The sequence below is a fragment of the Nocardia sp. XZ_19_231 genome, assembly GCF_015355705.1.
Lineage (GTDB): Bacteria > Actinomycetota > Actinomycetes > Mycobacteriales > Mycobacteriaceae > Nocardia > Nocardia salmonicida.
Genome location: NZ_JACUZI010000003.1, coordinates 1 through 114,997, shown reverse-complemented (window position 1 = coordinate 114,997; position 114,997 = coordinate 1). Strand labels below are relative to the sequence as shown.

General features: G+C 67.2%; 106 protein-coding genes, 2 tRNA genes and 1 other RNA gene (1 of these 109 cut by a window edge). 54 read left to right on the top strand and 55 right to left on the bottom strand.

Annotated features, from left to right (window positions below; genetic code table 11):
* A protein-coding gene (locus IBJ82_RS13775) for a nitrate reductase subunit alpha (RefSeq protein WP_194826346.1) crosses the window boundary here: on the bottom strand, positions 1-1,488 show its beginning. 2,223 nt of this gene lie to the left of the window's left edge; 1,488 of the gene's 3,711 nt are visible here — the first part of the coding sequence; the start codon lies at positions 1,486-1,488; its stop codon lies beyond the left edge, outside the window.
* Positions 1,489-2,132: 644 nt separating this feature from the next.
* Between IBJ82_RS13775 and IBJ82_RS13770 the strand changes: the two genes are divergently transcribed.
* Positions 2,133-2,945, top strand: coding sequence for a helix-turn-helix transcriptional regulator (locus tag IBJ82_RS13770; protein WP_370585300.1), 813 nt, complete (start codon positions 2,133-2,135; stop codon positions 2,943-2,945).
* Here IBJ82_RS13770 and IBJ82_RS13765 read toward each other — a convergent pair.
* Entirely contained in the window at positions 2,942-3,775 is an 834-nt protein-coding gene (locus tag IBJ82_RS13765; protein ID WP_194826345.1) for an alpha/beta fold hydrolase, read from the bottom strand. The genes IBJ82_RS13770 and IBJ82_RS13765 overlap by 4 nt on opposite strands.
* A 218-nt stretch (positions 3,776-3,993) precedes the next feature.
* Here IBJ82_RS13765 and IBJ82_RS13760 point away from each other — a divergent pair, with 218 nt between their 5' ends.
* Positions 3,994-4,893 carry a hypothetical protein gene (locus tag IBJ82_RS13760; RefSeq protein WP_194826344.1) on the top strand — a complete coding sequence of 300 codons (900 nt, stop codon included), beginning with the start codon at positions 3,994-3,996 and terminating at the stop codon, positions 4,891-4,893.
* 12 nt (positions 4,894-4,905) lie between these two features.
* Here the strand turns inward: IBJ82_RS13760 and mtnC are convergent, their stop codons facing one another.
* From mtnC to IBJ82_RS13740, 4 genes are all read right to left on the bottom strand, one after another.
* A complete protein-coding gene (mtnC, locus tag IBJ82_RS13755; protein WP_194826343.1) occupies positions 4,906-5,595 on the bottom strand; it encodes an acireductone synthase in 690 nt (229 codons plus the stop codon).
* Positions 5,592-6,161: an acireductone dioxygenase gene (locus IBJ82_RS13750; RefSeq protein ID WP_194826342.1), complete on the bottom strand. Its 570-nt coding sequence runs from the start codon at positions 6,159-6,161 to the stop codon at positions 5,592-5,594. The genes mtnC and IBJ82_RS13750 overlap by 4 nt, the downstream gene beginning before the upstream one ends.
* On the bottom strand, positions 6,158-7,993 hold the full coding sequence (mtnA, locus tag IBJ82_RS13745; protein ID WP_194826341.1) for an S-methyl-5-thioribose-1-phosphate isomerase: 1,836 nt from the start codon (positions 7,991-7,993) through the stop codon (positions 6,158-6,160). The genes IBJ82_RS13750 and mtnA overlap by 4 nt, the downstream gene beginning before the upstream one ends.
* An 82-nt stretch (positions 7,994-8,075) precedes the next feature.
* Complete coding sequence (locus IBJ82_RS13740; RefSeq protein ID WP_194826340.1) at positions 8,076-10,418, bottom strand: arylsulfatase; 2,343 nt, start codon at positions 10,416-10,418, stop codon at positions 8,076-8,078.
* Positions 10,419-10,682: 264 nt separating this feature from the next.
* Between IBJ82_RS13740 and IBJ82_RS13735 the strand changes: the two genes are divergently transcribed.
* From IBJ82_RS13735 to IBJ82_RS13720, 4 genes are read left to right on the top strand one after another with little or no spacing between them, the layout of a single operon-like run.
* A complete protein-coding gene (locus IBJ82_RS13735; RefSeq protein WP_194826339.1) occupies positions 10,683-12,260 on the top strand; it encodes an ABC transporter substrate-binding protein in 1,578 nt (525 codons plus the stop codon).
* Positions 12,257-13,216 (top strand): ABC transporter permease, encoded by a 960-nt coding sequence (locus tag IBJ82_RS13730; protein WP_194826338.1) that lies wholly within the window; start codon positions 12,257-12,259, stop codon positions 13,214-13,216. The genes IBJ82_RS13735 and IBJ82_RS13730 overlap by 4 nt, the downstream gene beginning before the upstream one ends.
* Positions 13,213-14,079: an ABC transporter permease gene (locus IBJ82_RS13725; RefSeq protein WP_194826337.1), complete on the top strand. Its 867-nt coding sequence runs from the start codon at positions 13,213-13,215 to the stop codon at positions 14,077-14,079. The genes IBJ82_RS13730 and IBJ82_RS13725 overlap by 4 nt, the downstream gene beginning before the upstream one ends.
* On the top strand, positions 14,076-16,007 hold the full coding sequence (locus IBJ82_RS13720) for an ABC transporter ATP-binding protein (RefSeq protein WP_194826336.1): 1,932 nt from the start codon (positions 14,076-14,078) through the stop codon (positions 16,005-16,007). The genes IBJ82_RS13725 and IBJ82_RS13720 overlap by 4 nt, the downstream gene beginning before the upstream one ends.
* Positions 16,008-16,057: 50 nt before the next feature.
* Here the strand turns inward: IBJ82_RS13720 and IBJ82_RS13715 are convergent, their stop codons facing one another.
* The 4 genes from IBJ82_RS13715 to IBJ82_RS13700 all read right to left on the bottom strand — a co-directional run bounded on the left by IBJ82_RS13715 (position 16,058) and on the right by IBJ82_RS13700 (position 19,452).
* Positions 16,058-16,219: a hypothetical protein gene (locus tag IBJ82_RS13715; protein WP_170112156.1), complete on the bottom strand. Its 162-nt coding sequence runs from the start codon at positions 16,217-16,219 to the stop codon at positions 16,058-16,060.
* A gap of 307 nt (positions 16,220-16,526) precedes the next feature.
* On the bottom strand, positions 16,527-18,269 hold the full coding sequence (locus IBJ82_RS13710; protein ID WP_194826335.1) for an NTP transferase domain-containing protein: 1,743 nt from the start codon (positions 18,267-18,269) through the stop codon (positions 16,527-16,529).
* Positions 18,270-18,368: 99 nt separating this feature from the next.
* Positions 18,369-18,659, bottom strand: a complete 291-nt coding sequence (locus IBJ82_RS13705; RefSeq protein WP_194826334.1) for an MGMT family protein — start codon at positions 18,657-18,659, stop codon at positions 18,369-18,371.
* A 4-nt stretch (positions 18,660-18,663) separates the two neighbouring features.
* Positions 18,664-19,452, bottom strand: coding sequence for an alpha/beta fold hydrolase (locus IBJ82_RS13700; RefSeq protein WP_194826333.1), 789 nt, complete (start codon positions 19,450-19,452; stop codon positions 18,664-18,666).
* A gap of 88 nt (positions 19,453-19,540) precedes the next feature.
* Here IBJ82_RS13700 and IBJ82_RS13695 point away from each other — a divergent pair, with 88 nt between their 5' ends.
* From IBJ82_RS13695 to nudC, 4 genes are all read left to right on the top strand, one after another.
* A complete protein-coding gene (locus IBJ82_RS13695; protein ID WP_370585360.1) occupies positions 19,541-23,431 on the top strand; it encodes an ATP-dependent helicase in 3,891 nt (1,296 codons plus the stop codon).
* Positions 23,428-27,048: a UvrD-helicase domain-containing protein gene (locus tag IBJ82_RS13690; protein ID WP_370585299.1), complete on the top strand. Its 3,621-nt coding sequence runs from the start codon at positions 23,428-23,430 to the stop codon at positions 27,046-27,048. Before IBJ82_RS13695 ends, IBJ82_RS13690 begins: the two co-directional genes overlap by 4 nt.
* A 156-nt stretch (positions 27,049-27,204) precedes the next feature.
* On the top strand, positions 27,205-28,260 hold the full coding sequence (locus IBJ82_RS13685; protein WP_194826331.1) for a TrkA family potassium uptake protein: 1,056 nt from the start codon (positions 27,205-27,207) through the stop codon (positions 28,258-28,260).
* A 62-nt stretch (positions 28,261-28,322) separates the two neighbouring features.
* A complete protein-coding gene (gene nudC / locus IBJ82_RS13680; RefSeq protein ID WP_194827116.1) occupies positions 28,323-29,216 on the top strand; it encodes an NAD(+) diphosphatase in 894 nt (297 codons plus the stop codon).
* A 9-nt stretch (positions 29,217-29,225) separates the two neighbouring features.
* Here the strand turns inward: nudC and IBJ82_RS13675 are convergent, their stop codons facing one another.
* Positions 29,226-29,459 (bottom strand): mycoredoxin, encoded by a 234-nt coding sequence (locus IBJ82_RS13675; RefSeq protein ID WP_194827115.1) that lies wholly within the window; start codon positions 29,457-29,459, stop codon positions 29,226-29,228.
* Between the two features lie 156 nt (positions 29,460-29,615).
* Between IBJ82_RS13675 and IBJ82_RS13670 the strand changes: the two genes are divergently transcribed.
* The 3 genes from IBJ82_RS13670 to IBJ82_RS13660 all read left to right on the top strand — a co-directional run bounded on the left by IBJ82_RS13670 (position 29,616) and on the right by IBJ82_RS13660 (position 32,676).
* The gene (locus IBJ82_RS13670) at positions 29,616-31,772 is read left to right on the top strand and encodes an ATP-dependent DNA helicase UvrD2 (protein WP_194827114.1); all 2,157 of its coding nucleotides are present in this window, start codon (positions 29,616-29,618) and stop codon (positions 31,770-31,772) included.
* A gap of 110 nt (positions 31,773-31,882) precedes the next feature.
* Positions 31,883-32,215, top strand: coding sequence for a hypothetical protein (locus tag IBJ82_RS13665; protein ID WP_194826330.1), 333 nt, complete (start codon positions 31,883-31,885; stop codon positions 32,213-32,215).
* A 137-nt stretch (positions 32,216-32,352) separates the two neighbouring features.
* On the top strand, positions 32,353-32,676 hold the full coding sequence (locus IBJ82_RS13660) for a WhiB family transcriptional regulator (protein ID WP_370585298.1): 324 nt from the start codon (positions 32,353-32,355) through the stop codon (positions 32,674-32,676).
* Between the two features lie 72 nt (positions 32,677-32,748).
* On the opposite strand, the gene IBJ82_RS13655 is transcribed toward IBJ82_RS13660, so the two are convergent.
* The 3 genes from IBJ82_RS13655 to IBJ82_RS13645 all read right to left on the bottom strand — a co-directional run bounded on the left by IBJ82_RS13655 (position 32,749) and on the right by IBJ82_RS13645 (position 36,708).
* A complete protein-coding gene (locus tag IBJ82_RS13655; RefSeq protein WP_194826329.1) occupies positions 32,749-34,101 on the bottom strand; it encodes an AarF/ABC1/UbiB kinase family protein in 1,353 nt (450 codons plus the stop codon).
* Positions 34,102-34,159: 58 nt separating this feature from the next.
* A complete protein-coding gene (locus IBJ82_RS13650) occupies positions 34,160-35,041 on the bottom strand; it encodes a TOMM precursor leader peptide-binding protein (protein WP_194826328.1) in 882 nt (293 codons plus the stop codon).
* A 209-nt stretch (positions 35,042-35,250) separates the two neighbouring features.
* On the bottom strand, positions 35,251-36,708 hold the full coding sequence (locus IBJ82_RS13645; RefSeq protein ID WP_194826327.1) for a zinc-dependent metalloprotease: 1,458 nt from the start codon (positions 36,706-36,708) through the stop codon (positions 35,251-35,253).
* A 128-nt stretch (positions 36,709-36,836) separates the two neighbouring features.
* Between IBJ82_RS13645 and IBJ82_RS13640 the strand changes: the two genes are divergently transcribed.
* The gene (locus tag IBJ82_RS13640; RefSeq protein ID WP_194826326.1) at positions 36,837-37,862 is read left to right on the top strand and encodes a PDZ domain-containing protein; all 1,026 of its coding nucleotides are present in this window, start codon (positions 36,837-36,839) and stop codon (positions 37,860-37,862) included.
* A gap of 125 nt (positions 37,863-37,987) precedes the next feature.
* Here the strand turns inward: IBJ82_RS13640 and IBJ82_RS13635 are convergent, their stop codons facing one another.
* Positions 37,988-38,566 carry a PPA1309 family protein gene (locus tag IBJ82_RS13635; protein ID WP_194826325.1) on the bottom strand — a complete coding sequence of 193 codons (579 nt, stop codon included), beginning with the start codon at positions 38,564-38,566 and terminating at the stop codon, positions 37,988-37,990.
* 156 nt (positions 38,567-38,722) lie between these two features.
* Between IBJ82_RS13635 and IBJ82_RS13630 the strand changes: the two genes are divergently transcribed.
* Positions 38,723-41,707: a UPF0182 family protein gene (locus IBJ82_RS13630; RefSeq protein ID WP_194827113.1), complete on the top strand. Its 2,985-nt coding sequence runs from the start codon at positions 38,723-38,725 to the stop codon at positions 41,705-41,707.
* A 68-nt stretch (positions 41,708-41,775) separates the two neighbouring features.
* Here IBJ82_RS13630 and IBJ82_RS13625 read toward each other — a convergent pair whose 3' ends face one another.
* Positions 41,776-42,318 carry a transglycosylase family protein gene (locus tag IBJ82_RS13625; protein ID WP_228537120.1) on the bottom strand — a complete coding sequence of 181 codons (543 nt, stop codon included), beginning with the start codon at positions 42,316-42,318 and terminating at the stop codon, positions 41,776-41,778.
* 356 nt (positions 42,319-42,674) lie between these two features.
* Here IBJ82_RS13625 and IBJ82_RS13620 point away from each other — a divergent pair.
* A tRNA-Met gene (locus tag IBJ82_RS13620) sits at positions 42,675-42,748 on the top strand.
* Between the two features lie 52 nt (positions 42,749-42,800).
* On the opposite strand, the gene IBJ82_RS13615 is transcribed toward IBJ82_RS13620, so the two are convergent.
* From IBJ82_RS13615 to IBJ82_RS13600, 4 genes are read right to left on the bottom strand one after another with little or no spacing between them, the layout of a single operon-like run.
* Entirely contained in the window at positions 42,801-43,058 is a 258-nt protein-coding gene (locus IBJ82_RS13615; RefSeq protein ID WP_194826324.1) for an HPr family phosphocarrier protein, read from the bottom strand.
* A gap of 26 nt (positions 43,059-43,084) precedes the next feature.
* Positions 43,085-45,322: a fructose-specific PTS transporter subunit EIIC gene (locus IBJ82_RS13610; RefSeq protein ID WP_194826323.1), complete on the bottom strand. Its 2,238-nt coding sequence runs from the start codon at positions 45,320-45,322 to the stop codon at positions 43,085-43,087.
* Between the two features lie 54 nt (positions 45,323-45,376).
* Positions 45,377-46,441, bottom strand: a complete 1,065-nt coding sequence (locus tag IBJ82_RS13605) for a 1-phosphofructokinase family hexose kinase (RefSeq protein ID WP_194826322.1) — start codon at positions 46,439-46,441, stop codon at positions 45,377-45,379.
* A complete protein-coding gene (locus tag IBJ82_RS13600; protein ID WP_194826321.1) occupies positions 46,438-47,205 on the bottom strand; it encodes a DeoR/GlpR family DNA-binding transcription regulator in 768 nt (255 codons plus the stop codon). Before IBJ82_RS13600 ends, IBJ82_RS13605 begins: the two co-directional genes overlap by 4 nt.
* Positions 47,206-47,466: 261 nt before the next feature.
* Here IBJ82_RS13600 and IBJ82_RS13595 point away from each other — a divergent pair, with 261 nt between their 5' ends.
* Positions 47,467-48,285 carry an amino acid-binding protein gene (locus IBJ82_RS13595; protein ID WP_194826320.1) on the top strand — a complete coding sequence of 273 codons (819 nt, stop codon included), beginning with the start codon at positions 47,467-47,469 and terminating at the stop codon, positions 48,283-48,285.
* Positions 48,286-48,291: 6 nt separating this feature from the next.
* Here IBJ82_RS13595 and IBJ82_RS13590 read toward each other — a convergent pair whose 3' ends face one another.
* Entirely contained in the window at positions 48,292-48,516 is a 225-nt protein-coding gene (locus tag IBJ82_RS13590; protein WP_194826319.1) for a hypothetical protein, read from the bottom strand.
* An 80-nt stretch (positions 48,517-48,596) separates the two neighbouring features.
* Between IBJ82_RS13590 and IBJ82_RS13585 the strand changes: the two genes are divergently transcribed.
* Together IBJ82_RS13585 and IBJ82_RS13580 are read left to right on the top strand one after the other, a co-directional pair.
* Positions 48,597-49,772 (top strand): alpha-hydroxy-acid oxidizing protein, encoded by a 1,176-nt coding sequence (locus tag IBJ82_RS13585; protein WP_194826318.1) that lies wholly within the window; start codon positions 48,597-48,599, stop codon positions 49,770-49,772.
* A gap of 135 nt (positions 49,773-49,907) precedes the next feature.
* On the top strand, positions 49,908-50,663 hold the full coding sequence (locus IBJ82_RS13580) for a DUF6319 family protein (protein WP_194826317.1): 756 nt from the start codon (positions 49,908-49,910) through the stop codon (positions 50,661-50,663).
* Between the two features lie 13 nt (positions 50,664-50,676).
* On the opposite strand, the gene IBJ82_RS13575 is transcribed toward IBJ82_RS13580, so the two are convergent.
* On the bottom strand, positions 50,677-52,182 hold the full coding sequence (locus tag IBJ82_RS13575) for a GGDEF domain-containing protein (RefSeq protein ID WP_194826316.1): 1,506 nt from the start codon (positions 52,180-52,182) through the stop codon (positions 50,677-50,679).
* A gap of 292 nt (positions 52,183-52,474) precedes the next feature.
* On the opposite strand from IBJ82_RS13575, the gene galK reads away from it, so the two are divergent.
* From galK to IBJ82_RS13555, 4 genes are all read left to right on the top strand, one after another.
* Positions 52,475-53,581, top strand: a complete 1,107-nt coding sequence (galK, locus tag IBJ82_RS13570; RefSeq protein ID WP_194826315.1) for a galactokinase — start codon at positions 52,475-52,477, stop codon at positions 53,579-53,581.
* 143 nt (positions 53,582-53,724) lie between these two features.
* Positions 53,725-55,443 carry a sodium:solute symporter family protein gene (locus IBJ82_RS13565; protein WP_194826314.1) on the top strand — a complete coding sequence of 573 codons (1,719 nt, stop codon included), beginning with the start codon at positions 53,725-53,727 and terminating at the stop codon, positions 55,441-55,443.
* Positions 55,444-55,455: 12 nt separating this feature from the next.
* A complete protein-coding gene (locus tag IBJ82_RS13560; RefSeq protein WP_194826313.1) occupies positions 55,456-55,704 on the top strand; it encodes a hypothetical protein in 249 nt (82 codons plus the stop codon).
* A gap of 48 nt (positions 55,705-55,752) precedes the next feature.
* Positions 55,753-56,706 (top strand): zinc-binding dehydrogenase, encoded by a 954-nt coding sequence (locus tag IBJ82_RS13555; protein WP_228537119.1) that lies wholly within the window; start codon positions 55,753-55,755, stop codon positions 56,704-56,706.
* Positions 56,707-56,777: 71 nt separating this feature from the next.
* Here the strand turns inward: IBJ82_RS13555 and IBJ82_RS13550 are convergent, their stop codons facing one another.
* From IBJ82_RS13550 to IBJ82_RS13505, 10 genes are all read right to left on the bottom strand, one after another.
* On the bottom strand, positions 56,778-58,358 hold the full coding sequence (locus IBJ82_RS13550) for an alkaline phosphatase (protein ID WP_194826312.1): 1,581 nt from the start codon (positions 58,356-58,358) through the stop codon (positions 56,778-56,780).
* 37 nt (positions 58,359-58,395) lie between these two features.
* Positions 58,396-58,728: a hypothetical protein gene (locus IBJ82_RS13545; protein WP_194826311.1), complete on the bottom strand. Its 333-nt coding sequence runs from the start codon at positions 58,726-58,728 to the stop codon at positions 58,396-58,398.
* A 65-nt stretch (positions 58,729-58,793) separates the two neighbouring features.
* Positions 58,794-60,254 (bottom strand): PepSY domain-containing protein, encoded by a 1,461-nt coding sequence (locus IBJ82_RS13540; protein WP_194826310.1) that lies wholly within the window; start codon positions 60,252-60,254, stop codon positions 58,794-58,796.
* Between the two features lie 200 nt (positions 60,255-60,454).
* Positions 60,455-61,015 carry a hypothetical protein gene (locus IBJ82_RS13535; RefSeq protein ID WP_194826309.1) on the bottom strand — a complete coding sequence of 187 codons (561 nt, stop codon included), beginning with the start codon at positions 61,013-61,015 and terminating at the stop codon, positions 60,455-60,457.
* 55 nt (positions 61,016-61,070) lie between these two features.
* The gene (locus IBJ82_RS13530; protein ID WP_194826308.1) at positions 61,071-62,729 is read right to left on the bottom strand and encodes an acyl-CoA synthetase; all 1,659 of its coding nucleotides are present in this window, start codon (positions 62,727-62,729) and stop codon (positions 61,071-61,073) included.
* 126 nt (positions 62,730-62,855) lie between these two features.
* Positions 62,856-64,484: an acyl-CoA synthetase gene (locus tag IBJ82_RS13525; protein WP_194826307.1), complete on the bottom strand. Its 1,629-nt coding sequence runs from the start codon at positions 64,482-64,484 to the stop codon at positions 62,856-62,858.
* Between the two features lie 101 nt (positions 64,485-64,585).
* Positions 64,586-65,080, bottom strand: a complete 495-nt coding sequence (locus tag IBJ82_RS13520; protein WP_194827111.1) for a winged helix-turn-helix domain-containing protein — start codon at positions 65,078-65,080, stop codon at positions 64,586-64,588.
* A 97-nt stretch (positions 65,081-65,177) separates the two neighbouring features.
* Positions 65,178-65,810, bottom strand: coding sequence for a hypothetical protein (locus IBJ82_RS13515; protein ID WP_194826306.1), 633 nt, complete (start codon positions 65,808-65,810; stop codon positions 65,178-65,180).
* A 128-nt stretch (positions 65,811-65,938) separates the two neighbouring features.
* Entirely contained in the window at positions 65,939-66,316 is a 378-nt protein-coding gene (locus tag IBJ82_RS13510; RefSeq protein WP_056812679.1) for a hypothetical protein, read from the bottom strand.
* Complete coding sequence (locus IBJ82_RS13505; RefSeq protein ID WP_056812676.1) at positions 66,313-66,615, bottom strand: type II toxin-antitoxin system Phd/YefM family antitoxin; 303 nt, start codon at positions 66,613-66,615, stop codon at positions 66,313-66,315. Before IBJ82_RS13505 ends, IBJ82_RS13510 begins: the two co-directional genes overlap by 4 nt.
* A 13-nt stretch (positions 66,616-66,628) precedes the next feature.
* On the opposite strand from IBJ82_RS13505, the gene IBJ82_RS13500 reads away from it, so the two are divergent.
* Positions 66,629-67,042: a tyrosine-protein phosphatase gene (locus IBJ82_RS13500; RefSeq protein ID WP_370585297.1), complete on the top strand. Its 414-nt coding sequence runs from the start codon at positions 66,629-66,631 to the stop codon at positions 67,040-67,042.
* Between the two features lie 57 nt (positions 67,043-67,099).
* Here the strand turns inward: IBJ82_RS13500 and IBJ82_RS13495 are convergent, their stop codons facing one another.
* Entirely contained in the window at positions 67,100-68,083 is a 984-nt protein-coding gene (locus IBJ82_RS13495; protein WP_194826305.1) for a diiron oxygenase, read from the bottom strand.
* A 216-nt stretch (positions 68,084-68,299) separates the two neighbouring features.
* On the opposite strand from IBJ82_RS13495, the gene IBJ82_RS13490 reads away from it, so the two are divergent.
* Positions 68,300-69,262 carry a DUF5996 family protein gene (locus IBJ82_RS13490; protein ID WP_194826304.1) on the top strand — a complete coding sequence of 321 codons (963 nt, stop codon included), beginning with the start codon at positions 68,300-68,302 and terminating at the stop codon, positions 69,260-69,262.
* A gap of 19 nt (positions 69,263-69,281) precedes the next feature.
* Here the strand turns inward: IBJ82_RS13490 and IBJ82_RS13485 are convergent, their stop codons facing one another.
* From IBJ82_RS13485 to IBJ82_RS13470, 4 genes are all read right to left on the bottom strand, one after another.
* Positions 69,282-70,295, bottom strand: coding sequence for a TIGR03617 family F420-dependent LLM class oxidoreductase (locus tag IBJ82_RS13485; RefSeq protein ID WP_228537117.1), 1,014 nt, complete (start codon positions 70,293-70,295; stop codon positions 69,282-69,284).
* Positions 70,296-70,444: 149 nt separating this feature from the next.
* Positions 70,445-71,221 (bottom strand): DUF1206 domain-containing protein, encoded by a 777-nt coding sequence (locus IBJ82_RS13480; protein WP_194826303.1) that lies wholly within the window; start codon positions 71,219-71,221, stop codon positions 70,445-70,447.
* A 324-nt stretch (positions 71,222-71,545) separates the two neighbouring features.
* Entirely contained in the window at positions 71,546-72,760 is a 1,215-nt protein-coding gene (locus tag IBJ82_RS13475) for an acyl-CoA dehydrogenase family protein (RefSeq protein ID WP_194826302.1), read from the bottom strand.
* Between the two features lie 30 nt (positions 72,761-72,790).
* A complete protein-coding gene (locus IBJ82_RS13470) occupies positions 72,791-74,188 on the bottom strand; it encodes an acyl-CoA dehydrogenase family protein (RefSeq protein WP_370585296.1) in 1,398 nt (465 codons plus the stop codon).
* A 126-nt stretch (positions 74,189-74,314) separates the two neighbouring features.
* Between IBJ82_RS13470 and IBJ82_RS13465 the strand changes: the two genes are divergently transcribed.
* The gene (locus IBJ82_RS13465; protein ID WP_194826300.1) at positions 74,315-75,727 is read left to right on the top strand and encodes a glycosyltransferase family 39 protein; all 1,413 of its coding nucleotides are present in this window, start codon (positions 74,315-74,317) and stop codon (positions 75,725-75,727) included.
* Positions 75,728-75,749: 22 nt separating this feature from the next.
* Here the strand turns inward: IBJ82_RS13465 and IBJ82_RS13460 are convergent, their stop codons facing one another.
* On the bottom strand, positions 75,750-76,511 hold the full coding sequence (locus tag IBJ82_RS13460) for an alpha/beta fold hydrolase (protein WP_194826299.1): 762 nt from the start codon (positions 76,509-76,511) through the stop codon (positions 75,750-75,752).
* 60 nt (positions 76,512-76,571) lie between these two features.
* On the opposite strand from IBJ82_RS13460, the gene IBJ82_RS13455 reads away from it, so the two are divergent.
* The gene (locus IBJ82_RS13455) at positions 76,572-76,952 is read left to right on the top strand and encodes a MerR family transcriptional regulator (protein ID WP_194826298.1); all 381 of its coding nucleotides are present in this window, start codon (positions 76,572-76,574) and stop codon (positions 76,950-76,952) included.
* A 32-nt stretch (positions 76,953-76,984) separates the two neighbouring features.
* On the opposite strand, the gene ftsX is transcribed toward IBJ82_RS13455, so the two are convergent.
* The 6 genes from ftsX to IBJ82_RS13425 form a co-directional block, all read right to left on the bottom strand.
* The gene (gene ftsX / locus IBJ82_RS13450) at positions 76,985-77,887 is read right to left on the bottom strand and encodes a permease-like cell division protein FtsX (protein WP_056812613.1); all 903 of its coding nucleotides are present in this window, start codon (positions 77,885-77,887) and stop codon (positions 76,985-76,987) included.
* Positions 77,887-78,576, bottom strand: coding sequence for a cell division ATP-binding protein FtsE (gene ftsE / locus IBJ82_RS13445; protein ID WP_056812609.1), 690 nt, complete (start codon positions 78,574-78,576; stop codon positions 77,887-77,889). Before ftsE ends, ftsX begins: the two co-directional genes overlap by 1 nt.
* A 54-nt stretch (positions 78,577-78,630) precedes the next feature.
* Complete coding sequence (locus IBJ82_RS13440; RefSeq protein ID WP_194826297.1) at positions 78,631-78,795, bottom strand: hypothetical protein; 165 nt, start codon at positions 78,793-78,795, stop codon at positions 78,631-78,633.
* Entirely contained in the window at positions 78,773-79,639 is an 867-nt protein-coding gene (locus IBJ82_RS13435) for a mechanosensitive ion channel family protein (RefSeq protein WP_194826296.1), read from the bottom strand. The genes IBJ82_RS13440 and IBJ82_RS13435 overlap by 23 nt, the downstream gene beginning before the upstream one ends.
* Positions 79,640-79,767: 128 nt before the next feature.
* A complete protein-coding gene (prfB, locus tag IBJ82_RS13430) occupies positions 79,768-80,886 on the bottom strand; it encodes a peptide chain release factor 2 (protein WP_194826295.1) in 1,119 nt (372 codons plus the stop codon).
* 45 nt (positions 80,887-80,931) lie between these two features.
* Positions 80,932-81,789, bottom strand: a complete 858-nt coding sequence (locus IBJ82_RS13425) for a helix-turn-helix transcriptional regulator (protein ID WP_194826294.1) — start codon at positions 81,787-81,789, stop codon at positions 80,932-80,934.
* 141 nt (positions 81,790-81,930) lie between these two features.
* Here IBJ82_RS13425 and IBJ82_RS13420 point away from each other — a divergent pair, with 141 nt between their 5' ends.
* The 8 genes from IBJ82_RS13420 to IBJ82_RS13385 all read left to right on the top strand — a co-directional run bounded on the left by IBJ82_RS13420 (position 81,931) and on the right by IBJ82_RS13385 (position 89,070).
* Positions 81,931-82,512, top strand: a complete 582-nt coding sequence (locus IBJ82_RS13420; RefSeq protein WP_194826293.1) for an NAD(P)H-dependent oxidoreductase — start codon at positions 81,931-81,933, stop codon at positions 82,510-82,512.
* Positions 82,513-82,550: 38 nt separating this feature from the next.
* Complete coding sequence (gene hisN, locus IBJ82_RS13415) at positions 82,551-83,336, top strand: histidinol-phosphatase (RefSeq protein ID WP_194826292.1); 786 nt, start codon at positions 82,551-82,553, stop codon at positions 83,334-83,336.
* A gap of 94 nt (positions 83,337-83,430) precedes the next feature.
* Entirely contained in the window at positions 83,431-85,422 is a 1,992-nt protein-coding gene (gene recQ, locus IBJ82_RS13410) for a DNA helicase RecQ (protein WP_194826291.1), read from the top strand.
* A 93-nt stretch (positions 85,423-85,515) separates the two neighbouring features.
* Entirely contained in the window at positions 85,516-85,749 is a 234-nt protein-coding gene (locus tag IBJ82_RS13405) for a hypothetical protein (protein WP_194826290.1), read from the top strand.
* A 287-nt stretch (positions 85,750-86,036) separates the two neighbouring features.
* Positions 86,037-86,651 carry a YdcF family protein gene (locus IBJ82_RS13400; RefSeq protein WP_194826289.1) on the top strand — a complete coding sequence of 205 codons (615 nt, stop codon included), beginning with the start codon at positions 86,037-86,039 and terminating at the stop codon, positions 86,649-86,651.
* A gap of 95 nt (positions 86,652-86,746) precedes the next feature.
* The gene (locus IBJ82_RS13395) at positions 86,747-87,685 is read left to right on the top strand and encodes an acyl-ACP desaturase (RefSeq protein ID WP_194826288.1); all 939 of its coding nucleotides are present in this window, start codon (positions 86,747-86,749) and stop codon (positions 87,683-87,685) included.
* 48 nt (positions 87,686-87,733) lie between these two features.
* Positions 87,734-88,207, top strand: coding sequence for an SsrA-binding protein SmpB (gene smpB, locus IBJ82_RS13390; RefSeq protein WP_056812582.1), 474 nt, complete (start codon positions 87,734-87,736; stop codon positions 88,205-88,207).
* Entirely contained in the window at positions 88,207-89,070 is an 864-nt protein-coding gene (locus IBJ82_RS13385) for a DMT family transporter (RefSeq protein WP_194826287.1), read from the top strand. The genes smpB and IBJ82_RS13385 overlap by 1 nt, the downstream gene beginning before the upstream one ends.
* Before the next feature lie 6 nt (positions 89,071-89,076).
* On the opposite strand, the gene IBJ82_RS13380 is transcribed toward IBJ82_RS13385, so the two are convergent.
* A complete protein-coding gene (locus IBJ82_RS13380) occupies positions 89,077-90,375 on the bottom strand; it encodes an ABC transporter substrate-binding protein (protein ID WP_228537116.1) in 1,299 nt (432 codons plus the stop codon).
* 225 nt (positions 90,376-90,600) lie between these two features.
* On the opposite strand from IBJ82_RS13380, the gene ssrA reads away from it, so the two are divergent.
* From ssrA to IBJ82_RS13360, 4 genes are all read left to right on the top strand, one after another.
* Positions 90,601-90,973: a transfer-messenger RNA gene (ssrA, locus tag IBJ82_RS13375) on the top strand.
* Positions 90,974-91,060: 87 nt separating this feature from the next.
* The gene (locus IBJ82_RS13370; protein ID WP_194826286.1) at positions 91,061-91,315 is read left to right on the top strand and encodes a type II toxin-antitoxin system Phd/YefM family antitoxin; all 255 of its coding nucleotides are present in this window, start codon (positions 91,061-91,063) and stop codon (positions 91,313-91,315) included.
* Positions 91,312-91,578 (top strand): type II toxin-antitoxin system RelE/ParE family toxin, encoded by a 267-nt coding sequence (locus tag IBJ82_RS13365; RefSeq protein WP_194826285.1) that lies wholly within the window; start codon positions 91,312-91,314, stop codon positions 91,576-91,578. The genes IBJ82_RS13370 and IBJ82_RS13365 overlap by 4 nt, the downstream gene beginning before the upstream one ends.
* A 150-nt stretch (positions 91,579-91,728) precedes the next feature.
* Complete coding sequence (locus IBJ82_RS13360) at positions 91,729-92,787, top strand: hypothetical protein (protein WP_228537115.1); 1,059 nt, start codon at positions 91,729-91,731, stop codon at positions 92,785-92,787.
* 90 nt (positions 92,788-92,877) lie between these two features.
* Here IBJ82_RS13360 and IBJ82_RS13355 read toward each other — a convergent pair whose 3' ends face one another.
* Positions 92,878-93,087 carry a DUF5302 domain-containing protein gene (locus IBJ82_RS13355; protein WP_063816119.1) on the bottom strand — a complete coding sequence of 70 codons (210 nt, stop codon included), beginning with the start codon at positions 93,085-93,087 and terminating at the stop codon, positions 92,878-92,880.
* Between the two features lie 111 nt (positions 93,088-93,198).
* Between IBJ82_RS13355 and IBJ82_RS13350 the strand changes: the two genes are divergently transcribed.
* Positions 93,199-94,086: a hypothetical protein gene (locus IBJ82_RS13350; RefSeq protein WP_194826284.1), complete on the top strand. Its 888-nt coding sequence runs from the start codon at positions 93,199-93,201 to the stop codon at positions 94,084-94,086.
* Here IBJ82_RS13350 and IBJ82_RS13345 read toward each other — a convergent pair.
* Complete coding sequence (locus IBJ82_RS13345; RefSeq protein WP_194826283.1) at positions 94,064-94,804, bottom strand: DUF1266 domain-containing protein; 741 nt, start codon at positions 94,802-94,804, stop codon at positions 94,064-94,066. The two genes, IBJ82_RS13350 and IBJ82_RS13345, sit on opposite strands and share 23 nt — an antisense overlap.
* A gap of 226 nt (positions 94,805-95,030) precedes the next feature.
* On the opposite strand from IBJ82_RS13345, the gene IBJ82_RS13340 reads away from it, so the two are divergent.
* Positions 95,031-95,726, top strand: a complete 696-nt coding sequence (locus tag IBJ82_RS13340) for a helix-turn-helix domain-containing protein (RefSeq protein ID WP_194826282.1) — start codon at positions 95,031-95,033, stop codon at positions 95,724-95,726.
* A gap of 119 nt (positions 95,727-95,845) precedes the next feature.
* On the top strand, positions 95,846-96,334 hold the full coding sequence (locus IBJ82_RS13335) for an NUDIX hydrolase (protein WP_194826281.1): 489 nt from the start codon (positions 95,846-95,848) through the stop codon (positions 96,332-96,334).
* Here IBJ82_RS13335 and IBJ82_RS13330 read toward each other — a convergent pair.
* The 4 genes from IBJ82_RS13330 to IBJ82_RS13315 form a co-directional block, all read right to left on the bottom strand.
* A complete protein-coding gene (locus IBJ82_RS13330; RefSeq protein WP_194826280.1) occupies positions 96,310-96,708 on the bottom strand; it encodes a VOC family protein in 399 nt (132 codons plus the stop codon). The genes IBJ82_RS13335 and IBJ82_RS13330 overlap by 25 nt on opposite strands.
* Positions 96,709-96,758: 50 nt before the next feature.
* On the bottom strand, positions 96,759-97,172 hold the full coding sequence (locus IBJ82_RS13325) for an arsenate reductase ArsC (RefSeq protein WP_194826279.1): 414 nt from the start codon (positions 97,170-97,172) through the stop codon (positions 96,759-96,761).
* Between the two features lie 140 nt (positions 97,173-97,312).
* On the bottom strand, positions 97,313-98,614 hold the full coding sequence (locus IBJ82_RS13320) for a D-arabinono-1,4-lactone oxidase (RefSeq protein ID WP_194826278.1): 1,302 nt from the start codon (positions 98,612-98,614) through the stop codon (positions 97,313-97,315).
* 57 nt (positions 98,615-98,671) lie between these two features.
* Complete coding sequence (locus IBJ82_RS13315; protein WP_194826277.1) at positions 98,672-99,349, bottom strand: TetR/AcrR family transcriptional regulator; 678 nt, start codon at positions 99,347-99,349, stop codon at positions 98,672-98,674.
* A 129-nt stretch (positions 99,350-99,478) separates the two neighbouring features.
* On the opposite strand from IBJ82_RS13315, the gene IBJ82_RS13310 reads away from it, so the two are divergent.
* The 7 genes from IBJ82_RS13310 (at position 99,479) to IBJ82_RS13280 (ending at position 106,062) form a co-directional block, all read left to right on the top strand.
* On the top strand, positions 99,479-100,972 hold the full coding sequence (locus tag IBJ82_RS13310) for an MFS transporter (protein ID WP_194826276.1): 1,494 nt from the start codon (positions 99,479-99,481) through the stop codon (positions 100,970-100,972).
* Positions 100,973-101,146: 174 nt separating this feature from the next.
* On the top strand, positions 101,147-101,563 hold the full coding sequence (crcB, locus tag IBJ82_RS13305) for a fluoride efflux transporter CrcB (RefSeq protein WP_194826275.1): 417 nt from the start codon (positions 101,147-101,149) through the stop codon (positions 101,561-101,563).
* A gap of 64 nt (positions 101,564-101,627) precedes the next feature.
* Complete coding sequence (crcB, locus tag IBJ82_RS13300) at positions 101,628-101,990, top strand: fluoride efflux transporter CrcB (RefSeq protein ID WP_194826274.1); 363 nt, start codon at positions 101,628-101,630, stop codon at positions 101,988-101,990.
* A gap of 47 nt (positions 101,991-102,037) precedes the next feature.
* A complete protein-coding gene (gene pgm / locus IBJ82_RS13295; RefSeq protein WP_194826273.1) occupies positions 102,038-103,675 on the top strand; it encodes a phosphoglucomutase (alpha-D-glucose-1,6-bisphosphate-dependent) in 1,638 nt (545 codons plus the stop codon).
* Positions 103,672-105,003 (top strand): MFS transporter, encoded by a 1,332-nt coding sequence (locus IBJ82_RS13290; RefSeq protein ID WP_194826272.1) that lies wholly within the window; start codon positions 103,672-103,674, stop codon positions 105,001-105,003. The genes pgm and IBJ82_RS13290 overlap by 4 nt, the downstream gene beginning before the upstream one ends.
* A gap of 65 nt (positions 105,004-105,068) precedes the next feature.
* A complete protein-coding gene (locus tag IBJ82_RS13285; protein WP_194826271.1) occupies positions 105,069-105,809 on the top strand; it encodes a thioredoxin domain-containing protein in 741 nt (246 codons plus the stop codon).
* 180 nt (positions 105,810-105,989) lie between these two features.
* Positions 105,990-106,062 (top strand) — tRNA-Ala (locus IBJ82_RS13280).
* A gap of 244 nt (positions 106,063-106,306) precedes the next feature.
* On the opposite strand, the gene IBJ82_RS13275 is transcribed toward IBJ82_RS13280, so the two are convergent.
* Positions 106,307-107,071, bottom strand: coding sequence for a class I SAM-dependent methyltransferase (locus tag IBJ82_RS13275; protein WP_194826270.1), 765 nt, complete (start codon positions 107,069-107,071; stop codon positions 106,307-106,309).
* A gap of 105 nt (positions 107,072-107,176) precedes the next feature.
* Here IBJ82_RS13275 and IBJ82_RS13270 point away from each other — a divergent pair, with 105 nt between their 5' ends.
* Positions 107,177-107,803 carry a winged helix-turn-helix transcriptional regulator gene (locus IBJ82_RS13270; protein ID WP_194826269.1) on the top strand — a complete coding sequence of 209 codons (627 nt, stop codon included), beginning with the start codon at positions 107,177-107,179 and terminating at the stop codon, positions 107,801-107,803.
* A 139-nt stretch (positions 107,804-107,942) separates the two neighbouring features.
* Here the strand turns inward: IBJ82_RS13270 and IBJ82_RS13265 are convergent, their stop codons facing one another.
* Positions 107,943-108,365 carry a hypothetical protein gene (locus tag IBJ82_RS13265; RefSeq protein WP_194826268.1) on the bottom strand — a complete coding sequence of 141 codons (423 nt, stop codon included), beginning with the start codon at positions 108,363-108,365 and terminating at the stop codon, positions 107,943-107,945.
* A gap of 1,581 nt (positions 108,366-109,946) precedes the next feature.
* On the opposite strand from IBJ82_RS13265, the gene IBJ82_RS13260 reads away from it, so the two are divergent.
* Positions 109,947-110,498 (top strand): hypothetical protein, encoded by a 552-nt coding sequence (locus IBJ82_RS13260; RefSeq protein WP_194826267.1) that lies wholly within the window; start codon positions 109,947-109,949, stop codon positions 110,496-110,498.
* Between the two features lie 216 nt (positions 110,499-110,714).
* Here IBJ82_RS13260 and IBJ82_RS13255 read toward each other — a convergent pair whose 3' ends face one another.
* Positions 110,715-111,239, bottom strand: a complete 525-nt coding sequence (locus IBJ82_RS13255; RefSeq protein ID WP_194826266.1) for an RICIN domain-containing protein — start codon at positions 111,237-111,239, stop codon at positions 110,715-110,717.
* Positions 111,240-111,301: 62 nt separating this feature from the next.
* Positions 111,302-111,736, bottom strand: coding sequence for a WXG100 family type VII secretion target (locus tag IBJ82_RS13250; protein ID WP_194826265.1), 435 nt, complete (start codon positions 111,734-111,736; stop codon positions 111,302-111,304).
* A 256-nt stretch (positions 111,737-111,992) separates the two neighbouring features.
* Here IBJ82_RS13250 and IBJ82_RS13245 point away from each other — a divergent pair, with 256 nt between their 5' ends.
* From IBJ82_RS13245 to IBJ82_RS13235, 3 genes are all read left to right on the top strand, one after another.
* The gene (locus IBJ82_RS13245; protein ID WP_194826264.1) at positions 111,993-113,009 is read left to right on the top strand and encodes a hypothetical protein; all 1,017 of its coding nucleotides are present in this window, start codon (positions 111,993-111,995) and stop codon (positions 113,007-113,009) included.
* Positions 112,997-113,659: a pentapeptide repeat-containing protein gene (locus IBJ82_RS13240; RefSeq protein ID WP_194826263.1), complete on the top strand. Its 663-nt coding sequence runs from the start codon at positions 112,997-112,999 to the stop codon at positions 113,657-113,659. The genes IBJ82_RS13245 and IBJ82_RS13240 overlap by 13 nt, the downstream gene beginning before the upstream one ends.
* A gap of 474 nt (positions 113,660-114,133) precedes the next feature.
* Positions 114,134-114,886 carry an exodeoxyribonuclease III gene (locus tag IBJ82_RS13235; protein ID WP_228537113.1) on the top strand — a complete coding sequence of 251 codons (753 nt, stop codon included), beginning with the start codon at positions 114,134-114,136 and terminating at the stop codon, positions 114,884-114,886.
* Positions 114,887-114,997: the final 111 nt, after the last annotated feature.

Sequence of the window (114,997 nt, the reverse complement as noted above, 5' to 3'; positions counted from 1 at the left end):
CTCGGCGTCGTCATAGCCCTTCGCCCACTCGCCCGGGAGCCCTTCGCGGCCGACACCGTACTGGGCCAACAGCAGGTCGAACACGGTGGTAACCCGCTTGCCCGCAACGATCTTCGTCGGCACACCGCGGATGATCGACCCGGCGACATCGGTGTCGAAACGCGGCAGCGCGATCGTGGCCGGTGCGTCGTCGGAGTGACCGAGCAGCGTGAGCAGGGGGTCGACACCTTCGAGGTCGAGGTTCCACTTGCCCGCGTCGCCCTCGCCGAAGCGATGGCCCAGCGAACCGTTGGGCACGACGGGGTTGCCCGCTTGGTCGAGCAGCACCGGCTTGTGCTCGACGCTTTCGCCGGTGTGGCCCAGATCTGCGGCGGTGAGGAACTTGCCGGGGAGAGCGCCGTCCTGATCCGCCGCCTCGTCGAGGCAGATCAGGTACGGCAGATCGGTGAAGGACTTGATGTAGTCGGTGAACATCGGAGTCTGCTTCTCGATGAAGAACTCCTTGAGCACCACATGGCCCATCGACATCGCCAGCGCGGCATCGGTACCGGGGCGCGCGGCCACCCATTCGTCGGCGAACTTGGTGTTGTCGGCGTAGTCGGGGGAGACCACCACGACCTTCTGGCCGCGGTAGCGCGCCTCGGTCATGTAGTGCGCGTCGGGGGTTCGGGTCACCGGGACGTTGGAGCCCCACATGATGAGGTAGCCCGCGTCGAACCAGTCGGCGGACTCCGGCACGTCGGTCTGGTCGCCGAACACCTGCGGCGAGGCCACCGGCAGGTCGGCGTACCAGTCGTAGAACGACAGCATGTAGCCGCCGATCAGCGACACGAAGCGCGCGCCGGTGGCATGGCTGACCATCGACATCGCCGGGATCGGCGAGAAGCCGGCCACGCGGTCGGGGCCGTACTGCTTGATCGTGTACACGTGTGCGGCAGCGGCGATCTCGGCGGCTTCCCACCACTCGGCGCGGACGAAACCGCCCTTACCGCGCGCGGTCTTGTAGGCCTTGGCCTTGACGGGGTCCTCGACGATGGACTCCCACGCCAGCACCGGGTCCTTGAGCTCGGCCTTGGCCTTGCGGTAGAGATCGAGCAGCGTGCCACGCACATACGGGTAGCGCACGCGGGCCGGAGAGTAGGTGTACCAGGAGAAGGAGGCGCCACGCGGGCAGCCGCGCGGTTCGTACTCGGGCTTGTCCGAGCCCACCGACGGGTAGTCGGTCTGCTGGGACTCCCAGGTGATCACGCCGTCCTTGACGTAGATCTTCCAGGAGCACGAGCCGGTGCAGTTCACGCCGTGGGTGGAGCGCACCACCTTGTCGTGCGACCAGCGGTCGCGGTAGAACTCGTCGGCATCGCGGCCGCCGACCTTGTATACGGACCGGTTGTCCGGCGAGACCTCGCCCCGCTGGAAATACTTACCGAGGTTCAGCAATGTGTCGCCGAAATCGGCGGGCGACGGACCTTGCGTGCGCGAATTAACCACGACGCCCCCTTCGAGCTGTGAAATCGGGCTGTTGGGGGAAACTGTAAGGAGGCTGACTCCTTCGGCAAAACGAACTTTTCACATCCGGATTCGAGCCTCGGTGAGCTGTGAGGTCGGCGAAATGCTGTGGTCACGGGGGAGGGGCTCGTCGGCATCGACGATCGGGGCCTCACCTGGGCGAATGAGCCGAGAGCCGGCCCGAACGCGGTGATCGAAGGGTCTGTCGGTGGGCCGACGGTGATGCTTCGGAAACGACTGGTTCTCCCGCGGTTTACATTTGTTTACACGCCTGGCGTGCCCGCTGAACAGCACTGATGTGACGCCACACACAGCTATGGTCGCGCCGGGGCGGTCTGCGGGACGGCTCGGACGGCCGGGTGGATCCGGACGCTCGCCGCGCCCGAAGGCAGGGGCGGAGACCGTCGCGGTCGGGGCGACCGAGGTCGCGCGGTACGGAATCTAATAGCACTGCGAAACGGAACGATTTCGAATCCTTTTAATTCAGTTCAGTGCACCGAATTGCGTGACCGCGAGCACAGTTGCCGCAGGTTAACTACCCAAACGAAACGGCGCTAATATAAAGAAACGGCATCTTTTCCGGTCGGTGCTTGGTTCGAGGTTGATCAGTCGTCCAGGATTGGCCCGTGCAGACAGGGAGGGTTGGTGTGATACCGAAGCCATCGTTCGACGGACCAGACAGGCCGCCGAAACCGCCGACGCTCGGCGGGTTGCTACGGCGACTTCGCGACGATCGGCGGATTTCGAGGGAAAAACTCGCCTTCGCGGCGGGGGTCAGTTCGAGTTACATCACCCATTTGGAGAGCGGGGATCGGGACCGGCCGACGCGTGCGGTGATCGAGGCGCTCGTGCGCTACCTCGACCGGATCGCATCGGTAACCGATATCGAGCGCCGACATCTATTCGATCTGGCAGGCATCGCGCCTGTCGACAATCCGACGGTCGAGGATCTGCGAGCCGAGATCAGCACCGAGATGCGCCGGACTCTGTCGCTGCGGGAACCCGATCTCGCGGCCTATGTCGACACCCGCTGGAACGTGCTCGCGGGCAACCATTCCTATGACCGCGCGTTCCCAGGACTGGTCGAGGATGTCAATATTCTGCGCTGGTTCTTCGGCAACCCGCTCTCGCGCAAAGTAATGGTGGAATGGGAGAAGGAGTCCACCCTCACCGTGCACTGGCTACGCGGCCTGATCGGCCAGCAGGTCGGCGGCGACTGGGCTTCCGAACTGCTCGACGAATTGGCGCAATATCGCGATTTCCGCCGCATCTGGGACGGCGGCGACACCGTGTACGGTCGCGAGCAGGCCGCCATGCGGCTGTGTGATCTGCACACCGGCGAGAACTACACCGTCGACGTCCAGCTGTTCCGGCTCGATTCCGTCGCCTATCCCGGCCGCATCCAGTACTACCAGGGCGTTCGCGGGCCCGACCGCTAGATACCGGCGACCGCCACCGGTTCCACGGCATGCGGGGTGCAGGCCGTCACCAGTGCGGCCAGCGCCGCGGCAACCTGCTCGGGATGGGTCAGCGCGCAGCCGTGGCCCGCGCCTGCCACCGTGCGTACCCCGCTCGCACCCGGCAGTTCCTCCGCCAATCGCGCGCACTTGTTGGCGGTACTGCTGTGGTCGTGTTCGCCGCGGAGAACGAGAGCGGGCACGCCTATTTCGTCGAGTCGCCCACGGACCGAATCGCGCCCGATCAGGCACTCGGCCGCCGGGCGGATCGCGGTGCGATCGGCGGCGAGCCAGCGACTGATCCAGGTCTGCCAGATCTGCGGATCGGTGCCGCCGATCAATAGCGGCGCGAGATCTTCGGCCAGTGGCCGCAAATCGCCGCTGCCGCACCATTCGTCGAAGAAGTTCTCGTAATAGGTTTCGTCGCTCCTGGTGCAGGCGTCGGCTTCGGTATCGAGCAGCGCCAATCCGGTGACGCGTTCGGGGGCGAGCAACGCCATCCGCAGTGCCGCGTAACCGCCCTGGCTCACGCCGCCGACAATCGCGCTCTCGATGCCGAGTGCGTCGAGCACCCGCAGGCCGTCGGTGGCCAGATCCCAGTAATCGAAGCGCGGGTCGTCGCCGTATCCGGTGCGGCCGTGACCGCGAGCGTCCCAGGCGACGACATTGATATCGGTGTGCGCCAGAACCTTCCGGATGGGATCGAACATGGATTCGTCCATGAGGAATCCGTGGGCGAGCAGCAGCGTCGGACCTTGGACCGCGTCGGTGCGGAAATGGACGTTGACAGAATCGGAGTGCACGAAGGGCATGGTCGAAACATACAAGCGGCGCGGTCGATTTCGCCCGGTTGCGGACCGAATGCGGCACCGCCTGATGGGTGTACGGCCGGTTCTGTGAATTCACTGGCGAGTGTATATACCTAACTGGGGCCGTCTATTTGTGCGCGCCCTGTGGACATGTCCGTTTGTGGCCGATTGGATAGGAGACGTCGGTGATAGCCGGCTCGAATCGGAAAACGGGGATATTGATGAGGGTGACGGAGCAGGGGCAGGATGCCCACATAAGTTTGGCCGCCGCGGGTGACAGCCTCTCGGCGACCTTCGCAGTCTGCGATGCGGAGGGCAGGGCGATCTGGTACGGCCCGTTCATCGACGCCGACGCCGACCATCCCCGCGGTGACCAGTTCGCTGCCGCGATGGGCGCCGCGGGCCGCGCGATCTGGCTCGCGGGCCGAGCACGCGAGGACACCGGGGTCGAGAAGGTGACACTGCACCTGACAGTCAGCGAGCAAGGACTCGACGCCGTCACCCTGGCCTGCACCGCGTCGATGGCCGGGCTGGCACTCGATCTGGTTGTCGCCGAAGACAATCCAGCACTGGACTGGTGCCAGGCGTTCGGCAGGCTCGATTGGACGTCGGGCCCGTTGACCGGCCTCGTCGATCCAGAAGTACCACAGACGATCCCGACGCTGCGGGCGATCACCGGCGGTCTCGATCAGCAGTCCGAACCACAGGAAAGGCTCGACATGCACGAACTAGCACTCGACCCCTCGATGGAATTGCGCTCGGCACTGGAAAGTTTGCTGCTGCACGACGCCATCGGCATGGACGCCAAGATGCGCCACGCCATCGCCGCCGTCGTCCACCTCGCCGTCGACACCCCCCACGGCCCGCCCGAGGACGCCGAGGAATTCCTCGGCCGCCTCGACGCCTCCTGGCTGGTAGCAGCGTGGCTCGGCCACGACACCGAACTCTCCCTCATCGCCACCCTCGCCGCAGGCGAGATTCCCGCCCTGTCCTGGTGCGAACTGATGTTCACCACCACGCTGGCGCCATGGTCGACGAGCCCGGTCGCCATCCACGCACGACGGGTGTTCGGGACAGTCCAGCGGGGACCGCTCGGCGCGGTCAGGGCGCACGTCGGCTGAGAGCGCGCCACCTCAGTATTCGGCGACCTCGACCTCGGCGAACGAACTCACCCAACGATGCGGTGGCCGTGGTGGATTCGGTTCGCCGTGGCGGTGCACTCCGACAGCCTGCCAACCCGCGGCCACCGCGGCGTCGAGTTCGTCGGCGTGGTCGGACAGGAACAGGATGTCCTGGGCCGGGACGCCGATCCGGTCGGCGATGAGCTCGTAGGAACCCGCCTCGCGTTTGGGGCCTGCGCTGACCAGGTCGAAGTGATCGGTGATCACGGTGGACAGGTCGCCTGCCTCGGCGAAGAGGAACCAATCTCGTTGGTTGCGTTCGGAACCCGAGGAATAGACGAACAGTCGGTAGCCCTCGGCATGCCACGCTTTCAGCGCGGGTGCCACATCGTCGAAGAAGCGTCCGTGTAGTGCGCCGGCGCGGAAGCCCTCGGCGCAGATGGCGCCCTGGGCGGCTTTGAGGGGCTCGGCCTTCACGTCGGAATGCAGCCAGGCGGTGAGGATCGCGGCGACTCGGTCGGTGTCCGCGGTGGGTTCTTCGGCCAGTTCGCGGGTCCGTGCGATCACCGTTTCCGCGGCGCCGGAGGCATTTTCGGCCAGCCAGGCGGGTAGGTGCTGTTCGGTGTAGCCGTAGAGGTCGGTGCGGACCGCGTCGGTGGGGCTGGTGGTGCCCTCGATGTCGAGGACGATCGCGCGGGTCACGCGAGCAGTTCGTCGAGGGTCGGAAAGCTCGCGCTGATCTTGTCGCCGGTGAAGTCGCCGACCCAGCCGTCGGCCTCTTCGAAGAAGCGGATGGCGATGAAGTCGGGCGTGGTGCCCATGTCGAACCAGTGCAGGGTGCCCGCGGGGACCGAGAGCAGGTCGCCCGCTTCGCAGACCGTCGCCAGCACGGCGTCGCCCACGTGCAGGTAGAAGCAGCCGCGGCCGGCGGCGAAGAAGCGCACCTCGTCCTCGGCGTGGCGGTGCTCGTCGAGGAACTTCGCGCGCGCACCGGCGGCGGTGGCAGGCCACTCCGGGTTGTCGGCGTCGGGGTGGATGCGGGCGACGTCGATGTGCTCGTAGCGGCCAGCGGCGTTGAGTTCGGCGATCTGCGGGCCGTAGTGGGCGAGCAGGGTGTCGGAGTCGGTCGCGGCGGCGTCGGCGAGCACGGCCCAGTGCGAGTAGGCGATGCCGTGCTGTGCCAGCTCGGCGCCGATCTCGGTGGGGTCGGTGGTGTGCACCCGGACGTCGGCGGCGTTGTCGGCGGCCATCACTTGCAACAGGGTCATGTCGGTCCGATCTCGAGAGGCGTGGCGTCGGTACGTCCCGTGCGGGCGATCAACTCGCACAGGGCTTCCAGGCATTCGGCGCGATCGCGCGCCTGGGCAAGAGTGTCACCCCAGGTGGTGATCCCGTGCCCGGTGATGAACAGAATCGGTGGGGCGTCCGGGTTTTCGCGCAGGTAGGTGTCGATGTCGGTGCCGATGCGCCCCACATCCGGCCAGTTCGGGAACACCGGGACCACCACTGTCGACGGGTCGGTGAGGCCGAATCCCTTGAGCAGTTCGAAACCGCTGATCCGCAGCGGGGTCACCGCGCCGCCGGGCCGCGCGGAAGTAGTCGCCAGCGCGGTGGCGAACGGAGAGTGCACGTGCACGACCGCGCCGGCGGGACGGGTGCGGTAGACGGCGGTGTGAATGCTGGTCTCCGCGGACGGCTTCCGGTTCTGACCTGGACGCGCGGTGGTGTCGGCGATCGCGACGAGCACCGTGTCGCTCTCGCCGAGTTCGCCTTTGGACAAGCCGCTGGCGGTGACGAGGGCGTCCGCACCCGAGGTCGTGACTCGGCCTGATTCGGCGCCGACGGGGTCGATGCGCACCGAGATATTGCCCGCGGTGCCCGGCATCCAGCCCCGTTCGTAGAGCTGGCGTGCGGTGGCGGCGATCGCCTGTCCCTGCGCGGCGAGGGGCCTGTCGGTGTTCTCGACGGTGGCCGCATTCGCGCGGCCGTGCTCGTCGAACGTATCCGAATTGCGATAGACCACACCGTTTTCCGTGACCACGGCGGTGACCAGGTCGGTCGGCGTCACATCGAAGGCCGGGTTGAACACCGCGGTGCCCGCCGGTGCGGTGTCGACGCCGCCGAACCCGGTCACCTCGGCGGCGGCTCGCTGTTCCACCACGATCTGCGCGCCGGTGGCCATCGCGGTATCGCGGGTGGATTCCGGGGCGACCACGATGAACGGGATGCCGTGGTGGCGGGCGGCCAGGGCCAGGGTGAAGGTGCCGATCTTGTTGGCGACGTCGCCATTGGCGGTGATCCGGTCGGCGCCGACCAGCACGGCGTCGACCTGTCCGGTCGCCATCGCCCAGGCGGCGGCGGAATCGATGGTCAGGCGGTGCGGAATGCCCGCCTCGGCCAGCTCCCACGCGGTGAGCCGCGCGCCCTGCAGCAGCGGGCGGGTCTCGTCGACGATCACGTCCTCGACGGCGCCGCGTTCGTGCAGCACCCGCAGAGCGCCGATCGCGGTCCCCACCGCACTGGTGGCCAGGCGTCCGGTGTTGCAGTGGGTGAGCAGTCGGAGCGGCCGCGCACCGCACAGATGTTGCACGAGGTCAGCGGCATGGGTGGCGGCGGCCAGATTGACCCGCCCGTCCTCGGCGAGCATTTCGAGGGTCGCGGCGAGCACCGCGTCGGCACCTTCGGCGACCCTGCCACGCACCCGGTCAACTGCCCACGCCAGATTGACTGCCGTGGGGCGCGCTGCGGCGATGCGGTCGGCTTCGGCCTGGACGGCAGCTACATCGACCACGCGGCGAGTGCGGATCTCGGTTTCGCCGGGCAGGCTCTGAACTGGGCTGCTCGCGTTATCGAGTATGCCGTCGGTCGAGCCATCCGTCTCGCCGGGTACGCCGTCGTGCGTGTGCGCCCTTGTCGCGATGACCACGCCGAACGCGCCCGCGATCCCGATCGCCGGAGCGCCGCGAATGGCGAGGGTGGTGATCGCCTCGATGATCTCGTCGACGGTGCGCAGGCGCAGTTCCCGCACCTCGTGCGGCAGTCCGCGCTGGTCGATGGTGACGAGCGCACCGTCGTCCCAGATCAGGGAACTGTCGTCCATCTCCGGCGTCCTGTCTGCGTGGCATTTCTGGCTGGTAAACGGTATCCGACCTGGTCGCGACTCGATCCCCGGGGCCGGTCGATCACTCCGCGGCGTACTCGGCCTCCCGCTCCACCGCGTCGATCGTGCGCTGCGGGACCTGCACGGGACCGGGTGTGTAGGTAATCCCGCGCAGGCCGCCGGAATAGCGGAACGGTCCGCGGCGCTCGCGCAGATCCCACGAGACCGGACCGCGCGCGTCGACGCCGACGGAGATCCCGGTCCACGGCGCCATGCCGACCAGTTGCACCTGGTCGGTGAGCTCCGCGAGCGGCGTGCCGTCGACCTGGATGGTGAAGTCCCAGCGCAGACGCGGCTCGACGGTGGCTCGCACGGTGATCTCGCGCGTCCCGATGGGCAGCGGCACGCCGACGGACGCATACCGCCCGTAGCTGTTCACGCCGAGCACTACTTCGCCGTCCTCGATGTAGAGCACGTACCCGCCGAGCGGGTCGCCGTGTGCGACGAGCACACCCTCGTCACCGGGTTGATAGCCGTCGACCACCCGCTCGTCGCGTACCGCTGTGCCGGTCAGATCGGCGGTGATGGTGAAGTCGCGGTAGGCGATGAGGCGTTGGGAGCGGTAGCGCTCCAGGGTGGGGGTACCGGGCAGTAGCCGCACCGGAGCGGCGAAACGCGCCTCCTCCGGGCGACGGCGGAACAGGTCGGCGCGGGTCAGGAGCGGGAACACTGTGTTGGCCCACGCTGATTCGTCCCAGGCGGCGGCCAGTTCGGCGGCCTTGTCCGGGTACTGCGCCGAAAGATCGTGCAGCTCCGTGGGGTCGGCGCGCACGTCGAACAGCTGCCAGTTCGGCGCATCGATATCGGCGTCGGCATCGTGCAGCGACAGCAGTTTCCAGCCGTCGCGGTAGAAGCCGCGGTGACCGGTCATCTCCGAGTACTGCTCGGTGTGCCGCGTCGGGGCCGCCTGATCGCGCAACAGCTCGGCCGCGGAGACGCCGTCGAAGTCTTTGGCGGGCAGGCCGTTACGCACAGAGGGACGGTCCAGACCCGCCAACTCGAGCAGCGTCGGCGCCAGATCGGTGACGTAGGCGTATTCGTGGCGGATGCCGGAGTCGGTATCGGTGCGGGGCAACCCCTTCGGCCACGACACGACCAGCGGTACCCGCACACCACCCGCGAAAGTCTGGCCCTTGTAGAACCGGAACGGTGTGTTGGACGCCTGACCCCAGCCGCGCGGGTAGTGCACGCCCAGCTTCGCGGTGCCGATCAGGTCCTCGTCGTGGGGGACATCGCCCACCCAGTCGGGGTCGTCGACGTGGGCGAATTCGGCGAAATAGGACCGGGTGCCCTCCGGTCCGCCCTCGGCGGTACCGCCGTTGTCGGAGGTGAACACGATGATGGTGTTGTCGAGTTCACCGAGGTCTTCGAGCAGGTCGACGATGCGTCCCAGGCTCTGGTCGATGCTGTCGACCATGCCCGCGTACACCTCCATGTACTTGGCGTAGCGCCGCTGCTCGTCGACCGACAGCGAAGCCCACTCCGCCGCTTCGTAACCCGGCTCGGTATTGCGCGGCTTCTGCTCGGTGCCCGGTGGGAACAAGCCCTTGGCCAGCTGCTCGGCGAAGCGGCGCCTGCGCAGTTCGTCCCAGCCCTCGGCGTAGCGCCCGCGGTACTTGGCCTGGTCCTCGGCCTTGGCCTGCAGCGGTCCGTGCATCGCCACGTGCGCGAAGTACAGGAAGAAAGGCTTGTCGGTGTCGTGCGCGCGCAGGTCCTTGATGTAGGACAGCGCCTTGTCGGTGAGATCGTCGGTGAGGTAATAGCCCTGCGGGTATTCCTCGACGTCGACCACCGAGCTGTCCGACACCAGTTGATTGGGGTAGTAGAAGGAGTTCAGCCCCTCCAGCGACCCGTAGTAGCGGTCGAATCCGCGCTGGGTCGGCCAGGAGTCCCGATGCGCGGACGGGTTCATCGTGGCGTCGCGCACCAGATGCCATTTGCCCACCGCGTAGGTGGCGTAACCGTTGCCGCGCAAGATCTCCGGCAGCGTGAGCACGTCGTCGGCCAGTTCCAGCCGCAGGCCCGGATAGCCGGGATCGGCGTTGGCGACGAAGCCGAAACCCGCACGGTGGGAATTGATTCCGGTCAGCAGCGCCGCGCGCGAGGGCGAGCACAGTGGAGTCGTGTGGTAATTCGACAGCCGCACACCCTGGGCCGCGAGACGGTCGAGGGTCGGTGTCTCGATCTCCGAACCGAACGGGCCGATATCGCTGTAACCCATGTCGTCGACGAGTACGACGACGATGTTCGGCGAGCCCGCGGGCGCGGTGGGCGGGTAGGTCCAATCGGGGGTCGACTCCGCGGACGTGCGACCGGCCGAGCCGCCGAAGGATTCGTAACCGCGAGCATGGGGTGGAACAGGCATTCTGGCAGTAAAGGCGACATATCCGCTGGTCACCAGGGTTATGTGCAGTGTGCGTGGAATCGGTGACCGGTACGCCGCAACTTGTTAGCGTCACTGCCGTGCCCACGAATCAGCCACCCTGCTGCTGTTCGTGTCGCGTCCTGCGCGGCTGACGAACGCCCCCGACGTTCGCGGCCGAGCCGATGTGTTCCCTTTCCTGCGGTGCGCTGTGCGCACCCTCCTCGGCCCGCCGCGCGGGCCGATGCGTCTTCGAGGATCTTCACGATGAGTTCAACGGCGAGTGGCTTCGGCCGCCGAAATTTCTTGCGCACCAGCGGCATCGCCGCCGCGGCCATCTTCGGCGGCGCCGCACTGGCGGCCTGCACCTCGGCGGTCTCGGAACAGAAGGCGGGCGGGGACGACGCGACGCCGGTGCGCGGCGGCACCCTGAAGGTCGGCATCCGTGAGGACCTGGTGCCCGCGAACCTGCTCACCAACACCGCGGCGACCCCGATCGTGATCGGCCTGGTCTACGAATCGCTGATCCGCTACCCGAACGACACCCTGGAACCGCAGCCGTTGCTGGCCGAGGCGTGGCAGCTCGCCGCCGACGGTCGTTCGCTGAGCCTGGACCTGCGCGACGACGTGAAGTTCCACAGCGGGCGCCCCTTCACCGCCAAGGATGTGGAGTTCTCGCTGCGCACCTACGCCGACGCCAAATGGTCAGCGCAGCTGCGTAGCTCGGCGGCCGCCGTCACCGGTTTCGACATCGTCTCGCCGACGCGGATCGTCTTGCAGTTCGCCCACCCACTGAGCAACATCTTCGACCTGCTCGACACCGTGCCGATCCTGGACAGCGAAACCGCCGACAAGCTCGGCACCGGCGACACCTATATCGGCACCGGCCCCTTCAAATATGTGCAGCGCGTGCCGAACTCGCAGTTGATCTTCGAGAAGAACCCGAACTACTGGGTGCCCGAGCGCCCGTACCTCGACCGGGTCGAGGTCTCGATCATCCCCGACCCGAACGCGCTGCTCAACGCCCTGAAGTCCGGTCAGATCGCCGCGGCGCGCGAACTCGGCTACCGCGATGCCGAAAACCTCGGCAAGAGCGGCGGATTCACGGTGCACGATCTCGAAGGCGCCGAGCTGCAAGCCTATGTCGGCGTCAATGTGACAGAGCCGTCGCTGGCCGATGTCCGGGTCCGCCAGGCCATCGCCTTCTCCCTCGACCGCGAACGCATCATCAACGAGGTGTTCCGGGGCGCGGGATATCCGCTGAACGTGCCGTGGCCCAAGAACTCGCCCGCCTTCGACGAATCCCGCAACACCAAATACAACCGTGACATCGACAAGGCCAAGCAACTACTGGGCCAGTCGGCCAAGCCGCCGAAGCTGCCGCTGACCTTCGCCCCCGGTTACGGCGAGGTCGCCCAGATCGTGCAGGCCAACCTCGCCGACGTGGGCATCGAGGTCGACCTCGACCCGGTCGACGCCGCCACCTTCGTCAAGCAGCTCACCGGCCAGCAATTCCGTGGCCTGTGGGTCACCGACCATTCGTGGGCGCAGTTCGTCCCGTCGACGCTCACGGTGAGCGCCTACCCGTTCAACGCCCGCCGCAATGCCTCGCGCTACGAATCGCCCGCCTACACCGCGGCCGCCGACACGGCATGGCAGCTGGCGCAGGGCACCGGGCCCGATGCGGTGCGCGCCTATCAGGCCGTCACCGACCAGCTGCTGGAAGGGCTGTTCCTGATCGAGATCGGCGTGCGTTTCCAGCAATACTCCACTGTCAACAAAGTGCACGGTTTCGCCTGGACCAAGCGACGCGAACCTGTTCTCACCGACACCTTCCTCTCATGACGCGCTACCTGCTGCACCGCCTCCCGTCGGCGCTGCTGGTGCTGTTCGGCGCCTCGGTGCTGATCTTCCTGCTGCTGCGACTCGTCCCCGGTGACCCGGCCACCATCCTGGCCGGCAACGACGCGACACCGCAGACCGTCGAGGTGATCCGCCACCAACTCGGCCTCGACCGGTCGATCCCGGTGCAGTACCTGCAGTGGCTGGGCGACCTGTTCACCCTCGACCTCGGTCGCTCCTACATCATCGGCGGTGAGATCACCGACCTGGTCGGCCGTGGGCTCACCAATACGCTGGTGCTCACCGTGACCGCGCTGCTGCTGGCCGTGCTGGTGAGTCTGATCGTGTCGGTGGCGTCGGTGCTGTGGCCGAGCCGCTGGTTGAATACGGTTGTCGCCGCGGCGAATACGGCCGCGGTCGCGTTGCCGACCTTCGTGGTCGGCCCGCTGCTGGTGCTGGTGTTCGCCGTCGCGATTCCGGTGCTGCCCGCCGGCGGGGTGCCGCCGGACGGATTCATCGCGCGACCCGATATCGCGGTGCAGTATCTGCTGCTGCCCGCGATCTGCCTCGCGCTGCCGGTATCGGCGGCGCTGACCCGGTTCCTCACCGAAGCGCTACGCACCGAACTCGCGAAACAGTATGTGCTGACGGCACGTTCACTCGGTGTCGGCTATCGCGAGATCGTCACCCGTGGCGCCCTGCGCAACGCCCTGCCGACCATGCTCACCGTGCTCGGCATCCAGACCGGGCAATTGCTCGGTGGCGCGGTGCTGGTCGAGGCGGCCTTCGTGTGGCCGGGGATCGGGCAGCTCATCGAACAGGGCATCAGTCGTCGCGACTATCCGCTCGTGCAGGTGCTGTTGCTGCTGTCGGTGGCGGTGTTCGTGGTGATCCAGCTGATCACCGATGTCGCGCACGCGTGGCTCGACCCGCGGATTCGGATCGGAGGACGGTCATGACGACGACAATCGAGAAACCCGCTGTCACAGCTGATGATTCATCGCGCAGCGAAGGTCCGCTGCGGGCGCTGCGCCATGGACAGGGACTGGCCGGGGTGCTGCTGGTCGTGGTGGTGGCGCTGGCCGGGGTATTCGCCGGACTGCTCAGCTCCTACGATCCGCTCACCCAGATCCCCGGCGCCAACCTGCTCGGGCCGAGCGCGCAACACTGGCTCGGCACCGACCATCTCAACCGTGATGTGGCCGCGCGAGTACTGGCCGGTATCCGGATCGACCTGCTGATCGCGCTGCTCGCGGTGCCGCTCGGCGCCGTGATCGGTGCGCTGATCGGGTTGGCCGCCACCGTCCACCCCGTCGCGGACGTGACCGTCCAGCGGGTATTCGACCTGATTCTGGCCTTCCCCACACTGATCTTGGGCATCACGCTCGCCGCGATCACCGGGCCCGGCTGGCACGCGGTGGTCATCGTGATCGTCGCCGCCGAGATCCCGATCTTCGGTCGTCAGATCCGCACGGCGGTACTGGCCGTGCGCGAACAACCCTTCGTCGAAGCCTCGGAGGTGATCGGCGCCGACACCTGGTGGACCTTGCGAAAGCATGTGCTGCCCCATGTGATCGAGCCGCTCGGCGTGCAGTTCGCGCTGTCGCTGTCGGTGGCGGTGTTCATCGAAGGCGCGATGAGTTTCATCGGGATCGGCGTGCTGCCGCCGCAGCCCTCGCTGGGTTCGCTGATCGCCGCCTCGATCGCCAACCTGGATGCGAATCCGTGGATCGCGATCGGACCGTTGGTCGTGGTGGCCGCGTTGACCTTGGGATTCCTGTTGATCGCCCAAGCACTGGGCCGGGCAAGGAGATTGGCATGAGCGCACCATCTGATCCGCTCGACCCCGTGCTCGAGATCGACGAGTTGACGGTGGGGTTCGGGGACAAGACGGTTGTCGACGGGGTGAGCTTGCGGGTGCGCCGGGGTGAAGTCGTCGCCCTGGTCGGTGAGTCCGGTTCGGGGAAATCGCTCACCGCGCGATCGGTGCTCGGGCTGCTTCCGGAGACCGCGCGGGCAGGCGGGTCGATCCGGCTCGGGGGCACGCAGGTCATCGGGGCCGCCGAATCCGCGTTGCGGGATCTACGCGGTACCAAGGCCGCCATGGTCTTTCAGGAGCCGCAGACCGCGCTGAATCCGGTGCAGAAGATCGGCACCCAGATCGCGCAGGCGCTGCGTGCGCACGGCGTGACAGACAAGGCTGTCGCTCGAACCCGCGCGCTCGATCTGCTGACGGCGGTGGACATTCCGGAACCGGACAAGCGCCTCGACTGGTACCCCCATCAACTCTCCGGCGGGCAGAAGCAGCGCGTGGTGATCGCACTCGCCCTGTCCGGCGAGCCCGAACTGCTCATCGCCGACGAGCCGACCACCGCGCTCGATGTCACCGTGCAGGCCGAGATCCTCGATCTGCTGCGCTCCCTGCAACGGCAGCGCGGCACGGCGATCCTGTTCATCACCCACAACCTCGGCGTGGTCGCGGAGATCGCCGACCGGGTCGTGGTGATGCGCGAGGGGCGGGTGGTCGAGGAGCAGACGGTGTTCGGGTTGTTCGCCGAACCGGGCGAGGAATACACCCGGACATTGCTGGCCGCGGTGCCGCGATTGCCCTCGGTGTCTTCGCGGGGCGGAGATCCAGCACCCGTCGACGAGGTGGATGGCGTCAGCCCGGGTGGTGCTGAGGCCGCGCTCGCCACTGAGACAACGGGTGAAGACCAGACGACGGTGCGGCACGGGGACGAAGTCGACGCGTCCGATGGCGGCGACGATGAGTCGGCAGACCTCACCGACGAATCGGATGACGACGTCCCGACGGAACCCTCGGAACGGAGTGTTCGCCGGATCCTGCGCCGGGTAGTCGTGCGTGGGCCCGCTGTTGTCGCCGAAAAGGGCGGGGGGCGAGGTGAATCCGAATACCGGGACGTACTGCGGATCGACGATCTTTCGGTCGTCTACCCGGGCCGCCATGGCGGCGCGTCTTTCCCCGCACTGCACGATATTTCGCTCACCCTTGGTCCGCGTGAAGTCCTCGGGCTCGTCGGTGAATCCGGGTCGGGCAAGAGCACGCTGGGGCGCACCGCGCTCGGGCTCGTTCCCGCCACCTCGGGACGCGTCGAGCTGCAGGGTGTCGTGCTGGCGGGATTGTCGCGGCGCGAGCTGCGTGGACTGCGCAAGCACGTCGCGCTGGTGCATCAGGACGTGAGCGCCTCACTCGATCCACGGCGCACCGTCGCCGACGCGATCGGCGAACCCTTGCAGGTGCATCGGGCAGCGTCGGGCACGCTGTTGCAAGCCAAGGTCGCGAACTTGCTCGAATCGGTTCGGCTGCCGAAGGATTACGCGCAGCGCAGGCCGGGGGAGTTGTCCGGCGGGCAGCGTCAGCGAGTGGCGTTGGCTCGCGCGCTGGCCTTGGCGCCGCGACTGCTGGTAGCCGATGAGCCGACCAGTGCGCTCGACGTATCGGTGCAGGCACAGGTGCTCGACCTCTTCGCCGACCTACGCGCCGAATACGGCTTCGCCAGCCTGTTCATCAGTCACGATCTGGCCGTGGTGCACCAGGTCGCCGACCGGGTAGTGGTGCTGCGGCAGGGCCGGATCGTCGAAACCGGCGAGGTGCGCGCGGTATTCGCCGCACCGGCTCAGGAGTACACCCGCCGCCTGGTCGACGCGGTGCCCGTCCCCGATCCGGCCACGGCTCGGCGTGGGCTGGACGGATCCGCGGCAGGCGCGCCAGTGCGCATCGGGGCATGACGTGGACGAGCCGCCGGTAGCGATACCGGCGGCTCGTCGACACACGTATATCAGTGATGGCCGGGGCGGCGCTGCTCACGCCGATCGTCCTGGCCTGCTCGCGTCATGCCTTGCGAGTCCTGCCCCTGCTCCTGCCGCTGCTGCTGCTCCTGCTGCTGGCGCGGCATCTGCTTGGGCATCTTCTTCGGTGCTTTTTTAGACTTGTCAGCCATCTCCACACGGTCCTTTCCGAGGGATAAGTGATTAAGCCTTCAACGCACTGTCCGACGCAATCCACCTCGCGTGCGGGGCGTCCCACGCCTGACTGGACCAACAATAAGCACCATTACGTCGTGAGGGTAGACCTGCGCTGAAAATAGGTTTCTGACCTGCGAAAATTCGGCGTGTCAGTCCTCGATCCATTCCGCATTACCGGAACCGGACCCGTCGTCCCACTAATCCGGGCTTCGCCATTCTGTGACAATGCGAGAATTGCGGCGAGTACGGAGTGTTCGATCTCGATCATTGTCGAGAGCTCGGTCAGGAAGGGAGGGGGATGAATTCGACGATTGATCCGTCGGCGGCGTTCGGGGGAACGATTACCAAGCCGTCGCGGTCTATCAGGCCGGCCAGGTGGGCGGTGCGGACTACCGGGTCGCCGAGCCAGCCGCCGTCGGGGGCGTAGCGGGCGGGGGTGATGCGTTGGACCGGGGCGGTGATCTCGGCGGCGTTGTGGAGCGGGCCCAGGATCTTTCGGGGGAGGGGGGTACCGGTGCGGGCGGCGACGATCGCGGGGGTGAGGGCGAGGAGGACGGCGATGGCGGCGAAGGGGTTGCCGGGGAGGCCGAGAACGGTGGGGCCCGTGGGGAGTTCGGCGACAACGGTGGAACCGCCTGGGCGCAGAGCGAGTCGGGGGACCAGGACGCAGGCCTCGGCTCGGGCGATGGCGGTACGGAGTTGATCGGCCGCGCCGCCGCCGGTGGCACCGACTACGACGAGTAGATCGAAATCGGAGATGTCGGTGAGCATGTCGTCGAAGCCGTGCGCGGTGTCGCGCAGGTGGACCCGGTCGACGACGCGAACGCCGCAGCCCGCGAGGAGATCTGGCAGGACGGGGCCGATCGAGTCACGGGTCTGGCCGGTCTGGAGGGGGCCGGTGCTGCGAATTTCATCGCCGGTCATGACAATTCGTGCGCGGACGGGTCCACGGACCGTGCCCGTGGTGACCTCGACCGAGGCAGCGGCCGACCGGAGGGCGGTGGTGACCCGAGTGCCTGCCGGGGCGACGAGATCGCCGATCTTCCTGTCCTCGCCGCTCTTTCGGACATCGCCGCGAAACGGGGTGTCGGGGAGGCGGGTCAGTTCGTCGCCGGTGATGGCGGCGAATTCGTCGCGCACGACCGAGGTGGTGCCGTCCGGAACGTGGGCGCCGGTGGCGATGCGTACCGCCTCGCCCGAGCGCAGGCCCTCCGGCCGCGCGCCGCCCGCGAAACCGACGTCGCGCCGCAACTGCCACGGGCCGTCACCGCAGACGGCGTAACCATCCATGGCGGAGACGTCGAAGCGGGGGAGCGGGCCCGCCGCGGTGATCGCCGCCGCCAGTGCGGCGCCGGGGACTTCGCTCAGTGCGGCTTCGTAGGCGACCAGGGGAGTCAGGCCGGTGCCGAGGCGTTCGCGCGCTTCGGTGAGGTCGAGGCGAGCAGACGCGCGGTCGGTGGCCAAGGATTCACGGGCGCGGCGGACCTCTTCCTCGGTATCGCAATCGGCGATATCGGGGAGCTCGACCAGGACGGTCTCGGCGGGCACGATGGCCTTCATCGGCTGGTTCACCAGGGCACCCAGTTCCGCCACCGCTGCCACCAGCGCGCTGCGCCGCCAGACGCCGACGAGGTACTGCGGGCGACCGGAGGCGTCGATCGCGAAAACGGCATCAGCGGTGGACTCGGTTGCCCTGCGCAGTAATTCGTGGACGGTGGCCTCGGTGAGGAACGGCATGTCGGCGGCCAGCACGACAATCCACGGGGCCGTGGTGTCGAGTGCGCTCAGACCGGTGCCGATCGCCGCGACGGGCCCGGAACCCGGCGGCACCTCACGAACCTGCCGGAACCGCGAATCGAGTGCGGGACGGTACGGGCCGACCACCACCACCTCGGCGCAGTCGCGCACCGAATCCAGCGCGGCGTCGAGCATCGATCGCCCACCGATCACGATCGCCGGTTTGTCGATCCCGCCCATCCGACTGGCTCGTCCGCCCGCGAGCACGATGGCATCGACGGCGGTCATCGGCTGATCCTGAATCGGGTGAACGGCACGAAAGTCATGCTAGTAGGCGTGCTGCCGGTGCTCGAGCCGCCCGCGCGGCCGTTCGCTGAGCTGGGCGGCTCAGAGTCGCGCTGTGCGCAGAACGACACGACCGTCGACGACCGGAACACCTTCTTCGGTGAGCAGCCGCAGCTGGCGGGCAGCCAGGTGCGCGGCGGGACGGCCGCTGGCGCCGATCACGCGGTGCCATGGCAGATCCGCGGAGTCGGTGCGCATGATCCAGCCGACGGTGCGAGCCGAGGACAGTCCGGCCGCGCTGGCGATATCGCCGTAGGTCGAGACGCGGCCCGGTGGGATCGCGGCGACGAGTTCACGGACCTTCTCCACCTGCTCCTCCGTCGTGACAGCCATCGGGCTACAGGACCTTGGCGATCAGCGCGGCGGTGTCGGCGGGGCGGGCCTGGGCGACCATGTGATCGCAGTCCCAGACCTCGGCGGTGAAGTTGTCCAGGTGGGCGGTGAGGGCGGCTAGGAACTCCTCGGTGACATAGGGCGGCTGCACCTTGGCGGCGCGGACCAGCACCGTCGGCAGGTCGGCGGGCGGCAGCACGAACCCTCGCGCCAGCTGACCCCAGTACGAGGTGATCGCGGGCTGGAAGACGCGCCAGCCGACCCGGCCACCCTCGGTCGGTACGAGGTGCTCGGCCAACTCCCGTTCCAGGATCTCGGGATCGACTTCGTCGGGTCCCCATGCGCTGACCTGTTTGTCGGAGCGGGCTTCGGCGAGGTCGGTGTAATCCGGAGAGGCGAGATTGGCCAGGGAGATCTGCTCGATCAGTTTCGCGTCGATGCCGAGGGCGGGATCAAGCAGGACGAGCGCGCGCACGAGGTCGGGGTGCTGCCGGGCCAGATGGATGCCGGTGGCGCCGCCGAACGAGTGGCCGACCACGACGACCGGTCCGTCGGTCTCGGCGCGCAGCAGCTGCGCGAGATCGGCGACGATCGTTTCGAAATCCCACGGCGGCAGCGAGGTGGAGCGGCCGTGTCCACGCAGGTCGGGGGCGATGACCCTGGCCTCGGGCAGGTGCTCGGCGGCCAGGGTTTCCCACCGGTTGCCGTGGCCGGTGAGACCGTGCAGGGCGAGGACGACGGGACCGTCGGCGGGGCCGAATCGGTGCACATGAAGCGACGACACAACAGCCATTCTGGCCGGTCGCGCACAGTCTCGCAGCGTGTCCCTCCGGTAGGGGTGCGCCGGTGTGTCGGACTGGTCTGTTGCAATAGCCGATGTGGTGCGATCGGATAGCTCGGTGCGACTCGTGCGCCGGACAACGCGGGCGCCCCGGCCGCGGGCCTGGGGTGCGTCCGTTCGCGCGCTGTTCGCCGAACAGGCCAAGCCCGCGCCGCCACGCCCCGGGTGGCGGCCGTGGCAGGTGATGGGCGGACCTGGGACGGGCAAGACTTCGCTGCTGGTCGACCTGGTGACTGCGCGGATCGTCGACGGCGCCGACCCGGCCTCGGTGCTGGTCCTCACCCACACCAAGCACGCCTCGGCCGCGTTGCGCGACGCGATCACCCATCAGCTGGGGCCTGCCGCCGGTGGCATTCCGGGCGCGAGCCGGGAACCGACGGTGCGCACACTGCACTCCTACGCGTTCTCGGTGCTGCGTCGACATGCGGAGCTGCACGGCAATCCGCCGCCGCGCCTGCTCACCGGTGCGGAACAGGACGCGGTGCTCCGGGAGATGCTGCGCGGCGATCTCGCCGACATCGAAGCCGGTGCCGGGGGATTGTGGCCACCGCGTTTGCAGCCCGCGCTGGCACTGGGCGGGTTCGCCGAGCAACTGCGCGATCTGATGTTGCGCGCCACCGAGCGCGGTCTCGGGCCGGAGGACCTGATGGCCCTCGGTCGTGAACACGACAACGACGCGTGGGTGGCGGCCGGGCGGTTCTTCCAGCGCTATGAACAGGCGTCGATGCTGCGCTGGTCGGTCGGTGTCGCCGCACCGGAGGCCACCGCGCCCGCCCTCGACGCCGCGGAACTGGTCGGTGCGGCGCTCGACGCGCTGGCCGGTGACCGGAATCTGCTTGCCGCCGAACGGGATCGGATTCGCTACCTGCTCGTCGACGACGCGCAGCACCTCGACCCGCAGGCCGCGACGCTCGTGCGCGCCATCGGCAGCGGCAGCGCGAGCACCGTCGTCACCGGCGACCCGGACCAGGCGGTCTTCACCTTCCGCGGCGCGGATTCACACTTCCTCACCGACCTCGACACCGCCGCGTCGCGGCGAATCATCCTGCGGCACAACCATCGCAGTGGTGCGCCGATTCGATTGGCGAACGCCCGCATCGCGGCGAGGTTGCCGGGCAGTGCCCGGCACCGGGTGCTGCCGGGGCAGGAGAACGAACCACCTGAGCCCGCTGCAGACCAGGAGCCGGGGCTCGAGGGTGATGTTGATCTATTCGCGCACGCCGACCTACCCGAGGGACCAGGCCGGCAGCTGGCCGCGACGGCAGACCGCGACCTCAGCGAGAAACCCGCGCGGCACGATTCGGTGGCATTCGACGAAATGCCCCATGAGCCAGACATCTGGCCGGGGCAGCTGCCGCCCGATGACGAGCCGCCGCCCGACCGCGAGTCGGATGTGTGGGCGCCCCCCGATGACGAGTGGGCGGCCCCGGAGTATCCGCATCCCGTCGACGAGTCGAGTGTGCGGGTGCGGGTGCTGTCGACGCCGGCCAAGGAAGCGGCGCTGATCGCTGATCACCTGCGCCGCGCGCACCTCACCGATGGTGTGCCCTGGTCGGCGATGGCGGTGATCGTGCGGTCGGTGCCGTTGTCGCTGGCGCCGTTGCGGCGGGCATTGCTGGCGGCGGGGGTGCCGGTGCGCAGGCCCGCGGTGGCCGAGCCGTTGGCGCGGCGGCGTGGAGCGGCGTGGATGGTGCTCGCGCTGCGGGTGCTGTTGGCGGGGGATCCGTCGCGGCCGGGCTCGCGGCGGGCGATCGAGGCGATGTTCTCGCCCGACGATGCGATGGATCTACTGTCCGGGCCGCTCGGCGGGGCCGACCAGATCGCGCTGCGCCGGTTGCGCCGGGGTGTGCGGCGCAGCGTGCTCGACCTGGAACGCACGGGTGCGCTCGCCGAGCCCTTCGTCGACGGCGCCGACCAGTTCCTACTCTGGGAGGAGGCCGCGCCCGCGCCGGAAATGCCGGAGCCCGAACCTGATCCGGTCGACGACGAATGGCTCCCGCCACCGGGCCCGGACGACCCGCTGCGCCCGGAACCCGAACCGGACTGGGATATCGCCGAGCGGCTACCCGACGATATCGACCTCCTCGATGTCGAGAACCCGCCTGCCGCGAACACCGTCGTGGAGGTCGTACGCCCCGAAGCGCCCGCAGTGGCGCTGATCGACCAATCCTCTGCCGAGGTCCTGCGCGACCTGATCGTCGGCGTCGGCGAACAGCGATTGCTCGACGGGCTCACCGAAGTCGAAGCCGCGCCGTTGCGTCGGGTGTTGCGTGCGGTGGCGAAGGCGAAGGAGACGCAGGCCAGGGGGCAGGGTCTCGAAGACGTGCTGTGGACACTGTGGACGAATTCGCGGCTGGAGCGGCGCTGGTTCCGGCAGTCGCGGCGCGGCGGGGCCTCGGGCATGCAGGCCGACCGCGATCTCGATGCCGCCGTCGAATTGTTCGATGCCGCAGCCGCTTACGTCGACCGGCTGCCGAAGGCGAGCATCGACGGTTTCGTCGAATACCTTCTGCACCAGCAACTTCCGCAGCAGGGTAGGCCACTGACCGCTGAAGGCGACGCGGTGACCCTGCTCAGCGCGCACGCCGCCGCGGGCCGGGAATGGGACGTGGTGGCGGTGGCCGCCGTGCAGGAGGGCATCTGGCCGAACCCGCGCTCGCGGGGCACGTTGCTCCACACCGAGGATCTCGTCGACCTGGTCGGCGGGGTCGATCCGAGCGCGACCGTGAGCCGGGCCGCACCCATCCTGGCCGAGGAACGCAGGCTGCTGCTCGTGGCGTGCAGTCGGGCTCGGCTGTCACTGCTGGTCACGGCTGTCGAATCCGCCGCGGGAGACCAGGATCTGGTGCCGTCGCGGTTTCTCACCGAACTCGTCGGCGACGACGACAGCGGCGAACCCGGCGCGCTGCCGGTCGCCGATCCCGGGCGCGCGCTGGTCATGCACGCGCTGGTCGCCGAATTGCGTGGAGTGGTGTGTGATCCAGGGGGCGACCCCGAGCGTCGCGACCGGGCCGCACGTCAACTGGCCCGGCTGGCCGACGCGGGCGTGCCCGGCACCGACCCCGGCGACTGGTACGGCACCGCCGAACTCAGCTCGCAGCGCGAACTCTGGGACGACGACGATTCGCCGATCGGGCTGTCACCGTCGACGGTCGAGCTGCTGCGCACCTGTCCGCTGCGGTGGGCGCTGGAACGGCACGGCGGTACCGACGGCGACAACCCGCACGCCGTGAAGGGCAATCTCGTGCACACGCTCGTGCAGGCACTGGCGGGCGATGTCCCCGAGGCGCAGGTGCGCGCGGCACTGGACCAGGCGTGGAAAACGGTCGATCCGGCCGACGGCTGGCATTCGCGACAGGAACTGCGCCGCACCGAGACGATGCTGGAGACCTTCCTCTCCTGGGTGCGCACCACGCGCGGTGAGCTCACCCAGGCCGGGGTGGAGGTACCGGTGGACTGCGTGTTGCCCGCGCGCACGGAAGGCGCACGGGCCGTGCGGATTCGGGGACGCATCGATCGGCTCGAACGAGATGCGCAGGGGCGCTTCGTCATCGTCGACGTGAAGACAGGCAAGACGCCGGTCAGTGAGAAGGCGGTGGCCGATCACGCCCAGCTGGCGACCTACCAGGTGGCGGCCGCGCACGGCGCCCTGGACGAGGAGGAGTCCGACGAGCCGACCCCGGTGGTCGATCCCGGTGGCGCGCGGCTGGTCTATGTCGCCAAACCGAACCGCAAGACCGGCGCGGCCGAACGGACGCAGAGCGCGCTCGACAGCGACGGACTCGACCAGTGGCGCACCACCATTCACGATGCGGCCGACGCGACGCGCGGCCCCGGCTATCTGGCGGTGCGCAACGACGGGTGCAGGCACTGCCCGGTCGCGGGCAGTTGCCCGGTGCAGGACTCCGGACGGCAGGTGACCGACGAGTGAGCGGCGTGCGCGTCACCCCGCAACGGTTGGCCGACGCGCTCGGCCTGCCACCACCGACCGATGAGCAGGCGGCGGTCATCGCCGCGCCACCAGGGCCCACGTTGGTCGTCGCGGGCGCGGGCGCGGGCAAGACCGAGACGATGGCCGCGCGGGTGGTGTGGATGGTGGCCAACCAGCTGGTCGCCCCGGACGAGGTGCTCGGGCTGACCTTCACCCGAAAAGCCGCCCAGCAGTTGACCTCTCGTATCCGTACCCGGCTGGCCCGGTTGGCGGGCGCGCCGCTCCTGCGCGAGATCGACCCCAGCGGCGCGCTGCGCACGATCGTCGCCGGGGCCGAGCCGGAGATCAGCACCTACCACTCGTACGCGGGCAGGCTGCTCACCGCGCACGGGCTGTTGCTACCGGTGGAGCCCTCGGCGGCCCTGCTCACCCAGACCCAGCTGTGGCAGCTCGCGCACGAGGTGGTGCGGTCCTGGGACGGCGACCTCGATACCGACCGCACCCCGGTCTCGGTGACCGAAGCGGTGCTCGCCCTGTCCGGGCAGCTCGCCGAGCACCTGGTGGAGCCGGAGCAATTGGCCGAGGCGCACGCGGAGCTGGAGAAACTCGTCTACACACTGCCCGCCGGTCCACGTCAACGCGGCGGGCCGAGCCAGGCACTGATCGGCGTCGTGACCGCGCAGCGTGAACGCGTCGCGCTGTTGCCGCTGGTCGGCCAGCTCGCCGAAGCCCTGAACCGCCGCGGCGCACTGGATTTCGGCTCCCAGATGTCGCTGGCCGCGCAGCTCGCCGTCGACCACCCCGAAGTCGCCGCCGCCGAACGCGCTCGATTCAAGCTGGTCCTGCTCGACGAATACCAGGACACCGGGCACGCCCAGCGCGTCCTGCTCTCGGCGCTGTTCGGCAATGCCGAGGCGGTGCGACAGGATCGGCCGAGGCAAGCGGTTCGGATCCGGGGTGACGCGCAGCCGACTCGCACGCACGAGGCCGACGCCTTGTTCGCGGTGGACGATCAGGACCCGGCAATCCCGCAGGGGCGCGGCGACGGATCTGGACACGTGGGCAACCTGTCGCCCCGTGGCGACTCCGTCGGTGACGCACTCGGATCATCGCAGGCCCTCGCGGTGACGGCGGTGGGCGACCCGATGCAATCCATCTACGGGTGGCGTGGTGCTTCGGCGGCCAATCTGCCGAGGTTCGCCACCGACTTCCCCGCTGCGCCAGGGGTTCCCGCACCGGTGCTGCCACTGCTGACCAGTTGGCGGAATCCGCCCGAAGCGTTGGCGTTGGCGAATCTGGTGGCCGACCCGTTGCGGAGGGTGGCACGGGCGGCAGGCGGGGCGACGGTGGACGCGTTGCGGGCCAAGCCGCAATCGCATGCGGGAGTGGTCGAGTTCGCGCTCACCGAAACCATTGCGCAGGAGCGCGACTGGATCGCCGAGCGGATCGCGCGAGAGTGGGCGAGCGCGCGGGAGAACGAGGGGCCGCCGCCCACCTCGGCGGTGCTGGTGCGACGCAATGCCGATGCCGCGCCGCTGGCCGAGGCACTGCGTGAGCAGGGGCTGCCGGTGGAGATCGTCGGGCTCGGTGGGTTACTGGCGACCCCGGAGGTCGCCGATATCGTTGCCACACTGCGGTTGATCGCCGAACCGGGGACCGGGAGTGCGGCGGTTCGGATTCTCACGGGGGCCCGGTGGCGGATCGGGGTGGCAGACCTCGCCGCATTGGCGCGACGCGCTCGGATGTTGTCCATCAGCAGTGTGTCCGGCGGCGACGCGAACGCGATCACCGATGCCGCCGGGCTGGCGACGGCGCTGCGTGAGGTGGCGCCCGAACCGACCGAACAGGCCGGGCTGGCCGATGCCATCGCCGATCCCGGTGCGGCGGAACAGTATTCGGAGGCCGGTTTCGCGAGGATCGCCGCCTTGAGTGAGGAGTTGGCCGCACTGCGCGAGCGCAGCGGACAACCGCTGGTCGAGCTCGTCGCCGATGTCGAACGCACCATCGGGGTCGGCGTCGAGACCCAGGCCAGGCGCGCTATCGCCGGTGGCGGTGCGGGTCGCGAGCATCTCGACGCCTTCGCCGAGGTGGTCGCCGGATACGCGGCCGACTCCAGGGCATCGCTGAGCGGTCTGCTCGCCTTCTTCACCGCGGCCGAATCGGTCGAAAACGGTTTGGAGCCCGGTGAAGTCGAGGTCGCGCGCGATCGCGTGCAGATTCTCACCGTGCACGCCGCCAAGGGCCTCGAATGGGAAGTCGTCGCCGTGCCGCATGTGAGTGCCACGGTGTTCCCGTCGACGACCGCGTTGAGCACCTGGCTCGGCGCACTCACCGAACTTCCCACCACCCTGCGCGGCGACCGCGCCCAGCCGGACGCGTCCGAGGGCGTGCCCGTGCTAGACCTGAGCGTCGCGGGGGACCGCTCCGAACTCGAACACGCGATCGCCCATCACAAGGACGCGCTCAAGAGTCGCCGCCTCGACGAAGAACGGCGCCTGTTCTATGTAGCGCTCACCAGAACCGAACGGGTGCTGCTGGTTTCGGCCTACTACTGGCCCGAGACTGGCAGTTCGCAGAAGGGTCCGTCGGAGTTCCTGCTCGAGCTCAAGGAGGCGAACGAGAACCCGGACAGCGCGGCCTACGGCGTCGCCACCATCGCCCGCTGGGACGACAAGCCCGCACCGGATGCCGTGAACCCCTTCGCCGACAACCCGCCGACCGCCCAGTGGCCGCGTGACCCACTCGGCAATCGCCGCGACCCCATCGAACAGGGCGCCGCGCTGGTTCGCGATGCTCTCGACACCTTGCGCAGCGGCACAACGGTTTCCAGCAGCGCGTCGGGTGATCAACTCGAGTCGGCGGAGCTCGTCGAGGACGACCCGGAAGGGTGGGTCAACGACGTCGACGCGCTCCTCGCCGAATTCACCGCCGCCGAACTGGCCGAACAACAGGTGGAACTTCCGGGTCAACTCCCCGCCACCGCCCTGGTCGAACTCCGCGCCGACCCGACCCGCCTGGCCGCTCGTCTGCGCCGCCCCCTTCCGTACCCCCCGAACCCGATGGCCAGGCGTGGCACCGCTTTTCACGCCTGGGTGCAGTCCTGGTTCGGCACCGAACAGCTGCTCGGCCTCGACGAGCTACCCGGCGCCGCCGACAGCACCACCGAGATGGGCCGCGCCGATCAGGAACTCGCCGCCATGCAGTCGGCCTTCCGCCGGTCACCGTGGGCGCACCGCAATCCTGTCGACGTGGAAGTGCCGTTCGAAACGAGCATCGCGGGCACGGTGATCCGCGGCCGCATGGACGCCGTGTTCGCCGAACCCGGTGGCCGCTGGATCGTGGTCGACTGGAAGACCGGCGCCGAACCCGGCCCCGCCGACGAGCCCGCCGTCGCCATGCAGCTGGCCGTCTACCGCCTCGCCTGGGCCCGCCTGATGGCCGCCCGCACCGGCGAGACCGAGGACCGGATGCTCCAACGCGTCGGCGCCGCATTCCATTACATCCGCTCCGGCCGCACCATCGCCCCCGAGCAACTGGCGGGCCCAGCCGAACTGGCGCGCCTCATCCACGACGCCGCACCGGAAAACGCCGACACCGATCCACACGAGCCCCGCTGAGCCGATAGTGTTGCGCTCGCCGAGGAAAGTTCGAGGCGAACAGGGCTTGATCTGGACTGACCAGAGGGTGCGACGAAGGAGTGCCCGGCGGGAGGGAAGATCAAGGTACCCAGGCCGAAAACACGCGGCGCCAGCCGCCGAGAACACAGGAGCAGCATGTTCGGTGACACGCGCAACCCGATCGGGTTGAGTAGCAGTCCCGACTACGCCCTGGTCGGTCTGTTGCGGATCCCGGCGGCGCAGTCGAGCCCGTGGGTCTCGCTCACTCGCCGCGTGCTGTTCGCGATCGCCTTGCTGTTCACCGCCGCGACCGTGGTCTATATCGGCCGCGACGGCTATAGCGACAACACCGGCGACGAGCTGTCGTTCCTGGACGCGATGTACTACGCCACGGTGTCGCTGTCGACCACCGGCTACGGCGATATCGCCCCGGTGACCCCAACGGCACGGCTGGTGAACATCATCGTCATCACCCCGCTGCGCGTTCTGTTCCTCATCGTGTTGGTCGGTACCACTCTCGGCGTGCTGACCGAACGGTCGCGGCAGGCATTCAAGATTCAGCGATGGAGGCACACCGTGCGTAATCACACCGTCGTAGTCGGCTACGGCACAAAGGGCCGGACCGCGATCGATGCGATGGTCGGTGACGGGATCCAGGTCTCCGACATCGTGGTGGTCGACACCGATCCCGTCGCGCTCGAGGCCGCTGCCGCTGCGGGTCTGGTCACAGTGCACGGTTCGGCCACCAAATCCGATGTCCTGCGACTGACCGGCGTGCAGCGTGCCGCCGCGGTGGTCGTCGCCACCAATCGCGACGACACCGCCGTGCTGGTGACGCTCACCGCCCGCGAACTGAACAAGACGGCCAAGATCTCCGTGGCCATCCGCGAAGCGGAGAACACCCACCTGGTCCGCCAATCCGGCGCCGACTCGGTGGTGGTGTCCTCGGAGACCGCGGGCCGACTGCTCGGTATCGCCACCACCACACCCACGGTCGTGGAGATGATGGAGGATCTGCTCACGCCCGAGCAGGGCTTCGCCGTCGCCGAACGCGAGGTGGAGGAGAGCGAAGTGGGCGGATCGCCACGCCACCTCAGCGACATCGTGCTCGGTGTGGTGCGCAACGGGGCATTGATCCGGGTCGGTGAACCCGAGGTCGACGCCCTCGACGCGGGCGACAAACTGCTCTACATCCGTCGCGCCGGAAAGTAGTCACCCGCCCGACCAAGGCTTACCTCCGCATTCGCTGCGGCCGTGCGCGGCCTATGCTCGGCATCGTGTCATTCCGGCTGAAAGACGTTCCGCTGCTGTCACGTTCCACCATCGACCGGGCCGAGCACGCCCGGCTCGATCCCGGTGCCCTGCGCGAAGGGTGGGGCAAAGCCAAGATTCTGCGTATCGACCCGCGCGGGAAAGTGCGGGTCGAGGGCGACAGGATCGTCCTCGACGCGGCCGCTTCGGTGGCCGCGGAGCCCGGTGACGGGACCGTGTTCCTCGGTGTCGTCGATGGCAGCCACCTGTGGGCGATGCGTGCGAGCGACCTCGACGGCACGCTGCGGGATCTGCGCACGCTCGGGGCGGTCGACGACTTCACCGCTGAGCTGCTGTCCACCGCGTACGCGCTGCTCAACTGGCACGATCGGGCGGGGTACCACGGTGGCGACGGCTCGGCCACCACGTCGGCGCGCGGCGGTTGGTCGCGGCTCACCGCCACGGGGGAGGAAGAATTCCCTCGGATCGACCCCGCGGTGATCTGCCTGGTCCACGACGGTGCCGATCGCGTGTTGCTCGCCCGCCAGCAGAGCTGGCCGGAGACGATGTTCTCGCTACTGGCCGGCTTCGTGGAAGTGGGCGAATCGCTGGAGCACTGCGTGGAACGCGAGGTCCGCGAGGAGGTGGGCGTCGACCTGCGCGATATCCACTACCTCGGCAGCCAGCCGTGGCCGTTCCCGCGCTCGCTGATGGTCGGCTTCGCCGCGGTCGGCGACCCCGCCCAGGAACTTGTGTTCTCCGATGGCGAGATCGCCGAAGCGCATTGGTTCACCCGCGACGAGGTCCGCGCCGCCTTGCAGGTCGGCGACTGGTCGGCACGGGAACCCGGCGTACGGCTGCTCGTCCCCGGATCGATCTCGATCGCGCGATCGATCATCGAGTCCTGGGCGGACTGACTCGGCGGATCAGGCCTGCTGGGCGGCCAACGCCTGCTTGACCGCGGCCAACGACGGGTTGGTCGCGGTGGAGCCGTCGCGGAACTTGATCGTCGGCACGACGTGGTTGCCGTTGTTGACGCTGCCGACGAACTCGGCCGAAGCGGGATCGTCTTCGATATCGATCACCGTGTAGGTGATGCCCGCCTCGTCGAGCTGGGTCCGCAGGCGTCGGCAATAGCCGCACCAGGTGGTCGAGTACATCGTCAGATCTGCCGTTGCTTCAGTCACGCGATGTGCAACGTCTCGACGTGGCTCGGTGTTCCTTCCCCGATCCGGGACCGACGGGTGACTGCTCGATCGCGTGATCGTGGCCGTGGGATCGGCGGGCGTCGCGGCAAGTTGTCGGGGGGCGCTGTCATGATGGTGCGCGTGCCAGCACTCGATCTCACCGCCCTCGACCCGGAACAGGCCGCTGCGGTGCGGGCACCGCGGGGGCCGGTCTGTGTGCTCGCCGGTGCGGGCACCGGTAAGACCAGGACGATCACGCATCGGATCGCGCACCTGATCGCGGGTGGGCATGTGAAGGCCGACCAGGTGCTGGCGGTGACCTTCACAGCGCGGGCGGCGGGGGAGATGCGCAATCGGTTGCGCACGATGGGGCTCGGCGGCGACGCCGGACAGGTGCAGGCGCGCACCTTCCACGCCGCCGCGCTGCGGCAGTTGCGGTATTTCTGGCCGCAGGTGGTGGGGGACGTGCCGTGGCGACTGATCGACAGCAAGTTCCCCATCGTCTCGCAGGCCGCGCAACGGGCGGGGCTGCGCGCCTCCACCGAAATGGTGCGTGACCTGCTCAGCGAAATCGAATGGGCCAAGGCCTCGCTGATCGCGCCGGAGGACTATCCGGCCGCCGCCGCACGGCATCATCGTGACGCGCCGGTCGACGTGGCCAAGGTCGCCGAGGTGTACCAGGGCTACGAATCCGCGAAAGCCTCCGCCGACGGCCTGCTGCTCGACTTCGACGATCTGCTCCTGCACACCGCGGCCGCGCTCGAGGACTACCCGGCCGTCGCCGACGAGTTCCGCGGTCGCTATCGCAGCTTCGTCGTCGACGAATACCAGGACGTCACGCCGCTGCAGCAGCGGGTGCTCGACGCGTGGCTGGGCGAACGCGACGACCTCACCGTCGTGGGTGACGCGAACCAGACCATCTACTCGTTCACCGGCGCCACCCCGTCCTACCTGCTCGATTTCTCCCGGCGCTTCCCCGACGCCACGGTGGTCCGGCTCGAACGCGATTACCGGTCCACTCCCCAGGTGGTGTCGCTGGCCAACCAGGTGATCGGTGCCGCGCGCGGACGCATCGCGGGCACCCGCCTCGCACTGATCGGTCAGCGGCCCGCCGGTCCGGAACCGGAATTCGCCGAGTACGCCGATGCGCAGGCCGAGGCTGTTGCCGTCGCCGGGCAGATCCAGAAACTGATCGCCGCCGGGACGCCGGCTTCCGAGATCGCGGTGCTGTACCGGACCAACGCGCTGTCGGAACCGTTCGAACAGGTGCTCGGCGCCCGCGAGATTCCGTTCCAGGTGCGCGGCGGCGAGGGGTTCTTCCACCGCCAGGAGGTGCGGCAGGCGGTGTCGGCGTTGCGTCAGGTCGACGCGCGCGACGACCTGCCCGATGCGGCGCGCAGCGGATCGTCGCTGATCACGTTGGTACGGGCCGCGCTGGCGCCGGTCGGTCTCACCGCGGAGGAACCGGCCGGCGCGCAGGCGAAGGAACGATGGTCCTCGCTGCTGGCACTGGTGCAGCTCACCGAGGAACTGGTCAGCCACGACGACGAGATGGACCTCACCGCGCTGCTGCGCGAGCTGGCGACCCGCGCCGAGGCCAAGCATCCGCCGACCGTCGACGGTGTCACCCTGGCCTCGCTGCACGCGGCGAAGGGCCTGGAATGGGACGCGGTGTTCCTGGCCGGGCTCACCGACGGCACGCTGCCGATCTTCCACGTGCTCGGCAAGAAGAACGCGGCTGTCGACGAAGCGGGACTGGAAGAGGAACGACGGCTGCTCTATGTCGGCGTCACGCGGGCACGCGAACATCTGAGCCTGTCGTGGACCCAGCGGCGGCTGCAAGCAGGCGGGGACTACCGGCCGGTGACCAGGTCGCGATTCCTCAACGGGCTGATTCCGGACAGTTCCTCGGCCTCGCGGATCGCCGTCGAGATCCCGGCCAAGTCAGAGGCCCCACGTCCGCTGTGTCGGGTGTGCCTCAAGCCGTTGATCGGCACTCATGCCACCATGCTCGGCCGCTGTCGGCGCTGCCCGGGCGAAGCCGACCCCCAGTTGCTCGAGGCGCTGAAGGAATGGCGAGCCGAGAAGGCCGAGGCCTTGCAGCGGCGCGACTTCGTGGTCTTCACCGACACCACCCTCACCGCCATCGCCGAGCAACTGCCCGCCGACGACGCCGCGCTGGCGGCCATCGCGGGTATCGGCGCGAAGAAGATCGAACAGTACGGTGCCGACGTGCTCGCGATCGTCGCATCACGTTTGCGGGCAACGGCACAAAACCCCAGGTAGAAAATAAGTTGTTCGGTTCTCGATCATTGCCTATGGTGGAGAACACGCACCGAGAGTGATCCCGGTGCGCGGTAATCGTTCACACACGAGTTCAGGAGGGAGGCAGACACATGAATACGAACACGAACACCACGTTCGATGCGATGAGCAATCGCGTCCTGGTGAACGCATTTGTCATGTCCGCCTCCCGGGGGGTCCTCGCTTTGCAGGGGACCGGCCTGTCCGGCGTCGATGCCAAAGCTGTGCCGATGACTGTCGTCCATCAGCACACTCCGATTCGTCTCCAGGACAAGCCCAACGCGGGTTGGCAGCCGACCGCTGTTGCGGCACCGGCAGCAATCGCCGATGAAGCCGGTTACGCACCGGAGTTCATCGGCGCAATCCGCCTCCGCGTCCACCCAGCGACCGTGATCAGGTCTCGACAGAAATGTCGAACTAGGTAGGGAACACCTACCAGACCTCCTGGCCACGGATCGCGAGAAGCGAAAACCGTGGCCATCTTTATTTCGGCTCCTCAGCCGTAGGCACCGGGTTCGCACACCGAACATTCACCGCTGCAAACGAGCTGAAGGAGAACGACGTGTTCACCGCCCAGGACTGGCCGACGGCCACTGCTGACGTGACATGCCGAACCGTGGCGCAGACCCCTCGCGTCCGTGAGGTCACCAAGACTCTGCCCTGTAGGGGCGGAAACCCCGATCTGTGGTTCGCCGAGAGCCCCACCGATCTCGAGCAGGCCAAGGAACTGTGCGCGGCCTGCCCGATCCGCAAGGGCTGCCTGACCGCGGCCATCGATCGTGCCGAGCCGTGGGGCGTGTGGGGCGGTGAGATCTTCGACCAGGGTGTCGTGATCGCCCGCAAGCGCCCCCGCGGTCGCCCGCGCAAGGTCGCGATCATGGCATGAACCCGGAAAAAGGGTTGTACCGCAAGCGAACCGCTCACCTCGTCATGGTGAGCGGTTCGTTTTGCTTTGTGCTTACGAGGCCTGTTCGGCGCGGAAGCCCGGCACCCAGGTGCGTACCAGGTCCATGAAGCCGAGTTCCGCGTCGAGTTGGGCCAGAATGCCGACCGAACCACCGAGCACCCGGAAGACAGTGAGGTACTCGGCCGGAAGTTGCAGGGCACGAGCGGTTTTCATCTCCGGGCTGGAGAACTCGGACGCCTTGCCCGCCACCCGCTGCATCCACGAGCGGGTGAAGTGAAAGGTGTCGGTGCGAATCGGGTCGCTGAACGGGCGCAGGTACGCCTCGATCTCCTCGTGGGTCACCACACGTCCGGGAATGACCCAGCCGTGCTCGTAGAGCAGTTCGGTGAGCGCCGCGTGCTCGTCGGCGACAGCGAGGGCCAGCATTCGGCCCAGGATCTCCGGGAAGCCGTCCGGCATCGGCGCACAGGCGCCGAAGTCGAGCACGGCCAGGGTGCCGTCGTCGCGCACCAGGAAATTGCCGGGGTGTGGGTCGCCGTGCAGCAGGCCGACCAGTTCGGGCGAGCTGAAGTGGAAGATCCCCATCAGCTCGGCGATCCGGTTGCGCTGGGCGCGGGTGCCCTCGGGATCCTCGGCGCCCGCCTTGATCAGTGCCGAGACCGGGGTGCCGTCGAGCCATTCGGTGACGATCACCTTCGGTGATCCGGCCACCACCTTCGGGACCGAGATAGTGGGGTGCCCCTCGAACGCGGCCGCGAATCGGCGCTGGTTGGCGGCCTCGATGCGGTAGTCGAGTTCTTCCTCGGTGCGTTCGGTGATCTCGGCGAGCAGCGGCTTCACATCGGCACCGGGGATCACCGACGAGAGCAGTCCGGTCATCCGGGACAGCGTTTTGAGGTCGGCGCGGAGCGCGTCGTCGGCGCCGGGATACTGCACCTTCACCGCCACCGCGCGTCCGTCGGACCACACCGCGCGGTGCACCTGGCCGATGCTGGCCGAGGCGGCGGGGGTGTCGTCGAAGGACTCGAAGCGGTCCCGCCATTTGGTGCCCAGCTGCTGGTCGAGCACGCGGTGCACCGTCTCCGCTGCCATCGGCGGCGCCGCGGCCTGCAGCTTGGTCAGCGCCTCGCGATAGTGCTCACCGAACTCCTCCGGAACGGCGGCCTCCATCACGCTCAGCGCCTGCCCGAACTTCATCGCGCCGCCCTTGAGCTCACCGAGCACGGTGAACAGCTGCTCGGCGGCTTTCTGGTTCAGGGTGGCGTTGATCTGCTTCTTGTCACCGCCGACGAGCTTCTTGCCGAACCCGACGGCGGCTCGTCCGGCGATGCCAAGGGGAATCTTGGCCATCTTGGCATTGCGGCTGGAACTGCGGCGCACGATCTCGGACACGGTACCCATCATGGCTGAACCTGCGGGGTATGTGCCATAAGAATGCTCACACCGGCCGGTGCGACGCCCGTCACCGAGAGGTTCCCGGCGTGCGTGCGGCCATGTTCCGGCACCCGCATTCCTGATGCGGCAGCCACGGTCGACGCTGGATCTCATGGGTGTCGAGGTCCAATTCCACGGTGGCGTCGAGCGTGCGCGGTTTCCGCCGCGGTGAACAGGCGATGATCGCCTCGAGTTCGCCGAGCGCCAGCGCGGTCGTCGCCGCGATGCCCGCCGGGGAGGCGTGTCCGGTGCGGCCGAGTAGCTGGGCGGCCAGGTGCGGCCACTCGGTATCGAATCCGGCCCGGGTCAGGTCGGCACAGCGCAGGCAGCTGGACTCGCCGGGCAGGACGAGCGGGCCGACCACGCCGACCCCGTCGCGGACCCGCACCTGCAGGTGCGGCACCCGGCGCAACATCAGATCCACCGACAGTGCCGGGTCGATCATCAACGCGTCGGTGAGCACCACCAGATCGTCCGAGCCGGTGCCGACCGGCGTGTCCGGTCGGTACTCACGCGAGCGGGTCGGCCGAAAACCCATGCGCCGCAATCCGATCGCCACGGCATCGGAGAGCGGCCCGAGGCCGTGCACGGTGATGGCACGGATCTTGCCGAGAGCGGGTTCGGATTCGGGTTCGAGCAGTAGACCCGCACGCTCGATCGCGGCGAGCATGCCCATGGTGCGGTCGGGGCTGATACCGAATTCGCCCGCACGCCAGATGATCTGGGGACGTGATTGCAGGCCGTCGAGCAGGCGCAGGAAGGCGAGCACGGTACCGGTGTCGTGATCGGTGGTTTTCAGCAGCAGCGCGCGTTCGGGGTCCCAACCGAGTTGGACCGTGCCGGATGGGCGAACCAGGGTGGTCACTCGCGGGTGGAGCATCGGGCCGCGCAGTGGGGAGGTGGTCGTCATGCCTGAAGTATCGGCACTCGGCAGCGGCTCACCGTGCGCCGAAAGTGCAGTTATCCACAGGGTTTCGGCGTGTCGGTTCGAGAATTCCGAATTGTGAACAGCCGCTGTACCGTGGGTCGTCGCCGCGTTTTCCGACGAACGTCAGCCACGTAACCGTGTCGCGCCACCGAGATCGCAAGATTTCTCATCGACCTCGGTGGCGGTGCGGATCAGGACTTGCCTGCGCCGGAATCCGGGTCGGCATCGCCCTCGTCGCGCGGGGTTTCGTCGGACTCGTCAGCCTTGGCTTTGTCGCGATCAGCCGCGTCGCGTTCGCGCGCCTCGGTCTCGGCCAACTGCGCCATCGGGTCGTCGAAAGCGCCTGTGCCGCCGCCGATGATGGAGTCGATGAAACCGGCGGGCGAGTCGAGATCGGTGGAATCGGGCAGCAGATCGGGGTGTTCCCACACCTTGTCGCGCCGCTCCATCCCCGCATCGGTGGTCAGCCGCCGCCACAGTGCCGAAGCCTCACGCACCTTGCGCGGACGCAACTCCAGTCCGACGAGCGTCGCGAACGTCTGCTCGGCGGGCCCACCCGTGGCCCGGCGGCGACGCAGCGTCTCCGACAGCGCACCCGCGCCCGGCAGACGCTCACCCACCGCGTCGGTGACCACGACATCGACCCAGCCCTCGATCAGTGCCAGCAGGGTCTCGAGGCGCTCCAGCGCCTGCTTCTGCTCCGGCGTGGTCTGCGGCTCGAACGTGCCCTGGGAGAGCAGTTCCTCCAGCTTGGACGGGTCGCTCAGCGACATCGGGTCGATGCCCTGCGCGGCTTCCTCGATCGCGGAGAAGTCCATCTTGATGCCGCGCGCGTAGTCCTCGACGGCACCGAGCACCTGCTGACGCAGCCACGGCACATGCGCGAAAAGTCGCTGGTGGGCGGCCTCGCGTGCCGCCAGGAAGACCATGATCTCGCTCTCGGGCTGCTCGAGCCCCTCGCTGAACGCCGCGATCGCGGTCGGCAGCAGTGCCGCGGTACCGGCGGGGCCGAGCGGCAGTCCGATATCGGTGGAGGTCAGCACCTCCTTGGCCAGCTGGCCGAGCGCCTGACCGAGCTGGGAACCGAACGCCAGCCCGCCCATCTGGCCGAGCATGCCGACCATCGGCCCGGCGAACTGCTTGGCCTCCTCGGGCAACTGCGCGGTCCACATGCCCGAGATCTGCTCTGCCACCGGGTCGCACAGGCGTTTCCAGGTGGGCAGGGTCTCTTCGATCCAGTCGTTCGGGGTCCAGGTGACCGTCTTGGTGGCGCCCGCGGGCAACACGGTGGCGCCGTCGAGCCACAGCTCGGCCAGATGCGCCGCGTCGGTCACCGCGGTGGTGGTGCCAGAGGCGATCGGGGCGATGGTGGAGCCGAGCTGCTGGCGGGCCAGTCGCTTGGCGACGTCGTAGTTGACCGGGCCGGACTGCGCGCCGCCGGGACCCATGCCCTGGCCCATGCCGCTGATCATCTGCCCGAGCTGGCTCAGCATCTGGCCCAGCTGCGACGGATCGAATCCGCCCGCACCGCCCACGCCACCCGCTCCGAACCCGAACGGATCGTTTCCGCCAGGTCCGTTGCCCTCGTCGCGACGCTTGCCGGAATCGTCGTCGTCGCCGGTCGAGAAGCCGAAGGGGAGATCGCTCATACCTCTTACGTTACGCGGGACCCCCGGGCCCACGGTGTTCGCGCATCGCGAAATCGCGCGACAACGGCCACGCCGCAAAAGCGTGCCACTACCGTCGGTCACGGTCGCTGATCACTACTGTGGTCCGAGTGAATCGTCGGATCCTCACCCTGATCGTCGCCCTCGTCCCCGTACTCGTGCTCGGCGTGGCCGGCAGCGTGGTCACCGTGCCGTTCGTCGCCCTCGGCCCCGGCCCCACCTTCGACACCCTCGGCCAGGTCGAGGGCAAACAGGTGGTCGATGTCACCGGCGCGCCACTGGATCCCACGAGCGGGCACCTCAATATGACGACCGTGTCGGTGCGCGACGGGCTGAACCTGTTCGAGGCATTCGGCTTCTGGGTCAGCGGTGAACACGGTCTCGTGCCGCGCGCCGAGGTGTACCCGCCTGGCGTGTCGCGCGAGGAGGTCGACAAGTCCAATCAGCAGGACTTCAAGGATTCCGAGAGCGATGCCGAGGTCGCCGCGCTGCACCACCTGAAGATGCCGACCGTCGTGCTGGTGCGCGGACTCGGTGAAGAGGGCCCGGCCAAGGGCGTGCTCGAAGTCGGCGACGAGCTGGTCAGCGTCGACGGCACCCCGATCACTACGCCCAAGGACGTGATCGACATCGTCGGCACCAAGGCTCCCGGCGACACCATCACTGTCGTCTACCGCCGCGGCGACGCGGAGCAGACCAGCCAGATCACCCTCGCGCCACGTCCCGGCGACGAGGCCAAGGGATACCTCGGCATCACCCCCGGTGAAGGTGGACGTCCGCCGCTGCAGGTCGAGTTCAACCTCGCCGATATCGGCGGACCGTCGGCCGGGCTGATGTTCAGCCTCTCGCTGATCGACAAGCTCTCGCCGGGCGAACTCAACGGCGGCAAGTTCGTCGCGGGCACCGGAACCATCGACCAGGACGGCAAGGTCGGCCCGATCGGTGGCATCCAGTACAAGATGATCGCCGCGCGCGAGGCAGGCGCGGAAACGTTCCTCGTTCCCGCCGACAACTGCAACGAGGCCGGTCAGCGGGCTCCCGAGGGCCTTCGCTTGGTGAAGGTCGACACCCTAGACAGCGCGATCACCGGACTGGCCGACATCAATGCAGGCCGCGAGGCGATCGGCTGCGGTTGATCTTGGCGGCTGGCGCCGCGGTTCTCGGCGCTGAACTCCACCTCTTCCCTCCCTACGGGCACTCCTTCGTCGCACCCTTCGGTCAGTCCATCGGCGGAGGCGCGCCGAGAACACAGGATCCGCTGTCACTCCAAGGTGTGGTGCAGGGCATCGATCAGGCCCGGCGCCAGGTTGGGGTAGGTGCGCAGATCGAGATCGCCGAAGCCGTCGTCGTCCTCGGGGCGGATCTGCAGCAGGCACAGGGTGGTGCCCTGGCGCAATACGCCCGCGATGAGTCGCGCGTCGCGGCGACCCGGATGCGCGTGCGCGGCGGCACGCCCGGCCGCGTCGGCGGCTTCGTCATCGGCGAGTAGCGGAACCAGCGCTTCGTCGAGATCGCTCTCGGCGTCGGGCGGCAGCACCACGATCTCCTGCACCAGCACGCAACCCTCGACCGCGGGCGGCCAGGTGGTGGTGGCAAGGAACTCGTCGAGCGCCATCGACCCGCCGGTGATGTCGTCGGGAAATGCCTCCTGGGCAACTGGGGTCAGCTCGCTGCCGTCGTCGAGCTGATCCTGCAGGTCGGGTTCGGCCGCGGCCAGGTCGGCGGTCGGCACCAACGCGAACATCTGCGGCGGGTTTCCCCAGCCCTCGGCGTCGGCGAACTCGACGACCTCGCGCACACAGCGGGCGAGGAGAACTTCGGCGTGCTCGTCTTCGGTCACCCGCACATCCAATCATTTTCGGCCCAGACGCTTGCACGGTGTCCGATTTCCGTAGAGTGGGCGCCAACGGTCCGGTAACGGATCACCCGCAAGATTCGGACTGCGGTGACTGCGCCGATCACGGTGTGGAACCGCCGGAGCATGGAGAGTGGCACCGTGGGCATGCGGCCCCCCACCGGCTTACCTTCGCTGTCCCGACGCAGCCGTGTGCTGCTGGTGACAGCAGTCGTCCTCGCGGCGTTGCTGCTGCTCGGGCCCCGCTTCACCGATGCCTATACCAATTGGTTGTGGTTCGGTGAGGTCGGTTATCGCAGTGTGTATCTCGGCGTGTTGCGCACACGTCTGATCCTGTTCGTGGTCGTCGCGTTGCTCGTCGGTCTGGTGGTCTGGGCAGCGTTGCTGCTGGCCTATCGGTCACGTCCGGTCTTCGTGCCGGTCGCCGGGCCCAACGATCCGATCGCGCGCTACCGCACGACCGTCATGAGCAAGCTGCGGCTGTTCGGCGTCGGCATCCCGGTGCTGCTCGGCGTGCTGTCGGGACTGGTCGCGCAGTCGAACTGGGCGACGGTGCAGTTGTTCCTGCACGGTGGCGAGTTCGGCCAGGAGGACCCGCAGTTCCACCTCGACATCGGTTTCTACACCTTCGACCTGCCGTTCTACCGGATGGTGCTGAACTGGCTGTTCGTCGCCGTGGTGATCGCGTTCTTCGCGAACCTGGTTACCCACTACGTGTTCGGCGGCCTGCGGCTGGCCGGGCGTGAAGGCACGCTCACCAGGGCCGCGCGCGTGCAGCTCGCGGTGATCGCCGGCATCTTCGTGCTGCTCAAGGCGGTGGCGTACTGGTTCGACCGGTACGACCTGTTGTCGAGTACGCGGAAGGAGCCGACCTTCGGCGGTCCCTCGTTCACCGATATCAACGCGGTGCTGCCCGCCAAGCTGATCCTGCTGTCGATCGCGGTGATCTGCGCGATGGCGTTCTTCGCCGGGATCGTGCTGCGCGATCTGCGGGTTCCCGCGATGGCGGCCGCGCTGCTCGTACTGTCGTCGATCCTGGTCGGTGCGGTGTGGCCGATGGTGGTCGAGCAGTTCTCGGTGCGCCCCAACGCGGCCGAGAAGGAGAGCCCCTATATCGAGCGCAACATCATGGCCACGCGCGAGGCTTACGGGATCACCGACGACAAGGTCGAGTATCAGAACTACCGAGGCAGCTCGACCAAGAGCCCGCTCGAGGTCCCCGCGGACGCGGCGACCATCGGCAACGCCCGCCTGCTCGACCCGAATATCCTCTCGCCCACCTTCACCCAGTTGCAGCAGCGCAAGAACTTCTACGGCTTCCCCGAGTCGCTGGACATCGACCGCTACAACCTCAACGGTGACCTGCAGGACTACATCGTCGCCGCGCGCGAGCTGCATCCCCAGGCGCTGTCGGGCAACCAGAAGGACTGGATCAACCAGCACACCGTCTATACCCATGGCAACGGTTTCGTCGCCGCGCCCGCCAACCGGGTGAACAAGCCGCAGTCCGAGGCGCAGAGCGCGGCGGGCGGCAGCGATTCGGGTTATCCGCTGTTCATGGTGAGCGACCTGTTCACCAAGGTCGAGGACCAGCAGATCAAGGTCGACCAGCCGCGCATCTACTACGGCGAGCTGATTTCCCAGACCGACCCCGACTACGCCATCGTCGGTACCGCCGAGGGGCAGGCTCCGCGCGAGTACGACTCCGACGAGGCCCAGTTCACCTACGACGGCAGCGGCGGCGTGCCGATCGGGAACTGGTTCAACCGGCTCGCTTTCGCGGCCAAGTACGCCGAGCGCAACATCTTGTTCTCCTCCGCGATCAGCGAGGACTCCAAGATCCTGTTCAACCGCGGTCCGCGTGATCGGGTGCAGAAGGTCGCACCGTGGCTGACGACCGACGGCAACGCCTACCCGGCGGTGATCGATGGTCGCGTCAAGTGGATCGTCGATGCCTACACCACGCTCGACAAGTACCCCTACGCTCAGCCGACCTCGCTCGACGGCGCGGTCGAGGACAGCATCGACAAGAAGACCGGGCGCGTGATCCCGCGCAAGGAGGTCAGCTACATCCGTAACTCGGTGAAGGCCACCGTCGACGCCTACGACGGCACCGTCACCCTGTACGAGACCGACACCGTCGACCCGGTGCTCAAGGCCTGGCGTGGGGTGTTCCCCGACGCGGTGAAGCCGCAGAGCGAGATCTCGCCCGAGCTGCGCGCGCACTTCCGCTACCCGGAGGACCTGTTCAAGGTCCAGCGCGACATGCTCACGAAGTACCACGTGGACAACCCGCGCGAGTTCTTCACCAACAACGCGTTCTGGTCGGTACCCAGCGATCCGACGATCGAAGGCGGCACGTTCAACCAGCCGCCGTACTACGTGCTGCTCGGTGATCCGAAGACCACCAAACCGGTCTTCAACCTGACCTCGGCGATGGTCGGCTACAACCGGCAGTTCCTCTCGGCCTACATCTCGGTCCGCTCGGATCCCGAGAACTACGGCAAGTTCACCGTGTTGCAGTTGCCGACCGACTCCCAGACCCAGGGTCCGCAGCAGACACAGAACTCGATGACCACCGCCGACGCGGTGTCGCGAGAGAAAACGCTGCTGTCGAACTCGAACAAGATCCGCTACGGCAACCTGCTCACCCTGCCGGTGGCCGACGGCGGCATCCTCTACGTCGAACCGTTCTACAACGAACGCAACACCGGTTCGTCGACCTTCCCGCAGCTTCTGCGCGTGCTCGTGAGTTATCGCGACGCGGCGGGCAGCGTGAAGGTCGGCTACGACTCGACCTTGGCCGGCGCACTGAATCAGGTGATGCCGGGCGCGGGTTCGCTGGCGACACCGTTCGGTGGCGATCCGGCGGTGAAGCCGAAGCCGGGAGCGACCCCACCGGTCGACCAGGGCACCGTCACGCCGCCTACCGGCGGGACGACACCGCCGCCGGGAACAACACCGCCCGCGAGTTCGCCGACCCAGGAGGCCGCGGCCGCCGAGGTCGGCCGCAAGATCGAGGCGGTGCGCACGGCGATGCGGTCGGGCAACTTCACCGATTACGGCAAGGCACTCGATGAACTGGACGTCGCGATGAAGGCGTACCAGGACGCCGCAGGCCGGTAGTCACCCCGGACAGCAAGAAAGGCCCCGTCAACTCGACGGGGCCTTTCTTGTGCAGGGGGAACGGTGGATCAGCCGCCGATCGAAGCGATCAGCGGAGCATTGGCGGTGAGCAGGTCCTGGTACTGACCCGCGACACCGTACTGGTCGGCCAGCGCCTGGCCGGCGGCCTTGGCCTGGTCGACGGCGACCTGGACATCGGTCTTCGCCTGAGCGGGCAGCTCGACCGGCAGTTCGACGGCGGGCTCCTCGACCACCTCGGGCTCGGACGCGCCCGACTGGAGGAACTGGCCGCAGTGCGGCCACGCGCCGACGCCCTGGCTGGCGAGCACGTTCTCCGCGACGCGGATCTGCTCGTCCTTGCTGGCGTTGTGCGCCGAACCCTGGCCGCCGTTGGCAGCCCAGGTGCTCTGGGAGAACTGCAGGCCGCCGTAGTAGCCGTTGCCGGTGTTGATGCCCCAGTTGCCACCGCTCTCGCACTGGGCGACGCCGTCCCAGTTGTAGGAGGCGGCGGAGGCGGTACCGGTGGCGAGGCCGAACGGAACGGCAACAAGGGCGCCGGCGATGGCGGCGACGCCAAGGGCGCGGGTGCTGAATTTCCGGGTCTCAGTCATGAAGGAGACGCTAACCAATGAATCGATGCCGATCACATCTTGATAACGAGCGGCTTCTATGAATCGAATAGTCGTCTTTTCGATGTTTACACCGCATAACCAGTGGGAATACCCAGATTCCGTGCGGTCTGTTATTTGACCGTTATGTGTTCGGGATCACGAGGTGATAGTGACGCCGCTCACCGTAACTCGGCCCCGACACGTGCGGTTGCCGGAATGTGTGATGGCTGCCACATTCGAAGTCCTCGGACAGTGGCATTACTCGGCGAGGATTGCGCGAATCTGCCGGAAAACGCACGCTGACCTCACGATTTGGCGCCTGCGCGCACCTGTGTGTAATGTTGTGTTCACACCGACGCGGGGTGGAGCAGCTCGGTAGCTCGCTGGGCTCATAACCCAGAGGTCGCAGGTTCAAATCCTGTCCCCGCTACAAAACGAAAGGCCCGGAACCACTGGTTCCGGGCCTTTCGCATTATTCGAGACTAAGCGTCGAGGTCGCTGGCGACGAGTTCGGCGATCTTGTCCAGGGTCGGCTGGTCGTCGCTGGTGATCACGACTTCCGCACCCTGGCCTGCGCCGAGGGTCATGATCATGAGCGCCGAGCCCGCGTCTACCGGGTCGCCCCCCGTGACCGCGATGGTGACGGGAATGCCTGCCGCGCCGACCGCTTCGGCGATCAGGGCCGCGGGGCGGGCGTGCAGGCCGACCGAGGAGCCGACGGTGACGGTGGTGCTTGCCATGGGATATCTCCTTGTGTGCGAACGGATTACGCGGTGGTGAGAACAGGGGCGACGGACTGCTTGCGGGTGAATTGCTTGGCGAGGGTGACGCAGGCCGCGGCGACGAGGGTGCCCGCGACCAGCGACACCAGGAACCAGCCGAGGTGCCCGATCGCGAAGAACACGAAGATGCCGCCGTGCGGCGCGCTCAGGGTGACGTCGGTGGCCATGATCAGCCCGCCGGTCACCGCGCCGCCGACCATCATCGACGGCAGCACTCGCAGCGGGTCGGCGGCGGCGAACGGGATCGCGCCCTCGGAGATGAACGAGGCGCCGAGCAGCCAGGCGGCCTTGCCGTTCTCGCGTTCGGCCTCGGTATAGAGGCCAGGGCGCAGGACGGTCGACAGTGCCATCGCCAGCGGCGGGACCATGCCCGCGGCCATCACCGCGGCCATGATCCGCAGGGTGGCGGTGTCGGTCACCGACAGGCCCGCGGCGGCGAACGCGTAGGCGGCCTTGTTGACCGGACCACCGAGGTCGAAGCACATCATCACGCCCAGGATGACACCCAGCGCGACAGCGGAGCTGCCGGACAGGCCGTTGAGCCAGTCGGTGAGCCCGTTGGTCACGGCGGCGAGGGGCTTGCCGAGCAGGACCAACATCAAGATGCCGACGATCGCCGAGGCCAGCAGCGGGATGACCACCACCGGCATCAACCCGCGAGCCCACGTCGGTACCGGCAGCCTGCTCACCCACAGGGCCGCGAATCCGGCCACCAGACCGCCGACCAGGCCGCCGAGGAATCCCGCACCGACGAAGATCGCGATCGCGCCTGCCGTGAACCCCGGTGCCAGGCCGGGACGGTCGGCGATCGCGAACGCGATGTATCCGGCCAGTGCCGGAACGAGGAAGCTGAAGGCGAGTGAGCCGATCTGGAAGAGCACCGCACCGAAATAGGTGGCCAGACCACCGTCGGGTAGGTCGGTGATCGAGTTGTCGAGCACGATCGTTTTCGCGCTGTCGGAGATCTCGTAGCCGCCGAGCAGGAAGCTCAGCGCGATCAGCAGACCGCCCGCGGCGACGAACGGGATCATGTAGCTGACGCCGGTGAGCAGGATCTGGCGCAGGCGGGTTCCCCAGCCGATGCCCTTGGCCGCTGTCTGCGAGGGCGCGGGCGCGGTACCGCCGACCGTGGCAGCGCCGACGGTGGCGCTCGCCGCGACGGCCTCCGCGATCATCGTGTCGGGCTCGCTGATGGCGCGTTTGACGCCGGACTCGATCACGGGCTTGCCCGCGAACCTGCCGCGATCCTTCACTCCGACATCGGTGGCGAAGATGACCGCGTCCGCGGCGGCGATCGTCGACGGGTCGAGCGCGTCGCCGCCGCTCGAACCCTGGGTTTCCACTGCCACGTCGACTCCGGCGCGTTCGCCCGCGGCAACCAGTGAGTCGGCGGCCATGTAGGTGTGGGCGATACCGGTGGGGCAGGCGGTCACGGCGACGATCTTCTTCGGCGCGCCGGATGTCGATGCGTGGTCGGCCGACGCACCGCTCGCGGCGGCACTCCCGGCTGACGCCGAGCTGTCGGCTCCGCCCGCGTCCCCGATGGGCGCAGTCGTGCCCCCACCGGCCCCTGCACCGGAAACAGCCACACCAGTCGCGGCACCAGCGACGGTTGCCGCACCGACGGCGGATGGATCGGAGGAGGGAGGACTGCCGGGCTCACCGGCAGCGGCGGACGAACCTGCCCCGTCTGCGGTCGAATCGGACCCAGCCGTCGACCCGGCAGGACTCGCCGAACCCGCGCCGGCGGGAGATCCGGTCGCGGCCGGGGGATTGATGACGCCGTCGACGAGGGCGACCACATCTGCCGGTGTCGCGGCGGCGCGCAGGTCGGCGACGAAGGCTGGCCGGACCAGCGCCCGAGCCAGGGAGGACAGCAATTTCATATGCTCGGCCCCCGCACCGTCCGGGGCGGCGATCAAGAAGACCAGGTCGGCGGGCCCGTCGGGAGCGCCGAAGTCGACAGCGGGGGAGAGGCGGGCGAAGGCCAGCGACGCCGTCGAGACGGCAGCCGATCGACAGTGGGGGATCGCGATGCCACCGGGGAGGCCGGTGGCCGACTGCGACTCCCGGGCCGAGGCGGCCTCCGCGACCGCGGCGGCGTCGGTGGCGCGGTCCGCGGCGGCGAGCCTGCCCGCGAGCGCGGCGATCACCGCGCTCTTGTCGGCGCCGAGGTCGGCGTCCAGTGTGATCAGGTCGGCAGTGATGATCGAAGCGGCCATCGTCGTGTCTTTCCGGAGTGGGGTGGAGCGGGCAGGGGCGGGGTCTGTGGCGAATCAGTCAGGGCGAGTGGAGAATCCGTGCGATCGAGAGCCAGGTGTCAACGTCACGGTCGACTGCGACGGCGGTGGTCGCGGCGGGATTCCGTCCTGTTCGGAGGCGGTGAGTCGGTGGGCCGTCACAGCCTCGAGGATGACGTCGGCAGGGCCTGGCAGTTCGGTGCCGGGCAGCGCGGTGGCGGCGCTGCCGTAGGCGACGGAGGTGCGGAGCCGATCCGCCGGGGAGGCGCCCGCGAGATCGGCGAGCAGGTAGCCGGCCAGCGCCGAGTCGCCCGCACCGACGGTGCTGCGCGGGACGATCGGCGGGGCCGCGGCGAACCAGGCGCCATCGGCGGTGACCAGCACCGCGCCTGCCGCACCGAGGGTGGCCAGGACCGCGCCGACGCCGCGGTCGATCAGGGTCGAGGCGGCGTCGGCCGCGGCTGTGGGGTTGTCGAGGTCGACCGGGTCCAGGCCGGTGAGCTGGGCCAGTTCCTCGGAATTCGGTTTGATCAGATCCGGTGCGGCACCTGCTGATTCGTCGAACAGGGCGAGCAGGGGAGCGTCCGAGGTGTCGACGGCGACGCGGGTACGCCGAGTTCGGCTGGATGACACCGGTGTGGACAACGTCGCGACGAGCTGCGCGTACCAGCCGACGGGCACGCCCGGCGGCAGCGACCCGGACAGCACGATCCACTCCGCTTCCGCGGCCGACTCGACGAGTAGCGCCGTGAGCTCGGCCAGATCGCGCGCCTTCAGCGGATGGCCGGGCTCGTTGATCTTGGTCGTGGTGCCGTCGGTTTCGGCGATGGTCAGATTCACCCTCGGCCCGCCCGCCACCGGCACCGTGCGGAATTCGATGCCCGCCGTGCGCAATCCGTGCACCACGGGGTCGTCGTCGGATCCTGGTAGTACAGCCAGCACCGCCGCCCCACTGTCGGACATCACCCGGGCGACATTGACCCCTTTACCGCCGGGATGCGACGTGACGCTCGCCGCGCGATGCACCTGCCCGCGCCGCAACGACTCGGTGAGGGTGACCGTGCGGTCGACACTCGGATTCGCGGTCAGCGTGACGATCATGCGCGCACCACCTCGATTCCCGCGGCGACCAGTTCCGCGTGCGCGGTGGCCGGGATGTCGGCATCGGTGACCAGGACGTCGATATCGGCGGCATCGCCGAAGCGTACGAAGTCCTCGCGCCCGATCTTGCTCGCGTCGGCGACCACGACCACCCGATCGGCGGCGGCGATCATCGCGCGTTTCACGGCCGCCTCCTCCGGATCGGGGGTGGACAGCCCATGGCGCACCGTCAGCGCGTTGGTACCGAGAAACGCGACATCGAACCGCAATTCGCCGAGCAGCCGCAGGGTCTCGGCGCCGACGGCGGCCTGGGTGATTCCGCGAACCCGCCCGCCGAGCAGATGCAACCGCACACCGGCGAACCCGGTGAGGCGCGCGGCGACCGGCAGCGAGTTGGTGACGGTGACCAGATCGATGTCGATCGCCATGGCCGAGGCCACCCGCACGGTGGTCGTGCCCGCGTCGAACAGCACGCTGCCGCCGGAGCTCGGCAGGTACCGCTGCGCGAGTTCGGCGATCCGGTCCTTTTCCGCGGCGCGGGTGCTGTCGCGCTCGGCGGTGCCCGGTTCGAACGTGGTGAGCGCGCCGGAACCCACCGCGCCGCCGTGTACCCGCCGGATCACTCCGAGTCGGTCGAGCACCGCGAGATCGCGACGCACGGTTTCGGTGGTGACTCCGTACTGGTCGGCGAGTTCGGCGACGGAAACGCGCCCGCGATGCCCGATGAGGGTCGCGATCGCCTGCTGCCGTTCCTCGGCGTACATGGGTTCCTCCAGTTTCCGCGAATCTGTATGTATGTTGTTTTATGCCCGTTTATGTGGGTTTGTCAATGATTTTTGGTGATGCGAGTCACAATCGTTGCCGTCGACTATCGAGCAAAGCGTGTCGACAGGCACAGCCGATACTCGCGGGTGTTCGGTATCACCGGGAAAGTCTGTGCAGGTCAACGGTTTTCGCGTCGGCTTTCACATCGCTGTTACGCACCTCGACGAAGATCGACACGATTGCCGGAGACGCTGACCCGCATGAGGCGATTCGCAGTGCGTCCCCGTGTCACGGTCCTGGCCTGCGAGGTCTGCGGCAGACTGCCGCATCCGGGGCGAACCAGGCTCACCCTCGCCAAACTCGCCGCGGTGTTCCCGGTGGAACTGGCGCTGCACGCGCTGGTGGTCCACCTACACCCGCCGTACCTGCTCACCGTCACACTGCTGACGATCACCACCACGATCCTGGTGATCTGGGTGGTGGAACCGTCGGCGATGCGGATGCTCGGCGGCTGGCTGCACAGCCCGGAGCTCCGCACGCGCGACCGCATCGACTCCGCGCCCGCGCTCTGGCGGATCCGTGTGCGCCTGGCCGACCGACCCGGCGCGCTCGAGACGCTGGCCAAGCATCTCGCCCACCGCGACGCCAACATTCTCACCGTGCACGTGCACCAACTCGAGGACGCGGTGCTCGACGAACTCGTCGTCGCCGCGCCCGCCGAGATCACCGCGAATACGATCACCGCCGCCGTGGAGCACGCGGGAGGGTCGGGGGTGCGGGTGTGGCCCGCGACGGTGCTGTCGCTGATCGACGGGCAGACCAAAGCGCTCGCGATCGCGGCCCGCATCGTCGGCGATCCGGACGAATTGCCCTTGGCTGTCGCCGAACTACTCGGCGCGCGCTACCTCGCGCCGGGCACTACGGAGGTGGCCGAACCGGGCGAGGGCACCCTGCTGGAATTGGACCGCGACGACCGTCGCTGGGGTTTCGTGCGCCCGGACGAACCGTTCACCCCCGCGGAGATCGCCCGCGCGCACCGGCTCGCCGATCTGGCGGCGCTCACCGCACGGCGGCGGTGACGAGCCTCAGTCGTAGCCGAGGTCGCTGGTGAGCGGATCGCGCAGGGCGCCCTCGGCGGCCCGCAGTCGATCGGTCACCGAGGTCAGCAGATCCATCGAATCCTGGGAGAGCCCGAGCGCGAGGCGGGTCAAGTGCCGGATGGCATCGCAATGGAAGCGGTCGGCGAGTAGGGCGTCCGGATCGGCGGGCGCAGCCGAGTGTTCGACGACGGTCACGACAGGGGCACTCACAATCTCGTATTTTCGAGTATGACGCACCTTACATCCCCCCTGCGGTCCGTGAACGCCGGTCGGCGTGCGAAAGTGCAGCAATGAGTCAGTTCGCCGACTATCAGAACGAGATCTACCTGGCCGCGCTCGGTGGGATCCAGCCGGAATTTCCCATGGATTACGCGACGCTCGAGCGCAAAGCCACTGCGGCACTGCCGGATTCGTTGCTGAACTATATCGCAGGCGGGGCGGGCGACGAGCTCACGCAGCGGCGCAACGCCGAAACCTTCGCCGACTGGGGTCTGGTACCGCGGATGCTGGTCGGCGCCACCGAGCGCGACCTCGCCGTCACCGCGTTCGGCCACACCTTCGCCAGCCCGCTGTTCCTCGCGCCGGTGGGTGTGATCGGCCTGGTCGGCGAGAAGGGCCACGGTGACATCGCGGTGGCCGAGGCGTCGGCGCAGACCGGTGTGCCCGCGATGTACTCCACGCTGATGGAGGATCCGCTCGAAGACGTGCGTCCGCACGCGGGCGATACGCCCTCCTTCTTCCAGCTCTACACGCCGAAGAACCGTGAACTCGCCGAGAGCCTGGTGCACCGCGCCGAGGCCGCGGGCTACGCGGGCATCACCGTCACCCTCGACACCTGGGTGCCCGGTTGGCGGCCGCGTGATCTGGCCAGTGGCAACTTCCCGCAGTTGCGTGGGCATGTGCTGAAGAACTACACCAGCGACCCGGTCTTCCAGCAGATGGTCGGCTCCGACGACCCCAAAATGATTGTCCTGCACTGGATCGCGACCTTCGGCAATTCGCTGACCTGGGACGACCTCGGCTGGCTGCGCTCGATCACCGACCTGCCGCTCATCCTCAAGGGCATCTCCCATCCCGACGACGCGCGCAAGGCGATCGACCTCGGCGCCGACGGCATCTACTGCTCCAATCACGGTGGGCGCCAGGCCAACGGTGGTCTGAGCGCGCTGGAGACTTTGCCCGCGGTCGTGGCCGCCTGTGATGACCGGGTGCCGGTGCTGTTCGACTCCGGGGTGCGCTCGGGTGCCGATGTGGTGAAGGCGCTCGGACTCGGGGCGACGATGGTCGGGCTCGGTAGGCCCTATGTGTACGCGCTCGCGCTGGGCGGTGTGCGCGGCCTGGTGCATCTGCTGCGCAGCTACGCCGCCGAAGCGGACCTGTTGATGGCGGTCAACGGCTATCGGGATGTGGCCGCGGTGCGCGAGAACATTCGGCCGACGACGCGCGGTAACGCCACTCGCGGCTGACGGTGTCGCGGTCCGGAATACCCCTGCGGGAGGGGTTTTCGGGCCGTGTGGGCGGCTCGGGGGAGAACTTGTCGGTGCTGTGGGGCATCATCGGTGCCACAGACCACGCTGTAGCACCAACCCCCGGAGTCCACGATGTCCTCGCCGAGCACCAAGTCCGCATCCCGCCGATCAGCACCGCCGGTACTGTCCGACGCCGAGCTCGCGCGAATCGCAGGCGAGCTCGCCGAGGGCAAACCGCCGATGGTGTGGTTCACCGCCGCCGCTGTCGGCGTCGCCGAGGGGAAGTCGGGCAAGGTAGTCGCGCTCGACGATCCGTCCGCAGGCGACTTCCTGCAGGTGCGGCCGACCGGTTCCAAAGATGTGCTCTCGTTCGGCCCGAGCGAGGTGACGCTGACCAAGCCGGCCCGCGGGACTACCGTAACGCCGGGCGGTTCCGCGAAGACCCGCCCGGAAAGTGCCCCCGCCCCGAGCAACCGAAAGGACAACACTGTGACCCAGCCGTCGACCCTGCCGAGCGATGCTACGCCCGCGCCGAGGTCGCTCGCCCCGGTATCCGATGACGCCGCCAAGCCCGCTCCGGCCGCACCGCGGCCCGCGAAAACCGCCGCGGTACGCAAGGCGAAGGCTCCCGAGGTAACCGTCACGCTCACCGGTACCGCCGACGGGGAGTGGACCGTCGATGTGGTCAACGGCAAGAAGCGCAGTGTGAAGGGGATGGCCGTCAGTAGCGCGGCCGTCGCGCAGGCGGCGAAGATCCTGCATCCCGAGGTGGAGGAAGTGGTGGCCGGGATTCTGGAGGCGGCTCGGGGCGTTCAGCAGGCGAAGGTCGCGCAGTTGCAGGCCGAGCTGGAGGCTGCTCGAAAGCTGTTGGAGGAGCTGGGGGATTGAGCGAACCGTCGAGCTACCGGGCGACTCGCTGAATTCGCGGGACGGCAGAACTCAGGCGACGGATCGAGGGCTTACTCAATTCATCGTGAAAGGTGAGGCCGAGTCGGTATTCCTTGGCGTGGTACATCGCGGCGTCGGCGGTGCGGATGAGGTCGTAGATCGTCTTCTCCGTGGGACAGGTGGTCAAGCAGGCAACGCCGATGCTGGCGGTGATGGGGATTTCGCCACAGCTCAGTTCGAAGGGGCGGATGAACGCGCCGAGGATGTGTTCGGCCAGGACTGCGGCTTCGGTGCGGGTGCGGAGTGCCAGCACGACGAATTCGTCGCCTCCGTAGCGGGCGGTGAGGTCGGCGCTGGTGGTGGTGCGGCGGATGCGTGAGGCGGCGTTGGCGATGAGTTCGTCGCCGACGGCGTGACCGTAGCTGTCGTTGACCATCTTGAAGCCGTCGAGGTCGATGAACAGCAGGCACATCGGTTTTCCGGCCCACTGCTCGCGGTAGCGGTGCGGTGCGCGCAGCAGGGCGGCGCGGTTGAACAGGCCGGTGAGCAAGTCGTGGTCGGCCTGATATTGGGCTCGGCGTTCGCTGCGCATGCTGCGGGTGATGGCGCGTTCGCTGCGCACCAGCACGCCGACCAGCAGCAGCGTGAGCAGCGAACAGATCACCACCCGGTCGACGACCCCGAGATCGGCGCCCACCACGCTGACCAGCGAGGCAGCCACCAGTGCCACCGCGATCATGCCGGCCCGCTGCCGCGATCGATGCGGTCCCACATCCTCGGCATCGCGTAGCGCCCCCATCGTCGGCTGCACCGCAGCCAGGCCGGCCAGCAGATACGCCCACTGCTGCGGCACCAACGCGAACTCGGGATCTATCGTGAACATGCCTGCGGCAGCGAGGCTTTCAATCAATCCGCCGAAGAGCACGGTGATCAGAGCCGCTTGCAACAACCGCAGCGAGGTCTCCGAGCGGACCACCGTCGCCAGCGAATGCGCGAGCACGGTCACCAGCAAGGCGTGGATCACCGGATAGCTCGCGGCCAACGCGGTATCGATGGACCCGGTGCAGTGTCGCAGAATCGGCGAGATCAGGAAGGTCCACGAGGCCAGCAGCGCGCTGAGTCCGATGAGCGTCGAGTCCAGCCACAGGTCACGGGCGTGGCGGAGTCTGCGCGGCTGTAGCCAGCCGACGGCGGCTAGGCCGAGACACAGATACGCCGCCAGGGTGCACAGATCGTCGACCGGGTGCCAGCCCGGGTGCATTCCGAGCGCGCGTATCGCGGTGCCCGCGGCGAACAGTGGAACCGAGGCGGCCAGTAGGTACCACGGCAGCCGGTGCGCGGGTCGGTGGCTGTACATGCCGTACCCGATCATCGCCAGCGAGCCCGCGACGATCACGATGAGCAGCAGAAACGGCAGCGCCCGGCCACCCGCCAACGGCGCGATCAGCACGGCCCCCGCCGCCCCGATCAGCACCACGCATCGTCGCAAGCTCCCGTAGCGTGTCTCGCTGATGGTCATCAGCCCCCCTCGATCTTGCTGCGCACGCGACGAGCGTCGATCGAATGGGAGGCCGGTGAATCACTCGAAGTATCGGCCGAGAGCACCGAGTGTTGTTGTTCGAGCACTATCCCCGGCCGGCAGGCGCCGACGCTCAAAACCTTTACAACCCAGTCGATCATGACACGTCGACGGCCCTGCTGTCGATGCGTTGTGAGCATTGCCGGATACCGATTCGGCACCCGGTGTCGCACGATCTCCTGCCGTGGTGTTCGGTGGTGGCATCGTCGCAGCAAGCGGAAGGGAAGTACGGGTGGACAAGTGGATCGCGCCGGGCCGGGTCAACATCATCGGCGAGCACACCGACTACAACGACGGGTTCGTGCTTCCGATCGCGCTGTCGCTCGGTGTGGTCTGCGGGGCCGCGCCGCGCGGTGACGGGCTGGTGTGGCTCACCTCGGCGCAGCGGCCGGGCGAGGGCGTCGAGGTGCGGGTCGATGAGCTTGTGGCGCAACGGGATCGGTTGCCGGGCTGGGCGCGCTATCCGCTCGGCGTCGTCGACGAGTTCGTCCGCGGGGGCCATGGGGTCGACGGCGTGACCCTCGAACTCGACGGTGCGGTACCGATCGGCGCCGGACTGTCCTCGTCGGCGGCCCTGTGCTGCGCGGTGACGATCGCGCTGCGCGATCTGTTCGCGCCCGAACTCACCGATCGGAATCTTGTCGAGATCGCCAGGGCGGCGGAGAACGGTTTCGCCGGAGTGCCGACCGGCCTGCTCGACCAGTCCGCCTCGATCCTGTGCACCGAAGGCCATGCCCTGTTCCTCGACATCCGCGCGTTCACCAGCGCGGAACCCGGTGCCGCCGAACAGATTCCGTTCGACCTCGACGCCGCCGGACTGGCACTGCTCGTCGCCGACACCGGTAGCCCGCACGACCTGGCCGACGGCGGCTACGCCGAGCGCAGAGCACAATGCGAAGCCGCCGCCGACGCGCTGAACCTGCCTGCTCTCCGCGACGCCACCTCCGAAGACCTTCTACGCCTAAGGGATCCGCTGCTTCGGCGCCGCGCGACCCACGTGGTCACCGAGAATGCGCGAGTACTCGCTGTCGTCGACCGGCTACGCGCCGGTGCGGACCCGCGGGCGATCGGTGAGCTGCTCACCGCCTCACATCGTTCGCTACGACAAGACTTCGAAGTATCAGCGCCCACACTGGATCTCGCGGTCGAAGCGGCCCTCGACGCAGGCGCACACGGTGCGCGAATGGTCGGCGGCGGCTTCGGCGGCAGCATTATCGCCTTGGTCGACCGGGGCGCTCAGATCGCGGGGGCCATCACGGACCGTTTCGCCGCATCAGGTTTCGCCCCGCCCCGCGTCTTCGCCGTCGAGCCCGCCGCGGGTGCGCACAAACTGGAGTGAATTTTGTTCAGCCCGATTTCGCTGTGCGGCACGGCACCGACGCGCACAGTGGAGGCACCCGAAACAGTTCGACGGACGACGCATCTCGCGCCGTGTGAACGAGGCTCGTGTGCCGTCCGGCTCCAGGTGAGGAGGGACACGCTGTGCCGCTTGCCTTTTCGTCCGTCACCCAAGAGGCCTCATCGACCCTGAGACTTGACGCCGCGCCGGTCGACTACGCGCTGGTCGCCCTGTATTTCGTCTTCGTCCTCGGCATCGGCCTGATCGCCAGGCGGCGGGTGTCGTCGAGTGTCGACTTCTTTCTGTCCGGGCGCTCGCTGCCCGCGTGGGTGACGGGTCTCGCGTTCATCTCCGCCAATCTCGGCGCGGTGGAGATCATGGGAATGTCGGCCAACGGCGCCCAATACGGTTTCCCCACGTTCAACTACTTCTGGATCGGCGCCGTACCCGCGATGCTGTTCCTCGGCGTGGTGATGATGCCGTTCTACTACGGCTCCAAAGTGCGTTCGGTGCCCGAATTCATGCGCAGGCGTTTCGGAACCGGCGCCCATCTGGTGAACGCGTTGAGTTTCGCGGTGGCTCAGGTGCTGATCGCGGGGGTGAACCTCTACCTGCTCGGCACCATCGTGAACGTGCTGCTCGGCTGGCCGCTGTGGATCTCGGTGGTCGCAGCCGCGGTGATCGTGCTGTCCTACGTCACCCTCGGTGGGCTCTCGGCCGCGATCTACAACGAGGTGCTGCAGTTCTTCGTGATCGTCGCCGCGCTGCTGCCGCTCACCCTGGTCGGCCTGCACCGCGTCGGCGGCTGGGACGGCTTGCAGGACAAGGTATCCGCCTCGCCGGGTGGTGCCGACCAGTTGCAGACCTGGCCGGGCAACGCGATGAGCGGGTTCACCGACAACTTCGCCTCGATCATGGGCATCGTGTTCGGTCTCGGCTTCGTGCTGTCGTTCGGCTATTGGACGACCAATTTCGTAGAAGTGCAGCGCGCGTTGGCGACTCACTCGATCTCGGCCGCGCAGCGCACACCCGTCATCGGCGCCTATCCGAAGATGTTCATCCCGCTGATCGTGGTGATTCCCGGCATGATCAGCGCGGTCCTGGTGCCGCAGGTGATCGAGTACAAACAGCAGGTCACCGCGAACCCCGATTTCGAGGGCGATGTCACCTACAACCAGGCGCTGCTGTTCTTGATGAAAGAGGTGCTGCCCAACGGACTTCTCGGAGTCGGGCTCGCGGGTCTGCTCGCGGCGTTCATGGCGGGTATGGCGGCCAATGTCTCGGCTTTCAATACCGTGTTCAGCTTCGATCTGTGGCAGCAGTACATCCGCAAGGGTCGTCCCGACGGGTACTACCTGAAGGTGGGCAGGCTGGCCACGGTCGGTGCGACGGTGGCGGCGATCTTCACCGCGTTCATCGCGGGCGGGTTCAGCAACATGATGGACTACCTGCAGACCCTGTTCAGCTTCTTCAACGCGCCGCTGTTCGCGACGTTCATCCTCGGCATGATGTGGAAGCGGATGACCCCGACCGCGGGCTGGGTCGGTCTGGTCAGCGGCACCCTCGCCGCCGTGTTCGTGTTCCTGCTCAACGAGACCGGGGTGACGAATCTGTCCGGGCAGGGCGCCAGTTTCGTCGCCGCGGGCGCCGCGTTCGTGGTCGACATCGTCGTCAGCGTCGCGGTCACCGCGGTCACCCAGCCGAAACCGGCCGCCGAACTGGTGGGCCTGGTGTATTCCGAGACGCCGAAGGCGATGCGCACCGATGCCGATGCCGACTCGCTGCCCTGGTATCAGCGGCCGGTCCTGCTCGCCGGGATCGCGCTCGTGCTGGTGATCGCGCTCAACATCATCGTCGGATAAGGAGCCAGCACAATGCTTTTCGATATCCGCACCATCATCGGTGCGCTGCTCGGCAGCTACGGCGCGGTCCTGGTGATCACCTCGCTGGTGCAGGACAGTGCGGCCCAGGAAGCCAAGACTGGCGGGATCGATGTGAACCTGTGGGCGGGCCTCGGCATGCTCGGGGTCGCTGTCGTGTTCATCGGCTGGGCAGTGCTGCGCCCGGTGCAGGTCCCCGAGGTATCGGCGATGACCATGGAGGAATTCACCCCGGATCCATGACGCGTGTGCGTCGGGGTCCGTGCGAATGTGCGCGGTAGCGTCGAGGCCATGCCGAACACGATGCACGCGCTGTTGACCGGTGTCGGATCGTTGCGGGTCGGCACGGCGCAGGTGCCCGAACCCGGTCCCGACCAGCTGCTCGTCCGGGTCGCGGCGGTGTCGTTCAACAATGCCGACGTAGACGCCGATGCGGGCTCTGACGGTGTCGAGCGGGTCGCCGGGTACGAGTTCAGTGGCGAGGTGGTCGCCGGTGACGACACGTTGCTCGGGCAGCGGGTGATGGGGACCGCGCCCGCGGCCTTCGCGGAATTCGTCGTGGTGGATCGGCGTCACGTGGTGGCGGTGCCCGCAGGGTTGGCGCCGACGGCGGCCGCCGCGCTGCCGGTGGCACTGTTCACCGAGCACGGCGCGCTCACCCTCGCGGGCCTGAAACCGGGGCAGTCGGTGCTGGTGACGGCGGGATCGTCGTCGCTGGGACTGATCGGCATGCAAGTCGCGCGAGTGCTCGGGGCCGCGCGGGTATTCGGCACGACTCGCACCGCGGGCAAACGCGCACTGCTCGAGCGGGTGGGCGCCGACCTCGCGTTGTGCGCCGACGGTTCCGATCTGGCCGACGAGGTGCTCGAAGCCACGAACGGCGCGGGAGCCGATGTGGTGCTCGACCATATCGGTGGCGCGATGGTCGACGTCGCGATCGGGTCGGCGGCGCCGGGTGGCGTGGTGGTGAGTGTGGGCAGGCTCGGTGGCGCCGAAGCGAGGATCGACCTGTTCGGCCTGGCCAGGCGGCGGGTCCGCCTGCAATCGGTGTCCTACGGTTTCACTCCGCCCGACATCATCGGCGACCGACTCGCCGCCCTCGCGCCTGTGGTGCTGCCCGCCGTCGCCGACGGTCGGATCGCGGCTGTCATCGACAGCGTCCATCCCTTCGTCGACGCCGCCGCCGCACTGGAACGCCTGCGCGGCGGTGTGGCCGAAGGGAAGGTAGTGCTCACGCTGACGTAGACCAGGCGACACCGAAAGAGGTTCATCGGCAGGGGAACTCGCTCACCAGCTGGGTACCTAGGCGTCAGACCTCACGCTGGGGTCGCGCCGGGGACTGCGTTCTCGACGACGAAACTCGCGCGCGTGCTGATCGGCGCGCCCGGTCGGCTGACATACGGGACAACACGGAAGTCGTTGCGCCACTGTCGGTGATCGAGGTCGACGCGGACATAGCCGCGCTGGCGGTTGTAAAACTTCAGGTCCGGATTGGCGGCGAGCAGGGCACGCCCCGCGTCGGTGAGGTCGGCGCCGTCGCTGCCGGTGCTGATCGAGGTTCCGGTGAACTCTGTTGCTACGACGGGCGATTCGGGATCGGCATAGTCACGGCGTAGGTCGGCGACATAGTTCTCGTGGCGGTCGCCGGTGATCACGACCAGATTGTCGACGGCGTTGTCGGCCGCGGCGGCCAAGACTGTATTGCGGTCGGCGACATAGCCGTCCCACGCGTCCGTGCCCAGGAGTAGGTCGGGGCCGGGGTCGTAGTCGGACTGGGCCATGGCGACCTGGTTGCCGAGGACCTGCCAGCGTGCGGTCGAGGTGGCGAAGCCGTCGACGAGCCAATCACGTTGGGCCGCACCGAGAAGGGTGCGGTCGGTGTCGAACCGGTCGGCGCAGCCGATCACCGCGGAGCCGTCACCGCAGGCCTGGGGGGTTCGGTACTGCCGGGTGTCGATCATGGTGAACTCGGCCAGATCGCCGAACCGGTAGCGGCGGTGCAGGTGCATCGACGGGCCGGCGGGGAGCTGAGCCAGTCGCATCGGCTGGTGCTCGTACATGGCTTGAAAAGCGGCGGCTTTGCGGCGTCGGAACAGTGGCGGGAGGCGGTACACGTCGAGTCCGAGGCCGGGACTGTCACCGGCCCAGTTGTTGTCGAGTTCGTGGTCGTCGAGGGTGACCAGCCAGGGGAACGCCGCGTGCGCGGCCTGCAGCGGCGCTTCGCCTTTGGCTTGGGCGTAGCGCAATCGGTAGCCGGCCAGATCCACTGCCTCGCCGGCGAGTTGCGGCGGCAGGTGCGCACCGCGACGGGCCAGCACCCAGGAGGATTCGTAGATGTAGTCGCCGAGATGGACGACGAGGTCGAGATCTTCGGCGCTGAGGTGTTCATAGGCGGTGTAGTAGCCCGAACTCCACGACTGGCACGACGCGAAGGCGAACCGGAGCCGCTCGGTCGGGCTGTTCGGTGGCGGGGATGTGCGGGTGCGGCCGATCGGGGAGATCGCCGAGCCGGCCCGGAATCGGTAGTAGTACCAGCGATCCGGCGCCAGACCGGCGACCTCAGGATGCACGCTGTGGCCCAGTGCGCGGGTGGCCACCGCCGAACCCCGGACCACGATGTCGGTGAACTGTTCGTCCTCGGCGACCTCGTAGTCGACGGTCACCGGGTCGACTGTCATCCCGCCGTACCCGTCGGGTGCGAGCGGATCGGGGGCCAGACGTGTCCACAACACCACCCCGTCCGAAGTCGGTTCGCCGGAAGCGACCCCGAGGGAGAAGGGTTCGCCGAGCCACCGCGGCGCGGCGAACCTCGCGCTGCTCACCGCCGACACCCCCACCAGCGCCGCGACCGATCCGGCCACGCCGGTGCGCAGGAGTTGTCGACGGGACAGCGGCATCATCGGATCCTGGGTGCCTCGTCCGTGGGGCGCGGTGTCAGAGCCGGAAGATCCGCGAACCCACAGCCCAGCCCGCGCTGGACCAGTTCGGTCCGAAGCACGCCACCGTGCCTGCCTGGCCGACGGGCAGGTCCTGGCGGATCGTGTACGGCCCGACGGCGAAGGGCGCGATGTTGTATCCAACGCAGTCGACCTCGAGCCGGTAGGTGCCCTCGCCGCCGTAACACCCACCGTTGAACGCCCACGGGCCGTTCATCGACCCCTGGCAGCCGGGATCAGCGGCGGCTGTACCTGCGGCGACGCCGGACAAGGCGATCGCGACGACCGGGGCGGCCAGGCACATCGCCACTGCGCGAGCTGAGGTTTTCATAGACGAGCTCCGATCATCGAGTGTCATGGGTTACATGGGATGTTTCCTCGATAGTTAGCCATGCGTTACACCTTGTCCACGCGAGCGGCGAGCCCCAAGGCGATATCGATGAGCAGGAAGACGAGCAGACTCACCCCGATGAGCGGGATGAACCACGCGACGGCGACCGCGACGCCGAGCAGCGGAACGGTGATCCACAGCGACGTGCGGCGCAGCACACCACGTCGTGGCGGGACTGGTAGGGCCGCCCTTCGGGTGGGTCGGCGCTGCCACCACATGCGGTAGCCGAGCACGATCACGGTGACGAGGCCAGCCATGATCGCGAGCAGCAGCAGCTGGTTGACCAGGCCGAACAGCAGACCCATGTGGAAGGCGATGCCCCAGTTGGTGAGCTTGGCCATCAGCGGCCAATCGGCGAACGCCAGTCGATCGGTGACCGTGCCGGTCGACCCGTCGACGGCGAGCGAATCGACCGTATAGGTGCCGGGCAGGCGCAGTTCCTTGACGCCGAACGCCTTCTCGGGCGTTGCCGGGACCGCGATTTCGGAGCCCTGGGTGATGCCGTTGGCGCGGGCAACCTCGTAGACGCGGTCGAGTTGTGCGATCTGCGTCGCGGGGTCGACCGGTGCGGGTGCGGTGTGGCCTGCGCTGTGATGTTCGCTCGGTGCGGGCACGGCACCGGACTCGGCACCCGGCAGGGCGGCGCTCACCGCGGGCGTGGTCCAGCTGAGTTCTTCGCGTAGCGTCGTGACGTTCTCGCCCGCGTAGGTCGACCAGGTCATGCCGGTGGCGGAGAGCAGCAGCACCACGGGCAGGATCCAGACCCCGATCGCGCCGTGCCAGTTCATCTTTCGACGCTTCGCCTGGGAAAGATCCGGCTTGAGCAACCACTGCGCGGACCTGCGCTCGCGCCGCTTACGGACCCGATGCACCCACAGCACCAGCCCGAACAGCGCGATCACCCACAGCCACGACGCGGCCAGTTCGCTGTAGAGCCTGCCGGGTTCGCCCAGGTGCAGGCTGCGATGGAACTCGCTGAGCCAGGTGCGCAGCGGCAGCGCGCCACCGCTTCCGTAGACCACGGACTCGCCGACCGGCTGGGCGGTGTGCGGGTCGACGAACACCGACAGCCGCTCGGAATCACCGAGCGTCGGATCGTTGAACAGGACGCGAGTGGTGTCGCCCTCGTTCGGGGCGGGAGCGACGGCGACCAGCGTGAGGTCCGGGCGTGCCGCGACAGCCGCGCCCACCTGGGCGGACAGTGCCTGATCGGGGCCGGTCGTCTCGACCGTCAACAGCTCACGCGAGACGAACCCTTCGATCGTCGGCGCGATCGCGTACAGCGCGCCGGTGAGCGCGGCGATCAGGATGAACGGGGCGACGAAGATCCCCGCGTAGAAGTGCAGGCGCATAGCCAGCGGATAGAGGCGGCGGCCCCGGCGTGCGCCGGAGCGCGGACTGTCATCGGAGATCGGCGGTGCCGAGGGGGAGTTCTCCTCGACCGGACGAGTGTCCGTGATGCTCATGCTGATTCATTTCTGGAGTACTGGAATCCGGTGCGCGCGGATCGAGGCGAACGCGGCCGACCGGCGCCGCACGTCGACCGCTTCACTCATCGCGAGAGAGGTGGTTCAGCGGGTGACGTCGGCACATCGGGTCGACAACGAGGCGCGTGTTCGATACGCGGACAGCGCACGACGAGTTCGCGCACCGGGTGAGGGAAGGTTCAGAAAGGAATCGCGAGCGGGGGAGCGCGGGTGCGCAGCGATGGCGTGGCGAAGATGCGCAGGACGACGCGATCGCGGTGGGCCAGGCGCAACGGCGCCGGGTCGGGGATGCGGGGAGTGCGGTAGCGCAACGGCAGAATGCGCGCGAGGGCGGCGCTGCCGATCCGGTACGCGGCCTCGGCGCCGACGATGACGACGGCGGCGAGCAGCGCCGCGACGGTGTGGGCGGTGAGCATGCCGAGGCCGAGGGAATCGTCGGCCGAGTGCGCGTGCCCGGACCAGCTCATCGTGGTGTGGCCGATCAGCTGACCGCCCAACAACACCGCCGCCAGACCGAGCGCACCGTCGCGCAGCGGCCCGACCCCGGCAACGAGCGCGCCGACCACCGCCGAGGCCGCCGCCAGCAACACGATCGCCGTGCTACCCGGCAGCGCCCCACCGGCGGCCAACCCGTGCGCCGCCAGCGACAGCGCACCCGACATCGAGCCCGCGCAGGCACCACGCAGCCGCGCGCCGAAAGCACGCGACGGCGCGGACGCCTGCTCGAACCCGATGATCACGCGCTGATAGTAGTCGACCGAGATACCCCGCCCAGGTCAGACGGTCGAAACGAGCTCAGTCCGCGTCGACTGCCATCTCGGTGAGCGGCTTGCGCAGCAGCTTGCCGGTCGCGTTGCGGGGCAGTTCGTCGACGAAGATCACCTCGCGCGGCACCTTGTAGCGGGCCAGGTTCTCGCGGACGTAGTCCTTGATCTCCTTGGCGTCACGCTTGGAATCCGGGCCCGGCACCACGATCGCGCGCAGCCGTTTGCCGTAGTCGTGGTCGTCGACGCCGACCACCGCCGCCTCGAACACGTCGGCGCGACCCGCGATGAGGTTCTCCACCTCCAAGGGGAAGACGTTCTCGCCGCCGGAAACGATCATGTCGTCGTCGCGGCCGTCGATGTAGAGCAGGCCGTCGGCATCGAAATGACCCACGTCGCCGCTGGACATCATCCCGTCGACCATCTCCTTGGTCCGCCCGTCGGTGTAGCCGGTGAACGCGAAACCGTTGTCGACGAAGATCGTGCCGGTGACATTCGGCGCGGTGATCGGCTTGCGGTTCTCGTCGAGCAACACGATCCGGATGCCGACCGGCGCCTTGCCCGCGGTGGTCGGCGCCTTGCGCAGATCCTCCGGGGTGGCCACGGTCATCACGGCGCATTCGGTGGAGCCGTAGAGGTTGTAGAGCGAATCACCGAAGTAGTCGAGGGTGCGGGTCACCACGTCGGGCGCGATCGCCGAGCCGGCGGCGAAGATGACCTTCATCGTCGACGGGTCGTACTTCGCCAGGACCTGCTCGTCCAGATCGAGGATGCGCTGCAGCATTGTGGGCACCACGACCAGCGAATCCGCCTTGTACTTCACCACATTCGCGAGGGTCTGCTCCGGATCGAACCGGCGCTGCTGGAAGACGACCCGGTTGCCCAGGGCGAGCCCGAGGGTGAACTGCGACAGGCCGGTGCCGTGGAAGATCGGCGCCGCCATGATCATGGTGCCGTTGTTGGGCAGCGGCACCCGGTCCACGAACTGCGCCGAGGCGAACGGGCTCACCTTGTCGCGCGGTGCGCCCTTGGGGGTGCCGGTGGTGCCGCTGGTCAGGATCACCATGCCGCCGGGCTTGCTCGGCGCGGTGATCGCGGCGGTCGAACGGTCCGCCGACAGCGAGGCCACGGTCGGGATCGACGGGTCGGCGCCGTGCGCTTCGTCGACCCAGGTGAGTACGCGCGGGATCTCGGTGGGGATGGCGCTCATCAGGTCGAGGAACTCGCTGTCGTGCAGCACCGCCTTGACCTTCTCGCGGGCGGCCACGTCGGCGAACTGCGGCTTGGCGAACCCGGTGTTCATCAGCACCGCGCGCACGCCGAGCTTGCCCGCCGCGAGCAGGCTCAACACCATGCCGCGATGGTCGCGGGCCAGCACGGCGATCACGTCGCCCTCGCTGATCCCGCTCGCGCGCAGGCCGCGAGCGAAGGCGTTGGACTGCGCGTCGAGTTCGCCGAAGGTGATCTCACCCAGCTCGTCGACGATCGCGCCCGCCTGCGGCCTGCTCTGCGCGGCATGCATGACTACGCCGGCGAACGGGCCGAACTTCGAGACATTGCGGAACGAACGGGCGGCGTGGTCGAGGCGCAGCGGGTTGAACAGCTTGCGATCCACCATGACCTTGACGCCGAGCGCGAAGTCACCGGCACGTCGGGCGGAGGAACCTAGCGCGGGCAGAGACAGAGACATCGAACAGCCTTCCGGCAGACCGAGCCCACGCAGAACCGCAGGCCGGACCGCGTCTTCGAGATCCAGTGCTGTTGCTAACACTAGCAAGCGATCCGGCCGCGCTGTCTACTCCGTGGTAGCCCGGGCCTATCCCTGTGAGACCTCATAGTCGATAAGGGTGCGGCGCACGATCTTGCCGGTGGCGTTGCGGGGCAGTTCGTCGAGGAAGACCACCTCGCGCGGCACCTTGAACCTGGCCAGGTTCGCCTTGACGTGCGCCTGGAGTTCGGCGGCCTCGACCGTGTGGCCTTCTTCGAGGACGACGAAGGCGCGCAGCCGTTTTCCGAATTCCGGGTCGTCGACGCCGACCACCGCCACGTCGAAGATCTCGGGCCGCTCGACCAGGAGGTTCTCGACTTCCTGCGGGTACACGTTCTCGCCGCCGGAGACGATCATGTCGTCGTCGCGACCGTCGACCATGAGCAGCCCGGAGTCGGTGAAGTGCCCCATGTCGCCGCTGGACATGAAGCCGTCGAGGATCTGCTTGTGCCTGCCGTCGGTGTAGCCCTCGAACGGCGCGCCACTGCGCACGAAGATCCGGCCACGGGCGCCCGGGGTCTCGACCTGTTGGTCCTGGTCGTCATAGAGGCGGACCTCGCAGGTGATCGGGGAACGGCCGACCGTGCCCGGCGCTTCCGCCAGCTCGGCCGGGTTCGCGATGGTCGCGATGGCCACCTCGGTCGACCCGTAGAGGTTGTAGAGCACCGGTCCGAAGGCCTCGGTGGCGCGGATGCACAGCTCAGGGGTGAGCGCGGAACCGGCGAACAGGATCACCTTCAGCGACGACAGATCGTATTTCGCGCGGACCTCCGGCGGCAGCTCGGTCATCCGGTGCAGCATCGTCGGCACACAGACGAGCATCTCGACCTTGTGCTCGGCGATCGTGGCGAGGGTGGCCTCGGCGTCGAATCGACGGCGCATGACGATCTTGTTCGACAGGATCGTGTTGACCAGCCAGGTGCCCAGGCCCGTGCTGTGGAAGATCGGCGACACGATCATCGCCGTGCCCCGCCGAGGGAAGGGCACGCGGTCGACGAACTGGGCGGTGGCCATCGGCGTGACCTTGGTGCGCGGGGCGCCCTTCGGCAGGCCGGTCGTGCCGCTGGTGAGGATGATGAAGCCGCCCGGCTTGCTCGGCGCGGGCAGATCATCGGTGGAGTTCGCGCCGATGAGATCGTCGAAAGTCTTTGCGCCAGAAGGAAGCTCGGTGCCTTCGTCGACCCAGGTGAGAAAGCGCGGTAGGTCGTCGGGTAAGGCGTCGAGCAGGCCGAGGAACTCGCTGTCGTGCAGCACCGCGCGCACGTTCTCGCGCTCGCACACCTCGGCGAACTGCGGCTTGGCGAAGCCGGTGTTCATCAGTGCGATCCGCGCACCCAGCTTGCCCGCCGCGATCATCGACATGATCAAGCCGCGGTGGTCGCGGGCCAGCACGGCGATGACCGTGCCCTCGCCGATGCCCGTTTCGCGCAGGCCGCGGGCGATAGCGGTGGACTGCTGGTCGAGTTCGCGGTAAGTGAGCTCACCGCGCTCGTCCACGAGGGCCACCTGATCGGGGGCGACCCGGGCCGAATGGCGCACGAGGGTGGCCTGCGGGCCGTAGATCTTGGATTCCTTCATCGTCCGCAGTGTCTCGAGCGGCGTCTTGGGGTCGGAGACCCCGCGTGCGCGCAGCACGCCGATCGCCTTCACGCTTTCGAGCAGATGTGACACGTTCACTCGACTACCTCCGCTGCTTTGATCACTCGACGCTCACCGTAGCAGTCGATGTGCCTTGCGTCACAGTAGTCTATCCGGGCAATTGGGACATCTCCACAAGATCAGCGTTGTGCCGCCGCCAGCACGGCGAGGAGCGGGACGAGCCTGCTCTCCGGCACCTCGAAACGGCCCAAGCCCGCCGTCTGCAACCAGCCGACGGCGGCCAGCTGGCGCAGGTGCTGGTAGATCTCGGGCGAGGTGCCCAGTTCTGCGATGGCGGCGAGATCGGCGGCGGTTCTGCGTCCGTAGACGATTTCCTGGAGCAGGCGCAGCCGAACCGGATCGGCAAGTGCGGCAAGGCAATTGGCCGCTTCGATGGTCCAGACGTCACCGACGATGGCATCGGTGGGGTACTGCGCCTGCCAATCGAATCGCTCGCCGGTGGGCAGTTGCAGCGCGCCCGCCAGCAGCACACCACCGGTGCGTTTGCCCGCATCGGCGAATTCCTGCCGCAGGCGCGCCACCGCCCACGGCAGCTGCGCGTCCTCGGGCCGCACGCTCTCCAGCGCGGCAACACGGCGTTCCAGTTCTTCGAGTCGGTCGACCAGATCCTCCACGTCGGTCAACCTACGCCACACCGAAGCTGTTGCGCTGCATCATCGAAACGACAACGCACCCCGGGACGAGTGGACCCGGGGTGCGAGGGGGTGAGAGTTAACGCGTGACAGCGCCGAACGAGGGCTGCTGGATCGTGCCGAGCTGGTAGGCGAACCCGTCCGGGTGTGCCTCGTCGACGGGCACGGGCCAGCGGTGCCACAGGTTGCCGTAGACCGCGGCCACGATGAGCCCGCCGCCGGTGTTCAGCGGTGCGGTGCGGATGGTGGTATCGACGGGCACGTCCTGGTGTTCGGTCAGGACCGCGGTGCCGCTCTGCCCGTTGGACAGATTCAGCCACATGACCTCGAGCTTGGCGGCACCCTGATTGGGCGAGATGGCGCCCGGCCCGCCGAAGAAGCCGAAGCGGAAGCCGTCGATATCGAGGGCGATGCCCGAGCCGTACACCCCGGGCCCGCTGCCGTTCTGGCCGACATCGGAGGTCGCGGGGATCTGGAAGGGCTGTGCGGGCAGCGCGACGTCGACCTTGCCCTTGGCGGTGAGCTGATCGAGGGCGGCGAGTGCGCCCGGATTGTTCGCCACCGAGGTGCGCAGCTGCGAGACGGCCGAGGCCACATCGACAGTCTGTGGCTTCGGATCCGCGACCGCGGGGCCCGCGAAGACGATGGCGACGGCGGCCGAAGTGACGGCTACCGCGGTGGTGAAGCGACGCATGAAACTCAGATGATGCATAACCAGCTCTCCTCGAGTGTTCCTGGTGCAGCTTTCCCTGGTAATTCGTCCGCTGTGCACCGTACCGACAGCGGGTGTGGGCTCCGTCACTACCCCGGGAAAGCCGAATTCAGGACCTCTGGAGAGGGTTACGGCATGTTCGCGATCTCCACTTTGTAACCGCGATACAGCTCGGGTTTGGCGGTGAGGATCGGCATGTCCAGATTCTGCGCGGTGAACACCACGGGCGCGATCAGCGGCCAGTCGAGGTGGTCGTCGACGATCGGCACCGTGGTGCCGATGCGGATGGCGGTGGGCGCGTCGAGTTCGGCCCAGCGCACGGCGACGCGATTGTCGAGCAGGCGCCCGAGTTCGTCGATGTTGTCGACGGCGCGCATCGCGGCCATCAGGCTCACGGTGGGCACCACCAGGATTCGGCGCTGCTGGGTGAACTGGCGCATGATCACCTGCCCGAACAGCGGCGACAGGGCCAGTGAGGTGAGCGCGGTGTGATCGGCGACGCTCACTGGTGGCTGTCCAGCGCGCCCATCAGCTTGCTCAGTTTGGCTTGCGCCTCGGCGATGTCTTCCGCGGAGTGCTGGGTGATCCTGGCGTCGAGCTTGCCCAGGATCTGTTCACGGAGATCATCGTTGAAGTACGCGGGGGGCAACGCCCCGTGCCGCAACACCCCGGCAGGTACCACCGCGACCAATTCTTTCCCCTCCCGCGTCACGATCACCGGCCGTCCGCTCGCGGACACCCCGTCAAAAACACTGCCCAGCTGACCACGTAACTCGGTCAGGGGCACACTGTCGTAATCGGCCATAGTCAACTGTACATTGCGCTGTACAGCTCACTGCTGGTATCGCTGTGTACAGCCCCGGGGTCCGATCGCCGAGCAGCCCGGTCCGATCGTGTTCCACTGCACCGCGGGCAAGGATCGCACCGGGTGGGCGACCTACCTGCTGCAGAGCATCGTCGGCGTCGACTCGGACACGATCATGGGCGACTACCTACTCACCAACGAGTACTCGGCCGCCTCGATCGAGGCCACCGTCGCGCACATCGCCGCGACGAGGGGGCCCGAGGCGGCCGCTGTCATCCGTCCGCTGCTCGGAGTGGACCGCAGCTATCTCGAGGCCGGTATCGCCCAGCTGACCACGGACTACGGCACCGTCGACAAATACCTGCGCGACGGTCTCGGCCTGCGCCCGCAGGTCGTCAACGCGCTGCGAGCCAAGCTCCTCGAGTAGTACGCCGACGGCCCGCCGGAACGATGATCCGGCGGGCCGTCGTACTCACTCGATCACTCAGGCGACTTTGCGAGCCGGTTCGCTGCGGTAGCGGGTCACCGGGCCGTCGATGCCGAGCAGGCGCCAGGTGAGCTTGGCGACCGGGTTCATCAGGCCGCTGTTGGTGGCGAGGGCACGCACGTCACCGAAGATATTGCGCATCATGGTCTGCGATTCCTCGCTGCCCCAATACGCCTCACGCATGACCTCCGCCGGAATGTCGAACTTCTCGACGAACTCCTTCGGCGGCGTCATGATCATGTCGAGCATCACTCGCATGGCGATCGGGAAAGCCACGGAGAGTACCGATTTCGTGATCGGGTTCATGCCGGGCACGTTGCGGCGCAGGTATTCGTGGGCGAAAGAGATGTGCCGGGCTTCCTCGGCCACGTGGATCTGCATCACCCGCTGGACCATCGGATGCAGGTCGACGCCCGCGCGCAGCAGCGACTTCTGCAGGTGGTCGATCGGCTCCTCGCCGCCGAGGATCATCGTGAAGAACAGCTCGGGGAAGTACTTCACCGCGGGCCAGATGGCCATCGTCAGCTTGCGATCGATGGTGCCCATGCCGACCACGTCGCGATAGCCGATGCGGTTGATCATTTCCTGGAACATCATCGTGTGGTTGCACTCTTCGGCAGCCTCGTGCGTGATGTACCGGAATTCGGGGTCACCGTTGGGGACCGACACCAGGTACTGCATCAGCCCACGGATCAGCAGCTGCTCGAAATCCAGGCCGACCTTGGCGATACCGGCCTGGCGCCACATGCCGATGGCGATCTGCTTCTCGATCGGCTGGGCCTTGTACCAGGGGTGACGGCCGAGCGGGTCCTCGTCGGGCATGATCCAGCGCGGGTCGTCGCTGTGCACGGCGAACTCGGGCGATTCCCAGTCGATGTCGACGTAGGGGTCGAAGTGCCGGTTGACCGAACCTTCGGACAGGTTGCGCAGGATCTCGTGGTACTCGGGATCGGTGGCGGTGTTCTTGATTGTCGACAGCATCAGCGGTGTCTCCTTCGGTGTGGCGCACTCCTACGTTATATGAGACTCAGAGTCCCACACAACCCCGCCGGCGGTCGGGTTCGTCCTTGCGGCACGATCTACCTGCACCGACGTAGGATGAAACCTCGCAGGACACGGTTGACCGGTCAGCCAGCGCACCTGGCTGTGAACGGGCGCGACCCCTGTCGGTCGCGCACCGAGAGAGCGAGGAATCCGATGGCTCGTTCCACTCCCGCCGAGGCCGTCTGGCCGACTCTGCTCGTCGATTCCTGGTCCGATACCCGCGACACCCTGCACATGTGGTCGCAGATCATCGGCAAGCTGAAAATGGCGGGGACACCGCTGGTCAATCACTGGTGGAATGTCACGTTCGCGGTGAGCGCGCGCGGGATGGCGACCGGGGCGATCCCCGTCGACGGCCGCCTGCTCGATATCGAATTCGACTTCGTCGACCACGAACTCGTCTTGCGCAGCAGCGACGGCCGCCGCGCCGCGATCGCCCTGCGCCCGCGCACGGTCGCCGACTTCTACGCCGAGCTCGGCCACGTGCTCGGTCGGCTCGACATCGTGGTCGACATCGAGGCGTCGCCGAACGAGGTGGATCCGGCGATCCCGTTCGCCGAGGACACCGACCATCAGTCCTACGACGCGGACGCCGTCCACCTGTTCTGGCAACAGCTCGTCCAGATCGAGCGGGTCTTCCAGCTCTGGCGTGCCGGTTTCGCCGGGAAATCCAGTCCGGTGCAATTCTTCTGGGGTTCCTTCGACCTGGCCTGCACCCGCTTCTCCGGCCGTCTCGCGCCCACGCACCCCGGCGGTGCACCGAACTGCGCCGATTGGGTGATGGAAGAGGCCTACTCCCGCGAATGCGCCAGCGCGGGCTTCTGGCCCGGCGGCACCGAGGGCACCTTCTACGCCTATTCCTACCCCGCCCCCGACGGCTACGCCGCCCGTCCCGCAGGCCCCGAGGGCGCCAGTTGGGACACCACCCTCGGCGAATTCGTCCTTCCCTACGAGTCGGTCCGAAATTCCCCCGACCCCGACGCCACCCTCCTGAACTTTCTCGACACCACCTACGCCGCTGCCGCCGATCTGGCCGACTGGGACCGGCCCCACCTGGAAGTCGACCCGCACCGCCTCGACCGTCGACTCCACCTCGCCGACACGACCGAGTTCTGAGCACGGGGTCGACGCGAAATCAGAACTCCCGCAACAGTTCGGTCAGCAGCGTGGGGTCCACCCGATAGGGCGTGTTGAAGCCGAGCCGCCCGACGATTCCGTCGTAGCGCTCGTGCAGTTGCGCCGCCGCGCGGGCGGGGTCGGTGGCCGTTATCGCGACGGCGTCGAGGAAATCGTCGTCGATGAGCTCGGCCATCCGATCCCATTCCCCGCTCTTGGACATATCTTTGAGCCGGGGTCCGAGTTCGGCCCGATCGTGGAGCTCGAGAATCGGCCAGTAGGCCGGCGTCGATCCGTAGAAGGCGAGCTGCTTTCGGATGGCCTGCCTCGCTGCGGCGAGGTCGCTCGCGGATCTGCCCGCCGCGACCATCGCCGAATGGTGGACCACGATGTCGTCTACGGGTTTCTGCGCGCGCCCCGCGCCCCGCGCCAGGGCGGGCAGGGTCACCTCGCGCAGAAATCTCGGCGTGCAGAACGGGTGCGACATGAATCCGTCGGCGACCTCTCCCGCGACCGCGGTCATCGCAGGCCCCACGCCCGCGAGATAGATCGGCGGCGGGCCGAACCCGGCCACCTCGGCCGCTGCGGGGCGGAACAGCGGCGGCATCAGGGTGTGCTGATAGAACTCACCCTGGTAATCGAGCCGCCCGCCCTGCTCCCAGCTCGCCCAGATAGCGCGCACCGCCATCACCATGTCGCGCATCCGGTCGGCCGGTCGGCTCCACGGCATCGAGTAGCGCCGGGTGATGTGCGCGCGGATCTGACTACCGAGGCCGAGAACGAACCGGCCGCGGGAGTAGGCCTGCAGATCCCAGGCGATGGTGGCCAGCAACAGTGGATTGCGGGCGAACGCCACCGCGATCGAGGTGCCGAGCTCGACCCGCTCCGTGTGTTCGGCGGCGAGCAGCAGCGGCAGGAACGGGTCGTGGGCCCCTTCGAACGTCCAGATGCCCGCGTACCCCGCGGCCTCCGCGGCGGCGGCATCCTTGCCCATCGTGGCGAGCCCGCCGGTCAGCGTTGTGTCGATCTTCAAAACGCACGAATCCCATCACCGTCGTCTGCCGTTCGTCGCGCGGTGTCGGTGACAGCGCGCGACGATTCGACCATCACCGTATCGCTGCACAGAGCCGATCCGGGCTGATCCGGCAAACGCCGAGGATAGGATTCGAGCGGGTCCGCGGATCAGACCGGGACGCCGCCATAGGTCCTGCGGTGCTTGGCCTCGAGGAAGGACAGCCCGCCGAAGGCGATGAGGCCGACCGCGATCAGCATGAGCAGCCAAGGGCCGAAAGGATTTCCGGCGAAATCGTGCAGTACCGCGTCGATACCCTTGGCGGCCGCGGCGTCGTAGTTGACCGCTGCGACCATGGCGGCGAAACCGATGCAGATCACGATCGCGCCCCGAGCGAGATAGCCGATCCGGCCCAGCCAGATCGCGGCCTCCCGCATACCGTGCGTCATCCAGCCCATCCGAAGGTCCTCGGCGAAGTCGAGGCGCAGACCGCGCACCGTCTGCCAGATACCGAAGGCCAGGATGGCGATACCGATCAGCAGCACGACCACCTGCCCGCCCTCCCAGCTCAGGATGCGGCCGGTCAGATCGCGGGCGACCGCGTCGCTCGGCGTCGGCGTGCGCCCGTGCATCACGAACCGCAGGGTGCCCCAGAAGGCCAGGGCATAGACGATCCCGGAGATCACGGCATAGGCGCGGTGTCCGCCCGAATAAGTCCGCCCCGCACTGGCCACCTGCACCGCGCGCCACACGGCCAGCGCGGCGAAGCCGAACACGAGAATCCACAGCAGCAGGTAACCCAGCGGCTTCGCGGCGAGCGCGGCCAGCGCCCCACCGGCATCCGGCTCGTGCTCGGCCGTTCCGATCGCCAGCATGAAAGCGAGAATGCCGATCACGACGTAGGCGACGCCACGCGCTACGAAACCGAAACGGGCGACTGCTTCCACTCCGCCGGAACTGGATCTGCGCGGCGCCCGGTCATAGGACCGGCGGCCCCAGCCGCGACTTCCTCCGGACCTCGTCCGCCCGCGCCGTCCGGTCCCGACTCGCTCTCGTCGCCGATATCTGTTCGCACTGCGAAATATGCTCATGATGTCCCTCATCTCTCATCCGCCGGAATGCCCATTTCGTGGCGTTCAAACAGCATTGGGCGAATTTCGATGCGACGAGATCTGCTGTCTGGCAGGCGAATGCGGGGGACGCTCCCGAAACAACAGAAATCCGGTGCGAGTCAGCAGTCGACTCGCACCGGATTTCTGTTGTCTATCAGCTCACTTCAGCTCGGAGCTGGTCTTTCCGAGCACGCGGCGAGCCACGATCAGCTGCTGGATCTGCTGGGTGCCTTCGAAGATGTCGAGGATCTTCGAGTCGCGGGCCCATTTCTCGAGCAGGGTGCGCTGGGAGTAGCCGATGGAGCCGGCCAGTTCCACTGCCTTGAGGGTGACGTCGGTGCCGGTGCGGCCCGCCTTGGCCTTGGACATCGAGGCCTCAAGCGAGTTCGGCTTCTTGTTGTCGGCCATCCAGGCGGCGCGCAGGGAGAGCAGGTAGGCCGCTTCGTAGTCGGCTTCCATGCGCAGGAATTCGGCGGCCGCGGCGGACTGGTTCATCGCGGGGGTGTCGTAGGAGATCTCGACACCCGCCTCGGTGAGGATGCTCCGCAGTTCCTCGAGCGCGGCGCGGGTGACGCCAACGGCCATCGCCGCCACGAGGGGACGGGTGTTGTCGAAGGTCTGCATGACCCCGGCGAAACCCTTCTCCACGTTGACTTCCGGCGAGCCGAGGATGTTGTCGGCGGGGATGCGGCAGTCCTGCAGCAGCAGGACCGCGGTGTCGGAGGCCTTGATGCCGAGCTTGTGCTCGAGCCGCGCCACCGACAGACCCGGAGCGTCCCGCGGGACGACGAAGGACTTGATCGCGGCGCGACCGAGGCTCTTGTCGACCGAGGCCCACACCACGATGTGGGTGGCGCGCTGACCGCAGGTGACGAAGATCTTCTCGCCGTTGAGCACCCACTCGTCGCCGTCGAGAACGGCGGTGGTGGTGACGGCGGCGGAGTCGGAACCGAAGGACGGCTCGGTGATCGCCATCGCGGCCCACACCTTGCCGAAACGCGAGAGCTGCTCGTCGGTCGCCACCGCGGCGATCGCGGCATTGCCCAGTCCCTGGTAGGGGATGGTGAGCATCAGGCCGACATCGCCCCACGAGGTCTCGAGGGAGTTGAGCAGCGCGGACATGTTGCCGCCGTTGGCATTCGCGGTCAGATCCACGTCGGCCTCGTCGTTACGGCCGCCCGCGGCGCCACCGATCTTCTGGGTGCCGGAGTCGGCGAGCCCTTCGATCATGGCGGCCATCGTGTCGAGCTCGACCGGGTACTCGTGCTCGGCGAGGTCGTACTTGCGGGAAATGGGACGGAAGATCTGCGAGGCGACCTGGTGGGCCTGGTTGGCGCTCGCCTTCAGCTTCTTGGGGAGTTCGAGATTGATCATTGGGGGGCTCCTGGAAGGTGAGAAACGGGCCTAGACCAGCACGATGCCTTCGGCGACACCGACGGAACGAAGGTCGCGGTACCACCGCTCGACCGGGTGTTCCTTGGTGAAGCCGTGACCGCCGAGCAGCTGCACGCCGTCCAGGCCGATCTGCATGCCCTTGTCGGTGGCCAGCTTGCGCGCCAGCGCCGCCTCACGGGCGAACGACAGGCCCTGTTCCGCGCGCGAGGCGCCCCGCAGGGTCACCAGACGCAGTCCGTCGAGCTCGATCGCCATGTTGGCGACCATGAAGGCCACCGCCTGACGGTGCGAGATCGGCTCGCCGAACGCTTCCCGCTCGTTCACGTACGGGATCACGTAGTCGAGCACGGCCTGGCCGGTGCCGATGGCCAGCGAGGCCCAACCCAGCCGGGCGAGCTGCACCGCGTCGCCGTATTCGGCGGCGCGGGTCTTGGCGTCACTGTCGCCGAGAACGGCATCGGCGCCGACGGCCACGTTGTCCAGGATCAGTCGACCCAGGCCCGCGGCGCGCAGGCCCATGCTCGGATCGGCTTCCACGGACAGCCCGGCGGTGTCGGACTCGACGATGAACAGCGCGGGGCGCCCGTCGAGTTCGGCCGCCACGATGAACAGTTCGGCATCGGCGGCGGCCGGGACCAGGCTCTTCACGCCGGTGAGCTTGTAGCCGCTGGGGGAGCGAACGGCCTTGGTCTGCAGGGCGAAGGGGTCGAACAGGGCGCGCGGCTCGTTGATCACCACGGACGCCTGCGGCACCGCGTCGCCGGTGAAGGCGGGCAGGTAGGTCTGCTGCTGCGCGTCGGTGCCCCACTGCGACAGCGCGACGGTGACGCCGCTCGGCGCCAGAATCGGCAGCGCCAGGCCCATATCGCCGTGCGCGAGAGCCTCGGCCACCAGGGAGTTGGTGACGGCGCCGCGCTCGGAAGCCGCGCCCTCCAGCTCCTCGGGGACGTTGATCAGGGTGATGCCGAGTTCGGCGGCGCGCTCGAGCAGGTCACGCGGGGCCTTCGCGGAATTGTCCGCGTCGTAGGCCGCGGGACGCAGGATCTCGCCTGCGAAGTCACGCACCGTCTCGACGATCATCTGCTGCTCGTCGGTCGGGGTGAGATCGAAGTAGCCCTTGGTCTTGGCCTCGTTGTCGACCAGACGTTTGGGCTCACCGCTGCCCGCCACCTTCGCGAAGGTACGAGTGGCCGCGCCCAGGGTTCGGAACCCGGTCTTGGTGCCCTCGTAGGTGACTCGCTCGATCGGCTTGCGCAGGTTGTACTTTCCCGCGAGCTCCGACCCGGTAATGGTCGTCAAAGCGCGCATCGCGGCGCCCATCCAGTCCCGTTTGGGCTGGCTGAGGCCGACCGCGGACGTGTCGTTCGGACGTCGCTTCGTCGCGCTGTCTCGAGTGCTCATCATCACCTGATTTCCTCGGCTGTCGGGGTGCCTTCGACCCCACCATCTTACTCTTCGGTAAGACTATCTTACTCTGGAGTAAGAAGTGTGCCGACCCGTGGTGGAAACGGTGGTTTCTGTCACCCTGGTCCAGTGCCCGTCATCGCGTCGATATTCGCGCTCGTTCTGCTGGCTGGTTCGGGGCGCTACGGCTACCACCGCGACGAGTTGTATTTCCTGGCCGCAGGTCGGCGTCTGGACTGGTCTTACCCTGATCAGCCGCCGTTGTCGCCGTTTCTGGCCAGACTCATGGCCGCGGTCGATCCCGATTCGTTATGTGTCATGAGATTGCCTGCCGTCGCCGCTGCCACCTTCGTCGTGGTGTGTGCGGGGTTGCTAGCGGGGGAGTTGGGCGGTGGACGTGCGGCGCGGGCACTGGCCGCGGGCGCTGTCGCGAGTTCCGCGCTGGTGATGGGCGTGGGGCACCTGCTGGGAACGACGGTGTTCGATCTGGCGGCCTGGTCGCTGATCTGTCTGCTGGTGGTGAAACTCGGGCGCGATCCGCGATGGTGGCTGGTGATCGGCCTGGTCGTGGGGATCGGGCTGCAGAACAAGGTGTTGCTGATCGTGCCGGTCGTCGTCCTTGCCTCGGCGCTGGCGCTGACCGGGCAACGAAAGCTGTTCGCTACCAGATATTTCGGGTTCGCCGTCGGGACCGCGCTGGTGCTGTGGCTGCCGTATCTGTGGTGGCAGGCGGACAACGGGTGGCCGCAGTGGGAGCTGAGCAGGGCGATCGCCGGTGGTTCGTCGGGGACCTCGGATTCGCCGATCATGTTCGTGCTCTTGCAGTTCGGGCTGTTCGGGCCGCTGCTGGTTCCGCTGTGGGGGTACGGGTTGTGGCGGTTGTGGAACTCGCGATGGCGAGCGTTTCCGCTGACCTACGCGGCGCTGTTCGTGGTGTTTCTGGCGACCGGCGGAAAAGCCTATTACCTCGGTGGGATGTATCCGGTGCTGCTCGCGGCGGGTGCTGTCGGGCTGAGCCGGTGGTTGGCCGAGGACCGGAAACGATGGGCGGCGGTCACTTCGGTGTTCGTGGTGAACGCGGTGATGTCGGCGCTGGTTTTCCTGCCGGTGTGGCCGATCGCGTGGCTGCGGGATTCGCCCGTCCTCGCCATCAACTACGACGCGGGCGAAACCATCGCCTGGCCCCGCTACGTCGAGCAGATCGCCGCCGCACGTCCACCCGGCGCCCCCATCCTCACCGCCAACTACGGCGAGGCGGGCGCGATCGAGCGCTACGGTTCCGAATACGCCCTGCCCACACCGCATTCCGGCCACAACGCCTACTGGTGGTGGGGACCTCCGCCGGATACCGCGACCGAGGTCCTCACCGTCGGCATCGACGGCGAACGACTCACCGAACTCTGTTCGATCGTCGAACCCGCGGGCACTCTCGACAACGGCTTCGGCATCGACAACGACGAACAGGGCGAGCCGATGTTCGTCTGCCGCAACCCGGTCCGCCCGTGGTCGCAACTCTGGCCGCAGCTGCGCACGCTCGGCTGAGGGTCCTGGTCGTCGCGGAGATCTAGAGACCGTGACGGTCGAGGAAATCGGTCAGCAGTTTCTCCCATTCGTCGGGGCGCTCGACCATGACGACATGGCCGGCTTCGATCTCCGCGTATTCGGCGCCGGGGATCGCGGCAGCCAGCGTCCGCGAGTTCGCCGGATCGACCAGCAAGTCGGCGGTGGTGGCCACGACGAGGGTGGGTACCGCGATGGCGGCGAGGTCGGCGGTGGTGTCGACCGACTCGACCAGCGCGGCCTGTTGGCGGGTGCCGCCGGGAATCGAGGCGGCGGTCTGACGGACGACTTCGTCGATGGCGGCCGCGGGCAGATTGTTGACAAAGCTGGTGGAGAAGCCGGTGAGCACGGTGAGCCGGGCGAAGGATTCGTGGTCGCCGCGATCGAGCAGGTCCTGCCAGGCCCGCACGATCAGCCGGGCGCGGTTGTCGGGAGCGGCAAGGCCCGCGGTGAGCAGCAGGCCGGTGACGCGGCCGGGGTGGCGCGCGGCGGCGCGCACGGCCACCGCGGTGCCGAGCGAGAAACCGACGATGGTGAAGGTCTCGACACCCGCGTCGACGGCTGCCGCCACCAGGGCATCGGCGAGGCCGTCGAGATCCAACGGGGTGTCGTCGCCCGGGTAGTCCGACGCGACCACGGTGTGCGCTGCGGCGAGCGTGGGAATCACGGTGCCGAAATTGCTCTCGATTCCGCCGCCCGCGCCGTGCGCGAGGACGATGCCGGGACCGGAGCCGTGGACGGTGGTGGGCAGGGGAATCGTGTTCATGGCAGCGACGTTAGGGATTGACATGGGTGTGAAGGTCAAGCCGAAGATGCCGGTGGTCACATGCTGATCGGCGAATTGGCGCAACGCACCGGGGTCGCCACCCGGCTGCTGCGCTACTACGAGGAGCAGGGTCTGCTGCATCCGCACCGCGACGGTAACGGTTACCGCAGCTATCCCGCGTCGGCGGTGGCCACGGTCGCCCGGATCAGGGAACTGCTGGCCGCGGGACTGAACACCGACGACATCGCCCTGCTCATGCCGTGCGCCGAGGACGCGGGGCCGGTCCAAGCGTGCGAGATGTCGGTGCGAATCATGGCTGAGCGAACCGCCGAACTGGAACGGCGCATCGCCGACCTCGACCGCCAGCGATCTCAACTCGCCGCTCAACTCGGTGCGAGCCTCGCCCATGCGGGGGGACAGCCGGTACCGGACCTGACGTAGCACCCGCGCATCGGCCGTCCCGCCGACAGAATCTATTCGCGCACGTAGTAGCGCAGGGTGAGGTAGGCGGTGACGGCGGCGAACACGATGCCGACGGGGGCGATCGTCAGGGCCACCACCGCGATGTCGTCGCCGGTGATGCGCGGGAAGACATTGCTGTCGAACAGCGGGCCCAGCGCCCGGTCGATCACCAGCGGCCGGGCGATGACCAGGCCGAGGACCGCGAGTACCGAACCGACGAAGGCAGCCGCGACCGCTTCGAGGAGGAACGGTAGCTGGGTATACCAGCGGGTCGCGCCGACCAGTCGCATGATGCCGACCTCCGTGCGCCGCGTGAACGCGGCGATCTGCACCATGTTCAACACCAGCAGCATCGCGGCCAGCGCCATCACCAGCGCCAAACCGAACGCGGCATTGCGCAACCCGTCGAACAGGCTGGTCAGCCGGTCGACGAACTCCTTGTCATTGGCCACGATCCGCACACCCGGCCGGGTCGCGAAGCTGTCGTAGATGTGCTGGTACTGATCGGCATCGGTCATCTTCACCCGCAACGAGGCAGGCAGTGGTGAGTCGGAGATGTACTGCACCATCTCCGGCTGATCCGCGAACAGCTTCTTCGCCTCTTCCAAGGCGTCGGCGCGGTTGAGGAACTGCACGCTCTCCACGCCCGAGGTCTGCTTGAGGTCGGCGAGCAGCGACTTGCACGGGTCGGCGGCGCAGTCGGGATCGGTGTCGGAGACCGCGTCGTCGAGGTAGAAGCGCACCTCGAGGCGGCCGATGAAGAAGTTCTCGGTCTTGTCGGCCATCCGCACCGACAGCATGCCGCCGCCGAGCATCATCAGCGACACCGCCGTGGTCAGGATCATCGCGATGGTCATCGTGAGATTGCGGCGCAGGCCGTCGACGATTTCGGTGAACAGGAAACTCAGTCGCATTATCGACCCACCCCGTAGACGCCGGTCGCTTCGTCGCGCACGAGTCTGCCGTGATCCAGTTCGACCACCCGCCTTCGCATGGCGTCGACGATGTGGTTGTCGTGGGTGGCCATCAGCACCGTGGTGCCCACGCGATTGATCCGTTCCAGCAGGGCCATGATGTCGGCGCTGGTATCGGGGTCCAGGTTGCCGGTCGGCTCGTCGGCGAGCAGGACCAGCGGCCGGTTGACGAACGCGCGAGCGATCGCGACCCGCTGCTGCTCACCGCCGGACAACTCCGAGGGCAAGCGCTGCCCCTTACCGCCGAGCCCGACCATGTCGAGCACCTCGGGCACCGTCCGTTCGATGAACTGACGTCGCTTGCCGATCACCTCCAGCGCGAACGCGACGTTCTGTTCCACAGTCTTCTGCTGCAGCAGCCGGAAATCCTGGAACACGCAGCCGATCCGCTGGCGCAACTTGGGCACCTTGCGCCCCGGCAACTTGTCGACCCGGAAGTCGGCGACCCGGATCTCGCCCGATGTCGGCGCCTCTTCCTTGAGCAGCAGTCGCATGAAAGTCGACTTGCCCGAACCGGACGGGCCGATGAGGAAGACGAACTCGCCTTTTTCCACATCGACGGAAACATTGTCCAGCGCCGGTCGCGTCGAGGTCGGGTACGACTTGCTGACGTTGCGCATGGTGATCACGGGGAGCCAGTGTAGCCAGCGATGGGGGCGTCCCGGCCGGACACGACGCGCCGATCAGCGCTCGGGTTCGGAATTCACCCAGGTCGGGACAGCATTGAGGAACGTCGTCGGACCCTCGGCCGCGGTATCGGTGGGTTTGACGAACAAATAGACGACAAACGTCGACAGCCACGCCGCCATCAGGATCGCTGTGGACTTACGTGGTTTCACTGGTTTCACTGATTCCCTCCTTACGCAGGGCCGCGGCGACGCGTACGCGCAGTTCGCGACCCACTTCGAATTGTTTGCCTGGCAACGTGCGGGCAACCATCCGGATGTTCATCACGTCGAGCGAGAGATCTTCGACACCCATCACCGACGGCTCGTCGAGCAGAAGCGGTTTGAGGCGGCGGTCCTCGTAGGCCTTGGTACAGACCGCGTGCAGGATCTCGTTGATCTTGGTGATGTCGGCCTGCGCGGACACCGGGACGTCGATCGCGGCGCGCGCCCAGTCCTTGGACAGATTGGTGACTTTCACAATCTGGCCGTTGGGGACGATGATCACCTCGCCGTCGGAATTGCGCAGCGTGGTGATGCGCAGGGTCACGTCCTCGACGGTGCCCTCGGCCACCTCGGCGGAGCCGGTGACCGAGATCTGCACCACGTCACCGAAGCCGTATTGGCGCTCGGTGATCAGGAAGAACCCGGCCAGGATGTCCTGGACGATGCGCTGCGCGCCGAAACCGAGCGCGGCACCGAGCACCGCCGCGGGCGCGACCAGTCCGGTCACCGCGAAGCCCAGCCTGCGCAGCACCTCCATGCCGACCAGCACGTACACGATGGTCAGCACCACCCACGTGACCACCTGGGCCAGCGCGTGGCGATGCTTGGCCGCTTCGGTGCGCACCAGGGCATCGCTGGTCTGGAAACCCGAGTCGATCTTGGTGGTCACCCGGTCGCGTAGGAACGCCGCGAATCGGCCGAACAGCATCGCGCCGACGATCAGCAGAACGATTTCGAGTCCGCTGGAACGCATCCAGTCGCTGATCTCGGGTCCGCTGCTGGCCGCGAGGACGTCGGTCATCGCGTCTCCTTCATGGACCTGCACAGGCACAGTTTCGGTTCGGTCGAACGCACACCAGAAAGGTTACAGGTCGGTCACGGCGTGCGGTCAAACGTGCTGAAGCGCACGGTTTGTGAGCGAATTGCTGGCTACGCGTCGTCGTGATCGCGCATCCGCCAACGGATTCCGGATTCGATGAACCCGTCGATGTCACCGTCGAGCACCGCGGTGGGGTTGTTGACTTCGTGGTTGGTGCGCAGGTCCTTGACCATCTGGTACGGGTGCAGCACGTACGAGCGCATCTGGTTGCCCCACGAGGCGCCCTCGTTGGTCTTGAGCGCGTCCATCGTGGCGCGCTCCTCCTGGCGCTTGCGCTCGAGCAGCTTGGCCTGCAGCACGCGCATGGCCGAGATCTTGTTCTGCAGCTGCGACTTCTCGTTCTGGCAGGTGACGACGATGCCGGTGGGGATGTGGGTCAGGCGCACCGCGGAGTCGGTGGTGTTGACCGACTGGCCGCCGGGGCCCGACGAGCGGTACACGTCGACCCGGATCTCGCCCTCGGGGATCTCGATGTGGTCGGTCGTCTCCACGACGGGCAGGACCTCGACCTCGGCGAAGGAGGTCTGGCGGCGGCCCTGATTGTCGAACGGGCTGATCCGGACGAGGCGGTGCGTACCCATCTCCACCGACAGGGTGCCGTAGGCGTAGGGCGCCTTCACCGCGAAGGTGGCGCTCTTGAGGCCCGCCTCCTCGGCGTAGGAGGTGTCGTAGACCTCGACGGGGAACTTGTGCCGCTCGGCCCAGCGGATGTACATGCGCATCAGCATCATCGCCCAGTCGGCGGCGTCGACACCGCCGGCGCCGGAACGGATGTTGACCAGCGCGTCACGCTTGTCGTACTCGCCGGAGAGCAGGGTGCGCACCTCCATCGCCTCGACGTCGACGCGCAGTGCGACGCGCTCGGCATCGGCGTCGGCGGTGGCTTCGGCGGCGGCCGCGTCTTCTTCGGCCTCGGCCAATTCGTAGAGCACCGGCAGGTCCTCTAAGCGCTGGCGTAGTTCCTCCACGCGGCGCAGTTCGCTCTGCGCGTGCGACAGCTCACTGGTCACCTGCTGGGCGTGGTCCTGGTTGTTCCACAGCTCGGGATCGGCGGCCTGGTGCTCGAGTTCGTCGATCCGGCGGCGTAGCTCCTCGACATCGAGGACCGACTCGACCGTCTTGAGCGTGGTGTCGAGTTCTGCGAGGTCGGCGATAACGTCAGGATGCACGATTTCCTAGGCTACCGGTCGCCTCCGACACCGCGCGTAATCGGCTCAGCTTGCGATGGACCTCAGGCCGCCCGGACGGCGTCCGACCAGTTGGTCGAGGGCAGTCGCGCTGGCCTCGTCTGCGGGGAGCAGGACGTAGAGCGACTGGTCGTCGTCGATGGACAGATCCAGCGATTCGTAGGCCAACCGCAGCGTGCCCGCCTCGGGATGGCTGAGCCGATTGATCCCACCCGAAGGCGGGAGGCCGGGCAGGGTCGCGAGGCGATCGGTGAAGGCGCTGCCAGCGGTGACGGTGAGTTCGTCGACCAGGGCGGCGACCATCGGGTCGGCGCGGAACGGGCCCTGCTTGAGCGAGGCAACCAGCTTGTCGGCGGCGGCGTCCCATTCCGGGTACAGCTCGCGGGCGCCGGGATGGGTGAACACGAATCGGGCGACATTGGCGGGTTCGCCCTGCTCGAACAGCCCACTGGGCGCCATCAGCTTCCGATAGCCCTCGGTACAGGCCAGGATCTCGGTGAAGCGGTTGGTGATCGCGGCGGGCGCGGGTTCGAGCTGGGCGAGGACGGCCAGGATCGTGGGGCGCACCGTGCGGTTAGGGCTCTGCTCGGCGGCGCCGCAACTGAAACCGGACGCGCCTTTGGAGAGCTGGTGCAGGTGGACGCGTTCACGAGGGCTCAGCCGCAGCGTCTCGGCGAGCGCGGACAACACCTGGGCGGAGGGATGGCTGTCGCGGCCCTGCTCGAGCCGGATCAGGTATTCGACACTGACCCCCGCGAGCATCGCGACCTCCGCGCGGCGCAGACCCGGCGTGCGCCTGCGTTGGCCGACCGGCAGCCCGACCTCGGCGGGGGAGACCGCCTCGCGGCGGGTCCGCAGGAACAGCCCGAGTTCGTTGTCGCTCACCTCATCGACGGTACCCAGTGCGGCGCACCGGAGAGTGGCCGTGCCACTACCACTCTCAGCGTGGTCTCCCTGCGACGTTCGCGATCCGCGAGATTTGGTTGCACCGGCTGATCGGGCCGGTTCGACGAAGAGGAGAACATCGTGTCCACACTGAAACTCGCGATCATCATCGGCAGTGTCCGCGAAGGCCGATTCGGCCCCGTGGTCGCGAACTGGTTCGCCGAGCAGGTCGACGACCGCTTCGAGGTCGACATCATCGACCTCGCCGACACCGCGCTGCCCGCCTTGCCCGCAGTGCCGCCCGCGCTGGACCCCGACCCGGTGCGTCCGGCCGACATGCGCGACCTCACCGACCGGCTGGCCGCCGCCGACGCCTACGTGATCGTCACCCCCGACTACAACCGCAGCTACCCGGCTGCGCTCAAAGCGGCCATCGACTGGCACTTCACCCAGTGGGACGCCAAGGCGATCGGCTTCGTCGGCTACAGCGGCGGATCCGGTGGACTCCTGGCGATCGAGCACCTGCGCCAGGTCTTCAACGAACTCAACGCCCACACCGTGCGCAACTATGTCTCGTTCCCGCGCTACTACATGCTCTTCGACGAGAACGGCAGGCTCCGGGACCCGCAGGAGCCCGAAGACGCCGCCGCGGCGCTGCTCGATCAGTTGCACTGGTGGACAAGCGCCCTGGTCGCGGCGAAAACCGCCCAGGTCGTGGCCTGACCACCGTTCTCGCACGGCTCGGCGAATACACTCTCCGCGTGGCTGCCTACTCCGCTGACCTGGACCTTGCCCTGCGACTGGCCGACCAGGCCGACGCCATATCACAGGAGCGCTTCGGCGCCGTCGACCTGAAAGTCGACTCGAAGCCCGACCTCACCCCGGTCTCCGATGCCGATCTCGCGGTAGAACAGCTGATCCGCCGCGTACTCGCCGAGGAGCGCCCCGGCGACGCCGTCCTCGGCGAGGAATTCGGTGGAAATGCCGAGTTCAGCGGCAGGCAGTGGGTAGTCGACCCGATCGACGGCACCAAGAACTTCGTCCGCGGCGTGCCGGTGTGGGCCAGCCTGATCTCCCTGCTCGACGACGGTGTTCCGGTGGTCGGCGTGGTGAGTGCGCCCGCACTGGGTCGGCGCTGGTGGGCCGCCGCCGGGTCGGGCGCGTGGGTGCAGGTCCACCCGGGGGCGCCCAAGCCGATCTCGGTGTCCGCGGTCGCCGACCTCGACGCCGCGAGCCTGGCCATCTCGAGTCTGGCCGGCTGGCACGAGCGCGGCCTGCGCGAGAAGCTCATCGACCTCACCGACGAGGTCTGGCGGGTTCGCGGCTACGGCGATTTCTTCAACTATTGCCTGGTTGCGGAGGGTGCGGTGGACATCGCCGCCGAGCCCGAGGTCTCTCTGTGGGACCTGGCCGCCCTCGACATCCTGGTCCGCGAGGCGGGCGGCACGTTCACCTCCCTGGACGGGCGCTCCGGTCCGCACGGCGGCGACGCCGTGGCTACGAATGGGCTGCTCCACGACGAGGTCCTGCCCCGTTTGCGTGGGTGAATCGAGTTATCCACAGGTGCGCAACTTTCGCATCCGCCGCCGTCGGCTCCGGTCGACGGGCTGCGCGACCGGCGCTCGCTCGTAGGATGGCCCGGTGAGCAATTCCGGCGCCACAGCCCCCGATGTCGACGACTTCCCGCCCGAAGACTTCCCACCCGACGACGCGTACCCGTCCGACGGCGGTTACGTCTCCGAGCACGACTTTGCCGATACCGGCGGCTTCCACTTCGACGATCTCGCCCCGGCCACCCCCGGCCGGGTCGCGGCTCCCGACCGCGGCGAGACCGCCGACGAAGTCTTAGGCCGCGTCTTCGGCTACGACAGCTTCCGTGGCGACCAAGCGGCCATCGTCGAACAGGTCGTCGGTGGTGGCGACGCGCTGGTACTGATGCCGACCGGCGGTGGCAAATCCCTCTGCTACCAGGTCCCTTCGCTGGTGCGCGATGGCGTAGGCGTCGTCGTCTCACCGCTGATCGCGCTCATGCAGGACCAGGTCGACGCGCTGAGTGCGCTCGGCGTGCGGGCCGGGTTCCTCAACTCCACCCAGTCGCCGGATCAGCGGCGGACCGTGGAGGCGCAGTTCGTGTCGGGCGATCTGGACCTGCTGTATCTGGCGCCGGAACGCCTACGACTGGAAGCCACGCTGCGGCTACTCGACCGCGGCAAGATCGCGCTGTTCGCGATCGACGAGGCGCACTGTGTGTCGCAGTGGGGCCACGACTTCCGGCCCGACTACCTCGCGCTGTCGCTGGTGCACGAGCGCTGGCCCGATGTCCCGCGCATCGCGCTCACCGCGACCGCCACCGAGAAGACCGCCGCCGAGATCGTCGAACGGCTCGATCTGGGCGCCGCGAAGCAGTTCATCTCCAGCTTCGACCGACCCAACATTCAATATCGGATCGAATCGAAGAACCGCGCCGACCGTCAGCTGCTCGACTTCATCCGCGCCGAGCACCCCGGCGACGCGGGCATCGTCTACTGCCTCTCGCGCAACTCGGTCGAGAAGACCGCGGCCATGCTCAACGAGAACGGCATCCGCGCGGTGCCCTATCACGCGGGCCTGGACTTTCGGACCCGTGCCGAGAACCAGTCCAGATTTCTGCGCGAAGACGGCCTGATCGTGGTCGCCACCATCGCGTTCGGCATGGGTATCGACAAGCCCGACGTGCGTTTCGTCGCCCACCTCGACCTGCCCAAATCGGTCGAGGGCTACTACCAGGAGACCGGCCGCGCGGGCCGCGACGGTCTGCCGTCGACGGCCTGGATGGTCTACGGCCTCAATGATGTTGTGCAGCAACGCAAGATGATCGATTCCAGCGAGGGCGACGCCGCCCATCGCAGGCAGCTGCAACTACACCTCGACGCCATGCTCGCCCTGTGCGAGACGGTCGGTTGCCGTCGCGCGCGGCTGCTCAACTACTTCGGCCAGACCGGTGGCACCTGCGGCAATTGCGACGTGTGCCTGAACCCACCCGAAACCTGGGACGGCACAGTGCCGGCCCAGAAGCTGCTGTCCACGGTGCTGCGGCTCAAACGCGAACGCGGACAATCCTTCGGCGCGGGCCACCTCGTCGACATCCTGCTCGGCAAGACCAACCAGAAGATCACCCAGCATCGCCACAACGAGCTCTCGGTGTTCGGCATCGGCACCGATCTGCGCGACACCGAATGGCGCGGAGTGGTCCGGCAGTTGCTCGCGGGCGGCCTGCTCGCGGTACAGGGCGAATACGGTGTCCTCGCACTGACCGACGAGAGCAACGAGGTGCTGTTCGAGGGCAGGAAGGTGCTGATGCGGCGCGAGCCCGAACGCGCCGCCCGCCCTGCGCGCACCTCGAGATCGTCCAAGGCGACCGTCGACCTGCCGGCCGCGGACGTCGGACTGTTCGAGCGGCTGCGGGCCTGGCGCGCCGCCACCGCCAAGGAACAGGGCGTGCCCGCCTACGTGGTCTTCCACGATGCCACCCTGCGCGAGATCGCCGCGCGCAAGCCCGCCGACCTCGCCGCACTCGGCACCGTCGCCGGCGTCGGCGAGAACAAACTGGCCCGCTACGGGGAGGGGGTGCTGACGACACTGGGCGAGGAGTAGGGGCGTGCCGCCGCTGTCGGCCCCATAAGGGTGTACACGCGCGGCGGAAAGCAACCCGCACCGAATCGGACGACCCCGAGTTACTGTCGAGTCATGGCGAATGGTGAAGGCTCGGACGACGATACGTCGGGCAGCAGCCCGAGTGCGGGCGCCGACGCCCCGACACCTCCCATGCCGCACCGCCACATCGACCCGGTCGTCGCGCCCACCCTGCTCGGCGCCCACCACGGCGTGATCCACCGCGGCAGGCCACGCTGGTCGACCATCGCGCTGATCGCGATCTTCACCACCGCCTTGGTTCTCTACCTCGTGCTGAGCCCGGGCTGACATCCGCGTTTCGACAATTTCCCATGCGCCGCTGTCGGATTCAGTGCTGCCTCACTGATGGTCGTACTCCGCGCATCGCTGTGGTGCCTGCCGTTCGATCGTGCGCTACCTCGACCTGACATCCGATTCCGGAAATTTTGCGATGCCCTGCACCAGATCGGCCGACATACGCATGTGAGTTGTCGTAGCCGCAGGTCAAAGGGATACCTGCTGATGCCTCCCCGGTGCACCGTTGCCGAGCGGGACCGATCACTGTAGATCGGCCCGAGCTCGAGGAGGCGACGGCAATGGTGCGGTGGACTTGGAGTAAGCGTGTGGTGTGCGCCGCGATAGCGGTCACCGGACTGGCCTTCGTGCCGGTTCCCGCCGGTGCCGACCTACCGGCCCCACCCGGTCTCGACTTCGCGCGGGCCTTGGGCACGCCCGTCCTGCCCGGGATCTACGGCCCCGATACCGCGGTGGTGGTGCTCGGCTACGGCCTGACACCGGAGGGCACGATGCGCGAGGAGCTGGTCCGACGACTGCGCGCCGGCCTGGCCCAGGCCGTCTTCGCGCCGTGGTCGCCGATCATCGTCACCGGTGGCAATCCGCAAGCAGGTCTGTCCGAAGCCGACGCCATGGCCGACTGGCTGGTGTCCGCGGGCATCGACCAGAACCGGATCCTGCGCGAATCCGAGGCCGAATCGACGGTGGCCAATGCCCGCAACACCGCGTCGATGCTGGCCGAAAGGGGTTTGCGCTCGGTCGTCCTCGTCACTTCGGAGGACCACATCGCCCGAGCCAGAGGCGCCTTCTTCGACGCGGGCGTGCTCGTCGTCGGCGACCTCACCCCCGACCGCGCCCAGTGGGAATCGGTGCCGCTGCACGTCGGCGGCTTCGGCCCCCATCAGGGAAGGCTGTGACCGATCATCGCCGCGGCGTCGACCGCATGATGAGTAGTCGTGGAAATCTCGGCAATCAGGCAGAGAACCCACCTCCGGCCTCGTAACGTCGACCCATGACGCTCCACCTGTCCGACAGCGACATCCTCGCCGAGCTCGAGCCGACGGCCGAAGCCAACCTCAACGACCACCTGGCCAAGGCCAAGATGTGGCACCCCCACGACTACGTGCCGTGGGACGAGGGCCGCAACTTCGCGGCCATGGGCGGCGACGACTGGGACCCCGAGCAGTCGCGACTAAGCGAGGTCGCCAAGGCGGCGATGATCACCAACCTGCTCACCGAGGACAACCTGCCCTCCTACCACCGCGAACTCGCCGACACCTTCGGCTTCGACAACGCCTGGGGCACCTGGGTCGGCCGGTGGACCGCCGAGGAGAACCGCCACGGCATCGTCTTGCGTGACTACCTAGTCGTGACGCGCGCCGTCGACCCGGTCGCGCTCGAAGAGGCCAGGATGGCGCACATGACCGCGGGCATCGCCAAGCCCGAGAAGGGCTCGCAATTCCTCAAAGGCGTCGCCTACGTCACCCTGCAGGAACTCGCGACCAGAATCAGCCACCGCAACACCGGCGCGCTGTGCAACGACGCGGTCGCCGACCGCATGCTGGCCCGTATCGCCGCCGACGAGAACCTGCACATGGTCTTCTACCGCAAGCTCTGTGCCGCGGCCCTCGACCTCACCCCCGACGCGGCCATGCAGGCGATCACCGACGTGATCCTGCGTTTCCAGATGCCCGGTCTCAACCAGCCCAACTTCCGCCGCAACGCGGTCATGCTGGCCAAGCACGGCGTCTACGACCTGCGTCAGCACCTCGACGTCGTCCTGCGTCCGACCCTGCGCACCTGGCGGGTCTTCGAGCGCACCGATTTCGGGCCCGAAGGCGAGATGGCGCGCGAAGAGCTGCACACCTACCTGCTCGACCTCGAGGTCAAGGCGGCCCGTTTCGAGGAGCAGCGTGACCGCGCACTGGCCAGGGCAGCCGCGCGGGTCTGAGTCAGCCATGGAATAAAGGGCTGGCGCCGTCACTTACAGTTGACCGTTATGAGGGAAAAGGGGCGCAAGGTCATCGCGACCAACCGCCGGGCGCGGCACAACTACACGATCCTCGACGTCTATGAGGCGGGGATCGCGCTGGTCGGCACCGAGGTGAAGAGCCTGCGCGAAGGCAAGGCCTCCCTGGTCGACGCCTTCGCGACCGTCGACCACGGCGAGGTCTGGCTGCGCGGGCTGCACATCCCGGAGTTCAGCCACGGCACCTGGACCAACCATTCGCCGCGCCGCACCCGCAAGCTGCTGCTGCACAAGCGCGAGATCGAGCACCTGGTCGGCAAGTCACGCGAGGGCAACCAGACGCTGGTGCCGCTGTCGATGTACTTCTCCGACGGCAAGGTGAAGGTGGAGCTCGCGCTCGCCAAGGGCAAGCAGGACTACGACAAGCGTCAGGATCTGGCTCGCAAGCAGGCCGAGCGCGAGGTCACCCGTGAAGTAGGTCGGCGGGTCAAGGGCATGCGTTAGTGCTGTCGGTCGTGCTCGCCCTCGTCGCGGCGGCGGGTTACGGAGTCAGCGATTTCTTCGGCGGGATCGCGGCGCGCAGGGTCACCGCATTGCGGGTGGTCGTGGTGTCGTACCCGTTCTCGGTGCTGTTGGTCTTGTTGATCGCGCCGTTGGTGGGCGGACACGCCGATACCGCGTCGATTCTGTGGGGCCTGGCCGCGGGTGTGGCCAGCGGCTTGGCGGTGTGGTGGTTCTACGCCGCGCTCGCCGACGGACCCATGTCGGTGGTGTCGCCGCTCACCGCGGTGCTGGTCGCGGGCATCCCGGTCGTCGCCGGATTCTTTCTCGGCGAGCGGCCCGGGTCGGTCGCGATCGCGGGCATCGCGGTCGCTCTGGTCGCGGTGGTGCTCGTCAGCCGGGAGGCACCCGACGAAACCACCGAGGAGATCATCGGCGGAAGGCAACTGCGGTTCACCCGCCGAGTCGCGCTGCTCACCGTCGGGTCGGGCGCGGCCTTCGGTTTCGCGTTCTACTTCCTGCACGAAACCGACGCGAGTGCGGGCCTGTGGCCCCTGCTCGCCCAGCGCGTCGCGGCAACAGCGGTCGTGTGGACCTCGGCCCTGGCAGCAGGCGAATTCCGTGGTCTACACGGCGAACCGTTGCGCCTTGCCTTGGCGATCGGCGTGCTCGACGTGATCGCCAACGCCGCACTGCTCTACGCCTTCCACGGCGCGCTGCTCTCGGTGGTCAGCGTGATCGGCGCGCTGTATCCGGCGGCGACCGTGCTGCTGGCGATGGTCCTGCTCGGCGAACGCATCAGCGCCACCCAGAAGGTCGGCATGGTGCTCGCTCTCACGGCAGTCACCATGATCGCCGCGAACTGACTTCCCCTACAGCCGGGTGCAGGGCTCGTGCAGGCCCAACCGAGTCAGCGTCTTGCCTTGATAGCCGACGCTGACGGCCCTGGCTCCCATCGGTGCCGTCTTGTCCGGTTCGAACACCGCCGACCATTCCCTTTCGAGGTCCGGTTCGGCCGCGCCGGCCGGATGGATCACGACCATGCCCTCACCATCGGGTTTCATCGATCCGACGCTGCGCCGCAGGCCGGCCCGGGTGAGTTCGCCGTTGGCCGCCGCGGTCTCGAGCAGGGCTTTGAGCGGATAGGTGATCGCCCAGCCCAGCGAGTAACCGAAGTTGGCGGGTTCACCGGTGATCGCGTCGCGGGCGTGCTTGGCGCCCACGCTGTCGCCGGACCAGCTGTCGACCGGGGTCGTGTAGTTGTAGAGCGCGGTCAGCGCCGGAGCGGCCGCCGATTGCAGCAGGGCCGCGTTCCAGGTGGGCAGCGAGCCGAGGAACCGGCCGGTGAACCCCGACTTCACGAGTTTGCCCACGATCTCCGCGGTCTCGGCCGGACCGGTGGCCAGCATCACGAGATCCGGTGCCGTCGCCATGACCTCGTCCACCGGCCCGTCCTGATTGCCGACCTCGGCATTGGGCCCGGTCTCGATGAGATCGGCGATGGTCGCATCATTGGCAAGCGCCCACTTCATTGCGCCGCTGGCATAGTCGCCGCCGTAGTTGCCGCGGTAGGCGACGACGGCGATATTGTGTGGCGCGTAATGGGTTTCGGCGAACCAGTCGAGCCCGGTCACCGCTTCGGTGCAGTAGGAGTAGCCACCGCTGAGCACCAGATTGCGGTCGGCACTGCGGTAATTCCAGCCCGACCACAGGGTGGCCGCCGTGCTCATCATGTCGTCGGCGTCCATCTGATTCAGCATCGCGACGGTCTGCGCGGTCCCGAAACTCATCGACAACGCGAGCACGTTCGGCGCGATCTCCTCGTACGCGCTGCGATGGGTGCGCGGATCGTAGGAGGTGTTGCGGGTATAGGTGCTGATGTCGATGTCGTAGCCGCCGATGCCGCCCGCCGCGTTCACCTGCTTCCAGAACGCCACCTGACCGTCGTTCATCGAGGCGCCGAGCGGGGTGAACGGTCCGTTCTCGAGATCGGAGAGCACCCCGAGGTAGATGCAGCCGCGATCGGTGTTCGCCGAACCGGGGCAGGGGGTGCTGGTGACGCCCGGCGCGGCGACGGATTCGCCCGACGAGCAGGCCGCGGCCAGCACGAGACTCGCAACAGCCGGGATCGCCGCGAATCGGCGCAGTCCACGCTGACTGGTGAATGCCATGAGATAACTCCTTGCTGCAGTCACCCAGTACATTTCACAGTCCCGGGGCGGCCGAACGAGAACAGTACCCGCCTCCACCGGCGGTCCCACCCGGATTCGCCGAGGCTATCTGGCAGGGTTCGCTACAAGATCACTTCGGCGACACCGCGAGCTGGCAGAAATAATGGGAAGAACCGAGGCCGCGCCGGTGTTAATATGACTAGCCCGCACGGTGCGGGCACGTACGGGGCTGAACGGTTTCGACTGCGTACGTTGATTCAGGGGAAGCGTGTCGGTGCAGGCAAGAGACCACCGTAAGCGTCGCTGCAACCAATTAAGCGCCGATTCCAATCAGCGCGAGTACGCCCTCGCTGCCTAAGTAGCCAGGTCGTCTCTGTCAGTCCGGGTCCGTCCCTCGACCCGGGTACTGGCATCAGCTAGAGGGAATTACCGTTCGGCTCGGTCGCGGAGTCGAATGGGACATCTAACAGCGACTGGGATCGTCATCCAGGCTTGTTCGCGAGACTTGGAGATCCAAGCAGAGACATAGCGAACTGCACACGGAGAAGCCCTGAAGACGCGGCGGAGGACCCGGGTTCGATTCCCGGCAGCTCCACTGAAGCCCCTCACCTGACACGCAGGTGAGGGGCTTTTTCGTGCCTGACGACGGAATTCGCGTGTACACGACAGCGTGTACGCTCATGGTATGGATGAGATCAGCACCCGTGAACTACGTGCCAACTTGGCGAAATACATCGATGCTGCTGAGGCCGGCGAACAGGTGATCATTCTCCGCGACGGCACCCCGGCTGCCGCACTCGTCCCGCTGTCTGTCGTGGAAGCCGTCGACGACGCCGAGGACGCACTGCTGGCCCGGGAAGCCGCCGCCCGATTGGTCGACGGCAGCGCGACCGTCAGCATGGCCGAGGTGCTCGCCGACATCTTCGAGGCGCGTAAGTGAAGTACGAGTTCCGCTTCCACGAATCGGCTCGGCGTGAATTGCGTGATCTGGAACAGCGGGACGCGATGCGTATCCTCACCGCGCTCACGACCCTCGGCGACGATCCGTATGCCGAGGGTCTGGCCATCCGGAAACTGATCGGCGTCGACGCCTACCGACTGCGAGTGGGGCGGTTCCGGGTTGTCTACCAAGTACAGGACGAAGTGCTGGTGATCCTGGTCGTGAAAGTCGGGTGGCGCCGGGACGTGTACCGCGACCTCTAGGTCGACGTCGTCAGAGGCTCAGGAGCCGGGTGATCATGTCAGGGTCATCACCGTCTACGGGCAGGTTCGTCCCAGGCATCGGCCCAGCTGCGACCTGATGGTCAGACCCTGGTGGAGGGTGGTTCGGGTGGGCCACGTAGAACTGAGCGAATGACGCGGTATGCATACGACTCGGGGGCGGGAACGCTGGTCGCTACCTGGGGGACCGGTCGGGGTGATGTCGCCGAGACGATCGCCGAGGTGCCGGGGACCGAGCACGGGGTGGAGCTGGCGGCGGCGCTGGCGAGTCTGGCGCGGTTCCAGTGGCGGACCTACACCCATCCGGCGACCGCTGCCGGGGATCCCGATATCGAGAACGGGGAAGCGTGGCGGCGGGCGGAGGAGCGCAATCGCTTCGAGAAGGTGGAAGCCGCACTGCGCACCCCTAATCTGCCCGACGAGGACGGGTGCATGCTGGTTTTCTACAGCCCCATCGAGGAATCCGCGCACCACGTGGGTCGCGTGCTCCATGCGATCGGTGACGCGAGCCTGGTGGACCGCGTGGTGAACGAGGTACTCACTGAGCAGGCGGCGATCACGGCCGCGGAACTGGGCGATCTGGCAGGTCGGGCCAGGCAGGCCGTCGAACTCACCCGCCCGGAGATCTCCCCGGTGCAGGTGCACGCGGCGGACAGCCTGCTGCGGGCCAACCCGTTGGGCACGATCGACCTGTTCACCGAATTGGACCCCGCCGCCGCGTCGGTCGCCGCCGCGCACTGGCTGCGGGCCGCGGCCACGGTGGCCGGCGAGGTCACGGGCCTCGAGCCGGTGGACGTGGTCGCCGAGGCAGACGACATCGAAGCACTCCAGGTGGAAACGCCCACCGTGGTCTTGGAACGGCTCGGCGCGGGGGAGACGCCGACCCAGGTGGTGGTCGACCTGATCGCCGATGCCATCGCCGTCTCCGAAGGCAAGGTTCGCGACCTGGACGGCATCATCGAGGCCGCGCAGGAAATCGAGGAACGCGACGACGACGACGATCCCGACGAATGGACCGACGGCTACCGTATCTGCCGCCTCGACCCCACCCGTCCCGCGATCGATCTACTCGAAGACCTGCTCGGCGCCATCCGTGGATGTTGGCTGGTCTTCAGCGAAGCGGACAGCGGCAACACCTTCGAGAACGCCGTTCGGACCGAAGCGGACGCCGATACCTCCCGTTTGCAGTAACTCCCGCTCGACCGAAAAGCCCTGCGCCGCAAGATGATCACCGGCGGCGCAGGGCTGCTTCACGGAAAGGGGAGACCGCCCGGCGCGAAACTATCCGCCTGCGCGACGGCGGAAGGTGCGCTTCCCGCCCGCCTGCGCATGCGTCCCACGCACTTTGGCGGAATTCTGGGCGGCCCCACCCGCGGAGGAGTGGCCGTTCTTCCGCTCGAGCGCCTCGCGGAACCTCCGCTTCGTCGCCTCCTCCGGAGTTTCGATCGCGTCCGCGGACTGTTCGGCGGAGACTTCCTGTTCATCGGGCATCCCTACAGCCTGCCACCTCAGCGCACCTTCGCACACCATCGGCAGGACCATCGACCGGCCCGCGACGGCCCCTCGGTAGGATCCACCGATGCGGGGCAGGCCAGGAGGGACGTGGCTTTGATCGAAGTATGGGGTGCGCGGGTCGCGGTCCGGTATGCGGACGGGCGACTGGTGACGACGCCACTGCGCGCCGACAACGAGATCGCGCTCGACGTCGGAGTGGCCGAACTGGCCAGGATCGCGCTCGCGAACACCGAGGACGGGCAGATGGCGTTGCTGCTGTTCTTCCGGTCGGCGCAGTTCGTGGTCAACGGTGCGCCGACGGATCGTCATCCGGTGCCGGTGTTCCTCGAAACCGATCTACGCGCGCAGGCGCAGGCCCTGATCAGAGCCGTCGAACGCGACTTGGTCAGCCTACGCAGGGTATTTCCGCCCCGACCGAATCTCGTTCCACCGCAATCTGTTCAGGGTTCGAACGGCCGCAGACGTCCCGATGTCACCGCGGCAGCACACCGAATGCGCCACGCGGGCAACTCCATACGCGAGATAGACATCCTGCACACCTGCGCACGCACCGACGAGTACGTCCTCGAACTGGCCCAAGCCGGCCACGAGGGTGCGCCGGGTCTGGTCGTGATCACAACTCTGCGCCTGCTCTTCGTCTCCACGTGGGCGGTCTACGAATTCCCGGTCTCGGTCCTCACCGACGCCGAAGTGCGTACGACCCCCGGACAGGTTGCCACCCTGCGAATTTCGGGCGCCGGCACCGAGCTGGACTTCGTCGACTGGGAACCCGCCGACTTCACCCGCATCGCCGAGGCCGTCCGCCTTGCCTGCGAAATCGAGCACGTCGACGGATCCATCACCCAGTCCATGCCCTGCTCGGCCGACCTCTTCGGCGAATGGCAACTGCTGGTGGAGCGCCGCAAACTGGGGATGGTCGACGACGACCCGTTCCGCCGTCAAGCCGTGGGCATCATGCTGACGATGCCGGGCTGAACACCGGCGCACCCGAATGCAGGGCCACCCGCCGCCACGGACTCGACGGTCGAAGGTGCAGCCCCGCGATCATCCGCCTACGTTCGGCTACTTGGCTTTTCGCGGCCGACAGATCCTGCGTGGCCGCCCAGAAGATCGCTCCCGTGAGGAACCCGTCGCCGAACTGTCGCCAGTTGCGATAGTGCTGACGCGCCCGATCCAGCCCGGTCAGCATGTGCTCCCATGCCTCGTCCTCGGTCAGATAGCCCGCCGTGCAGGCGGCGCGGGCGATGAACACCAGCCGTGCCAGATCCCATGCGGTGGCATCGATCTGCAGCGGCGTCGGCAGGCTTTCGGTGATGCCGAGCTTGATGGCTTGCAGCCACGCGTCGTAGTCGCGATCGATTCCGGCAGGCCCGCGATAGCCACGGAAACTCGAGAGCGTGTGCAGGAATTCGCGGTGTTCGTCGGCCAACCCGGACCGGTCGACCCGGCCGGTATCGCTCGCGGCCATGACAGCGAGCGGATGGACGAGTTCGAACAGCGGCGCGTGCATCCCGGCCAGCAACCGCCGCACGGTGTCGTGCGCGTCGTCGGCGTTGTCGACACCCCACGACTCGTGCAGTCCTTCGATGGCGGTCTCCCGCCGCGTCGACGTGCTGTCGGGCTCCTCCGGCAGGAACGCGACGCCGTCGCACTGCGCGCCCCAACTGCGCCCGTAATACGCACCGACCGCCAAAGCCCTGATCCGGTCGTCGTCAATCCTCGCCCCGGACCACACATCCGGCTCGATATCTATATCCGCTCCGGGAAACCCCGCCACCCGTGGCCGTCCACCCTGCACTGATGCTGTCGGTTGCATTGGCACCCCTCTGCCGAGCCGAACGTCGTGGCGTCAGATCTTACGTACCGGGTGATCGCGGTGCGGCAACTGCCTGTCGGTGGGTAGGGCTACCGTCGCAAGTGTGGCGGAATACCGGGAACGCGAATCGAGGCTGGACCGAGCGGTGGTCTGGTCGCGAACCATGCCCGCCCACACCGGTCCCGTCACGGTGTTCCCCGACGGCTGCATGGATCTGATCTGGACCGAGGGCACGCTGATGGTGGCCGGGCCGGACAGTCGCGCGTTCCTCGCGCCGAGTGCGCGGGCGAGCGAGTTCGTCGGCATCAGGTTCGCGCCGGGCACCGCACCCACGTTGCTCGGGATTCCGGCGGTGGAACTGCTGAATCAGCGGGTCGACCTGGCCGAGATAGCACCCTCGCGCACCACTCGAGAACTCGTAGACCGCATCGACAACGCGCCCGACCGCGTTGCCGCCTTGGAGGCGGTCGCATTACGATTCGCCGCCGATAACGGCGTGGCCGATCCGGCGCTCACCGCCGTTGTCGATTCCCTGTCGGTCGGCGCGACGGTAGCCGAAACCGCCGCTCAGACAGGTATGTCGGCCCGGATGTTGCACCGGCGCTCCCTGTTCGCCTTCGGCTACGGACCCAAGATGTTGGCCCGTATTCTGCGTTTTCAACGTGCGTTGGCGGGGCTTCGCACCGGAACTTCCGCCGCGCAAATCGCCGCGGTGACCGGCTTCGCCGACCAGGCACACCTGTCCCGAGAGGTCCGTGACCTGGCCGGATGCTCGGTGCGCACCTTGCAAAGCCGCTGATCGGGCGTCCGGCCGCCCGGAAAGTCTCATTCGGCACAGCGTGCCGGAAGGATTAGGCTCAGTAGTGCACGCCCCGTCGCAAGTGCTCAGTCCGAACACCGACGAGAGGATGTGACCCGATGATCGACGAATCCGTGTACTCCACGCTCCGTATCGAGGCAGAACGAGACGAAATCCGTCGGCTTGTCGTCGGCGCGGTCGTCGTCCGCCATCATCGAGTGCTCATCCTGCGCCGTCGACGATCGGATTTCCTCGGTGGACGGTGGGAGTTGCCCAGCGGCGTCGTCGAGCCGGGTGAGGCACTCGACGAAGCGCTGGCCCGCGAAGTCGCGGAGGAAACCGGGCTGGAGGTCACCGGCGTCAGCGACTACCTCGGCGAGTTCGACTACCTGACCGGCGAAGGCGCCCGCACCAGGCAGTTCACCTTCGTCGTCGACGTGGCCGCGTCGGGACCGGTGACGCTCACCGACCACGACGCGCATCTGTGGACAAGGCTCACCGGAGAACCCCCGGTGAGCGACGAGGTCCGCGAGATGCTCGGCCGCTACCAGCGGCGTCAGCGCGATCCCCACGACTGGTCGGCCTATTCGGCGGGCAACGGCGCGTAGAGGTCGATTCCGTGCCCGTCGGGGTCGACGAGCGAGGCGTAACGCTGGCCCCAGAAGGCATCCCACGGCGCGAGTTCTCCGTGATGGCCGGCGTCGACGAGCTCGGCGTAGAGCTTGTCGACCTCGGCCGGATCGGCGCATCGGAACGCCAGACTGCTGCGGCCGGGACCGGTCGGCGGCTGCCAGCCGGGCACGAAAGAGGCGATCGTCGCCTCGGTGTCCAGCGCCAGTCGCAGACCACCGCCGATCACGGCCTCGGCATGGCCCTCGGATTCGGCGCCGTCCGGGAAAACCAGTCCCAGCTTGCGGTAGAAGGCCACCGAAGCGGCCATATCGGAAACAACAACGGACACGACATCGAGCTGTGGAGTCATATTCGCAGCTTAGGCACCCGAGTGCGGTGCGGTCTTGAACGAATCGGACGTCAGCGCGCGGGCACCGGTACCAGTTCGCCGATCAGATTCCCGATCAGGATCTGCAGGTGGTCGCGGATGCTGCGCACCACCTCGATCGGCTGCCCGGCCGGATCCGGCAGCACCCAGTCGCGGTAGCTGATTCCGGGAAAGTACGGACACACCTCGCCGCCCCCCACCGTGACCACCACATCCGAGATCCCGACGACATCATCGGTCAGTGGTGTCGGCCGTTCGCCGGAGATGTCGATCCCGATTTCGGCCATGGCCGCCACCGCGGTGGGGTCGAGCACTGCTGCCGGTTCGCTGCCGGCGGTGCGCACCTGGATCCGGTCGCCGGCCGTGGCGCGCAGCAAACCCGCCGCCATCTGTGATCGGCCCGCATTGTGCACACAGACGAACAACACGCTGGGAGTGTGGGCCATGGTCGCCCTTTCGGCGCAGGGGCGAAGTGCTTGTGGCGCTTCGGGTATCACCGTCATCATTCCACCAGGGCGCTGCGGCGGGGGAGGGTGCGGGCGATCCGGCGACACTGTTGTCCGAGCAGTGTCCGCACCGTGACAGCTCAGTCGAGTGAGCCGAGCACCCGGTGCACGTAATCGTTGGCGAAAACCCCGGTCGGATCGAAGCGTCGTCGGACCGCGGTGAAGCGGTCCCACTCGGGGTAGCGCGGGCGCAGTGTCTCCGCGGTCTGGAAGTGGCGTTTGCCCCAGTGTGGCCTGCCGTCGTAGGCGTCGAACACCGCCTCGCACGCGCGGAAATACGGTTCCCACACCATGCCCTGATACTGGTGCACCGCGATGTAGCAGGTCTCGCGTCCGCCGGCGGGGGACAGAAAGGCGTCGTCGGGCGCGACCCAGCGCACCTCGATCGGCATCGGTGTACCGAATCGCCTTCCCAATGACAGGATTTCGCGAATCGCCTCGGCGGCGTGCGCGCGCGGGATCGCGTATTCCATCTCGTTGAACTTCACCAGCCGCGGCGTGGAGAACACCCGGTAGGAACGGTCGACCTGCCGGTTGTTGCTGCCTGCCAGGGTGGCCGCGCGGTGAATCATGGGGATGGCGGCCGGAATTCGGCGACCGAGCCTGCACAGGCCGTCGTAGGCATGGTTGGCGATCAGGATGTCGTTGAGCCACTCGCTCACCGTGCCGCGCGGTTGTTCCGGCGCTTCGGTTCGATCGATGGCCTTGGTCATCGCCGTATCGCTGTGCGGGAAGGCGAAGAACTCGAAATGATCACTGCCGTCGGCGAATTCGTCGATGTCGGCGAGCACCTCTTTCAGTGGCACCGGCCGCTCGACGCACTCGAGTACGAACGACGGCGCGAGCTGCAAGGTGGCCGCGGTGACGACGCCGAGCGCCCCGACACTGACCCGCGCCGCCTTCCAGCCGTCGGGATCGGTCTGCTCGTTGAGCTCCACCCGGGTGCCGTCGGCCCGCAGCACCTCCACCGAGTGCAGGGCCGCGGAGATATTGCGCAGCCGGGCGCCGGTGCCGTGGGTGGCGGTGGCGGTCGCGCCCGCGAGGCTCTGCGTATCGATGTCGCCGAGATTGGGAAAGGCCAGTCCGTGCGCGTGCAGCAAGGGGCTCGCCGCGTGCAGCGAGATCCCGGCCTCCACTCGTACGCGCCCGGCGTCGACGTCGACATCGAGCACCTTGTCCAGACCACTGAGATCGACCAGCGTGCCGTCGGTGAGTACGGCGTCGGTGAACGAGTGCCCCGACCCGGCCACGCGCACGGTCCGGCCCGCGGCGGCCGCATCGGTCACTATCGCGGCCAGTTCCTCGACGTCACGCGGCGCGGCGACGACGGCGGGTGTGCAGCGCTGCTGGCCTGCCCAGTTCACCCAGGTGTTCTTGGTCATGTGTCCAACAGTAGAGGATGCGCTGTGACGCGCGCTACTGGTCGGGCAGGTTTCGGCTCAGCGACGACGGCCGAGGCAGCCGGCGGCCTTGGCCCGCTCGACCTCTTCGTCGGTCATCGGCGAGACCAGCAGTGGCCTGCGCGGCACCGTGTCGGTGCGGACGCCGTTCAGTACGATGGCCATATACCGTTGCCACACTTCGGAATTCACCGGACAGGCGAACTCGGCGATGGCATTGACCATGTGGATCATGGCGAAGAAGTCGGAGGTGGCGACGTCGGAGTCCACCACGCCGGCGTGGCGCGCGCGATCGATGATCGCCGTGACCGACGGGTGAATCCGGTCGCGCAGTTCGGCGAAACGGGCCGGATCTTCCTCGAGTTCGAGCATCACCTCGCCGAAACCGCGGTTGGTCGCCAGGTGTTTGCACGCGCTCTCGAAGAATTCGACGAGCCCGAGCCAGGCGTCCGGGTTGCCGAGGGCTTCCTCGGCCGCGTCGGCGAAGTCCTTGACGTGCTGGTCGAAGACCTCGGCGATGAGTTCCTTCTTGTTGGCGAAGCGTCGGTACACGGTGCCGACGCCGACGCCCGCGCGCTCGGCGACATCGTCGAGGGTGATCTCGAGGCCGTGATCGGCGAATAGCTCACGGGCGGCCGCGACGATGCGTTGCTGGTTGCGCGCGGCGTCGGCGCGCAACCTGCGGGGTGGTGTGGCAGTCGTCGTGGCGTGATTCACAAGTACATCCTATCAATCCGGGGATTAAGTGGAGGTCGTTTCTCCGTTACTCTGGTAGCTTCGAATGAAGCGGAGGCGGTATCTCCGATTATGCCACCAGAAACCATCCGCAGACCAACTAGGGGAGTTATGACCACCACACTCGACACCGGGCCCAAGAGCCCCGCGGATACCGGTCGCCGCGGCTCGCACGCCCTGCGCTGGTGGGTGCTTGCCGTACTCGGCATCGCCCAGCTGATGGTCGTGCTCGATGCGACGATCGTCAATATCGCCCTGCCCGCGGCCCAGGCCGACCTCGGTTTCGGCGACGGTGACCGCCAATGGGTCATCACCGGTTACGCCCTCGCCTTCGGCAGCCTGTTGCTGCTCGGCGGCAGGCTCAGCGACCTGTTCGGTCGTCGCAACACCTTCATCGTCGGCCTGGTCGGCTTCGCGGTGACCTCGGCCATCGGCGGCGCGGCCACCACCTTCGAGATGCTGGTGGCGGCCCGTGTCGGCCAGGGCGTGTTCGGTGCGCTGCTCGCGCCCGCCGCGCTCTCGCTGCTCACGGTCACCTTCACCGAACCCAAGGAACGGGCAAAGGCCTTCGGCATCTTCGGCGCCGTGGCCGGTACCGGTGGCGCGATCGGTCTGCTACTCGGTGGCGTCCTCACCGAGTGGGCATCGTGGCGCTGGGCGATGTATGTCAACCTGATCTTCGCTGCCGTCGCGCTCGTCGGCGCCGTGCTGCTGCTCGCCAAGCACGTCGCGACCTCGCGGCCCAAGCTCGATTGGACCGGCACTGTCGCCGTCACCGTCGCGCTGTTCGCCATCGTCTACGGCTTCTCCCACGCCGAGTCCAACGGCTGGAGCGACCCGGCCACGCTGGCCTTCCTGATCGGTGGCGCCGTGCTGCTCGCCGCCTTCGTGTGGATCGAGACCAAGGTCGCCCACCCATTGCTGCCGTTGCGCATCGTCGCCGACCGCACCCGTGGCGCGTCGTACCTGACCGTGTTCGTCATGGGCATCGGCATGTTCGCGATCTTCCTGTTCCTCACCTACTACATGCAGCTGACCCTGGCGTACACGCCGATCGTGACCGGTCTGGCGTTCCTGCCGATGGTGGCGGGCATGGTGGCCTCCTCGACCACCGCGCCGTCGCTGCTGCTGCCGAAGGTCGGCCCCAAGATCGTCATCAGCGGTGGCTTCCTGGTCGCCGCCGCGGGCATGCTGTGGCTCACCCAGATCGGTCTGGACTCGAGCTACCTCACCCACATCCTGCCCGCGCTGGTGCTGCTCGGCCTCGGCCTCGGTGGTGCGATGTCGGTCGCGTTCCAGGGTTCGACGGCGGGTGTGCAGCACGAGGACGCGGGCGTCGCCTCGGCGATGGTCAACACCAGCCAGCAGGTCGGTGGTTCCATCGGCACGGCGCTGCTCAGCACCATCGCGGCCTCGGCGATGACCGACTACGTGTCGACGCATCAGCCGGGCCCGCTCACCGTGGCGCAGGGCGCGATCGAGAGTTACACCACCAGCTTCTGGTGGGCGACGGCCACTTTCGTGCTCGGCGCGATCGTGATCGCGGTGCTCATGCCGAACACCGTGCCCGCCCCGGCCGAAGGCGAGCCGGTGCTGGCGCACTGATCCGGAACAATTGAACGACGATGGCCTGAACCGACAATCGGTTCGGGCCATCGTCGTTCGTCCGTGGCGGCTGCTGAAAGTTTGCCACGGTGCGCACCGCTCGCCCGAGTGTCGGTGGGTCTCGATACCATGAGCAACGACCACCACACGGATCGGCCAACGGGAGGCGAACGCATGACATCGCGGCCTCCGGCGCTCGATCCGGCCGTCCTCGCGGCGATCTCGGTGGGCGGCGGGCTCGGCGCCACCGCCCGTTTCGGCGTCGGACACTGGTGGCCGGTGCTCCCCGGCCGATTCCCGTGGTCGACATTGACGGTGAATGTGCTCGGCTGCTTCGCCATCGGGGTGCTGATGGTCGTGGTCACCGAACTGTGGGATGCACCGAAACTCGTTCGACCGTTCCTGGGAATCGGTGTGCTGGGGGGCTTCACGACTTTCTCCACCTATAGCCTCGAGATTCGTAGACTCATCGGCATCGGTGAGACGGGCACGGCGGTCGCCTATCTCGGCCTGTCGGTGCTCGCGGCACTCGGTGCCGTGGCAATTGCCATGATCGCGACCCGGTGGGTCGCGCGGCGGGGGTTCACATGAATTCGACGACGGAAGGGGGCCATCCGATGGTCGAGATGTGGGCTCCCACAGCGGGAGGCGTGGCATGACGGTGGCGTTGGTGCTGGCCGGCGGCATGCTCGGCGCACCCGCCCGGTACCTGATCGACCGGCGGATGTCGGCGTGGTTTCCGACTGGGCTGCCGTGGGGGACGCTAACCGTTAACATTGTCGGTTCGGCGTTGCTCGGGGGTTTGATCGGCGCGAGTGCGGGCAGTGCGCTGCTGGCATTCGCGGCAACCGGCTTCTGTGGTGCGCTGACCACGTTCAGCACGTTCGGGTACGAGACGATCCGTCTGGTAACCGAGGGCGCCTACGTGTATGCCGTGGGCAACGTCGTGATCAGCGTCGCGGCGAGCCTGGCCGCGGTATACGCCGCTGCGTCCCTGACCCAGTGGTTGTGCGCATGATTCTCATGACCAGCCGCGCGCAGCCGACACGGAAGGGAACACCCACCATGGCCCACGATCGCGCCGGACGGCCCGCCCGCCCGACCGACCTGGTGGACATCGCTCACCTGGTTACCGCGTACTACAGCCTCGTCCCCGATCCGGACGAGCCGAGCCAGCAGGTGGTGTTCGGCACCTCGGGTCACCGTGGGTCCAGCGAGGACGGCGCGTTCAACGAGGCCCACATCATGGCGATGACGCAGGCGATCGTCGAATACCGCGCCACCCGTGACATCACCGGCCCGGTCTACCTCGCGCGCGACACCCATGCCCTGTCCGAACCCGCCTGGACCACCGCGCTCGAGGTCCTGGCGGGCAACGACGTCACGGCCGTGATCGACGCCCGTGGCCGCTACACTCCCACCCCCGCGCTGAGTCATGCCGTGCTGAACCACAATCGCGGCGGCACCAAGCACCAGGCCGACGGCATCGTGGTCACCCCCTCGCACAATCCACCGCGCGACGGCGGCTTCAAATACAACCCACCGCACGGCGGCCCCGCCGACACCAAGGCCACCGACGCCATCGCCGCCCGCGCCAACGAACTGCTGCGCGGCGGCTTGGCCGAGGTCAAACGGGTCTCGTTCGATCAGGCGATGAGCACCCACGTGCAGCGCTACGACTACCTCGACCAGTACGTCTCCGACCTGCCGAACGCGTTGAACCTGGACGCGATTCGTGGCGCGGGCATCCGGATGGGCGCCGACCCGATGGGTGGCGCGAGCGTGGACTACTGGGAGGAGATCGGGCAGCGCTTCGATCTCGAGCTCGAGGTGGTCAATCCGTTCGTCGACCCCACCTGGCGTTTCATGACCCTCGACAGCGACGGCCAGATCCGGATGGACCCGTCCTCGCGTCACGCCATGGCGGCCCTGGTCGGTATCAAGGACGACTACGACATCTCCACCGGCAACGACGCCGACGCCGACCGGCACGGCATCGTCACCCCCGACGGTGGCCTGATGAACCCCAATCACTTCCTGGCCGTCGCGATCGAATACCTCGTCGCGAACCGGATGTGGTGGGACGCGCTCACCAAGATCGGCAAGACCGTCGTCACCTCGTCGATGGTCGACCGTGTGGTCGGCGTGCTCGGGCGCGACGTGTACGAGGTGCCGGTCGGGTTCAAGTGGTTCGTGCCCGGATTGTTCAGTGGCAGTTTGGCTTTCGGTGGCGAGGAGAGCGCGGGCGCGTCGTTCCTGCGGATGGACGGCACCGTGTGGACCACCGACAAGGACGGCATCCTGCTGGCTCTGCTCGCCGCCGAGATCGCCGCCGTTACCGGCCAGACCCCCTCGGCCAGATACGGCGAACTGGAACGCCAATACGGCAGCCCCGCCTACGCGCGGATCGATGCCGCCGCCACCAGTGAACAGAAGGCCAAGCTCGCGCGCCTGACCCCCGAGGCCGTCACCGGCACCGAGATCGCGGGCGAGGAGATCACCGGCATCCTCACCACCGCGCGCGGCAACGGAGCGTCGCTGGGCGGGTTGAAGGTGACCACGGAGAACGCCTGGTTCGCCGCACGTCCCTCGGGCACCGAGGACAAATACAAGATCTACGCCGAGTCGTTCCTCGGCCCTGAACATCTCACCCAGGTGCAGGCTGCGGCCGAGGAGATGGTGAATCAGGCGCTGGGCGAGTGAGCGCTCCGGCCAAAGTCCGGCTACCCGCCGAGATCTGGGTACTGATCGCGGCCGCTTTCGTGATCGCTCTCGGGTTCGGCCTCGTCGCACCCGTGCTGCCGCAGTACGCGCGCGAATTCGGGGTCGGCATCGCCGCCGCGTCGGCGATCGTGAGCGCGTTCGCGTTGATGCGGTTGTTGTTCGCGCCCGCCAGTGGGCGGCTCGTGCAGAAGCTGGGCGAGCGGCGGGTGTATCTGGCCGGCATCGTGATCGTGGCGGTGTCGACCGGGGCGTGCGCGCTGGCGCAGACGTATTGGCAACTGCTGGTGCTGCGTTCGCTGGGCGGTGTCGGGTCCACGATGTTCACGGTGTCGTCGATGGCGCTGATCATCCGGGTGTCGCCGCCTGCCGCGCGTGGTCGAATCTCCGGCGTCTACTCGACGAGTTTTCTGATCGGTTCGCTGCTCGGTCCGCTGGTCGGAAGTAGTTTGGCCGGGTTCGGGCTGCGCGCGCCGTTCCTGATCTATATGGCCGCGCTGCTGGTGGTGTGTGTGATCGTGTTCGCCGGGTTGCGTGAATCGCCGGTGCTCGCGCCCGAGAGCGGGGCGAAGCCGATCGAATTCACCTTCCGGCAAGGGTGGGCAGAACCCGCTTACCGGGCGGTGCTGCTGTCGAGTTTCGCGGGTGGCATCGCGGTATTCGGTGTGCGGATGGCGTTCGTGCCCCTGCTCGTGGTCGAGACCCTGCATCAGGAAATCGGCATGGCGGGCGTGGCGCTCACGGTGTTCGCCGCGGGCAATGCGGCAGTGCTTTTCCTGTCGGGCAGGCTCTCGGACCGGTTCGGCCGCAAACCGTTCCTGATCGCCGGGTCGGCCATCTGCGCGCTCGGCACCGGCGTGCTCGGTTTCGCACCGACCATCGAGTGGTTCCTGGTCGCCTCGTTCGTCGCGGGCATCGGTTCGGGAATGTTCAGTCCCGTGCAGCAGGCGGCATTGGCGGATGTGATCGGGTCGCGCGCCCGCGGCGGCCCGGTGCTGGCCGCATTCCAGATGTCGGCCGATCTGGGCACCGTGCTCGGCCCGATCGTCCTCGGCTGGTTGGCCGAACGCACGTCGTTCGGGGTGAGCATGGCCGTGACCGGTGCGGTGCTGGCGGTGTCGGCGGCAGTGTGGGTGTTCACGCCAGAGCCCTCGCAGATCGAGCACCCCGAAGATCCGGAGCGCCCCGATCACGCGGGTGACGGCATCGACCCGCAATGCGCCTGCGATGGCAGCCCCGACGGTAAGCCGGTGGTGCGTGACGGCATGGTCCCCGCCGGTCGACCCAGCGACTATCACAAGCCCCAGTAGCAGGTCAGCGCCATTTCGGCGTGCCCGGGCACAGCGCCGCCGGTGACTCGAGGCAGAGTGGACGGGTGAGCACAGCCGGTTCTTCGCACAATCCGCGTCCCGTTTCCAGCAACACCACCTACGCGCTGGCCGCGGTGGCGGTCGTCCTCATCGGGGTGATCGTGTTCGCTGCCTACAAGTGGAGCGCGGAACCGCCGCCCGCCGTACGCAACGAGGGCTACGGTCCGGTCCGCGAGGCTGCCGTGCAGGTCACCACCACCCCCGACGGCGTCATCCGCCTCGGCCGCCCAGACGCCGCCAAGACCGTCGACATCTTCGAAGACCCCATCTGCCCCGCCTGCGGCACGATGGAAACCGCCTACGGCCAGGAACTGGCCCAGAAGATCGACGAAGGCAAGCTCGCGGTGAACTACCACCTCGTCACCTTCCTCGACCCCCAGTCCAAGAGCAAGGACTACTCCACCCGAGCGACTGCCGCGAATCTCTGTGTCGCCCAAGTGGGTTCGGGCCCCACCTACAGCAAATTCCACGAGACCCTGTTCACGAAGAAGCAGCCCGACGAAGGCGGCTCCGACCTGAGCAACCCGGCCCTCGCCACCATCGCCACAGAATCCGGCGCCCCCGAATCTGTCGCCGCCTGCATCAACAACGGCACCCAATCCGAAGCCGCCAAGTCCGCCGCCGCGAAGAACCTCGCCGATCTCGACGCCCGCACCGACAACAAGGCCGCCACCCCCTCGATCTACGACGGCACCACCAAGATCAACTGGCAGGACGAGAACTGGGTAGTGAACCTGGCCCCGTGAACCCCCGCGTGAGGTTCGGCACATCCCACCCCTGACCAGCCGATCCTCCCGCCCCACAGGCCACTGGACCCCCGCCCGTAACCCCACATTTTCGCCGTCTACCAGCCGATTTGTTCTCTCTCAGACGCATGGTGTAACTTCATTCAGGCAGCAGCGAGAGCCGCTGACACAACTGAACACGGGGCTATGGCGCAGCTGGTAGCGCACCACACTGGCAGTGTGGGGGTCAGGGGTTCGAGTCCCCTTAGCTCCACAGAAGTAGCAGGTCAGGCCCGGTCGTAGACCGGGCCTGACTTTTTTGTTGGGCTCGACCCCACGGTTACTCCCCGTTTTGGTCCCGCTTTCCGTCGATACGGCGATGGGCGGTCGGCAGGTCGGATTCTACGATGCGGGTGTGGTCTCACAGCTGGCTGGGCGGTGGGCCGGCGTGGGGAGCAACTGCTGGCGACGACCGAACTCATCGACGGTCGCCGGGCGTCTACCGCGGACCGAGATCGTCAGTCGCGGACAGCGTGGAGGATGTGCAGGCCGGAAGGGGTTGTCTCGCAGTGGCGCACGGCGAGGCCCGCTCTGCGGCACTGGTCGATCAGCCACTGCTGCGGCAGGCGAAGTTTCGGGTAGCAACCGGTGGTCAGCTGCCAGGCGCCCGCATGGCGGGTATGTAGGAGGTCGTGAACCATCACCGTGCTCTCGTCGATGTAGTCGAGAAAACAAGTGAGTATCCGGTCGTCGGTTTCGCGGACCGGAACGAAGCGGTTCAGGCCGCGCCGTTCGTCGCTCAGATCGCGGTAGGTGACCACGAAACTCCCGCCCAGGCGCAGGGCCCCAGCGACGTCGGTGATCAGTTGCCGCACGTCGGCCCGGTTCGGCAGGTGAGGCAGGGTGTCACCCATACAGACCACGGCGGTGACCGTGCCGGGATCGACGAGGTGGGGCAGGGCATCGCGGAGATCGGCATGGACGGTGCGGATGGAGTGGCCCACGGCATGGCGGCTGGCGTGGTCTCGCAGCTCGTTCAGGAGAGCGGCACTGGTATCGACGGCGGTCACCGACGTGTAGCCGAGTCGGAGGAGGCCCAGAGTCTGCGGTCCAGGGCCGCAGCCCAGGTCCACCGCTACCGACGGACCGTCGCCGACAACCTGCAACCCCAGCCGACGCAGGAGATCGGCCTGCGCCGCCGCGGTCGCGTCGATATCACCACCCGACATCCAGGTGTAATGCTCGGCGAGTAGCTGGTCGTAATGGTCGGCAGCGGTAGTCATGGCATCACCCTGCCGCGGCGGTAACCTCATGGCCGGTACAAGAAATGGACCGAGGTGTGTATGCGACACGGACCCGAATATTGCCCGGTATCGGCAGGGGTCGATGTGGTCGGAGATCGATGGACCCTGCCGCTGGTGCGCGAGCTGTTGCTCGGGTCGCATCGGTTCAACGACATTCACCGCGGGCTGCCTGGTATCAGCCGCACCCTGCTGTCTGCCCGGCTGCGTCGGTTGCAGGGCATCGGGCTGGTATCCCGGATGGCCGACGCCGACGGGCGGCCCGAGTATCGGCTCACCCAGGCCGGAGCCGCGCTCGAACCCTTGATATGGCAGCTCGGTGATTGGGCGCGCCGATGGCATTTCGGGGACCCTCGGCCCGAGCAACTAGACACCGGCTGGGCACTGTGGCGATTGCGGCAGTTCGTTCGCACCGAATATCTTCCCGCCCAGCGTGTTTCGATCGAGTTCATCCTCGACAATTCCAGCGGGGCCGAGGAACACGGCTGGCTGGTACTCGCTCAGCACGATGTCAGCGCCTGCTTGCGCCACCCCGGGTACGACACCGATCTGTGGGTTACCACCGAACTCAGTGAGTTGCACCGCTTGGTGGCCGGGACCTCCAGCCTCGATGACGCTTTCCGCGCGGGCCGTTTCCGCATACACGGCGAGCACGGTCTCGTTGCCGGATTCTCCAGCTGGTTCGATTGGCGCGCAACGATATCCGATGTGTAAGAAGTTCGGAGGACAGTCCGACGATACCTGCGAGTACTGACGGACTCAGTGATGCTGCGGGTTCGGCAAATCGGTTGGCTGGAAAAACGATCGAGTGAGCGGACAGCGCAGGACCGATGGCGCTGCGCCGCCGTAACTCCTAGCCGGAACCGCTGGGCAGCAGTCCCGCCGAGCCGCTGCCGAGCTGGGCGTCTCCGGTGATCTCGACGACGAGGGTCTTGGTGGAGGAGCCCTGGGTGGCCACGATCGTGTATGTACCCTTGGCCGGCGGGTGCCAGGTGCCGCGGATCGCGCTGCGCTGCCGGTCCGGATAGTCCAGGCGCTCGGGCGAACTGAGCTCGCGGCCGTTGATTGTCACGGTGGCGGGCAGTGCGTAGTCGGAGCCGAACATTCGGGCCATGACGCTGCAGTTCGCGCCTACATAATCGCAGGCGACGGGCATTTCGCTAGTACCCCAGGCGGAGATGGTGATGTCCTCCACCTCCGCCGAGGCCGCGGGAGCCAGGGTGGCCGGGAGGATCAGTGCGCCCGCCGCGAGAGCGGTCAGTCCTGCGATTCGCATGGTTCGGTGGTCCTTGCATCGGTGTGGTCAGCCCCGGCGCTCGACCGGAACCCCGTGAAGCGGTAGCGTTCCACAGTTTTCGCGGGGCCGGTACCCCGAAAACCCAGGGCTTGACCCTGGGTTCCCGCAGCGGCGTACTCCGCGTAGGCGGGTGGCAATGATCGCCGGACCCTGCTCCGGCCGCGTCGGGTCCGGGGTACTTCGTCCTTGCCGAGCACGCCGCACCCCACCACCTCCGCACCATGCCCCCTGTTCGGCCACATGATGCGCAAGGCACGCCGCGACCTGACCGCCGGGGAACTCGGGAAGCTTGCATAACGGGTCTGTGCCGTGCCCGCGTGACCTCACTAGCAGTGTGGGGGTCAGGGGTTCGAGTCCCCTTAGCTCGACAGAAATAGCAGCTCAGGTCCGGTCTTAAACCGATCCTGACCTTGTCTATTGTGTCGGGCCCCGCGTTAACTCACCGCTATGCTGGCATCGTTGGCGGGGTGGGTTTTCGGTTGCTGCACAAGGTTTCTCGGTTCAACGCCGGAAGGCCCCGGCGCGCTGTGCGCCGGGGCCTTGATTTACGACTTAGGGATTGAGTTCAACTGTGTTCACCGGCCATGGGGCTCGGTCTGAGACACGCATCCGACACTTCCCAGGATGCGGAACTGGTAAAAGGACTACTCAGTGGCCAACCACCTCCTGGATTGTCGGGTTCTTCCTGCCGTACTGCACTTACTGGTCTTGCATTTACTTGACTTGCTGGTACTGCACTTGCCTTGCTTCATCGCCCCGTCGGCGGTCCGGCCGACTGCACCGGATTCTCTTCTCCGCCAGGCGGAGCGGTCGAACTGTCCCGGGCAGCTCATCTGCCCGGGCATCTACTGCACTTACTTGGTACTGCACTTACTTCACTTGCTGGTACTGCACCTACTTGGTACTTCACTTGCTGGTACTTCACTTGCTGGTACTGCATTTACTGGTACTGCACTTGTCTTGCTTCATCGCCCCGTCGGCGGTCCGGCCGACTGCACCGGATTCTCTTCTCCGCCAGGCGAAGCGGTCGAACTGTCCCGGGCAGCTCACCTGCCCGGCCCATCTGATTTTGTGGAACGACAGCGACTGTATACGCCAACTTCGAGAATGTCTACACCCACCACGATAGGTTTTTTGCATCACACGGCGAGTGGGCTCGGCGCCCTGCTCACGGCAGTAATCGAACCTGCGACCCGGGCCGCAGCACCCTGCCCAGGGTCGGATCAGAGTCCGTGTGAGTGAGAGGTTCGCGAGTCTGCGATGGGCAGCGGAATCTTCCCGCATGGCAGGAATCGCCCCCGCCGACAACGGTCCGGCTTTAAAATTCTTCCGTCGCCCCGTCAGCGGCTGTGCGACGTGATGGCTTGAGTGCCAATGTGTCTCACCGTCCGGCGGTTCGATTCTCGGCTGCGTTCTCGGTAGTTGGTTCGCCCTACTCATTCGAAGGAGCCGGTCATGACTGTTGCCAGCAAAGCCTCACAGGTATGGGATCTGAACAGAGAAACAGGGACGGCGTGGGTGTACTGCGGGCCCACCGGGGCGCTACGACAGCCCTTCATCGTGGTCGCCGACAACGGGAACAGCGATATGGCGGGATTCGAGGGCAAGGCCAGTGATGCGGCCTACGACCTTCATGCGGCGGTGACCAAGACGGGACGGGATCTGATCCTGGTCGGATTCACCGAGGAGGTATCGGACCTTGCCGGCACTGCCCGCACGGTCCAGGAGGCGATGAGGCGTGCGATCGGTGAGCAGCAGGGGTCGGCCCCCTTGACCGTCGGTGGTTTCGGTCGCGGCGCGCTGCTGGCACGGTTTGCTCTGGCGATGATGGAACGCCAGATGATGGATCACCAGACCGAAGCCTATTTCTCCTACAACAGCACCAGGCCGGCCAACCAAGACGAGACCGACGCACTGGAAAGTGTCGGGACGATGCCTCAACGGCCCCGCGCGCTGAAATTGACTGTGGGCGTAGCCGATGTGGAAGGCCTCAGCGAGAAAGACGATCAGTTCCGGTCGGACTTCAGCGACACCTTCTACAGCAACGAAACCGCCACGACCTCCCTGATGACTGCCCCGGCAGGGCAGTGGTTGCTCGGCAACCTGAGCTGACTTCCTCGGTCACCGGCATATCTGCCCGATGTGCCGGTGACCGACCTGCACCCCAGCAGCCCCGCACCCATCACTGACTGCCGAATCCGGCTGAGGTGTGAATGTTATCGGCGCTCAGAGCCTGGATTCGGCCCGCTCAGCACCCGGTCTGGAAGGGGAAGCACTGACCGCCCGCAGTGGCCGGCGGGGGCACGCGTCTCGTGCTTGGCTGAGCCGCTACGGGGTGTCGAACATCCACTGCTGGCGGGGGTCGTCCCTCTCGGTCCGATCGACTACGACCGCGGTACCTGCCGTGAAGTTGCCCTCTCGGGCAGTCAGAGTCACCTTGGGGTCGTACGACATCAGCATTTGGTAGTTGTATGCCCACAGTTGGTTCAGGCTCTCCGGACTTTCCCGCCTGAGGGCTTGAGCTACAGGTGTGCCGGCTGCGATGTTACTGCCGCTCTCGTAGCCGACGACTTCCAGGACCAGTCCGCTGTTCTTGTTGACGAGGAACCCTTCGTCGTATGTCCACAGTTGGTGGGCGTCGCCAGTGGACTTCCGGTCCCAGACGACTGCCGGTGCGCCCGCGTCGGCGCTGCCACCCTCGATGTCCACCACAAGGTTGCTGGCGACATTTCGGATATAGAAAGAGTCCTCGGGAAAGGAATCATTTGCTGTGGCGGTCGGCGCTACGGCTACAGCGGGCAGCAGCAAGGTCGCGATTGCACCTATCAAGACCATCAGACGCGAGCTGGGCATTCATCCTCCACGGAGTCGATGGATCTGTGGGTGAGGGACCTCCGCACATGGACCGCGCGAACTCACCCCGGCATCATCCCTGCCCCCGACCCTGCAAAGGATCCGGCCAGCCGTGTCAGCATGTCGGCAGAGCCCACGCGGCTCCACAAATCAGGTAGCACGCCGACCGTGTGTGGTAGGTCGAGTGAACTCAAAGTACCGGAGTTCGAGATATCCTGACCGACAACGGCTTTGCTTGCGATGCCCAGAAGTTCGCCCATCGTCGCTAGGGCGTTCAGTACGTCTGCAGCACCCTTCTTGGTTTCAGTCCAACCGTCCTCGAACGCCTCGGCCGCCGCACCGCTCCAATTGTCCAGGACAGTGGATACCTCGCGGTCGAGCGTGCCGAGCCCGTTGATCAAAGATTCCGCGATCTGCTGGATATAGACACCGGCATCGGTCACCTCACCCGGCACGATCGCGAAAACCGCTCCAGAAGTATCGTTTTCACCCGCCACGCTTCCCCCGTTCTCAGGCCATCGGAGTCAGCCTAGGCACGGCAGCGTGGGGCTGCAACAGACGAGGTCTCTGCCCAAAGGAATCGAGCCCAGCCAGCATGACCGGGCCTTCCGGGCGATTCGCCCACTGACCGAGCACAAGGCGTTCACGCTACTGCCCGACGATTTGCAGGATTGCCGGTCGCGACGGGTTCGGATCCGACGCCGGTGCGGAAGTTGCCGAGGTGGGCGGGCACTTGGGCAGGTCGCCCGGTCGATGTGGAAGACTTTCGCCAATTCAGACCCCCTCGAATACGGCGTGGCACGGCTACTAACCGTCGCCTCAGGGCTGGAACAAGGCTTCGGACCCAAAGTCCCGGACGACATCCCGAACCATGTAGCAAACCTTCGCAAGCTCGCTGAAAAACTCCGCGAAATCCGTACCGCCGCCCATGACATCGCCAACGCGGTCGAAGCCCACAACGTGGCCTTGGCCAAAATGCGCGCGGACATCAATACGCAGTTCGCAGCGGTAGTTGTGGTTACCGCCATATCGATCGGGCGTTCGATGGTAAATGTCAAAGAGCAGCCAGCGAAGGAAAAGGCGCCGAGCAAGCAGCAGTCGCAGTCGCCCAACGACAACAAAGTCGAGTTAGATATCGACTTCCTGAACGACGCGGCGTGGGCCATAGCAGGGCCCGCTAACGCATTCCTCACCATCCTTAGCACCCTCACTTTCACCACTGCCAACCTGACAAACGGCGACCTTCTGACCATTGTCGAGTTGCCGATAGTGATCACTGCCACGAACGCCGAGGTAATCGGGAAGAGTCCAGAGAACAAATCGAACACGCCCGGGACGCCTGAGTACAAAGCCCGTCACGATGAGTTGTCCAAGGACCCCGCAAAAAATGGAAAGTCCAATCCGGCATCGCAGAGAGAAGCTGAGGTAGGATTGCAAGCGGAAAGTGATGGCAAGATTCCAGGGCCTATAACGCGTGCTCAACCGGGGCCGAATAATGAAGATATGGGCGAGTTCGTAGATGCGACGGGCAAGCGCTGGGACGTGAAGAGCTCTCCTGACAGTCAGCCATCGTACCGGCCAAATGCTGGTCAGGAGATCAGCAACCCTCAATCTGATGAGAAATTTGTCAAGATGATCAATAAAGACCTCGCTGACGATGAGAATGTCCTAATTGATCCTGACGGAATGTCGCCAGCGCGGCGTGCGCGATTGGAACAACTAGTTTCTGAACATCCCGAGTGGGAAGGAAAAGTAGTATGGGGCAGTTGATTTATGGCCGGACCAGGAGCGATGTCAAGCGTTGGCCTTCTGACCCTGCGGTTCAAGCGGCTCTGGGGCTCTACCTGGATCAATTGCCACCGGTGTCGATGTCGATGTCGGCATCCAATCTCTTCAATGGGGACGGTCTGGACCTTTCCCGCTCTGATGTATCGGGTTTGTTCTTGGAGGGCGCGTCCTTGAATGGGGCCGATCTGACTTCGGCATGTGTATCCGATGCGGATCTGTATACAGCGTGGATGATTTCGGCCGATTTGCGTAATGCTGATTTCAGTCGTAGCGATCTCCGCAAGGTCGAAGGTCGTGGCTGTTCGGCATCTGGTGGTATTTTCTGTGATGCCCGTCTTCAGAGCGCGGTCTTCGAGGATTCGGACTTCCGGCGTGCAAATCTGGTTGGTGCTGACTTGCGGAGCGCAAGCTTTGCGGATGCCGATCTCAGATCCGCCGATCTGCGAGGCTGCGAGTTTTCTTCGACAGACTTTTCGGACGCACGAATGGGCGGATGTTCGGTGGCAGGCGCTTCGGGGTCCATAATTGGTCCAGTGGATGTCGGAGCGAAATCGGCTATGGTTCTCGCGGGTCTCGAGCTTAAGAAATGGTTCAGCGAAAATGGAGCTGTGGATGTCACCATTCGATCGTGACCCGGCTGTCATTGACTCCGAACTTTCGAAGGCGAGGAAACATACAAGACAACTCGGGTGACCCTGCGATGAGCTGTGGTCGCAAGATGGAGCACCCGTCGCCGATCGAATCCGACTCGACGGACTTCGAGCCGGATTGCCGACCAGACTTCCCGGCGCACCTACCCGTAAAGATGCCGAAAAGACCCGCATGCACCGCAAACCGGAACGATCCGCCGAGACAGCCCGCACCGAATCCACCGCCGCGCGGCCGACGAATGGACTCACGGAGGATTCTGGGCGCGCTGCCGGTCACAGCCCCGATACATGCCACCCGTCTTCGACGTACCGAGTGCCGTTGGGGGAGGCGAGAACACACGGTCCCATCCATCGGCTTGCGCGAGGGAAACCAGTTCGCCGACCTCCCCGGCCCCACCGAGGTCGCGTACCGGAGCTGCCCGAGCGGGTGACGGGGGACTCCGGCACAGTGTTGCCATGGGTTCGTCGGTCGCTGATTCTCTCACTGTCGCCACATTCAATGTGAACGGAATCCGCGCGGCACGTCGTCGTGGATTCGATCAGTGGTTGCGGGCGCGGTCGGTCGATGTGGTCGCGTTGCAGGAGTTGCGTTGTCCCGCAGCTGATGTGGGCACCTTCCCGGGCTATTCGGCGGCGGTGGACGTGGGTTGCGTGGCCGGTCGTAACGGTGTGGCCGTACTGACGAGGGTTTCCGCCGCTGCCGTGCGGACGTGGGTGACCCACCCACCCAGGGCCCGCGGACTCGGTGAGTTCGCCGCACAGGGACGTTATATCGAGGTCGACCTGGCCGACCGGCCGGTGACGGTGGCCTGTCTCTATCTCCCCAAGGGTGGTTTGCCCGCGCATCTCCAGCGCCCGGGATCGATGCGCGAACAGCCCGACGGTGGGGTCAAGTACGAACGGAAGCAGAGGTTCCTCGCGGCGTTTGCCCGCGAAGTGCACCGAAACCGGCTCGCGGCGCTGAGCGCGGGACGCGAGTTCGTCCTCACCGGGGATCTGAACATCGCGCACACCCGGCACGATGTGACCAACTGGCGTGCCGCCCGCACGATGGACGGATTCCTGCCTGCCGACCGCGAGTGGTTCAGTTCGATTCTCGGCACGCGTCGGCTCGTCGACGTGGTGCGACAGGTGCACGGCGATCGCCCGGGTCCACTCACCTGGTGGAGTTGGGCGGGTGAATCGTTCGCCAAGTGTCCCTGGCCATGAGAAAGTCCCCACTGGTGGCCACGTGTAGGTCACCACTGGTGGCCACCTAAAAGTCCCCACCCCCTTCGGCGGGTTGACCGTGTGTCGACCCGGAGCACAGGCCCTGGGCGG

Bases quoted from the DNA above. Each gene is read 5' to 3' on its own strand.
- IBJ82_RS13765 (WP_194826345.1), bottom strand. From the start codon at position 3,775: ATGCCCTTCGTGCACTCCGATTCTGTCAACGTCCATTTCCGCACCGAC.
- IBJ82_RS13760 (WP_194826344.1), top strand. From the start codon at position 3,994: ATGAGGGTGACGGAGCAGGGGCAGGATGCCCACATAAGTTTGGCCGCC.
- IBJ82_RS13750 (WP_194826342.1), bottom strand. From the start codon at position 6,161: ATGACCCTGTTGCAAGTGATGGCCGCCGACAACGCCGCCGACGTCCGG.
- mtnA (WP_194826341.1), bottom strand. From the start codon at position 7,993: ATGGACGACAGTTCCCTGATCTGGGACGACGGTGCGCTCGTCACCATC.
- IBJ82_RS13740 (WP_194826340.1), bottom strand. From the start codon at position 10,418: ATGCCTGTTCCACCCCATGCTCGCGGTTACGAATCCTTCGGCGGCTCG.
- IBJ82_RS13735 (WP_194826339.1), top strand. From the start codon at position 10,683: ATGAGTTCAACGGCGAGTGGCTTCGGCCGCCGAAATTTCTTGCGCACC.
- IBJ82_RS13730 (WP_194826338.1), top strand. From the start codon at position 12,257: ATGACGCGCTACCTGCTGCACCGCCTCCCGTCGGCGCTGCTGGTGCTG.
- IBJ82_RS13725 (WP_194826337.1), top strand. From the start codon at position 13,213: ATGACGACGACAATCGAGAAACCCGCTGTCACAGCTGATGATTCATCG.
- IBJ82_RS13720 (WP_194826336.1), top strand. From the start codon at position 14,076: ATGAGCGCACCATCTGATCCGCTCGACCCCGTGCTCGAGATCGACGAG.
- IBJ82_RS13715 (WP_170112156.1), bottom strand. From the start codon at position 16,219: ATGGCTGACAAGTCTAAAAAAGCACCGAAGAAGATGCCCAAGCAGATG.
- IBJ82_RS13710 (WP_194826335.1), bottom strand. From the start codon at position 18,269: ATGACCGCCGTCGATGCCATCGTGCTCGCGGGCGGACGAGCCAGTCGG.
- IBJ82_RS13705 (WP_194826334.1), bottom strand. From the start codon at position 18,659: ATGGCTGTCACGACGGAGGAGCAGGTGGAGAAGGTCCGTGAACTCGTC.
- IBJ82_RS13700 (WP_194826333.1), bottom strand. From the start codon at position 19,452: ATGGCTGTTGTGTCGTCGCTTCATGTGCACCGATTCGGCCCCGCCGAC.
- IBJ82_RS13685 (WP_194826331.1), top strand. From the start codon at position 27,205: ATGTTCGGTGACACGCGCAACCCGATCGGGTTGAGTAGCAGTCCCGAC.
- IBJ82_RS13675 (WP_194827115.1), bottom strand. From the start codon at position 29,459: ATGTACTCGACCACCTGGTGCGGCTATTGCCGACGCCTGCGGACCCAG.
- IBJ82_RS13670 (WP_194827114.1), top strand. From the start codon at position 29,616: ATGATGGTGCGCGTGCCAGCACTCGATCTCACCGCCCTCGACCCGGAA.
- IBJ82_RS13665 (WP_194826330.1), top strand. From the start codon at position 31,883: ATGAATACGAACACGAACACCACGTTCGATGCGATGAGCAATCGCGTC.
- IBJ82_RS13655 (WP_194826329.1), bottom strand. From the start codon at position 34,101: ATGATGGGTACCGTGTCCGAGATCGTGCGCCGCAGTTCCAGCCGCAAT.
- IBJ82_RS13650 (WP_194826328.1), bottom strand. From the start codon at position 35,041: ATGACGACCACCTCCCCACTGCGCGGCCCGATGCTCCACCCGCGAGTG.
- IBJ82_RS13645 (WP_194826327.1), bottom strand. From the start codon at position 36,708: ATGAGCGATCTCCCCTTCGGCTTCTCGACCGGCGACGACGACGATTCC.
- IBJ82_RS13625 (WP_228537120.1), bottom strand. From the start codon at position 42,318: ATGACTGAGACCCGGAAATTCAGCACCCGCGCCCTTGGCGTCGCCGCC.
- IBJ82_RS13615 (WP_194826324.1), bottom strand. From the start codon at position 43,058: ATGGCAAGCACCACCGTCACCGTCGGCTCCTCGGTCGGCCTGCACGCC.
- IBJ82_RS13610 (WP_194826323.1), bottom strand. From the start codon at position 45,322: ATGGCCGCTTCGATCATCACTGCCGACCTGATCACACTGGACGCCGAC.
- IBJ82_RS13605 (WP_194826322.1), bottom strand. From the start codon at position 46,441: ATGATCGTCACGCTGACCGCGAATCCGAGTGTCGACCGCACGGTCACC.
- IBJ82_RS13600 (WP_194826321.1), bottom strand. From the start codon at position 47,205: ATGTACGCCGAGGAACGGCAGCAGGCGATCGCGACCCTCATCGGGCAT.
- IBJ82_RS13595 (WP_194826320.1), top strand. From the start codon at position 47,467: ATGAGGCGATTCGCAGTGCGTCCCCGTGTCACGGTCCTGGCCTGCGAG.
- IBJ82_RS13585 (WP_194826318.1), top strand. From the start codon at position 48,597: ATGAGTCAGTTCGCCGACTATCAGAACGAGATCTACCTGGCCGCGCTC.
- IBJ82_RS13580 (WP_194826317.1), top strand. From the start codon at position 49,908: ATGTCCTCGCCGAGCACCAAGTCCGCATCCCGCCGATCAGCACCGCCG.
- IBJ82_RS13575 (WP_194826316.1), bottom strand. From the start codon at position 52,182: ATGACCATCAGCGAGACACGCTACGGGAGCTTGCGACGATGCGTGGTG.
- IBJ82_RS13560 (WP_194826313.1), top strand. From the start codon at position 55,456: ATGCTTTTCGATATCCGCACCATCATCGGTGCGCTGCTCGGCAGCTAC.
- IBJ82_RS13555 (WP_228537119.1), top strand. From the start codon at position 55,753: ATGCCGAACACGATGCACGCGCTGTTGACCGGTGTCGGATCGTTGCGG.
- IBJ82_RS13550 (WP_194826312.1), bottom strand. From the start codon at position 58,358: ATGCCGCTGTCCCGTCGACAACTCCTGCGCACCGGCGTGGCCGGATCG.
- IBJ82_RS13545 (WP_194826311.1), bottom strand. From the start codon at position 58,728: ATGAAAACCTCAGCTCGCGCAGTGGCGATGTGCCTGGCCGCCCCGGTC.
- IBJ82_RS13540 (WP_194826310.1), bottom strand. From the start codon at position 60,254: ATGAGCATCACGGACACTCGTCCGGTCGAGGAGAACTCCCCCTCGGCA.
- IBJ82_RS13530 (WP_194826308.1), bottom strand. From the start codon at position 62,729: ATGTCTCTGTCTCTGCCCGCGCTAGGTTCCTCCGCCCGACGTGCCGGT.
- IBJ82_RS13515 (WP_194826306.1), bottom strand. From the start codon at position 65,810: ATGCATCATCTGAGTTTCATGCGTCGCTTCACCACCGCGGTAGCCGTC.
- IBJ82_RS13505 (WP_056812676.1), bottom strand. From the start codon at position 66,615: ATGGCCGATTACGACAGTGTGCCCCTGACCGAGTTACGTGGTCAGCTG.
- IBJ82_RS13495 (WP_194826305.1), bottom strand. From the start codon at position 68,083: ATGCTGTCGACAATCAAGAACACCGCCACCGATCCCGAGTACCACGAG.
- IBJ82_RS13490 (WP_194826304.1), top strand. From the start codon at position 68,300: ATGGCTCGTTCCACTCCCGCCGAGGCCGTCTGGCCGACTCTGCTCGTC.
- IBJ82_RS13475 (WP_194826302.1), bottom strand. From the start codon at position 72,760: ATGATCAATCTCGAACTCCCCAAGAAGCTGAAGGCGAGCGCCAACCAG.
- IBJ82_RS13460 (WP_194826299.1), bottom strand. From the start codon at position 76,511: ATGAACACGATTCCCCTGCCCACCACCGTCCACGGCTCCGGTCCCGGC.
- IBJ82_RS13455 (WP_194826298.1), top strand. From the start codon at position 76,572: ATGCTGATCGGCGAATTGGCGCAACGCACCGGGGTCGCCACCCGGCTG.
- ftsX (WP_056812613.1), bottom strand. From the start codon at position 77,887: ATGCGACTGAGTTTCCTGTTCACCGAAATCGTCGACGGCCTGCGCCGC.
- IBJ82_RS13435 (WP_194826296.1), bottom strand. From the start codon at position 79,639: ATGACCGACGTCCTCGCGGCCAGCAGCGGACCCGAGATCAGCGACTGG.
- IBJ82_RS13405 (WP_194826290.1), top strand. From the start codon at position 85,516: ATGGCGAATGGTGAAGGCTCGGACGACGATACGTCGGGCAGCAGCCCG.
- IBJ82_RS13400 (WP_194826289.1), top strand. From the start codon at position 86,037: ATGGTGCGGTGGACTTGGAGTAAGCGTGTGGTGTGCGCCGCGATAGCG.
- IBJ82_RS13395 (WP_194826288.1), top strand. From the start codon at position 86,747: ATGACGCTCCACCTGTCCGACAGCGACATCCTCGCCGAGCTCGAGCCG.
- smpB (WP_056812582.1), top strand. From the start codon at position 87,734: ATGAGGGAAAAGGGGCGCAAGGTCATCGCGACCAACCGCCGGGCGCGG.
- IBJ82_RS13380 (WP_228537116.1), bottom strand. From the start codon at position 90,375: ATGGCATTCACCAGTCAGCGTGGACTGCGCCGATTCGCGGCGATCCCG.
- IBJ82_RS13370 (WP_194826286.1), top strand. From the start codon at position 91,061: ATGGATGAGATCAGCACCCGTGAACTACGTGCCAACTTGGCGAAATAC.
- IBJ82_RS13360 (WP_228537115.1), top strand. From the start codon at position 91,729: ATGACGCGGTATGCATACGACTCGGGGGCGGGAACGCTGGTCGCTACC.
- IBJ82_RS13355 (WP_063816119.1), bottom strand. From the start codon at position 93,087: ATGCCCGATGAACAGGAAGTCTCCGCCGAACAGTCCGCGGACGCGATC.
- IBJ82_RS13335 (WP_194826281.1), top strand. From the start codon at position 95,846: ATGATCGACGAATCCGTGTACTCCACGCTCCGTATCGAGGCAGAACGA.
- IBJ82_RS13330 (WP_194826280.1), bottom strand. From the start codon at position 96,708: ATGACTCCACAGCTCGATGTCGTGTCCGTTGTTGTTTCCGATATGGCC.
- IBJ82_RS13325 (WP_194826279.1), bottom strand. From the start codon at position 97,172: ATGGCCCACACTCCCAGCGTGTTGTTCGTCTGTGTGCACAATGCGGGC.
- IBJ82_RS13320 (WP_194826278.1), bottom strand. From the start codon at position 98,614: ATGACCAAGAACACCTGGGTGAACTGGGCAGGCCAGCAGCGCTGCACA.
- IBJ82_RS13310 (WP_194826276.1), top strand. From the start codon at position 99,479: ATGACCACCACACTCGACACCGGGCCCAAGAGCCCCGCGGATACCGGT.
- crcB (WP_194826275.1), top strand. From the start codon at position 101,147: ATGACATCGCGGCCTCCGGCGCTCGATCCGGCCGTCCTCGCGGCGATC.
- crcB (WP_194826274.1), top strand. From the start codon at position 101,628: ATGACGGTGGCGTTGGTGCTGGCCGGCGGCATGCTCGGCGCACCCGCC.
- pgm (WP_194826273.1), top strand. From the start codon at position 102,038: ATGGCCCACGATCGCGCCGGACGGCCCGCCCGCCCGACCGACCTGGTG.
- IBJ82_RS13275 (WP_194826270.1), bottom strand. From the start codon at position 107,071: ATGACTACCGCTGCCGACCATTACGACCAGCTACTCGCCGAGCATTAC.
- IBJ82_RS13265 (WP_194826268.1), bottom strand. From the start codon at position 108,365: ATGCGAATCGCAGGACTGACCGCTCTCGCGGCGGGCGCACTGATCCTC.
- IBJ82_RS13255 (WP_194826266.1), bottom strand. From the start codon at position 111,239: ATGCCCAGCTCGCGTCTGATGGTCTTGATAGGTGCAATCGCGACCTTG.
- IBJ82_RS13245 (WP_194826264.1), top strand. From the start codon at position 111,993: ATGTGGAAGACTTTCGCCAATTCAGACCCCCTCGAATACGGCGTGGCA.
- IBJ82_RS13240 (WP_194826263.1), top strand. From the start codon at position 112,997: ATGGGGCAGTTGATTTATGGCCGGACCAGGAGCGATGTCAAGCGTTGG.
- IBJ82_RS13235 (WP_228537113.1), top strand. From the start codon at position 114,134: ATGGGTTCGTCGGTCGCTGATTCTCTCACTGTCGCCACATTCAATGTG.